At 71.3% G+C, this 102,910-nt stretch carries 92 protein-coding genes and 1 pseudogene (1 of these 93 cut by a window edge); 59 read left to right on the forward strand and 34 right to left on the reverse strand.

Annotated features, from left to right (window positions below; translation table 11 throughout):
* The 4 genes in view from purU to V4F39_RS24685 are tightly spaced (at most 56 nt apart) and all read right to left on the reverse strand, a layout consistent with a single transcriptional unit that may run on beyond the window.
* Positions 1-837 carry the 5' portion of a formyltetrahydrofolate deformylase gene (purU, locus tag V4F39_RS24670; protein WP_332292810.1) on the reverse strand. The gene continues 48 nt to the left of window position 1, outside the view, so only the first 837 of its 885 coding nucleotides appear in the window; the start codon lies at positions 835-837; its stop codon lies beyond the left edge, outside the window.
* Positions 838-876: 39 nt separating this feature from the next.
* Entirely contained in the window at positions 877-1,080 is a 204-nt protein-coding gene (locus V4F39_RS24675; protein WP_332292811.1) for a zinc-finger domain-containing protein, read from the reverse strand.
* Positions 1,081-1,093: 13 nt separating this feature from the next.
* On the reverse strand, positions 1,094-2,020 hold the full coding sequence (locus V4F39_RS24680) for a branched-chain amino acid transaminase (protein WP_332292813.1): 927 nt from the start codon (positions 2,018-2,020) through the stop codon (positions 1,094-1,096).
* A gap of 56 nt (positions 2,021-2,076) precedes the next feature.
* Complete coding sequence (locus tag V4F39_RS24685; RefSeq protein ID WP_332292814.1) at positions 2,077-2,478, reverse strand: hypothetical protein; 402 nt, start codon at positions 2,476-2,478, stop codon at positions 2,077-2,079.
* Between the two features lie 154 nt (positions 2,479-2,632).
* Between V4F39_RS24685 and V4F39_RS24690 the strand changes: the two genes are divergently transcribed.
* Complete coding sequence (locus V4F39_RS24690) at positions 2,633-3,229, forward strand: discoidin domain-containing protein (RefSeq protein ID WP_332292815.1); 597 nt, start codon at positions 2,633-2,635, stop codon at positions 3,227-3,229.
* A 54-nt stretch (positions 3,230-3,283) separates the two neighbouring features.
* Here the strand turns inward: V4F39_RS24690 and radA are convergent, their stop codons facing one another.
* Positions 3,284-4,648 (reverse strand): DNA repair protein RadA, encoded by a 1,365-nt coding sequence (radA, locus tag V4F39_RS24695; RefSeq protein ID WP_332292816.1) that lies wholly within the window; start codon positions 4,646-4,648, stop codon positions 3,284-3,286.
* A 60-nt stretch (positions 4,649-4,708) separates the two neighbouring features.
* On the opposite strand from radA, the gene V4F39_RS24700 reads away from it, so the two are divergent.
* Complete coding sequence (locus tag V4F39_RS24700) at positions 4,709-5,335, forward strand: LysE family transporter (RefSeq protein ID WP_332292817.1); 627 nt, start codon at positions 4,709-4,711, stop codon at positions 5,333-5,335.
* A gap of 27 nt (positions 5,336-5,362) precedes the next feature.
* On the opposite strand, the gene arfB is transcribed toward V4F39_RS24700, so the two are convergent.
* The 4 genes from arfB to alr form a co-directional block, all read right to left on the reverse strand.
* Positions 5,363-5,764, reverse strand: coding sequence for an alternative ribosome rescue aminoacyl-tRNA hydrolase ArfB (gene arfB, locus V4F39_RS24705; protein ID WP_332292818.1), 402 nt, complete (start codon positions 5,762-5,764; stop codon positions 5,363-5,365).
* A gap of 19 nt (positions 5,765-5,783) precedes the next feature.
* The gene (locus tag V4F39_RS24710) at positions 5,784-6,296 is read right to left on the reverse strand and encodes an acyl-CoA thioesterase (protein ID WP_332292819.1); all 513 of its coding nucleotides are present in this window, start codon (positions 6,294-6,296) and stop codon (positions 5,784-5,786) included.
* A 21-nt stretch (positions 6,297-6,317) separates the two neighbouring features.
* A complete protein-coding gene (locus tag V4F39_RS24715) occupies positions 6,318-6,563 on the reverse strand; it encodes a GlsB/YeaQ/YmgE family stress response membrane protein (protein ID WP_332292820.1) in 246 nt (81 codons plus the stop codon).
* Between the two features lie 84 nt (positions 6,564-6,647).
* The gene (gene alr, locus V4F39_RS24720) at positions 6,648-7,745 is read right to left on the reverse strand and encodes an alanine racemase (protein WP_332292821.1); all 1,098 of its coding nucleotides are present in this window, start codon (positions 7,743-7,745) and stop codon (positions 6,648-6,650) included.
* Between the two features lie 112 nt (positions 7,746-7,857).
* Between alr and lplT the strand changes: the two genes are divergently transcribed.
* The 5 genes from lplT (at position 7,858) to V4F39_RS24745 (ending at position 12,253) form a co-directional block, all read left to right on the forward strand.
* Positions 7,858-9,135 (forward strand): lysophospholipid transporter LplT, encoded by a 1,278-nt coding sequence (gene lplT, locus V4F39_RS24725; protein ID WP_332292822.1) that lies wholly within the window; start codon positions 7,858-7,860, stop codon positions 9,133-9,135.
* Positions 9,132-10,028 carry a DMT family transporter gene (locus V4F39_RS24730; protein WP_332292823.1) on the forward strand — a complete coding sequence of 299 codons (897 nt, stop codon included), beginning with the start codon at positions 9,132-9,134 and terminating at the stop codon, positions 10,026-10,028. The genes lplT and V4F39_RS24730 overlap by 4 nt, the downstream gene beginning before the upstream one ends.
* Positions 10,029-10,119: 91 nt before the next feature.
* Positions 10,120-10,608, forward strand: a complete 489-nt coding sequence (locus V4F39_RS24735; RefSeq protein ID WP_332292825.1) for a glutathione peroxidase — start codon at positions 10,120-10,122, stop codon at positions 10,606-10,608.
* A gap of 23 nt (positions 10,609-10,631) precedes the next feature.
* On the forward strand, positions 10,632-11,825 hold the full coding sequence (locus tag V4F39_RS24740; RefSeq protein ID WP_332292826.1) for an amino acid aminotransferase: 1,194 nt from the start codon (positions 10,632-10,634) through the stop codon (positions 11,823-11,825).
* Between the two features lie 26 nt (positions 11,826-11,851).
* Complete coding sequence (locus V4F39_RS24745; protein ID WP_332292828.1) at positions 11,852-12,253, forward strand: VOC family protein; 402 nt, start codon at positions 11,852-11,854, stop codon at positions 12,251-12,253.
* Here V4F39_RS24745 and V4F39_RS24750 read toward each other — a convergent pair.
* A complete protein-coding gene (locus V4F39_RS24750; protein ID WP_332292829.1) occupies positions 12,242-13,210 on the reverse strand; it encodes a LysR family transcriptional regulator in 969 nt (322 codons plus the stop codon). The two genes, V4F39_RS24745 and V4F39_RS24750, sit on opposite strands and share 12 nt — an antisense overlap.
* A 106-nt stretch (positions 13,211-13,316) precedes the next feature.
* Here V4F39_RS24750 and V4F39_RS24755 point away from each other — a divergent pair, with 106 nt between their 5' ends.
* The 7 genes from V4F39_RS24755 to V4F39_RS24785 all read left to right on the forward strand — a co-directional run bounded on the left by V4F39_RS24755 (position 13,317) and on the right by V4F39_RS24785 (position 18,132).
* Positions 13,317-13,532, forward strand: a complete 216-nt coding sequence (locus tag V4F39_RS24755) for a hypothetical protein (RefSeq protein WP_332292830.1) — start codon at positions 13,317-13,319, stop codon at positions 13,530-13,532.
* A 55-nt stretch (positions 13,533-13,587) separates the two neighbouring features.
* On the forward strand, positions 13,588-13,830 hold the full coding sequence (locus V4F39_RS24760) for a hypothetical protein (protein WP_332292832.1): 243 nt from the start codon (positions 13,588-13,590) through the stop codon (positions 13,828-13,830).
* A gap of 189 nt (positions 13,831-14,019) precedes the next feature.
* A complete protein-coding gene (locus V4F39_RS24765) occupies positions 14,020-14,976 on the forward strand; it encodes an ABC transporter permease (RefSeq protein ID WP_332292833.1) in 957 nt (318 codons plus the stop codon).
* Positions 14,973-15,797 carry an ABC transporter permease gene (locus V4F39_RS24770; RefSeq protein ID WP_332292834.1) on the forward strand — a complete coding sequence of 275 codons (825 nt, stop codon included), beginning with the start codon at positions 14,973-14,975 and terminating at the stop codon, positions 15,795-15,797. The genes V4F39_RS24765 and V4F39_RS24770 overlap by 4 nt, the downstream gene beginning before the upstream one ends.
* Before the next feature lie 18 nt (positions 15,798-15,815).
* Positions 15,816-16,337 carry a class IV adenylate cyclase gene (locus tag V4F39_RS24775; protein WP_332292835.1) on the forward strand — a complete coding sequence of 174 codons (522 nt, stop codon included), beginning with the start codon at positions 15,816-15,818 and terminating at the stop codon, positions 16,335-16,337.
* On the forward strand, positions 16,334-17,353 hold the full coding sequence (locus tag V4F39_RS24780) for an ABC transporter ATP-binding protein (protein ID WP_332292836.1): 1,020 nt from the start codon (positions 16,334-16,336) through the stop codon (positions 17,351-17,353). The genes V4F39_RS24775 and V4F39_RS24780 overlap by 4 nt, the downstream gene beginning before the upstream one ends.
* Positions 17,350-18,132, forward strand: coding sequence for an ATP-binding cassette domain-containing protein (locus tag V4F39_RS24785; protein WP_332292838.1), 783 nt, complete (start codon positions 17,350-17,352; stop codon positions 18,130-18,132). The genes V4F39_RS24780 and V4F39_RS24785 overlap by 4 nt, the downstream gene beginning before the upstream one ends.
* On the opposite strand, the gene V4F39_RS24790 is transcribed toward V4F39_RS24785, so the two are convergent.
* Positions 18,077-20,563, reverse strand: coding sequence for a bifunctional diguanylate cyclase/phosphodiesterase (locus V4F39_RS24790; RefSeq protein ID WP_332292945.1), 2,487 nt, complete (start codon positions 20,561-20,563; stop codon positions 18,077-18,079). The two genes, V4F39_RS24785 and V4F39_RS24790, sit on opposite strands and share 56 nt — an antisense overlap.
* 260 nt (positions 20,564-20,823) lie before the next feature.
* Between V4F39_RS24790 and V4F39_RS24795 the strand changes: the two genes are divergently transcribed.
* The 4 genes from V4F39_RS24795 to V4F39_RS24810 are packed head-to-tail and all read left to right on the forward strand — an operon-like array spanning position 20,824 to position 25,549.
* On the forward strand, positions 20,824-22,329 hold the full coding sequence (locus V4F39_RS24795; protein WP_332292839.1) for an ABC transporter substrate-binding protein: 1,506 nt from the start codon (positions 20,824-20,826) through the stop codon (positions 22,327-22,329).
* The gene (locus V4F39_RS24800) at positions 22,326-23,735 is read left to right on the forward strand and encodes an amidase (protein ID WP_332292840.1); all 1,410 of its coding nucleotides are present in this window, start codon (positions 22,326-22,328) and stop codon (positions 23,733-23,735) included. The genes V4F39_RS24795 and V4F39_RS24800 overlap by 4 nt, the downstream gene beginning before the upstream one ends.
* A 1-nt stretch (position 23,736) precedes the next feature.
* On the forward strand, positions 23,737-25,110 hold the full coding sequence (locus tag V4F39_RS24805) for a tetratricopeptide repeat protein (protein WP_332292841.1): 1,374 nt from the start codon (positions 23,737-23,739) through the stop codon (positions 25,108-25,110).
* A 10-nt stretch (positions 25,111-25,120) separates the two neighbouring features.
* Positions 25,121-25,549, forward strand: a complete 429-nt coding sequence (locus V4F39_RS24810; RefSeq protein WP_332292842.1) for a DnaJ family domain-containing protein — start codon at positions 25,121-25,123, stop codon at positions 25,547-25,549.
* An 18-nt stretch (positions 25,550-25,567) separates the two neighbouring features.
* On the opposite strand, the gene V4F39_RS24815 is transcribed toward V4F39_RS24810, so the two are convergent.
* On the reverse strand, positions 25,568-26,209 hold the full coding sequence (locus V4F39_RS24815; RefSeq protein ID WP_332292843.1) for a glutathione S-transferase family protein: 642 nt from the start codon (positions 26,207-26,209) through the stop codon (positions 25,568-25,570).
* Positions 26,210-26,349: 140 nt separating this feature from the next.
* Between V4F39_RS24815 and V4F39_RS24820 the strand changes: the two genes are divergently transcribed.
* On the forward strand, positions 26,350-26,649 hold the full coding sequence (locus V4F39_RS24820; RefSeq protein ID WP_332292845.1) for a hypothetical protein: 300 nt from the start codon (positions 26,350-26,352) through the stop codon (positions 26,647-26,649).
* A gap of 8 nt (positions 26,650-26,657) precedes the next feature.
* Here V4F39_RS24820 and V4F39_RS24825 read toward each other — a convergent pair whose 3' ends face one another.
* Complete coding sequence (locus V4F39_RS24825) at positions 26,658-27,557, reverse strand: LysR family transcriptional regulator (protein ID WP_332292846.1); 900 nt, start codon at positions 27,555-27,557, stop codon at positions 26,658-26,660.
* Positions 27,558-27,668: 111 nt separating this feature from the next.
* On the opposite strand from V4F39_RS24825, the gene V4F39_RS24830 reads away from it, so the two are divergent.
* Entirely contained in the window at positions 27,669-28,127 is a 459-nt protein-coding gene (locus V4F39_RS24830; RefSeq protein ID WP_332292847.1) for a (2Fe-2S)-binding protein, read from the forward strand.
* Positions 28,128-28,137: 10 nt separating this feature from the next.
* Positions 28,138-30,351: a xanthine dehydrogenase family protein molybdopterin-binding subunit gene (locus tag V4F39_RS24835; RefSeq protein WP_332292849.1), complete on the forward strand. Its 2,214-nt coding sequence runs from the start codon at positions 28,138-28,140 to the stop codon at positions 30,349-30,351.
* Positions 30,352-30,381: 30 nt separating this feature from the next.
* Here the strand turns inward: V4F39_RS24835 and V4F39_RS24840 are convergent, their stop codons facing one another.
* Complete coding sequence (locus tag V4F39_RS24840; protein ID WP_332292850.1) at positions 30,382-33,063, reverse strand: EAL domain-containing protein; 2,682 nt, start codon at positions 33,061-33,063, stop codon at positions 30,382-30,384.
* Positions 33,060-34,451 carry an ABC transporter substrate-binding protein gene (locus V4F39_RS24845; RefSeq protein WP_332292851.1) on the reverse strand — a complete coding sequence of 464 codons (1,392 nt, stop codon included), beginning with the start codon at positions 34,449-34,451 and terminating at the stop codon, positions 33,060-33,062. The genes V4F39_RS24840 and V4F39_RS24845 overlap by 4 nt, the downstream gene beginning before the upstream one ends.
* 172 nt (positions 34,452-34,623) lie before the next feature.
* Between V4F39_RS24845 and V4F39_RS24850 the strand changes: the two genes are divergently transcribed.
* The gene (locus V4F39_RS24850) at positions 34,624-34,953 is read left to right on the forward strand and encodes an MliC family protein (protein WP_332292852.1); all 330 of its coding nucleotides are present in this window, start codon (positions 34,624-34,626) and stop codon (positions 34,951-34,953) included.
* Here V4F39_RS24850 and V4F39_RS24855 read toward each other — a convergent pair.
* Positions 34,950-35,954, reverse strand: coding sequence for an XdhC family protein (locus V4F39_RS24855; RefSeq protein WP_332292854.1), 1,005 nt, complete (start codon positions 35,952-35,954; stop codon positions 34,950-34,952). The genes V4F39_RS24850 and V4F39_RS24855 overlap by 4 nt on opposite strands.
* Positions 35,955-36,156: 202 nt before the next feature.
* Between V4F39_RS24855 and V4F39_RS24860 the strand changes: the two genes are divergently transcribed.
* The 6 genes from V4F39_RS24860 (at position 36,157) to V4F39_RS24885 (ending at position 42,623) form a co-directional block, all read left to right on the forward strand.
* Complete coding sequence (locus tag V4F39_RS24860; RefSeq protein ID WP_332292856.1) at positions 36,157-36,630, forward strand: (2Fe-2S)-binding protein; 474 nt, start codon at positions 36,157-36,159, stop codon at positions 36,628-36,630.
* 121 nt (positions 36,631-36,751) lie between these two features.
* Complete coding sequence (locus V4F39_RS24865) at positions 36,752-39,106, forward strand: xanthine dehydrogenase family protein molybdopterin-binding subunit (RefSeq protein ID WP_332292858.1); 2,355 nt, start codon at positions 36,752-36,754, stop codon at positions 39,104-39,106.
* Between the two features lie 25 nt (positions 39,107-39,131).
* Positions 39,132-39,926: an FAD binding domain-containing protein gene (locus tag V4F39_RS24870; protein WP_332292860.1), complete on the forward strand. Its 795-nt coding sequence runs from the start codon at positions 39,132-39,134 to the stop codon at positions 39,924-39,926.
* Positions 39,923-40,834 carry an AAA family ATPase gene (locus V4F39_RS24875; RefSeq protein WP_332292861.1) on the forward strand — a complete coding sequence of 304 codons (912 nt, stop codon included), beginning with the start codon at positions 39,923-39,925 and terminating at the stop codon, positions 40,832-40,834. Before V4F39_RS24870 ends, V4F39_RS24875 begins: the two co-directional genes overlap by 4 nt.
* A 20-nt stretch (positions 40,835-40,854) precedes the next feature.
* Positions 40,855-42,033, forward strand: coding sequence for a vWA domain-containing protein (locus tag V4F39_RS24880; RefSeq protein ID WP_332292862.1), 1,179 nt, complete (start codon positions 40,855-40,857; stop codon positions 42,031-42,033).
* Positions 42,034-42,062: 29 nt separating this feature from the next.
* Positions 42,063-42,623 carry an SRPBCC family protein gene (locus V4F39_RS24885; protein ID WP_332292863.1) on the forward strand — a complete coding sequence of 187 codons (561 nt, stop codon included), beginning with the start codon at positions 42,063-42,065 and terminating at the stop codon, positions 42,621-42,623.
* 18 nt (positions 42,624-42,641) lie between these two features.
* Here the strand turns inward: V4F39_RS24885 and V4F39_RS24890 are convergent, their stop codons facing one another.
* Positions 42,642-43,283 (reverse strand): FxDxF family PEP-CTERM protein, encoded by a 642-nt coding sequence (locus tag V4F39_RS24890; protein WP_332292864.1) that lies wholly within the window; start codon positions 43,281-43,283, stop codon positions 42,642-42,644.
* A 25-nt stretch (positions 43,284-43,308) separates the two neighbouring features.
* Positions 43,309-44,196, reverse strand: coding sequence for an SdiA-regulated domain-containing protein (locus V4F39_RS24895; RefSeq protein WP_332292866.1), 888 nt, complete (start codon positions 44,194-44,196; stop codon positions 43,309-43,311).
* A 173-nt stretch (positions 44,197-44,369) separates the two neighbouring features.
* Here V4F39_RS24895 and ppk2 point away from each other — a divergent pair, with 173 nt between their 5' ends.
* Together ppk2 and V4F39_RS24905 are read left to right on the forward strand one after the other, a co-directional pair.
* On the forward strand, positions 44,370-45,269 hold the full coding sequence (ppk2, locus tag V4F39_RS24900) for a polyphosphate kinase 2 (protein WP_332292867.1): 900 nt from the start codon (positions 44,370-44,372) through the stop codon (positions 45,267-45,269).
* A gap of 57 nt (positions 45,270-45,326) precedes the next feature.
* Complete coding sequence (locus V4F39_RS24905; RefSeq protein ID WP_332292868.1) at positions 45,327-46,838, forward strand: CYTH and CHAD domain-containing protein; 1,512 nt, start codon at positions 45,327-45,329, stop codon at positions 46,836-46,838.
* 17 nt (positions 46,839-46,855) lie between these two features.
* On the opposite strand, the gene V4F39_RS24910 is transcribed toward V4F39_RS24905, so the two are convergent.
* A complete protein-coding gene (locus V4F39_RS24910; RefSeq protein WP_332292869.1) occupies positions 46,856-47,869 on the reverse strand; it encodes a zinc-binding alcohol dehydrogenase family protein in 1,014 nt (337 codons plus the stop codon).
* 105 nt (positions 47,870-47,974) lie between these two features.
* Here V4F39_RS24910 and V4F39_RS24915 point away from each other — a divergent pair, with 105 nt between their 5' ends.
* The gene (locus tag V4F39_RS24915; protein ID WP_332292870.1) at positions 47,975-48,949 is read left to right on the forward strand and encodes a LysR family transcriptional regulator; all 975 of its coding nucleotides are present in this window, start codon (positions 47,975-47,977) and stop codon (positions 48,947-48,949) included.
* Here the strand turns inward: V4F39_RS24915 and V4F39_RS24920 are convergent.
* Positions 48,906-49,943: an SDR family oxidoreductase gene (locus V4F39_RS24920; RefSeq protein WP_332292872.1), complete on the reverse strand. Its 1,038-nt coding sequence runs from the start codon at positions 49,941-49,943 to the stop codon at positions 48,906-48,908. The two genes, V4F39_RS24915 and V4F39_RS24920, sit on opposite strands and share 44 nt — an antisense overlap.
* The gene (locus tag V4F39_RS24925; protein WP_332292873.1) at positions 49,940-51,235 is read right to left on the reverse strand and encodes a nucleotide sugar dehydrogenase; all 1,296 of its coding nucleotides are present in this window, start codon (positions 51,233-51,235) and stop codon (positions 49,940-49,942) included. The genes V4F39_RS24920 and V4F39_RS24925 overlap by 4 nt, the downstream gene beginning before the upstream one ends.
* A gap of 365 nt (positions 51,236-51,600) precedes the next feature.
* Here V4F39_RS24925 and V4F39_RS24930 point away from each other — a divergent pair, with 365 nt between their 5' ends.
* The 3 genes from V4F39_RS24930 (at position 51,601) to V4F39_RS24940 (ending at position 53,863) form a co-directional block, all read left to right on the forward strand.
* Positions 51,601-52,101 carry an FxDxF family PEP-CTERM protein gene (locus V4F39_RS24930; RefSeq protein WP_332292874.1) on the forward strand — a complete coding sequence of 167 codons (501 nt, stop codon included), beginning with the start codon at positions 51,601-51,603 and terminating at the stop codon, positions 52,099-52,101.
* Positions 52,102-52,216: 115 nt separating this feature from the next.
* Positions 52,217-52,732, forward strand: coding sequence for a pyridoxamine 5'-phosphate oxidase family protein (locus V4F39_RS24935; RefSeq protein ID WP_332292875.1), 516 nt, complete (start codon positions 52,217-52,219; stop codon positions 52,730-52,732).
* 51 nt (positions 52,733-52,783) lie between these two features.
* Positions 52,784-53,863, forward strand: coding sequence for a DnaJ C-terminal domain-containing protein (locus tag V4F39_RS24940; RefSeq protein WP_332292877.1), 1,080 nt, complete (start codon positions 52,784-52,786; stop codon positions 53,861-53,863).
* Positions 53,864-53,966: 103 nt separating this feature from the next.
* Here V4F39_RS24940 and ssb read toward each other — a convergent pair whose 3' ends face one another.
* Complete coding sequence (ssb, locus tag V4F39_RS24945) at positions 53,967-54,500, reverse strand: single-stranded DNA-binding protein (protein WP_332292879.1); 534 nt, start codon at positions 54,498-54,500, stop codon at positions 53,967-53,969.
* A 161-nt stretch (positions 54,501-54,661) separates the two neighbouring features.
* Between ssb and recQ the strand changes: the two genes are divergently transcribed.
* Entirely contained in the window at positions 54,662-56,530 is a 1,869-nt protein-coding gene (gene recQ, locus V4F39_RS24950) for a DNA helicase RecQ (RefSeq protein WP_332292881.1), read from the forward strand.
* 15 nt (positions 56,531-56,545) lie between these two features.
* Here the strand turns inward: recQ and V4F39_RS24955 are convergent, their stop codons facing one another.
* On the reverse strand, positions 56,546-60,145 hold the full coding sequence (locus V4F39_RS24955; protein ID WP_332292884.1) for a patatin-like phospholipase domain-containing protein: 3,600 nt from the start codon (positions 60,143-60,145) through the stop codon (positions 56,546-56,548).
* A gap of 124 nt (positions 60,146-60,269) precedes the next feature.
* Here V4F39_RS24955 and uvrA point away from each other — a divergent pair, with 124 nt between their 5' ends.
* Positions 60,270-63,176 carry an excinuclease ABC subunit UvrA gene (uvrA, locus tag V4F39_RS24960; RefSeq protein ID WP_332292885.1) on the forward strand — a complete coding sequence of 969 codons (2,907 nt, stop codon included), beginning with the start codon at positions 60,270-60,272 and terminating at the stop codon, positions 63,174-63,176.
* Between the two features lie 58 nt (positions 63,177-63,234).
* On the opposite strand, the gene V4F39_RS24965 is transcribed toward uvrA, so the two are convergent.
* On the reverse strand, positions 63,235-64,098 hold the full coding sequence (locus V4F39_RS24965) for an MHFG family PEP-CTERM protein (RefSeq protein WP_332292886.1): 864 nt from the start codon (positions 64,096-64,098) through the stop codon (positions 63,235-63,237).
* A gap of 252 nt (positions 64,099-64,350) precedes the next feature.
* On the opposite strand from V4F39_RS24965, the gene V4F39_RS24970 reads away from it, so the two are divergent.
* Together V4F39_RS24970 and V4F39_RS24975 are read left to right on the forward strand one after the other, a co-directional pair.
* Positions 64,351-65,235 (forward strand): amidohydrolase family protein, encoded by an 885-nt coding sequence (locus V4F39_RS24970; protein ID WP_332292888.1) that lies wholly within the window; start codon positions 64,351-64,353, stop codon positions 65,233-65,235.
* Position 65,236: 1 nt separating this feature from the next.
* Complete coding sequence (locus tag V4F39_RS24975; RefSeq protein ID WP_332292889.1) at positions 65,237-67,534, forward strand: ATP-binding protein; 2,298 nt, start codon at positions 65,237-65,239, stop codon at positions 67,532-67,534.
* An 85-nt stretch (positions 67,535-67,619) separates the two neighbouring features.
* Here V4F39_RS24975 and V4F39_RS24980 read toward each other — a convergent pair whose 3' ends face one another.
* Complete coding sequence (locus tag V4F39_RS24980; protein WP_332292890.1) at positions 67,620-67,970, reverse strand: SWIB/MDM2 domain-containing protein; 351 nt, start codon at positions 67,968-67,970, stop codon at positions 67,620-67,622.
* A 260-nt stretch (positions 67,971-68,230) separates the two neighbouring features.
* Here V4F39_RS24980 and V4F39_RS24985 point away from each other — a divergent pair, with 260 nt between their 5' ends.
* The 4 genes from V4F39_RS24985 to V4F39_RS25000 all read left to right on the forward strand — a co-directional run bounded on the left by V4F39_RS24985 (position 68,231) and on the right by V4F39_RS25000 (position 72,732).
* On the forward strand, positions 68,231-69,625 hold the full coding sequence (locus V4F39_RS24985; protein ID WP_332292948.1) for a cache domain-containing protein: 1,395 nt from the start codon (positions 68,231-68,233) through the stop codon (positions 69,623-69,625).
* A gap of 29 nt (positions 69,626-69,654) precedes the next feature.
* Entirely contained in the window at positions 69,655-70,305 is a 651-nt protein-coding gene (locus V4F39_RS24990; protein ID WP_378235101.1) for a response regulator, read from the forward strand.
* A gap of 118 nt (positions 70,306-70,423) precedes the next feature.
* Complete coding sequence (locus tag V4F39_RS24995; RefSeq protein ID WP_332292892.1) at positions 70,424-72,493, forward strand: carbon starvation CstA family protein; 2,070 nt, start codon at positions 70,424-70,426, stop codon at positions 72,491-72,493.
* A gap of 5 nt (positions 72,494-72,498) precedes the next feature.
* The gene (locus V4F39_RS25000) at positions 72,499-72,732 is read left to right on the forward strand and encodes a YbdD/YjiX family protein (RefSeq protein ID WP_332292894.1); all 234 of its coding nucleotides are present in this window, start codon (positions 72,499-72,501) and stop codon (positions 72,730-72,732) included.
* Positions 72,733-72,744: 12 nt separating this feature from the next.
* Here the strand turns inward: V4F39_RS25000 and V4F39_RS25005 are convergent, their stop codons facing one another.
* From V4F39_RS25005 to V4F39_RS25015, 3 genes are read right to left on the reverse strand one after another with little or no spacing between them, the layout of a single operon-like run.
* Positions 72,745-74,142: an efflux transporter outer membrane subunit gene (locus tag V4F39_RS25005; protein ID WP_332292896.1), complete on the reverse strand. Its 1,398-nt coding sequence runs from the start codon at positions 74,140-74,142 to the stop codon at positions 72,745-72,747.
* A 2-nt stretch (positions 74,143-74,144) separates the two neighbouring features.
* Complete coding sequence (locus tag V4F39_RS25010) at positions 74,145-76,100, reverse strand: MacB family efflux pump subunit (RefSeq protein WP_332292897.1); 1,956 nt, start codon at positions 76,098-76,100, stop codon at positions 74,145-74,147.
* Complete coding sequence (locus V4F39_RS25015) at positions 76,097-77,326, reverse strand: efflux RND transporter periplasmic adaptor subunit (protein WP_332292899.1); 1,230 nt, start codon at positions 77,324-77,326, stop codon at positions 76,097-76,099. The genes V4F39_RS25010 and V4F39_RS25015 overlap by 4 nt, the downstream gene beginning before the upstream one ends.
* 129 nt (positions 77,327-77,455) lie before the next feature.
* On the opposite strand from V4F39_RS25015, the gene V4F39_RS25020 reads away from it, so the two are divergent.
* Genes V4F39_RS25020 through V4F39_RS25030 form a run of 3 tightly spaced genes read left to right on the forward strand, consistent with a single transcriptional unit; the run spans position 77,456 to position 80,027 of the window.
* Positions 77,456-78,979 (forward strand): ATP-binding protein, encoded by a 1,524-nt coding sequence (locus tag V4F39_RS25020; protein ID WP_332292901.1) that lies wholly within the window; start codon positions 77,456-77,458, stop codon positions 78,977-78,979.
* Positions 78,972-79,658, forward strand: coding sequence for a response regulator (locus tag V4F39_RS25025; protein WP_332292903.1), 687 nt, complete (start codon positions 78,972-78,974; stop codon positions 79,656-79,658). The genes V4F39_RS25020 and V4F39_RS25025 overlap by 8 nt, the downstream gene beginning before the upstream one ends.
* Positions 79,659-79,679: 21 nt before the next feature.
* Positions 79,680-80,027: a phage holin family protein gene (locus tag V4F39_RS25030; RefSeq protein WP_332292950.1), complete on the forward strand. Its 348-nt coding sequence runs from the start codon at positions 79,680-79,682 to the stop codon at positions 80,025-80,027.
* A 25-nt stretch (positions 80,028-80,052) separates the two neighbouring features.
* Here the strand turns inward: V4F39_RS25030 and V4F39_RS25035 are convergent, their stop codons facing one another.
* Together V4F39_RS25035 and V4F39_RS25040 are read right to left on the reverse strand one after the other, a co-directional pair.
* On the reverse strand, positions 80,053-80,976 hold the full coding sequence (locus V4F39_RS25035; RefSeq protein WP_332292906.1) for a transglutaminase-like domain-containing protein: 924 nt from the start codon (positions 80,974-80,976) through the stop codon (positions 80,053-80,055).
* Between the two features lie 135 nt (positions 80,977-81,111).
* A complete protein-coding gene (locus tag V4F39_RS25040; RefSeq protein WP_332292908.1) occupies positions 81,112-82,104 on the reverse strand; it encodes a GGDEF domain-containing response regulator in 993 nt (330 codons plus the stop codon).
* A gap of 230 nt (positions 82,105-82,334) precedes the next feature.
* Between V4F39_RS25040 and V4F39_RS25045 the strand changes: the two genes are divergently transcribed.
* Positions 82,335-84,224 carry a N,N-dimethylformamidase beta subunit family domain-containing protein gene (locus V4F39_RS25045; protein WP_332292910.1) on the forward strand — a complete coding sequence of 630 codons (1,890 nt, stop codon included), beginning with the start codon at positions 82,335-82,337 and terminating at the stop codon, positions 84,222-84,224.
* Between the two features lie 18 nt (positions 84,225-84,242).
* Here V4F39_RS25045 and metK read toward each other — a convergent pair whose 3' ends face one another.
* Positions 84,243-85,424 carry a methionine adenosyltransferase gene (gene metK, locus V4F39_RS25050; protein WP_332292912.1) on the reverse strand — a complete coding sequence of 394 codons (1,182 nt, stop codon included), beginning with the start codon at positions 85,422-85,424 and terminating at the stop codon, positions 84,243-84,245.
* 197 nt (positions 85,425-85,621) lie between these two features.
* Between metK and V4F39_RS25055 the strand changes: the two genes are divergently transcribed.
* From V4F39_RS25055 to V4F39_RS25085, 7 genes are all read left to right on the forward strand, one after another.
* Positions 85,622-86,503 carry a lysophospholipid acyltransferase family protein gene (locus V4F39_RS25055; RefSeq protein WP_332292915.1) on the forward strand — a complete coding sequence of 294 codons (882 nt, stop codon included), beginning with the start codon at positions 85,622-85,624 and terminating at the stop codon, positions 86,501-86,503.
* A 13-nt stretch (positions 86,504-86,516) separates the two neighbouring features.
* On the forward strand, positions 86,517-87,404 hold the full coding sequence (locus tag V4F39_RS25060) for a lysophospholipid acyltransferase family protein (RefSeq protein ID WP_332292916.1): 888 nt from the start codon (positions 86,517-86,519) through the stop codon (positions 87,402-87,404).
* A gap of 36 nt (positions 87,405-87,440) precedes the next feature.
* A complete protein-coding gene (gene dapF, locus V4F39_RS25065; protein ID WP_332292917.1) occupies positions 87,441-88,292 on the forward strand; it encodes a diaminopimelate epimerase in 852 nt (283 codons plus the stop codon).
* Positions 88,293-88,300: 8 nt separating this feature from the next.
* Complete coding sequence (locus V4F39_RS25070; protein WP_332292953.1) at positions 88,301-88,975, forward strand: DUF484 family protein; 675 nt, start codon at positions 88,301-88,303, stop codon at positions 88,973-88,975.
* 20 nt (positions 88,976-88,995) lie between these two features.
* The gene (locus V4F39_RS25075; protein WP_332292918.1) at positions 88,996-89,955 is read left to right on the forward strand and encodes a tyrosine recombinase XerC; all 960 of its coding nucleotides are present in this window, start codon (positions 88,996-88,998) and stop codon (positions 89,953-89,955) included.
* A gap of 105 nt (positions 89,956-90,060) precedes the next feature.
* On the forward strand, positions 90,061-90,261 hold the full coding sequence (locus tag V4F39_RS25080) for a hypothetical protein (protein ID WP_332292920.1): 201 nt from the start codon (positions 90,061-90,063) through the stop codon (positions 90,259-90,261).
* Between the two features lie 40 nt (positions 90,262-90,301).
* Positions 90,302-91,498, forward strand: coding sequence for a class I SAM-dependent rRNA methyltransferase (locus V4F39_RS25085; protein WP_332292922.1), 1,197 nt, complete (start codon positions 90,302-90,304; stop codon positions 91,496-91,498).
* On the opposite strand, the gene V4F39_RS25090 is transcribed toward V4F39_RS25085, so the two are convergent.
* On the reverse strand, positions 91,488-91,949 hold the full coding sequence (locus V4F39_RS25090; protein WP_332292924.1) for an Lrp/AsnC family transcriptional regulator: 462 nt from the start codon (positions 91,947-91,949) through the stop codon (positions 91,488-91,490). The genes V4F39_RS25085 and V4F39_RS25090 overlap by 11 nt on opposite strands.
* A gap of 166 nt (positions 91,950-92,115) precedes the next feature.
* Between V4F39_RS25090 and glmS the strand changes: the two genes are divergently transcribed.
* Positions 92,116-93,945, forward strand: coding sequence for a glutamine--fructose-6-phosphate transaminase (isomerizing) (gene glmS, locus V4F39_RS25095; RefSeq protein WP_332292925.1), 1,830 nt, complete (start codon positions 92,116-92,118; stop codon positions 93,943-93,945).
* Positions 93,946-94,119: 174 nt separating this feature from the next.
* Here glmS and gcvA read toward each other — a convergent pair whose 3' ends face one another.
* Positions 94,120-95,013, reverse strand: coding sequence for a transcriptional regulator GcvA (gene gcvA / locus V4F39_RS25100; protein WP_332292927.1), 894 nt, complete (start codon positions 95,011-95,013; stop codon positions 94,120-94,122).
* 102 nt (positions 95,014-95,115) lie between these two features.
* On the opposite strand from gcvA, the gene V4F39_RS25105 reads away from it, so the two are divergent.
* The 4 genes and pseudogenes from V4F39_RS25105 (at position 95,116) to V4F39_RS25120 (ending at position 99,666) form a co-directional block, all read left to right on the forward strand.
* Positions 95,116-96,330, forward strand: a complete 1,215-nt coding sequence (locus V4F39_RS25105; RefSeq protein WP_332292929.1) for a CaiB/BaiF CoA transferase family protein — start codon at positions 95,116-95,118, stop codon at positions 96,328-96,330.
* A gap of 62 nt (positions 96,331-96,392) precedes the next feature.
* Positions 96,393-97,517, forward strand: a pseudogene (locus tag V4F39_RS25110) (acyl-CoA dehydrogenase family protein); the annotation flags it as partial.
* Between the two features lie 111 nt (positions 97,518-97,628).
* Positions 97,629-98,615: an acrylyl-CoA reductase (NADPH) gene (gene acuI / locus V4F39_RS25115; protein ID WP_332292956.1), complete on the forward strand. Its 987-nt coding sequence runs from the start codon at positions 97,629-97,631 to the stop codon at positions 98,613-98,615.
* A 79-nt stretch (positions 98,616-98,694) separates the two neighbouring features.
* Entirely contained in the window at positions 98,695-99,666 is a 972-nt protein-coding gene (locus V4F39_RS25120) for a tripartite tricarboxylate transporter substrate binding protein (RefSeq protein ID WP_332292931.1), read from the forward strand.
* An 87-nt stretch (positions 99,667-99,753) separates the two neighbouring features.
* Here the strand turns inward: V4F39_RS25120 and V4F39_RS25125 are convergent, their stop codons facing one another.
* Positions 99,754-99,918: a hypothetical protein gene (locus V4F39_RS25125; RefSeq protein WP_332292933.1), complete on the reverse strand. Its 165-nt coding sequence runs from the start codon at positions 99,916-99,918 to the stop codon at positions 99,754-99,756.
* Positions 99,919-100,007: 89 nt separating this feature from the next.
* On the opposite strand from V4F39_RS25125, the gene V4F39_RS25130 reads away from it, so the two are divergent.
* A complete protein-coding gene (locus V4F39_RS25130; RefSeq protein WP_332292934.1) occupies positions 100,008-102,797 on the forward strand; it encodes an ATP-binding protein in 2,790 nt (929 codons plus the stop codon).
* The last annotated feature ends 113 nt before the right edge of the window (positions 102,798-102,910 follow it).

The following is a 102,910-nucleotide window of genomic DNA, read 5'->3' on the forward strand; positions in this document are numbered from 1 at the left end:
GATGTGCCACCGCACCGCCCGGGCCAGCACCACGCATTCGACGTCGCGGCCGACCGCGGTGAGGTCGTCGGCTGACAGCGAGTGGTCGACCCGCTCCACGTCCTGCTCGATGATCGGGCCCTCGTCCAGGTCCGCCGTCACGTAGTGGGCCGTGGCACCGATGAGCTTGACGCCGCGCGCATGCGCCTGTGCGTAGGGTTTGGCGCCCTTGAAGCTCGGCAGGAAGCTGTGGTGGATGTTGATCGCGCGGCCGGCCAGGACCTGGCAGAACTCCGGGCTGAGGATCTGCATATAGCGTGCGAGCACGACGAGGTCGATCTGCTCCCGGTCGATCAGCGCCTCCACCTGCTGTTCCTGGCGGCGCTTGTCGGCCGCATCGCTGCCGGCCGGCAGTGGCAGGTGGTGGAACGGCACCCCGTAGCTCGCCGCCAGATCGGCGAAATCGGGGTGGTTGGAGACGATCGCGGGAATGTCGACGTCGAGCTGGCCGCTCTTCCATCGGAAGAGCAGGTCGTTCAGGCAATGCCCCTGCTTGCTCACCATCAGCAACACCCGCGGGCGCTGCCCGAGTGCATGGAGCCGGGCATCCATGCCGAACTGGACACGCACATGCTGGAGCATGCGGTCCAGCGTGGCCACGTCGGACAGCTGCGGCGGCGCCTCGAAGTGCACGCGCATGAAGAACAGCCCCGTGGCGTCCTCGCCGGTCAGGTCACCGAACTGCTGGGAATCGATGATGTTGCAGCCGGCCTGGTAGAGCAGGCCCGACACGGCATGGACGATGCCCTTCGTGTCGCGGCAGGAGAGGGTGAGGACGAACTGGTCTTGGCGCGGCATGGCAATGGCGGAAGGACCTGGCGACGGCGAAGGGCTCGCTCAGTGCCCGTGGAGCACCGTGCCCGGTGCGAGCTTGTAAAGGGTGCCGCAGTACGGACACTTGCCCTCCCCGGTGGTGGCGACGTCGATGAAGACGCGGGGATGGCCGCTCCACAGCGTCATCTTCGGGTTGGGGCAGAAGACCACGCCCGGGCCGTGCACGTCCTGGGCGGTTACTTCCACGGCGGTGGCGGTGTCGGTCACGTTGTGGCTCCTGTCAGACCTTGGTCAGCCATTCGGCGTACTTCGGGTTGCGGCCGTTGACGATGTCGAAGAACGCCGACTGGATCTTCTCGGTGACCGGGCCGCGCGAGCCGATGCCGATCTCGATGCGGTCGAGCTCGCGGATCGGCGTCACTTCGGCGGCGGTGCCGGTGAAGAAGGCCTCGTCGGCGATATAGACCTCGTCGCGTGTGATGCGCTTTTCGACGAGCTTCAGGCCCAGGTCCTGGCAGATCGCGAAGATGGTGTTGCGCGTGATGCCGTTGAGTGCGCCGGCCGAGAGGTCGGGCGTATACAGCACGTTGTTCTTCACGATGAAGACGTTCTCGCCCGCGCCTTCGCTGACGAAGCCCGACGCGTCGAGCAGCAGCGCCTCGTCGTAGCCGTCTTCCGTCGCTTCCATGTTGGCGAGGATCGAGTTGCTGTAGTTGCTCACCGCCTTGGCCTGCGTCATCGTGATGTTGACGTGGTGGCGCGTATAGCTGCTGGTCTTCACGCGGATGCCGCGCTTCAGGCCTTCCTCGCCCAGGTAGGCGCCCCAGGGCCAGGCCGCCACCATCAGGTGGATGGTGTTGCCCTTGGGGCTGACGCCCAGCTTCTCGGAGCCGATCCAGGTCAGCGGGCGCAGGTAGCAGCTCTCGAGCTTGTTGACGCGCACGACTTCCTTTTGCGCCTCGCACACTTGCTCGAAGCTGTAGGGGATCTTCATCCGCAGGATCTTGGCGCTGTTGAACAGGCGCTCGGTGTGCTCGCGCAGGCGGAAGATGGCCGTGCCGCCCGCGGTGTTGTAGGCCCGCACGCCCTCGAATGCACCGCAGCCGTAGTGCAGGGTGTGGCTCAGGACATGGACCTTGGCATCGCGCCATTCAACGAGTTCGCCGTCGATCCAGATCTTGCCGTCGCGGTCGTGCATGGAGGACATGGGATCACCTTTTCGCAATACGCGTCATGCGCCTGCATGCCGCAAAGCCGGTGATTTTAGGGGGCGGCGTCGCCCGTGCCGCCGGCACCGGGTCGTTGCAGTGTCCACTGCCGGAGGCGGCCTTGATCGAAGCTGAGGTCCACGGCATCTCCGCCGGCATCCGTCCAGCGCCAGATCTCCGGGGCCTCGCTCAGTTGCTGTCCCAGACTCCGTGTCATCGTCACCACGTCGAGCATGCGCATGCCCGCCCGCAGCTTCGTGCTCATCATCAACGCGCTTTTGACATGACCCACCGGCGACTGCGCCGCCGTGCGCATGACCCGCATGGCGCGGCTGAACTGCAGCACGAGCCAGAACGACACCACGGTCACGCCAAGGATCACACCCTGCCAGCCGTAGGAAACGTATCCGACCACCATGGCAAGGGCCGCGAGGGCCCATCCAAGCCAGGAGTTCATGGCGCTGCACTCCGGAGGCGGGGCGCCGGAAAGGAACTGAGAACTGTCACAAGTCGCAGATTGTAGTGCTGGAAACAACGTCCGGCCCCCTGCACAGGGGGCCGGACCGGGGCAGCTTGCCCGTAACATCGCGAAACCAATCAGGAGAGGTCTCATGAAGATTCGCCATTTGCTGCTCGCGGGCGTCGCGATCGTCGCGGTGGGCAGTGCAAACGCCGCCACCAACGTTGCCCTTGGTAAGGCCACGTCGTCCTCTTCGATCTATGACGACCGGTTCGTGTCCGGCAACGTGGTCGACGGCAACATCATCGATTCCGACAGCCCCTTCGGCTACTGGCTCTCCGGTGAAGGTGGTGTGGCCGGCGAATGGGTGCAGGTCGATCTGGGCGGGCAGTTCTCGATCGACAGCTTCTCGCTGTTCAACACGCACAACCGCGACTGGCAAGACCGTGGCATCCAGGGCTTCACGCTGTCGGTCTCCGCGGACGGCACGGCCTTCACCGATGTCGCCTCCACCAGCTTCACGAACGCGCAATGGCTCGACCAGACCGCGCTGAGCATCGATCCCGCCAGCACCGTCCTCGGCCGCTACGTCCGTGTGACGGCCAACTCCTGCTTCGGCTGCAGCGGCGTCGGTCTGGCTGAGCTGCAGGTGTATGGCGTCAGCGCCGTGCCGGAACCCGGAACCTATGCGCTGATGGCGCTGGGGCTGGCTGCATTGGGCATGGTCGCCCGCCGTCGCCAAGCCTGAGCGCGACTCGGTCCGCATCACCGTCAAAGCCCGCTCCGGCGGGCTTTTTCACGTTCACGTCAGTTGGCGCACGGTGTCGATGGCCTGCTCGATGCGCTCGACGGCATGGATCTGCAGCCCTTCGATGGCCTTCTTCGGCAGGTTGGCCTTGGGCACGACGGCCACGCTGAAGCCGAGCTTGGCCGCCTCCCTCAGCCGTTCCTGTCCACGCGGCGCAGGCCGCACTTCGCCTGCCAGGCCGACTTCGCCGAAAGCGATGAAACCACGCGGCAAGGGCTTGCCGCGCAGGCTGCCCTGGATCGCGAGCAGCACCGCCAGGTCCGCAGCCGGCTCGCTGATGCGCACCCCGCCCACGGCGTTGACGAACACGTCCTGATCGGCACATGCCACGCCTGCATGGCGATGGAGCACCGCCAGCAGCATCGCGAGCCGATCGCGATCCAGGCCGACCGATAGCCTTCGCGGGCTCGGCCCCCCGCTGTCGACCAGGGCCTGAATCTCCACCAGCATCGGCCGCGTGCCTTCCAGCGTGACCAGCACGCAGGCGCCCGGCACCGGATCACCATGCGTGGAGAGGAAGATGGCGCTGGGGTTCGTCACGCCCTTGAGTCCCCGCTCCGTCATGGCAAAAACGCCGATCTCGTTGACCGCACCAAAACGGTTCTTGATGGCACGCACCAGCCGGAAGCTGGAATGTGTGTCGCCTTCGAAATACAGCACCGTGTCGACGATGTGCTCTAGCACGCGTGGGCCGGCCAGCGCGCCCTCCTTGGTGACGTGGCCGACCAGCACCATCGTGCAGCCGCCCATCTTCGCGGTGCGGGTGAGCTGCGCCGCGCATTCGCGCACCTGCGCCACCGAGCCGGGCGCTGAACTGAGTTGTTCCGAGTACAGCGTCTGGATCGAGTCGATCACGCAGAAGGCCGGCTGCTCGGCCTCGATCGTGGCAAGGATGCGTTCGAGCTGGATTTCGGCCAGCACGCGCACCTGTTTTCCTTCGAGCCCCAGCCGGCGGGCGCGCAGCGCGATCTGCGCCCCGCTTTCCTCGCCGGTGACGTAGAGCACCTTCATCTGCGCAGACAGCGCATCCACCGCCTGCAGCAGCAGCGTGCTCTTGCCGATGCCGGGGTCGCCGCCGATCAGCACCACGCCGCCCGCGACGATGCCCCCGCCCAGTACGCGGTCAAGTTCTTCCTGCCCGGTGGGCGTGCGGGCCACGTCCGCCGCGTCGATGTCGGCCAGCGTGGCCACGGGCTGGCTGCGCGCCAGGGCCTGGAAGCGGTTCTTTCCGGCCGGCGTCGCCTCGGCGATGGATTCCTCCAGGGTGTTCCAGGCGCCGCAGTGGGGGCACTTGCCCAGCCACTTGGGGCTGGTGCCGCCGCAGTCGCGGCAGGTGTAGATCGACTTGTCCTTGGCCATGCGCCCGATTGTCGGGGTCGGGCACACTGTGGGCCCTGCTCACGGGGCACATTCCCACTCATGGAACTCTCTGTCTGGCTCACTTTCGTGGCGGCTGCGTTCGCCATCAGCCTGTCGCCCGGGACCGCGGCGATCGCCGCGATGAGCACCGGCTCGCAAGTCGGGTTGGCCCGCGGCTGGAGATTGCTGCCGGGGTTGGCGCTCGGCATCACCACCCAGATGGCGATCGTCGCGCTGGGCCTGGGCGCGCTGATCATCGCGTCGAGCCTGGCTTTCCAGGTCGTCAAATGGCTGGGGGTGGGCTACCTGGCGTGGCTGGGATGGCAGCAGTGGCGTGCGCCGGCCAAGGCCCTGGACGAGGCGGCCACGCGCGCCGGGCCCGGCGCGCGTGGCCTGCTGATGCGCGGCTGGATGATCAACGCGCTGAACCCCAAGGGCACCGTCTTCATGCTGGCGGTGGTGCCGCAGTTCCTGGATCTGGCGCGGCCCCTGCCGTTGCAGTACCTCGCCATCACCGCCACGCTGTGCGTGAGCGAGATGATCGTCATGGCCGGCTACATGGCGGTGGCTGCACGTGTGCTGGGCATGCTGCGTTCGCCGAAGCAGGTGGGATGGATGAACCGCACGTTCGGCGCGCTGTTCATGGCCGCGGCGGCGCTGCTGGCGACTTTCAAGCGCGCGGCCTGACAGACCTCGCCCGGCGGCGGCGCCTGTTCAGTCCATCGCGCGCCGGCCGGCCTTGACCTGGCTGTGCAGGCGCTTGCTGTCCAGGCGCCGGAGCTGCGAGCCGCGGGTGGGCCGCGTCGCACGGCGCACCCGCGGGAGGTCCGCCACGCTGTCGACCAGCGCTTGCAGCCGGGCCATCGCGTCCGCCCGGTTCATCTCGAGGCTGCGGTGCGCCTGCGCCTTGATGACGACCACGCCGTCGCGGGTGATGCGCGTGTCGCGCAGTGCCAGCAGGCGGTGCTTGATGTCGTCGGGCAACGAGGACCCGCGCACCTCGAAGCGCAGGTGCACCGCGTTCGACACCTTGTTGACGTTCTGCCCGCCCGCGCCCTGCGCGCGGATGGCCGTCCAGGTGACTTCGTGCGGCGCGACGGTGGCCGCCGGTTTCATGGCGACGGGCCTCTGCGCGTCAATAGGGGGTTGTGGCCGGCGCCACGGGGGCGGGGGCCGCGAGCACGTCGCGTTGCCGCTGCTCCATCTCCTGGCGCAACTGCCGCCGTACCAGCGCCGCGGCATGGCGGCGCTTCTCGTCCGGGGTGAACGGCCGCAGCGGCGCCACCGGCACGGGCTTGCGGTCGTCGTCGACCGCCACCATCGTGAAGAAGCAGCTGTTGACGTGCCGCACGACCTGCGTGCGGATGTCCTCGGCGATCACCTTGATGCCGATCTCCATCGACGAGGTGCCGGTGTAGTTGACGCTGGCCAGGAAGGTGACCAGCTCGCCGACGTGGATCGGCTGCCGGAAGGTGACCTGGTCGACGCTCAGCGTCACCACGTAGCGCGTCGCATAGCGGCTCGCGCAGGCGTAGGCCACTTGGTCGAGCAGCTTGAGGATGGTGCCCCCATGCACGTTGCCTGCGAAGTTGGCGGTGTCGGGGGTCATCAGCACCGTCATCGTCAGCTGGTGGGCCGGCAGGTCCATGGGGGTACTCCTGGGAACGGTTTACTTGGAACGGATTTTCTCGACGACGAACAGCAGGACCACCGCGCCCAGCACCGACGCGATCCAGCCGGCACCCTGGCCGGCCTGGTACCAGCCCATCGATTGTCCGACGAAGCCAGCAAGGAACGAGCCGGCGATGCCGAGCACGCAGGTGAGGATCCAGCCCAGTTTCTGGTCGCCCGGCATCACGAGCCGCGCAAGCGCGCCCACGATGAGGCCGACGACGATGGTTCCGATGATGCCCATGGGCTGCTCCTGAAGAAGGGTGGAAGGCCGCGGACGTTAGCAGGGGCGGTGCGGTGGCGCCGAGAACCCCGTCGTCGGGGCGCTTCAGTCCGCGACTTCTACCGGCACCCGTGGCGCCAGTGCACACATCAGCTCGTAGCCCAGCGTCCCGCCGGCCCGGGCCACCTCGTCGATCGGCAGCACCGCGCCATTGCCGGCGCGGCCCCACAACGTGACCTCGGAGCCGACGCCGGCGTGAGGCACGGGCCCCAGGTCGACCGCGAGCATGTCCATCGACACGCGCCCCAGCGTGCGCGTGCGGATGCCATCCACCAGGACCGGCGTGCCGGTGTCGCAGACGCGCGGATAGCCGTCGGCGTAGCCGCACGCCACCACACCGACGCGCATCGGGGCCTCGGCGGTGAAACGGCTGCCGTAGCCGACGTGCTCGCCCGCCGCGAGCGCCTGCACCGCGATCAGCCGCGAGCGCAGCGACATCGTGGGCTGCAGGTGCCAGTGGGCGGCGTCGTGCGCCGGGAAGTCGGGGCTGCTGCCATAGGCCAGGATGCCGGGGCGCACCCAGTCGGCGCGCACGGCCGGGTCTCTCCCGTAGCGCAGCACGGCCGCGCTGTTGGCCAGGCTGCGCTCGCCCGGCAGATCCCGTGTCGCGGCCTCGAACGCCGCCACCTGGTGCGCGATGCCCCGTTCGCCGTCGGCGTCCGAGAAGTGCGTCATCAGCGAGATCTCGTCGACCTGCGGCAGGGCGTTCAACCGCGCCCAGGCCGTGCGGAACGCGTCGGCGCGAAAACCCAGGCGATTCATGCCGGTGTTCATTTTGAGGAACACACGGTGCGGTTTGTGAGTCTTGTGTGCAGCCAGCCAGTCAATCTGCTCCACGCAGTGCACCCCATGCCAAAGATCCAGACGAGAGCACAACTCCAGATCCCGCGGCTCGAACACCCCTTCGAGCAGGAGGACCGGTCCGCGCCAGCCCAGGCCGCGGACCCGTTCGGCCTCCGCCAGGTCGAGCAGCGCAAAACCGTCGGCGCCCCGCAGTCCTGCGAAGGCTCGCTCGATCCCGTGCCCGTAGGCATTGGCCTTGACCACCGCCCACACGCGGGCATCGGGCGCCGCTTGGCGGGCGCGGCGCAGGTTGTGAGCAAGGGCTTCGGTATGGATCAAGGCCTGGATCGGGCGGGGCATGTGGGGATTCTGCCTTCGTCATGTGGCAAAAGCCGCGTGCTATAAACCCGGCGCCTTGAGTGGAGACCTCTTTGGAAGCCTGTCGACGAGTCGGGCGACACCAGCGTCGCGAATGAAAAAAGGCTTCTACACCATCATGTCAGCGCAGTTCTTCAGCTCGCTGGCAGACAACGCCTTGCTGGTGGCGGCGATCGAGTTGCTCAAGTCGACCGGTGCGCCGCCCTGGCAGGTGCCGGCGTTGACGCCGATGTTCGCGCTCTTCTACGTGGTGCTTGCGCCGTTCGTGGGGGCGTTCGCGGATGCCGTCCCCAAGGGCAAGGTCATGTTCTTCTCGAACGCGATCAAGGTCCTGGGCTGCCTGTTCATGCTGTTCGGCGGCCATCCGCTGCTGGCATACGCCATCGTCGGCCTCGGCGCCGCCGCCTATTCGCCCGCCAAGTACGGGATCCTGACCGAGCTGCTGCCGCCTTCGCAGCTGGTCAAGGCCAATGGCTGGATCGAGGGCCTGACCATCGCCTCCGTCATCCTGGGCATCGTGCTCGGCGGGCAGCTCGTCGGGCCCCATGTCTCGGCGATGCTGCTCGGCTTCGATCTGCCGGGCGTCGACACCGGGATCGACACGGCCGCCGAGGCAGCCATCGCGTCGATGATCCTGCTGTACGTGATCGCGGCCATCTTCAACCTCTTCATCCCCCGTACCGACGCGCCGCTGCAGCCGATCGCCCACGGCCCCGTCGGGCTCGTGCGCGATTTCTCGCACTGCAACGCCAGGCTGTGGTCCGACAAGCTCGGCCAGATCTCGCTGGCCACGACCACGATGTTCTGGGGCGTCGGCGGCAACTTGCGTGTCATCGTCTTCGCCTGGGCCGCCGCGGCGCTGGGCTACAGCACCACGCAGGCCTCCACGCTGGGCGGGGTGGTGGCGATCGGCACGGCGGTCGGCGCGGTGGTCGCCTCCGTGGTCATGCGGCTCGACCGCGCGACCAGCGTGATCCCGCTCGGCATCGCCATGGGCGTGCTGATCATCTGCCTCAACTTCGTCGGGCATGTGTGGCTGGCCGTGCCCTTCCTCGTGGTGCTGGGCGCGTTGGGGGGCTACCTGGTGGTGCCGATGAACGCGCTGCTGCAGCACCGCGGGCACAACCTGATGGGGGCGGGCCGGTCGATCGCCGTGCAGAACTTCAACGAGCAGGCCTGCATCCTCGGCCTGGGTGCGTTCTACACGGGGATGACGAAGTTCGGCCTGTCGGCCTTCGGTGCCATCGCAGCCTTCGGCCTGGTCGTGATGTGCACGATGGAGATCATCCGCCGCTGGCATCGCCGCAACCTCGTCCACCACCGCGACGAGGTCGAGCGCCTGCTCGCCATCGCCCGCAGCGACCACTCGTGACACCGGCCGCCCGCGCTGCCGGCCCGGCAGCGCCGGTGTTGGCCCTGACCTTCAACGCCTTCGTCTGGGGCGTGTCGTGGTGGCCGTTCCGCCAGTTCGAGGCGGCCGGCCTGCACCCGCTGTGGGCGACCGCCACCATCTACACCCTCGTGCTGGCGGTGCTGACGCTGTGGCGCCGCGGCGTCTGGACCACGCTGCTGCGCACGCCCTCGCTGTGGGTCCTGGTGCTGGCGTCGGGCACCACCAATGCCGCGTTCAACTGGGGCGTGACGGTCGGCGACGTCGTGCGCGTCGTGCTGTTGTTCTACCTGATGCCCCTGTGGGCGCTGCTGCTGGCGCGGCTGCTGCTGGGCGAGCGGCTGTCGGCGCTGGCGCTGCTGCGCATCGGCCTGGCCTTGGCGGGGGCGGCGGTCGTGCTGTGGCCGGCCGGCGGGGGCTGGCCCTGGCCGCGCACGCTGGCAGAGGTGCTGGGGGTGGTGGGCGGTTTCACGTTCGCCCTCAACAACGTCTGGCTTCGGCACGAGGCGCACCGGCCGGACGCCGCACGCGCCACGGCGATGTTCCTCGGCGGCGCGCTGGTGGCGGCCGTCGCCGCGGGGCTGCTCACCCTGGCGGGCGACGTCCGGACCCCCCCTGCCCCGGCGGCTGGCTGGACGGCCGGCGTCGTCGCGATGGCGGGCCTCTTCGTTTGCGCGAACCTCGCCTTGCAGTACGGTGCGGCGCGGCTGCGTGCGAGCGTGACGGCGGTCGTCATGCTGGTGGAGGTGGTCTTCGCCGCCGCCTCCGCCGCGGCCCTCGGCGCCGGGGTGCTCGATGCACGGCTGGTGCTCGGCGGCGCGCTGATCGTGGCAGCGGCGCTGCTCTCGACGAAGGATCGCGGCGCAGCGGGGTGAGCGGGCGGGCTCCGTCGGGGCGCGCCGAGCGCACCGGTTGGGCGCTGCACGCGATTAGGATCGCAGGCCCGCGCCAGCCCAGGAGCCCTCCATGACGAACCCCAGCGCCTTCGATTTCCAGGCGGAAGCCATCGATGGCCAGCCCGTCGCGCTCGACGCCTACCGCGGCCAGGTGCTGCTGATCGTCAACACCGCCAGCCGATGCGGCTTCACGCCGCAATTCGCCGGGCTGCAGGCCCTGTGGCAAGCGTACGGCCCGCGGGGCCTGGTGGTGCTCGGCTTCCCGAGCAACGAGTTCGGCGGCCAGGATCCCGGCAGCAACGGCGAGATCGCCTCCTTCTGCAGCACGAACTATGGCGTCGACTTCCCGATGATGGCCAAGATCGAGGTCAACGGCGGCGGCGCGCACCCGCTGTATCGCTGGCTTACCGCCGAGGCGCCGGGCATCCTGGGTACCAAGGCGATCAAGTGGAACTTCACCAAGTTCCTGGTGGGCCGGGACGGCCAGGTGATCCGCCGCTACGCGCCCACCGACGCCCCGGACGCGTTGAAGAAAGACATCGAGGCGGCGCTCGGATAATCGCCAGCCTCTTGGAGAACCCCATGTTCCGACACATCGAACCCTACGCCGGCGACCCGATCCTCAGCCTGAACGAGGCTTTCCAGAGCGATCCGCGGTCCCACAAGGCCAACCTGTCGATCGGCATCTACTTCGACGACGCCGGCCGCATCCCGGTGCTGGGCTGCGTGAAGGAGGCCGAAGCGCAACTGCTGGCCGAGAGCGGAGCCAAGTCGTACCTGCCGATGGAGGGGCTGGCGGCCTGCCGCACCGCCGTGCAGCAGCTGCTGTTTGGGGCGGATCACGAGGCCGTGACCAGCGGCCGCATCGCCACGCTGCAGACCGTGGGCTCCAGCGGAGGCCTGAAGGTCGGCGGCGACTTCATCAAGCGCTGGCTGCCCGGCGTGCAGGTGTGGGTGAGCGATCCCACCTGGGACAACCACCGCGCGATGTTCGAAGGCTGCGGCCTGACGGTGAACACCTACCCGTACTACGACCCGGCCACCGGCGGCGTGAAGTTCGGCGCCATGCTCGACACGCTGCGCGGCCTGCCGCGCGGCAGCATCGTGCTGCTGCACGCCTGCTGCCACAACCCGACGGGCGTCGACCTCACCCGGGCGCAGTGGGAAGAGCTGATCCCGGTGCTGAAGGCCGGCGGCCTGCTGCCCTACCTCGACATCGCCTACCAGGGCTATGGCGACGGCATCGCCGAGGACGCTTTCGCGGTGCGCGCGCTGGCCAGCGCGGGGCTGTCGTTCTTCGTCGCCAACTCGTTCTCGAAGAGCATGAGCCTCTACGGTGAACGCGCTGGCGCCTTGAGCGTGGTGTGCGAAGACGCGGCCGAGGCCCAGCTGGTGCTGGGCCAGATGAAGGCCACCGTGCGCCGCAACTACTCGAGCCCGCCGCTGCACCCGGGGGCCGTGGTCGCACGCGTGCTGACCGACCCGAAGCTGCGGGCCGACTGGGAGGCCGACGTGGCCGCGATGCGCGAGCGCATCCTCGCGATGCGCAAGGGCCTGCATGCGGTGCTGTCGGCCAAGCTGCCGGGCCGCAACTTCGACTACTTCCTGACCCAGCGCGGCATGTTCAGCTACACCGGCCTGTCGGCCGAGCAGGTCGACCGGCTGCGCGAGGAGCATGCGGTGTACCTGGTGCGCTCGGGCCGCATCTGCGTGGCCGGGCTGTCCACCCGCAACGTCGACGCCGTCGCCAGCGCGATGGCGGCCGTCATGGCCTGACGACGGCACCTCCACGGGAGCGGACGATGAGCGAGAGCATCCTGTCGCATGTGTCGCTGGGCACCAACCGGTTCGACGAAGCGGCCGCGTTCTACGACCGCGTGCTGGGCGCGCTCGGCATCGGCCGCGTGATGGCGCATCCCGGGGCGGTGGCCTATGGCCGCACCTTTCCCGAGTTCTGGCTGCAGACGCCGATCGACGGCCAGCCCGCGGCCACCGGGAACGGCACGCACGTGGGATTCCTTGCGGGCAGCGAGGCCGAGGTGGATGCGTTTTATGCCGCCGCCCTGGCCGCCGGCGGCCGCGGCGACGGGCCTCCCGGCCCCCGGCCCCACTATGGCGAGCCGTACTACGGCTGCTTCGTGCGCGATCTCGACGGCCACAAGGTCGAGGCGATGGTCTGGCGGGGCGGCCCCTCAGCGGCCTGAACCGTCCGACGGGCCGCGCCCGCAGGCTTCCATCACCAGTCCGCGCAGCCAGCGGTGGCCCGGCTGCTCATCGTGGCGGGAATGCCACAGCATTTCGACGTGCACGCCGCCCATGGCCAGCTCGGCCGGCAGCGGCCGGGTCACCAAGCGCTCCTGGTGGCCGGTTGCGCGCATGAAGGAGGTCGGCAACACCGTCAGCAGGTCCGAGTCGGCCACGACCTGGCCGGCGGTGAAAAACTGGTTGACCGTCAACGCCACCCGGCGCTGCCGGCCGAGCGCGGCCAGCGCGGCATCGATCGTGCCGTGCGCCCGCCCCGACAGGCTCACCGACAGGTGCTGCGCGGCGCAGAAGCCGTCGAGCGTCAGCTCGCCATCGGCCAGCGGGTGGCCCACGCGCATCACGCACTGGTATTCGCTCTCGTACAGGCGCTCGCGGCGGATCGCTGAATCCAGCCCCTGCCGCAGGATCGCCATCACCGCCGTCGGGAAGTAGCCGATCGCGACGTCGGCTTCGTTGTTTTCGAGCAACTTACGCGGGTCGCGCGTGGTGAGCGGCAGCACCTGCAGGTTGGCCAGGGCCTGCAGCTTTTCCAGCCGAGACACCATGCCCGGCAGCAGGATCACCGCCGTGGCGTCGGCCATCATCAGCAGGAAATTCGCGGCGTCCGTGCGCGGATCGAAGCTGCTCGGCGCGATGGCCCGCTCCAGCTGGGCCAGCGCCGTGCGCACGCTCGGCCACAACGCCTCCGCCTTGGGCGTGGGCACCACGCCGAAGGCGGTGCGTGTCAGCAGCTCGTCGCCGACCAGGGTGCGCAGGCGCTTCAGCGCATGGCTCACGGCCGATTGCGACAGCGCGAGGTTGTGGGCCGCCCGCGTCAGGTTGCGCTCGTTCATGACGGCGTCGAACACCCGAAGCAGGTTCAGGTCGAGGTGGCGGAAATTGAGGGCGGCGTTCATGTCATGAATGCCATCGATATCTCATGTGCGGTGAATTCACTTTAAAGTTGCTAGGGTAAACCCGATACTACGTAGCATCCACATAGACATCAGCCAAGGAGCCGCTATGTCCCACACCACTGCCACCCTGTCCGTCAAGCCCGCCGTCCCGGCCAAGGCACCGTTCGGTGCATGGCTGCGCAAAGCCGGTGCTGGCGTCTGGCAAGCGCTTGAATCTGCTGGGCAGCGCCGTGCCGAACGCGAACTGGCCCAGTTCGCCGCGCTGCACGCCAGCCAGTTTCCCGAACTCGCCTCGTACGCCCGCAAGCATCGCGCTGGCTGACCGACCCGAGCCCCCTTTTCCGCCCACCGCCTTCGTGGCGACACAGGATTTCATCATGAGCACGTCCGCTACCGTCTTTGTTCCCCGTCACCAGCCGGCCCCCCGCGGCGCCAAGCTGGTCGCGCTGATCTTCAACACCTTCGCCAACATCGCCGCGCGCCGCCGCGCCGCGAAGCAGGCCGAGGTCCTCGCCGTCGAGGCCGAGGAAGTCCGCCGCTATGCCCGTGGCGTCGCCCGCCAGGACCCGGGCTTCGCGGCCGACCTGTTCGCCGCGGCCGACCGCCACATCGAGCGTTGATCGCGCCTGGCCGGCGCGGGCCGGTGCGATCGTCGTCCTGACCATCGCATCGCCGCGGCCGGCCCACGCCGCGCCCATGCGTCGCGGCACCCCTGCTTTCGGGCATCATCGCCGGCAGCCCATGAGTTGCCTGTCCCGATCGCCCCGCTGTCCGCAGAGTTCCCGCCCGTTGGCCGGCGGGCCACGCGCGTGACGCTGTTCCTCGTCCGGCGCCTGGCCGTGCTGGCGCTGACGCTGGGGTTGGCGTCGCTGGCGGTCTTCGCGGTGCTCGAACTGCTGCCTGGCAACGCCGCCCAGCTCATGCTCGGCGCCACGGCCACCCCCGAGGCGGTGGCGGCGCTGGAGGCCCGGCTCGGTCTCGACCGGCCCCCCGCCGCGCGCTATGCCGATTGGGTGCTCGGCCTGCTGCAAGGCCGCACCGGCATCAGCCACTTCTACGACACGCCGTCTTCCGAACTGATCGCCGAGCGGCTGGCGGTGAGCCTGCCGCTCGCCGTGATCGCGATGGCGCTCACCGCCGCCGCGCTGGCGATGGGCGTGTACGCCGCATCCCGGCATCGGCGGGCGGGCGACATCGGCATGATGGCCGTCAGCCAGATCGGCCTGTCGATCCCCAATTTCTGGCTCGCGATCCTGCTGATCCTGCTCTTCGCCGTGAAGCTGCAGTGGGTGGGGGCTGGAGGCTTTCCCGGATGGCGCGAAGCCGACGGCGGCGGCCTGCGGGCGGGCCTCGCGGCGCTGCTGCTGCCCGCCGTCGCACTGGCCGCGGTGCAGGCGGCGATCCTGGCGCGCGTCACCCGCTCCGCGGTGCTCGAGGCGATGCACGAGGACTTCGTGCGCACCGCGCGCGCCAAGGGCCTGTCGCGGCGGGCGGTGCTCTGGCGGCACGTGCTGCGCAACGCGATGATCCCCGTGCTGACCGTGATGGGTCTGCAGTTCGCGAACCTGCTGACCGGCACCATCGTGGTCGAGAACGTCTTCGTGCTGCCGGGCATCGGTCGCCTGGTGTTCCAGGCCATCGCCAACCGGGACCTGCCGCTGGTGCGCGACGTGGTGATGCTGCTGGCGGCCGCGGTGGTGCTGGTGAACTTCGCCGTCGACCTGCTGTACGCCCTCGTCGATCCCCGGCTGAGGGTGCGTGCATGAACCGCGCGATGCGCCACCCCAGCTTCGTCGCCGGCGGCCTGCTCGTGCTGCTGCTGGCCGCCTGCGCGCTGCTGTCGCTGGCGTGGTCGCCCTATCCGCCGGCCGAGATCGACATCCCCAACAAGCTCGCGCCGCCCAGCGCCGCGCATTGGCTGGGCACCGACAGCCTGGGCCGCGACATCGCCTCGCAGCTCTGGGTCGGCGCGCAGAACAGCATCGTCGTCGGCGTCGTCGCGGTGGGCATCGGCCTGCTGGTCGGCGGCGCGCTGGGGGCCTTGGCCGCGGCGCGGCCGGGGTGGATCGACGACGTGGTGATGCGGTTCGCCGACTTCAGCTTCGCGTTCCCGGCGCTGCTCTCGGCCATCATGCTGACGGCGATCTACGGCCCCGGGCTGTTGACCAGCATCGTCGCGATCGGCCTGTTCAACATCCCGGTGTTCGCGCGCATCACGCGCGGCGCGGCGCGCGGCGTCTGGACGCGCGACTACGTGCTCGCCGCCCGCATGGCCGGCAAGGGCGGCTGGCGCATCACGCTCGACCACGTGCTGCCCAACATCGCCGCCGTGCTGATCGTGCAGGCGACGATCCAGTTCGCCATCGCCATCCTGGCCGAGGCGGCGCTGAGCTACCTGGGCCTGGGCACGCAGCCTCCGCAGCCCAGCTGGGGCCGCATGCTGAATGAGGCGCAGACCCAGCTCTTCCAGGCGCCGATGCTCGCCGTCTACCCCGGCGCGGCGATCGCGCTCAGCGTGCTGGGCCTCAACCTGCTGGGCGATGGCCTGCGCGACCTGCTCGACCCGCGGCTGGCCCGCGACCGCTGACGACACCCCGCTGACAGCATGGCCCGCAACATCGAGATCAAGGCCCGTATCGCCAGCGTGCAGGCGCTGCTGCCGCGCGCCCAGGCGCTGGCCGATTCCCCCGAGCCGGTCGTGATCGACCAGGACGACACGTTCTTTGCGTGCGCCGCGGGCAGGCTCAAGCTGCGCCAGTTCACGCCGAACGCCGGGGAACTGATCCACTACCACCGCGCCGACGTGGCGGGGCCGAAGCTCTCCGACTACGTGCGCGTTCCGACGGCCGAGCCGGCGCTGCTGCGCGAGGCGCTGCGGCGCGCCCACGGCGAGGCCGGACGGGTGCGCAAGCGGCGGCTGCTGCTGACGGCGGGCGCCACGCGCATCCACCTGGACGCCGTCGAAGGCCTGGGCGACTTCCTCGAACTGGAAGTCGTGCTGCGCGACGACGAGGCGCCGGGCGACGGGGAGGCCGTCGCCCGGGCGCTGCTGCGGGGCCTCGGGATCGCCGATGCCCAGCTGCTGCAAGGGGCGTATGTCGATCTGCTGCGTGCGGGGGCCGCGTGACGCAGGACGCCGCGCCTCACCCGCTGCTCGACGTGCAGGACCTGCGCGTCACCCTGCCGACGGCGCAGGGGCCGGTGGACGCCGTGCGCGGCGTGTCGTTCGTGCTGCAGCGCGGGCAGGCCCTGGGGCTGGTCGGCGAGTCCGGCTGCGGCAAGTCGCTGACCGCGCTGGCGCTGATGGGGCTGCTGCCCGAGCGCGCCGCCCTGGCCGGGGCCGTCCGGCTCGACGGCAGGGACCTGCTCACGCTGGACGACGCCGCGATGTGCCGCGTGCGTGGCGCCCGCATCGGCATGGTGTTCCAGGAGCCGATGACGGCGCTGAACCCGCTGCACCCGATCGGCCGCCAGATCGCCGAGCCGCTGCGCTTGCACCGGGGCCTGGGCGCGGCGGCGGCCCGTGCGGAGGCGCTGCGCCTGATGGAGCGTGTGCAGCTGCCGCAGGCGGCCCGCCGGCTCGATGCCTACCCGCACCAGCTGTCCGGTGGTCAGCGGCAGCGGGTGGTCATCGCCATCGCGCTGGCTTGCGGGCCGGACCTGCTGATCGCCGACGAGCCCACCACCGCGCTCGACGCGACGATCCAGCGCGAGGTGCTGGCCCTGATCGCCGCGCTCGTCGCCGAGGAGGGCATGGCCCTGCTGCTGATCAGCCACGACCTCGGCGTGATGGCGGCCAGCGTGCAGCGGCTGATGGTGATGTACGGCGGCACGGTGGTGGAGGAGGGCCCGGCCGAGGCGCTGTTCGCCGCGCGGGCGCATCCCTACACCCGCGGTCTCTTCGAGGCCCGTCCGCGCCTGGGCCTGCGCAACGGCGCCGACCGCCGGACGCTGCGGCTGCCGGCACTGCCGGGGCGCGTGCCGGAGCTGCACCGGCTGCCGCCCGGCTGCCCCTTCAGCGATCGCTGCGCCTGGGCGATCGGGAATTGCAGCCGCGGCCTGCCGGCGCTGGAGGCGGTCGGTGCCCACCATGCGGCACGCTGCATCCGGCTCGACCACGTGGCGCGGGAAGCGCCGGCATGACACCGTTGCTCGCGGTCGAAGACCTGGTCAGGCACTACCGGCTGCCGCGCGAGCGGCTGCTGGCGCCGGCGCCCGTGCTGCACGCGCTCGACGGGGTGAGCTTCACGCTGGAGGCCGGCCGCACGCTGGGCATCGTCGGCGAGAGCGGGTCGGGCAAGAGCACGCTGGCGCGCCTGGTGATGGCGCTGGAGCCGCCGACCGCCGGCCGCGTGCTGCTCCAGGGGCAGGATCTGCAGGCGCTGCCGCCTGCGGCGCTGCGCCGCGCCCGCGCGCAGTTCCAGATGGTGTTCCAGGACCCGTACGGCTCGCTCGACCCCCGGCAGACGGTGGCGCGCATCGTCGGCGAGCCGCTGGAGGCGCTGCCGGGCGCCGGGCGGGCCGAGCGCCGCGAGCGGGCCGCCGAAATGCTCGACGCCGTCGGCCTGCGCACCGCCGACCTGGACAAGTACCCGCACGAGTTCAGCGGCGGCCAGCGCCAGCGCATCGCCATCGCGCGGGCGCTGGTCACCCGGCCCCGGCTCATCGTGGCCGACGAGCCCGTCAGCGCGCTTGACGTGTCGGTGCAGGCCCAGGTGCTGAACCTGATGCAGGACCTGCAGCAGCGCTACGGCCTGGCCTACCTCTTCGTCAGCCACGACCTCGCGGTCGTTGACCTGGTGTGCGACGAGGTCGCGGTGATGCACCAGGGCCGCATCGTCGAGCAGGGGTCTCCCGACCGGCTGTTCACCCGCCCCGGCCATCCCTACACGCAGCGCCTGCTGGCGTCGGTGCTGCGCTGAAGCGCTCGCGGGCGCGTTCGACCACCCCCTGCAGCGGCTCCGGCCGGTGCACGCCGTAGCCCTGCGCGAAGTCGATGCCGATGCTGCGCAGCTCGGCCAGGACGGCGTCGTTCTCGACGAACTCGGCGATGGTCTTCACGCCGACGACGCCGGCCACTTCGTGGAAGCAGCGCACCGCGGCGCGGTCGAGCGGGTCGTCGAGCACGTCGCGCACGAACTGGCCGTCGATCTTCAGGTAGTCTACCGGCAGCGTCTTGAGGTAGCCGAAGGAGGACGCGCCGGCGCCGAAGTCGTCCAGCGCGATGCGCGCGCCCAGCGCACGCACGGTGTCGATGAAGGCCGTGGCATCGGCCAGCGAGGTGATCGCCGCGGTCTCGGTGATCTCGAAGCACAGCCGCCGCACGTCGAACGGGAACTGCTGCACCAGGGCCGCCACGTGCGCATGGAACGCGCGGTCGCCGATCGACTGCCCGGACAGGTTGATCGCCACCGTCTCCACATGGCCCAGCGCGGCGTCGTGGGCGGCCATCCACTCGAACACGCGGCGTACCACCCACCGGTCGATGCGGGAGGCGAGGTGGAAGCGCTCGGCCGCGGGCAGGAAGGCTCCCGGCGCCACCAGCGTGCCGTCGGCCTCCCTCAGCCGCAGCAGCACCTCGATGTGCAGGCCGTGCGAGGGCTCGGCGATCGGCTCGATGCACTGCGCGAAGAGGTCGAAGCGGTCCTCGTCCAGGGCCTGCTCGATGCGGCTCGCCCACTGCATCTCGCCGCGGCGCAGCTGCAGCGTCTGGTCGCTCTCGACCCAGGCGTGCACCCGGTTGCGCCCCGCCTCCTTGGCGGCGTAGCAGGCGCTGTCCGCGGCCTGCAGCAGCGCGCCCGTGTGGGGCCAGCGCCAGTCCACCGGCACCAGCCCGATGCTCGTGCCCACTCGGAACTTGCGGCCCTCGTGCACGAAGCGGAAGCCTTCCATCCGGTCGCAGATCGTCTGCGCGACGCGCTGCGCCTGGGCCGCGGTGCAGTGCTCGAGGATCACGCCGAACTCGTCGCCGCCCAGCCGGGCCAGCGTGTCGCGGTTGCGCACGCAGCCCTGCAGCACGGTGGTGAGCTGGCGCAGCAGCTGGTCGCCCACCGCATGGCCGCAGGCGTCGTTGACCAGCTTGAACTGGTCGAGGTCGATGTACATCAGCGCGTGGTCGCTGCGGTGCTGGCGCGCGGTGTCGAGCACGCCGCGCAGGCGGGCCTCGAACTCGGTCCGGTTGACCAGGCCGGTCAGGTCGTCGTGCTTGGCGCGGTGGCTCATCTCGCGGGTGAGGCGGCGCTGCTGCGTCACGTCGCGGAACACCAGGACGACGCCCAGCACCTCGCCGCCATCCCGGCGGATCGGCGCGGCCGAGGCCTCCACGCCGTACTCCGCGCCCCCGGCGGTCCGCAGCAGCGCCCGCTGCGCCGGCGCCACGACACGCGCCTGCGCCAGGCAGCGGCCCACGAGGTCTTCGACCGGCTCGCCGCTGTCCTCGTCCACCAGGCTGAACACGCGGTCGAGCGGCGACCCCTGCGCGGCCGCGCTCGTGCAGGCGGTGACACGTTCGGCCACCGGGTTGAGCCAGCGCACGCGGCCCTGGTGGTCGGTGGTGATCACGGCGTCGCCGATCGACGCGAGGGTCACGCGCAGCAGCTCGTGCTCCTCGGCCAGCGCGTCTTCCGCGCGCCTGCGGTCGGTGACGTCCCGGCCCACCGAATGGATGGCGTTGACGCGGCCGCTTTCGTCGAGCAGCGCGCGGTTGGTCCAGCTCACCCAGCGCATCTCGCCGCCGGCGGCGATGATGCGGTTCTCGAACTCGCCGGTGCCGCCGCCCCGGCACAGCTGCGTCAGGTGCGCGCGCAGCGCCTCGCGGTCCTGCGGGCCCACGCGGTCGTAGAGGCTGGTGCCGACGAGCGCCGCTGCCGCGAGCCCCACGTGGCGCGCATACGCCGGGTTGACCATCGTCAGCGTGCCATCGGGCTCGGCGAGCAGCAGCAGCTCGGTCTGGTCCTCGACGAAGGCGCGGTAGCGCGACTCCGATTCGGCCAGCGCCACCAGCGTGCGCAGGCGCTCGGTGGTGTCGTCGATGAGGATGAAGAAGCCGTCGAGCGCTCCGTCCTCGCGGCGGTGCGGCACCAGCTCGACGCTGATGTCGCGGAAGCCGCCGTGCGGGTGGGGGCGGCGGCCCGTGTAGCTGGCGGGCCGGCCGTCCAGCACGCTGTCGACGCAGTCGCGGTGCCGGGCCCACGCATCGGGGCCCATGGCGTCGGGCAGGCGGCGGCCGATCATCTGGGACGGCGCGAGCCCGCCGTACCACTCGCGAAGGCGAGGGTTCGCGTGGCGGCAGCGCAGTTCCGCGTCCCAGAACGAGACGGGCATGGGCAACTCGTCTAGCAGGCGGGCGAGCATCGCCGGCGCCGGGTCGGTGCCGGGGGGAAGGGGGGGCGCGGCGGGGAGGGTCACGGTCCTGCGGGCATGGGCGGGGCGCGGTACGGCCGTCCCTGACCGGGCATCGACCGAAGGCCGCAGCGGCTGCAGCCGGGCGCGGCCGGGCGGGCCGCAAAGTGCGGCGTTTTGCACGGTTTTCGGACCGACCGTGCGCCTGTGGCAGCATGCGGCCCGTGCCGGCGGCACGCAGCGCCGGCCCCTGACCCGGAAGGAACAGCGACATGACTGGAGCGAGACGGCTCAACGTCCTGGCATCGGCCGCCCTGGCCTGTGCCGCCCTGGCGGCGCCCCCGGCCGCCCTGGCGCAGGCCGGCAAGACGACGGTGACGGTGGGCCTCGTGCTCGAACCCGCGCCCGGCCTCGACCCCACCGTGGCGGCCGCGGCGGCCATCGGCGAGGTCGTCCACTACAACGTGCTGGAGGGCCTGACGAAGATCAACGCCGACGGTGCCGTCACGCCGCTGCTGGCCGAGCGCTGGACGATGGACCCCGACGGCCGGAGCTACACCTTCACGCTGAGGAAGGGCGTGCGCTTCCACGACGGCGAGGCCTTCGACAGCGCGGACGTCAAGTTCAGCTTTGAGCGCGCGAAGGCCGAGGGCTCGACCAACAAGGCGAAGAAGACGGTGTTCGACAACATCAGCACCATCGCCACGCCCGACGCCCACACGGTCATCCTCATGCTCGACAAGCCGGACGGCAACTTCCCGTTCCGCATGGGCGAGAACACCGCGGTGATCCTCGATCCCAAGAGCGCCGCGACCACCGCCACGCGGCCCGTCGGCACGGGACCCTACCGGCTCGAGGACTGGCGCAAGGGCAGCGCCATCGTGCTGGGCAAGTGGGACGGCTACCGCGACGCGAAGAGCGTGGCGATCACGCGCGCCACCTTCCGCATCATCAGCGACCCCGCCGCGCAGGTGGCCGCGCTGCTGGCGGGCGACGTGGACGCCTTCCCGCGCGGCATCGGCAACCAGGCCGTCAAGCAGCTGCAGGCCGACCCGCGCTTCACCGTGGCGCTGGGCAGCACCGCGGGCAAGGGCATCCTCTCGATCAACAACCGCAAGAAGCCGTTCGACGACGTGCGCGTGCGGCGCGCCCTGGCGCACGCGATCGACCGCAAGGCCTTCATCGACGGCGTGCTCGAAGGGTACGCCGTGCCGATCGGCAGCCACTTCGCGCCTGCCGATGCCGGCTACGTCGACCTGACCGGCGTGTACCCGTACGACCCCGAGAAGGCCCGGGCGCTGCTGAAGGAGGCGGGCGTGGCCACGCCACTCAACGTCACGCTGACGCTGCCGCCGCCGCCCTACGCGCGCAAGGGCGGCGAGGTGGTGGCGGCGATGCTGGCCAAGGTGGGCGTGGTCGCCAAGATCGAGAACGTCGAGTGGGCCCAGTGGCTGGGCGGCACGTTCAAGGGCAACTTCGACCTGTCGATCATCAACCACGTCGAGCCCCTGGACTACCTGCAGTACACCAACCCGCAGTACTACTGGGGCTACGACAGCGCCGCGTTCCGCGACCTGGCCCGGCGGCACGCCGCGGCCACCGATGCGAAGGAGCGGCAGAAGCTCTTCGGCGAGCTGCAGCGCCAGCTGGCGACCGACGCGGTGAACGCCTACCTCTTCAACCCGCAGAACGTGGCGGTGTCCAGGAAGGCGCTGAAAGGCGTGTGGGTCCATTCGCCGATCTTCGCCAACGACCTCGCCGCGTGGCGCTGGCAGTGACGACCGGCCTGCACCAGCTCGGCGCCGCCGCGCTCGCGGCGCTCTACCGCAGCGGCGACGCGTCGCCGGTCGAGGCCACGCAGGCCGTGCTCGGCCACATCGCGCGCTGGGAGCCGCACCTGCAGGCGCTGTACGCGCCCGACGCCGACGCCGCGCTCGCGATGGCGAGGGCCTCCGAGGCCCGCTGGCGCGCCGGCACGCCGCTGTCGGCGATCGACGGCGTGCCCTGCACGATCAAGGAGAACATCGCCACGCGCGGCGTGCCGCAGCCGATGGGCACCGCCGCGACGGTGCTGCGGCCCGCCCCCGAGGACGCTCCGCCCGCGGCCCGGCTGCGCGAAGCCGGCTGCGTGTTCCTGGCGAAGACCACGATGCCGGACTACGGGATGCTGTCGTCCGGCCTGTCAAGCTTCCACCCCCTCACGCGCAATCCGTGGGACCTGCGCATGAACCCCGGCGGCTCGTCGGCCGGGGCCGGCGCCGCGGCGGCCGCGGGCTACGGGCCGCTGCACATCGGCACCGACATCGGCGGCTCGATCCGCCTGCCCGCCGGCTGGTGCGGCGTGGTGGGCTTCAAGCCCAGCCTGGGCCGCGTGCCGATCGATCCGCCCTACGCGGGACGGGTCGCCGGCCCGATGACACGCACGGTGGAGGACGCCGCGCTGATGATGGCGGTGCTGTCGCGCCCCGACTGGCGCGACGCGATGAGCCTGCCGTGGCAGGACCTCGCCTGGACGGACCTCGCGCTGCCGGGCGATGCGCCGTTCGCCGGCCTGAAGGTCGGCCTGCTGATGGACGCCGGCTGGGGCGACGCGGTGCAGCCCGAGGTGGCCGCGGCGGTGCGGGCCGCGGCGCAGGCCTTCGCGCTGGCCGGCGCCGCCGTCGAGCCGCTCGCGCCCTTCTGCACCCGGGAGATGGCCGAGGGCCTCGACAACTTCTGGCGCATGCGCTCCTGGCTCGACATGGAGGCGCTGCCGCCTGAACGGCGCGAGCAGGTGCTGCCCTACATCCGCCGATGGGTGGCGCGCGGCGCCGAGCTGGGCGGGCCGGAGGTCTTCCGCGGCTACAGCCAGATGGCGGCGCTGCGCGATGCCGCCGTCGCCGCCTGCCGGCCTTTCGACCTGGTGCTGTCGCCGGTGAGCCCGATGCCCGCCTTCCCGGCCGAGCAGGCCAGCCCGCTCGACGATCCGCAGCGGCCCTTCGAGCACATCGCCTTCACGCTGCCGTACAACATGAGCGAGCAGCCGGCGCTGGCCATCAACTGCGGCTACACCGCCGCGGGCCTGCCGATCGGGCTGCAGATCATCGGCCGCCGCCATGACGACCTCGGCGTGCTGCGCGCGGCCCATGCCTACGAAGGGCTGCGCGGCCCGCAGCGCGCCTGGCCGGCGCCCCCGGGGCGGTGACATGGCGGCGCTGCACGACGATCGAGGCCTGCTGACCGGCACGTCGTCGCAGCCGGCGATGGCCGCGGCCCAGCGCGCGCTGTGGCGGATGATGAGCTTCTACGACCCGCCGCTGGCCGACCTGGACGATGCCGTGGCGCACGATCCGCACTGGCTGCTGCCGCGTCTGATGAAGGCCGGCTTCCTGCTCAGCCTGACCGAACCGGCCCTGCTGCCGCAGGCGGCGCAGGTGCTCGACGACGCGGTGCCGCTGGAGGCCGATGCCCCGGCGCGCGAGCGGGCCCACGCCGCCGCGCTGCGCATGGTGCTCGAAGGCCGCTGGCAGGCGGCGTGCCGTGCGTGGGACGAGGTGCTGGTCGCGCATCCGCGCGACGCGCTGGCGCTGCAATGGGCGCACCTGTGGGACTTCTACCGCGGCGACGCGCTCAACCTGCGGCTGCGGGTCGCCCGTGCGCTGCCCGAATGGGAGGAGGGCGATCCGCTGTACCCGCAGGTGCTGGCGCTGCATGCCTTCGGGCTGGAGGAGTGCCATCTCTACCCGCAGGCCGAGGAGGCGGGCCGCCGTGCGCTGGCGCTGGATGCGCGCACGCCCTGGGCGGTGCATGCGGTGGCGCACGTGATGGAGATGCAGGGCCGCTGTGACGAAGGCGCCACCTGGCTGCGGGCGCACCAGCCGCAGTGGGCCGAAGGCAACGGCTTTGCCTGCCACCTGTGGTGGCATGCGGCGCTGTTCCGGCTCGAGACGCTGGACACCACCGGCACCCTGCGGCTGGTCGACGCCCACCTGGCGGGCGATGCGCTGCAGGTGACGCTGCAGCGCCTGGACGCCGCGTCGATGCTCTGGCGGCTGCGCCTGCTGGGGGTCGATGCGGGGCCGCGCTGGCGGGCGCTGGTGGCGGGCTGGCCCCTCGTCGACGAGCAGGCCGGCCACTACGCCTTCAACGACGTGCATGCAGTGATCGCGCTGCTGGGCGCCGGCGACGTGCCGCGGGCCGAGGCCTGGCTGGCGCGCTGCGCGGCACGGGCGCTGTCGGCCGAGGACGCGCGCCGCAGCAACCACGGCATGGCCCGCGAGGTGGGCCTGCCGCTGATGCGCGCGCTGGTGGCGGGGGTGCGCGGCGACGCGGCCGCCACCGTGCCGGCGCTGTACGGCATCCGGGAGGGGGCGGCCCGCTTCGGCGGCAGCCATGCGCAGCGCGACCTGATCGACCTCAGCCTGCTGGCGGCGGCCGCCGACACCGACGACGCCGACGCGCGCGCGATCGGCCGCGCCGTGCTGCACGAGCGCCTGCTGGCCAAGCCGCCGACGCCGATGACGCGGCACTGGGCCTCGCGCCTGGGGTTGTCGCCGCGGGCCGCGGGCCGGCTGGCGTGAACGGCTGGCCATGGTGAAGCGCACGGTGCCGGGCCGGCCGGGCGCCACGCCGCCGGAGGGGCCGGGCCCGCGCGGCGGCCCGCCCGGGCGCTCGCCCTCCGAGCGCGAAGCCGACCTGCGCAGCCTGGAGGAGCGCATCGGCGAGGCCCTGCGTGCCGCCGAGGCCGACCTGCGCGCCAGCCCGGCCTGGGGCCGGCCGCTGCCCGACGAGGGCGACGCCGACGTTCCGCCCGAACTGCGCATGGCCTTCAAGCTGCTGAAGAATGCTGGCCACGTGCCGCCCGAGGTGGCGCTGATGCAGGAGCTGCAGGCCTGGCGCGATGAACTGGCCGCGATGCCGGCGGGGCCGCAGGCCGAGGCGCTGAAGCGGCGGATCGGCGAGCGTGAGCTGCTGATCGCGGTGCGCATCGAGCGGCTGGCGCGCACCCGCACGCTGTAGCCGGGCCCGCCCTCCGGATCACACCGGCGGCTGCGCCGGCTGCTCCGTGGCGTACACGCGCTGCACGGCCGGCCGCGCCAGCATGCGCTGCAGGTAAGGGCCCAGGCGGGGCAGGCCGCGCGCGGGCCGGCCGAAGTGGCGCGTCCAGCGGCACAGCACGAAGGCGAGCGCATCGGCGGCGCTGTAGGCTGGGCCCAGCAGCCAGGCCTCGCCGTGCGACGCGAGCTGCGCGTCGAGCTGGTCGAGCAGCGTGCCGATGCGCGCCTCGGCGTGGGCCTTGACGGCGGCGGCGCCCGCCGCGTCGTCGGCCAGGCGTTCGGGATAGAAGTACTGCAGCAGCGTGGCCTGCAACGTGTTGGTCAGCCAGACCATCCATTTGTAGTAGTGCGCGCGTTCCGCGGTGCCCAGCGCCGGCGCCAGCGCGGCCGCAGGGTGGGTGTCGGCCAGGTGCAGGCAGATGGCGGCGGTCTCGTAGAGCACGAGGCCGTCCTCCTGCAGCACCGGGATCAGCCCGTTGGGGTTGAGGCGAAGGTAGGCCGGCGACTTGTGCGCCCGGGCCTGCCGGTCGACGAGCCGCAGCTCGAAGGGCGCGCCGATCTCCTCGAGCACGATGTGCGGCGCCATGCTGGCGTCGCCGGGGTGGTAGTGCAGCGTGATCATTCCGGTGGGCGGCAGTGGTGGGAGGGCGCCAGTCTGCACCGGGCGCCGCAAAAGGGCCGTCCTGCACCCGCTCTTCGTGGCTTTGCCGCGGCGCCGGCGCTGGCATAAACGGCACAGCCCCGCCTCCCTGCTGCCGCGCCATGAACCGCATCGCCCTGCACATCGCCACCCATCCGCTCTATCCGGCCTTCCGCATCGGGTTGCTGATGGGCGCCGTCGCGTGGGGGCTGCTGCATGCCAGCGCGGGCAGCGGTTTCGGGCTGGCGATGGCGCTGGTGGTGGTCAGTTCGGGCACGGCCTCGTACGTGTGCCTGTGTCTGGCGCGCCGGACGCTGCCGGCCGGTCGGGTGCGGCGGCAGGCGGTGCGGGCCTGGGTGGTCGCCATCGGGCTCGGCATGCTGGCCGCGCTCGGCGGCCTCGATGCCCTGCTCGGCGCCTGAGCCGGCGCTCAGAGCGGCAGCCGCGCCTTCAGGAAGTCGATGAAGAGGCGGGTCTTGACCGGCATCTGCTCCCGCCGCGGGTGGTAGAAGTACAGCCCGGGAAAGGCCGGGCTGTAGCGCGCCAGCACCTCGACGAGCCGGCCGGCGCGCACCAGCGGCTCGGCCGACGCGGGGATCGCATGGCACACGCCCACCCCCTGCGCCGCGGCCTCCAGCATCGCGCCCCAGTGGTTGACCACCAGGGTGCCGCCGACGGCCAGCGCGACGATGCGCCGGCGCTCCTGGAACTCCCAGCGGTACAGCGCGCCGGTGGTCGGCATGCGGAAGTTGATGCAGTTGTGCTGCAGCAGGTCCTGCGGCTGCTGCGGCACGCCGCGGGCCGCCAGGTAGCCGGGCGACGCGTAGGTGCGCAGCCGGAACTCGCGCGTGAGCGGCACCGCGATCATGTCGCGCTGCAGCGATTCGCCCAGCCGAATGCCGGCGTCGAAGCCTTCCTGGACGATGTCGACCAGCTGGTCCTGGTAGGCGAGCTCGAGCGTGATGTGCGGGTGGGTGCGCGCGAAGTCACCCAGCAGCGGTTCGATGTAGAGCGTGCCCGCCGCCTGCGACACCGTGATGCGCAGCACCCCGCCCGGGGCGCTCGCACGCACCTGGAGATCTTCCGTGGCCTCGGCCAGCCCGGCCAGCAGCGGCGCGACGCGGTCCCAGTAGGCGCGGCCCGCCTCCGACAGGTTCACGCTGCGCGTGGTGCGCTCGAACAGGCGCACGCCCAGCCGCGCCTCGAGCTTGCGGATGGTCTGCGAGACGGCCGCGGGGCTCACGCCCAGGGCATGCGCCGCGCCGGTGATGCTGCGCTGCTCGGCCACTCGCGCAAACGCCGTCATCGAGGCAAGGATGTCGCTGTCCATTGTGAATCTGCAGTTGAAAGGGCATGCAGTTTTATTGTGTTCTGCTTTCAAGTGCCGCGGCGCAAACTCGCCGGTTGCTTTTTGTTCCTTGTCCAGCCGGAGACCCGCCAGATGACCTCCCTCCACGTGAACGGACGCACCATGACGGTGGATGCCGACCCGTCGACCCCGGTGCTGTGGGCGCTGCGCGACCACCTGCAGCTCACCGGCACCAAGTTCGGTTGCGGCGCGGCGCTGTGCGGCGCCTGCACCGTGCACATCGACGGCCAGCCGGCACGGGCGTGTGTCACGCCGATCGCCGCCGTCGGCAACCAGCGCATCACCACGATCGAAGCGGTGGCCGAGGACCGCGTGGGCCGGGCCGTGCAGGCCGCATGGATGCAGCACGACGTCGCCCAGTGCGGCTACTGCCAGAGCGGCCAGATCATGAGCGCCACCGCGCTGCTCAAGACGAACCCCAAGCCCAGCGACGCGGACATCGACGGCGCGATGGCGGGCAACGTGTGCCGCTGCGGCACCTATGCCCGCATCCGCGCCGCGATCCACGAAGCCGCCCGGTCCCTGGCCTAGGAGCGCAGCGATGTCGTATGACCTGTTGATGCAGCGCGCCGCCCAGGCCGTGAACCGTGCCCCGGTGGCACGCCGCAACTTCCTGAAGCTGGCCGCGGGCACCGGCTTCGCGCTGGGGATGTTTCCGGCGCTGAACGCGGCCGCGCAGGCCGCCGCCGGCGCCCCGGGTGAACTCAAGCCGTCGCAGGTGCCCAGCGCCTTCCTGCGTGTTGCGCCGGACGGCGCGGTGACGGTGGTCGTCAACCGGCTGGACTTCGGCCAGGGCGTGCACACCGCCCTGCCGATGCTGGTGGCCGAGGAGATGGACGCCAACTGGAGCCAGGTGCGCGCCGAGCTCGCTCCCGCCGGCGAGGCCTACAAGGACCCGGGCTTCGGCATCCAGATGGTGGGCGGCTCCAACTCGATCAAGAGTTCGTGGCAGCAGTACCGCGAGCTGGGCGCGCGGGCGCGGGCGATGTTCGTCGCCGCGGCGGCGCAGCGCTGGAACGTGCCGGTGTCCGAAGTGCGCGTGTCGGCCAGCGTGGTGCAGGCCGGCGCGCGGCGCGCCACGTTCGGCGAGCTGGCCGAGGAGGCGATGCGCCAGCCCGTGCCGGCGGCCGTCACGCTCAAGTCGCCGGCCGACTTCCAGCTGCTCGGCCGACCCACGCGCCGGCTCGATGCCGCCGCCAAGTCGACCGGCCGCCAGTCCTTCGGCATCGACCTGCGGCCCGCCGGCGCCAAGGTGGTGCTGATCGTGCGCCCGCCGGTGTTCGGCGCGCGGCTCGCGAGCGTGGACGACGCCAAGGCGCTGGCCGTCAAGGGCGTGAGCAAGGTGCTGCGGGTGCCGCTGGACCGCGGCGCCAGCGGCCTGGCGGTGGTGGCCGACGGCTACTGGCCGGCCAAGCTCGGCCGCGAGGCGCTCGAGCCGAAGTGGGACACCGATGCCGTCGGCAAGCCCGACACCGCCAAGCTCTTCGCGCAGTACAGCGCGCTGGCCAGGCAACCCGGCCTGAAGGCGCGCACCGCCGACACGGCCCCGCTCGCCGGCGCCGCGCGGCGCATCAGCGCCGAGTACCGCTTCCCCTACCTCGCGCACGCGCCGATGGAGCCGCTGAACTGCGTGATCGACTTCCGCGGCGATGCCTGCACGGTGTGGGTCGGCTCGCAGTTCCAGACCATCGACCAGGCCAACGTCGCCGCCACGCTGGGCCTGAAGCCCGAGCAGGTCGTGCTGAACACCGCGATGGCCGGCGGCGGCTTCGGCCGGCGCGCCGTGCCGTCGTCCGACTACCTGGTGGAGGCCGCCCACGTCGCCAAGGCCTGGCGCGCGGCCGGCGGCCAGGGCGCGCTGCAGCTCGTGTGGAGCCGCGAGGACGACATCCGCGGTGGCTACTACCGGCCGATGCAGGTGCACCGCGCCGAGATCGGGCTCGATGCCCAGGGCCGGGTCCTGGCCTGGCAGCACACCATCGTTGGCCAGTCGATCCTCAAGGGCACGCCGTTCGAGCCCTTCATGGTGAAGAACGGCATCGACAAGGTGGCGGTCGAGGGCGTGGACGACACACCCTATGCGCTGCCGCTGTCGCTCGACGTGCACCATCCGGAGGTCAACGTGCCGGTGCTGTGGTGGCGCTCGGTCGGCCACACGCACACGGCGTTCGTGATGGAGACGCTGGTCGACGAGCTGGCGCAGGCCGCGGGGCAGGATCCGGTGGCCTACCGCCGCACGCTGCTCGGCGACCGGCATCCGCGCATCCGCGCCGCGCTCGACCTCGCCGTCGAGCGGTCCGGCTACGGCCAGCGCAAGCTGCCCGAGGGGCGCGCCTGGGGCGTCGCGGTGCACGAGTCGTTCTCGTCGGTGGTCGCGTACGTGGTCGAGGCCTCGGTCACCGACGGCCAGCCGGTGCTGCACAAGGCCACGGCCGGCGTGCACTGCAACTTCGCGGTCAACCCGCTGACGGTCGAGGCACAGGTGCAGGGGGCCGCGCTGATGGCGCTGGGCACCACGATGCCGGGCGCCGCCATCACGCTGAAGGACGGCGTCGTCGAGCAGAGCAACTTCGGCGACTACCCCGTGCCCCGCATCAACCAGATGCCCGAGATCGCGGTGCACATCGTGCCCAGCACGCAGGCGCCGACCGGCATGGGCGAGCCGGGCCTGCCGCCGCTGGCGCCGGCCTTCGCCAACGCGATCGCCGCGCTGACGGGCAAGCGCCTGCGCGAGCTGCCGTTCAACCTGGGTTGAGGGCCACGCGGGTGCCGGCGGCGGCGCGTTTCAGCCGCCGCCGGGCACGCCGGGGGCGCAGGCCTGCTGCACGGCCACGTGCTCCTCGATCGGGGCCGGCTTGGCGTACAGGTAGCCCTGGTGGCGCTGGCAGCCCATCGACAGCAGCCAGTCACGCTCGCCGGCGCTCTCGACGCCTTCGGCCAGCGGCGTGATGCCCATGCTGTGCGCCAGCTTCACCATCGCCGCCACGATGCGCCGGTTGGCGGGGTCGCCGGTGCGCCCCCGCACGAAGCTCTGGTCGATCTTGAGCACGTCGACGGGGATGCGCGTCAGGTACGACAGCGACGAATAGCCGGTGCCGAAGTCGTCGAGGTAGATGTGCACGCCCATCGCGCGCAGCGCGGTGATGCGCTCGATGCAGATGTCGGGGTCGTCCATGAACGCCGACTCGGTGATCTCCAGCGCCAGCAGCCGGGGCGGCAGGCCGCTCGCATCGAGCACGTCGCGGATCGTGCCGACGAAGTCGGTCTCCATCAGCTGCCGCGGCGACACGTTGACCGACAGCAGCGCCTTGGGGAACGCCGCGCGCACGGCCGGCTGCATGAAGCTGCCGCAGGCGGTGCGCAGCGCCATCTCGCCCAGCGCCAGGATGTGGCCGGTGTCCTCCGCGATGCGGATGAAGTCGAGGGGCGGGACGGCGTCGCCGCCCGGCAGCCGCCAGCGCATCAGGGCCTCGAAGCCGGTGATGTCGCCGCTGCGGGCGTCGACCACCGGCTGGTAGACCATCGACAGCTCCCGGCGCGCGATGGCCTGCGGCAGCGCCAGCTCGATGCGGCGCGCCTTCTCGCGCTGCAGGCGGTAGTGTTCGTCATGCACCACGTAGCCCGGCCGCACGTGCTGGCAGGCGCGGCGCGACGCGATGGCGGCGTTGGTGAGCAGCGCATCGAGCTCGGCCAGCGTGCCGGTGGCGACCCCGACGCGGCCCGGCGTGGCCATCAGCGCGTCGCCATGGTCCAGCGGCTCGTCGCAGGCGCGCACGATCGCCCCGGCCGCTTCCTCGAGCGCCGCGGCGGCCGGCGCGTCCAGGCACACCAGCGCGAACTCCCGGTCGCTCACCTGGGCGATCACGTAGCGGCCGTCGAAGCGGGCCTCGAGCCGGCGGGCCAGCGACGCGACCAGGCCGGCCGCGAAATCGGCGCCGAGCGTGGCGGTGAGGTCTTCGAGCCGCACGAGCAGCAGCAGGAACACGCTGCAGGGCGTGTGCGGTGGTCCCTGCTCGGCCAGGCGGTGCGCCAGGCCGAGGCGGTTGGGCAGCCCGCTGTCCGGGTGGTGGAAGGCCTGGCGCTGGAAGAGGCGGTGCACCGCGGCGAATTCGCCCAGCGTGTCGTTGAAGCGGTCGATCAGCGCCCGCCAGGCGCCGTGGAACCGGGATCCGTCGGCGCGCACCGTCAGGTCGCCGCGCGCCACGCCGTCGCGGGCGCGGCCCATCTCGCCGTCGAAGCGGGCGATGGTGTCGATCAGCACCTGCAGCGCCTGTGCGAGGTGCCCCACCTCGTCCTGGCCGCGGTAGGCGATGCTGACGTCCAGGTGGCCGGCCACCGCCGCCTGGGCCGCCTCGGCGATCGCCCCGAGCGGCCGGGCGATCGAGCGGTACAGCAGCCACAGCGCGATGCACATCGTGGCCACCAGCAGGGCGCCGAGCGCAGTCACCGCCACCATGCCGCTGCGCGTGGCCGCGGCCTGCCGCTCGGCGATCCCGATGAACTCCATCGCCAGGCGCTGCCGGCTCTCCTGCGTCATGTCGACCAGCTTGTCGGCGTCTTCCAGCAGCGCGCTCCAGCGCGGCCGGAAGCTGGCCGACCAGGCGCTCAGCGACACCTTGTCGGTGAAGTCCTGGATCGAGCGGTGCGCCGAGGTGTTGCGCACGGCGCGCGCCTGCGCGGCGACCTCGGGGTCGCTGTGCGAGGCGAGCATCGCCAGCATGTGGTCGCTGCGCAGCTTCGAGTCGAGCAGCGGCGCCAGCACGGCCCGCTCCTGCGTCAGCACCCCGCCGAGGCTGCGGTGCTCGATGCGGCGCAGCAGCGACGACTGCCGCGAGAACTCGTCCACCAGCATCGCGACGTTCAGCAGGCGGCCGGTGCGCGCGCCGAGCCCGGGCGCCACGCACCGTTCCTCCACCGAGCCCGCGACGCGGAAGAGCTGTCGCACCGCCTCGCTGTACAAGGCCTCGGCGGTGCCGTCGTTCATCACCTGGTGGTCGATGCGGGTTCGCAGCCGCGCCAGGTAGGCGGGCAGGTGCGGCAGGCTGGGATCTCCCTCAAGGGCCTCGGCGACGGAGGGCGCCGATCGCAGAAAACCCTGCAACGTGGCCGCCGCCTCGTCGACGGCCCGCCGCGCGGCCGCATGCCGGCGCTCCAGGTTCGGGCCGATCGATGCCGCGCCCTGCACCACTTCCCGCTCGCGGGCGATGGCGAAGATCAGGCGATCGATGTGCTGCCCGAAGTGCAGGCCCTCCACCGAGCGCGCGTGCTGGGCCAGGCTCCTGAACTGGCCGATGAAGATCACCGCCAGCAGCGAGGCGACGATCGCGGCCCCCAGCAGCGAGAACAGCGCCAGGCGGTCGCGGATCATCGGCTGGCCGGCCCGCATCGCGCCGAACCCCCGCCGGCCCGGCGGCCGCTGCCGCGCGGGCGGCGCGCCGGCGTCGTCGAGGGCTCGTGCCGCCGTCATGGCTGGCGGCCCTGCGGCGCGGCCGCGGCGGGCGCGCTGCCGGCGGGCGGGCTGCCGATCTCCTGCGCGGCACGCCAGCGGCGCCAGGCGCGGTCGATGCCGGCGGTGGCGTCGGGCACCGGGCTGCCCTGGAGGTGGTCGATCATCGCGGTCCAGAACGCAGCCGTGCCCACCGCCGGCGGCATCAGGTCCGATGCGTCCATGCGCATCACGCTGGCGCGGCGCCACACTTCGGCCAGGCGGCCCGACAACGGATCGGCGTAGCTGTTCGGCGTCACCTGCGCGTGGGCGGACAGGTAGGCCCCGGCCGCGGCCCGGCGGCGGGCGAAGTCGGCCGAGGCCATGTGGCGAAGCACCGCCATCGTCTCGGGCCGCGTGTTCAGCGCCGCCGCGATGTCGCCGGCCACCAGCAGTTCGGTGTGCGCCGCGCTGCGGCCCGGCAGCACGAAGAAGTCGATGGCATCGGCCGGCCCGACCGGCATCCCCTCGGGGAACTCGGACACGACCCATTCCGAATTGCGCATCATCAGGCAGGGCGCGGGATCGCTCGCGAAGCGCCTCGCCGCCTCCTCGACCTGGGTCCCGAGCACCCCGGCGACGCCGCCGTCCACCATGCCGGGCGTGTGCACCATGCGGTCCCAGGCCGCGAACGCCGTCCGCACGGGCGGGGCGCTGAAGGGCAGGTCGCCGGCCACCCAGCGGTCATAGTCGCCCGCGCCGGCCTGGCGCAGCATGAACTCCTCGACCCAGTCGGTCGCGACCCAGCCGGTGGCGCCCCGCGCGGCCACGCCGACACACCACGGCGTGAAACCGCGGCGGATCATGGCGCGCTCGAGCGCCGCGAGCTGGCGGTCGGTGGTCGGCACCGCAAAGCCGTACCGCTCGAACAGCGCGCGCCGGTACCAGACCAGGCTCTTGATCGCCACCCGCGCCCAGACACCATGCCGCCGGCCCTCGTGGCCGAGCAGCGGGTCGAGGAAGGCCGGGAAGTCCCGCTGCACCTGCGCCGAGAGATCCGGTGGCAGCGGCTGCACGAAGCCGGCCGCCATCATGTCGCGGAACAGCCCGGGTTGCGCGAACAGGCCGATGTCGGGCGCGTCGAAGCCAGGGGTCGCTACGTAGACGTGGTCGGCGAAATCGCCTCCCGCCGCGCGCAGCGTGACTTCGATGCCGGTGTCCTTCTCGAACTGCGCGAAGGCTTCCTGGTAACGCGCGCTGTCCTGGATGGAAAAGGCCGTCAGCAGCGTGACGCGGCGCGCGTCGGCGACGGCGGGCCGCGTCGGCCCGAACGCTCCTTCGAGATGGTGCAACTGCAGCACGAGGCCGGCGAGCACCAGCAGTGCGCAGCTCAGCGCAGCAACCGGCGTCAGGACAGTCGGGATCTTCACGCAGCCCACCTCGTTCGATGTCGTGCCTTCTGCGGCGAGCGCCGTGCGGCGGCGCCGGCCCTGTCGTTTCGGCTGCAGCAATTCGAACTTGAGAAAAGTGATGGAACCGCGCCAGCCTTCGCCGCGTGCTGCAGGGCTAAAGTGGGCGCACGTTCACTTTCCGGGAGTGGGTATGACCCGCAAGAAGAACCGCCACCGCCGCCTGTCCGGGGCCGCCACGCTGCTGCTGCTGGCCGGCTGCGCGGCGCCGCCGCTGCAGCCGCCGGTCGTCTACGACTGCGAGGACGGCCTGCAGCTGCGTGTGCGCTTTGCATCCGACCGGGCCGAGGTGGCGCTGCCGGACGGCACGGTGCTGACGCTGCCGCAGCAGCCGGCGGCCTCGGGCATCTGGTACTCGTCGGGACAGCACGAGCTGCGCGGCAAGGGCCGCGAGGCGAGGTGGACCGTCGGCCGGCGCATCCCGACCAACTGCTTCGTGCTGGACGGCGCGCCGGCGCGTTAGAGGGTGCAGCCGGCTTCCGGGCCCGGGTCGCCGCCGGCCGTCAACGGCGCGGGGATCACGTAGCCGTAGCGCGAGGCCGTCAGCTCGGCCAGGATGGCCACCGCGATCTCCGGCGGCGTGCGCGCGCCGTTCTTGATGCCCACCGGGCCGTGCAGGCGGTCGAGCTGCGCGTCGGTGAGGCCGAAGTGCTCCTTCAGCCGGGCCTTGCGCTTGGCCTGGTTCACGCGCGAGCCGATCGCGCCGACGTAGAAGGCCGGGCTGGCCAGCGCCTCCATCAGCGCCAGGTCGTCGAGCTTGGGGTCGTGGGTCAGCGCGATCACGGCGGTATGGCCGTCGGGCTTCAGCTCCGTCACCACGTCGTCGGGCATGCCGCGCAGCAGGCGCGCGCCGGGCACGTTCCAGCCCTCGGCGTACTCGTCGCGCGGGTCGCAGATCAGCACCTGGTAGTCGAGTGCCTGCGCCATCGTGGCCAGGTACTGCGTCATCTGGCCGGCACCGATCACCAGCAGCCGCCAGCTCGGGCCGTGGGTGGTGGTGAGCGTGGTGTCGGTGAGCTGCAGCACGTCGCCCTCGCCGGGCGGCTGCAGCTCGGCGCGGCCGTCGGCCAGTGTCAGCACGCGCCGGACGCGCTCGCCGCGTGAGAGCACCGCCAGCAGCTCGTCGATGCGCGACGGTTCACCCACCGGCTCCAGCACCAGCTCCAGCGTGCCGCCGCACGGCAGCCCGAAGCGGTTGGCCTCCTCGGCGCCCACGCCGTAGCGCACGACCTCGGGCGCCGCCAGCGCGAGCGCGCCATCCTTTACCTTGGCGATCAGGTCGTCCTCGATGCAGCCGCCGGAGACGCTGCCGGCGATCTGGCCGTCGTCCCGCACGGCCACCACCGAACCCACCGGCCGCGGCGCCGAGCCCCAGGTGCGCGTGATGGTGCCCAGCACCACGCGGCGCCCTTCGGCCCGCCAGGCGGCCAGCTGGCGAAGGATCTGGAGGTCGACGTTGTCCATGGCGGCGGCGCAGGCGGTGGTGCTTCGGATGGCCGACGATACGCGAAGCCGCGGCCCGCCGGGCCTCCACGGGTTTTCCCGTCGGTGCAAGCACGGAGAGCCTGGCCTAGCATGCATCGGCGGCCGTGGTCGGGTCGATCGCGGCATCGGGAAAGCATCCCAGTCAGTTGCCCTCCAGGGGCCAGCCAGGAGACAGATCCCCATGACCAAGATCACCCTGCAGGTGAACGGCTCGACCGTCGCGCGCGAGGTCGCGCCCGAGACCCTGCTGGTCGAGTTCATCCGCGAACACCTGCGGCTCACCGGCACGCACGTCGGCTGCGACACCTCGCAATGCGGCGCCTGCACGGTGCACCTGAACGGCCACGCGGTGAAGAGCTGCTCGATGCTGGCGATGCAGGCCGACGGCACGGAACTCACCACCATCGAAGGCATCTCCGCGAAGAACGGCGAACTGCACCCGATGCAGGCCGCCTTCAAGGCCTGCCACGGCCTGCAGTGCGGGTTCTGCACGCCGGGCATGGTGATGAGCGCGATCGACCTCGTGCAGCACCACCCGCACGGCAGCGAGTCGGAGATCCGCGAGCACCTCGACGGCAACCTGTGCCGCTGCACCGGCTACCAGAACATCGTCAAGGCCGTGCAGCAGGGCGCAAGGGGCATGACCTCCCCGTAGCGCCTTCGGCGCTCCCCCCCCAGGGGGCGCAACCGGTGGACCGGCGAGGCCGGATCCCTGGTTGCCGCTCGGTCCATGCCATGTGCGGTGCAGCGGTTGCTGCGCCATCGAAAGGGTCCACATGAACGCGAGACAAAGTTTCATCGGGCAATCGGTTCCCCGCAAGGAGGACGCGCGCTTCCTCACCGGCCGCGGCCAGTACACCGACGACATCGTGCTGCCGCAGCAGACGTACGGCATCTTCGTGCGCTCGCCGTATGCGCATGCCAAGCTCGTCCGCGTCGACACGTCCGCGGCATCCGGGGCGCCCGGCGTGCTGGGTGTCTATGCCGGCGAGCATTTCAAGGACGTCGGCGGCCTGCCCTGCGGCTGGCTCATCAACAGCACCGACGCCACGCCGATGAAGGAGCCCAAGCACCCCATCCTCGCGCTCGACAGGGTGCGCTACGTCGGCGACCGCGTCGCGCTGGTGGTGGCCGAGACGCTGCAGCAGGCCAAGGACGCGGCCGCGCTGGTCGAGGTCGACTACGAGGAACTGCCCGCGGTCGTCGACGTGGCCAAGGCCGCCGAGGTGGCGGCCGCCGGCGGCGTGCTGCACGCCGAGGCGCCCGACAACCAGTGCTACCTGTGGGCCATCGGCGACCAGGGCGGCACCGACGCGGCCATCGCCTCGGCGCCGCACGTGAGCAAGCTCACCTTCCGCAACAACCGGCTGATCCCCAATGCCATCGAGCCGCGTGCGGCCAACGCCAGCTACAACCCGGCCGACGACCAGTACACGCTGTACGTCGCCAACCAGAACCCGCACGTCGAGCGGCTGCTGATGTGCGCCTTCGTGCTCGGCATCCCCGAGCACAAGATGCGCGTGGTGGCGCCCGACGTGGGCGGCGGCTTCGGCTCCAAGATCTTCCTCTACGGCGAGGAGACCGCCCTGGTGTGGGCGAGCCGCCAGCTCGGCCGCCCGGTGAAGTGGACGGCCGACCGCAGCGAGGCCTTCCTGTCGGACGCCCACGGTCGCGACCACCTCACCACCGTGGAACTGGCGACCGACCGGGACGGCCGGTTCCTCGCGCTGCGCGTCGACACGCAGGCGAACCTGGGCGCTTACCTCAGCACCTTCGCATCCGCGGTGCCCACCATCCTGTACGCCACGCTGCTGGCCGGCCAGTACGCGACGCCGAAGATCCACTGCACGGTGAAGGCGGTGTTCACCAACACCGCGCCGGTGGATGCCTACCGTGGCGCCGGCCGGCCGGAAGCGACCTACGTGGTCGAGCGCATCGTCGAGACCGCGGCGCACGACCTGGGTATCGACCCGGCCGAGATCCGCCGCCGCAACTTCGTGCGCGAGTTCCCATACGCCACGCCCGTGGGCCTGACCTACGACACCGGCGACTACGAAGCCACGATGGCCCGGGCGATCGAGCTGGCCGACGTGGCCGGCTTCGCGGCGCGCAAGGCGGCCAGCGAAGCCAAGGGGCTGAAGCGCGGCATCGGCTACTCGGCCTACATCGAGGCCTGCGGCATCGCGCCGTCCAGCGTGGCGGGCGCCCTGGGCGCGCGGGCGGGGCTGTTCGAAGCCGGCGAGGTGCGTGTGCACCCCACCGGCAAGGTGACGATCTTCACCGGCAGCCACAGCCACGGGCAGGGCCACGAGACCACGTTCGCGCAGGTGGTGGCCGACAAGCTCGGCATCCCGATCGACGACGTGAGCATCGAGCACGGCGACACCGGCAAGGTGCTGTTCGGCATGGGCACCTACGGCTCGCGCTCGCTGGCGGTGGGCGGCACGGCCATCGTGAAGGCGGTCGACAAGGTCATCGCCAAGGGCCGCAAGATCGCCGCGCACCTGATGGAGGCGGCCGACGACGACGTGGTGTTCGAGGACGGCGTGTTCAAGGTGGCCGGCACCGACAAGAACGTGCCCTTCGCCAGCGTGGCGCTGACCGCCTACGTGCCGCACAACTTCCCGCACGACAAGCTGGAGCCCGGCCTGAACGAGAACGCGTTCTACGACCCGAGCAACTTCACCTACCCGGCCGGCACCTACATCTGCGAGGTGGAGGTCGACCCGAAGACCGGCGTGACGCGCGTCGACCGCTTCACCGCCTGCGACGACTTCGGCAACGTCGTCAACCCGATGATCGTGGAAGGCCAGGTGCACGGCGGCCTGGCGCAGGGCATCGGCCAGGCGCTGATGGAGCACGGCGTGTACGACGGCGACAGCGGCCAGCTGCTGTCGGGCAGCTACATGGACTACGCGATGCCGCGGGCCGACAACTTCCCCAGCTTCCAGGTGGAGACGGTGAAGGGCACGCCGTGCACGCACAATCCGCTGGGGGTGAAGGGCTGCGGCGAGGCCGGCGCGATCGGTTCGCCGCCGGCCATCATCAACGCCATCTGCAACGCGGTCGGGCTGCGCGACATGCCCATGCCCGCCACGCCGTTCACGGTGTGGACCGCGCTGAACGCCTGACGAACCGCCTGAAGAAGGAACCTGCATGCAAGCCTTCGAATATGCCAAGCCCGCGTCGGTGGCCGACGCGATCCGTGCCGCCGGCGGCGGCGACGCCAAGCTGCTGGCCGGCGGGCAGTCGCTGCTGCCGTCGATGAAGCTGGGGCTCGCCGCGCCGTCGGCGCTGGTCGACCTGGGCGGCATCGCCGACCTGAAGGGCATCACCGTGGCCGGCGGCCAGGTGACCATCGGCGCGATGACCACGCACGCCGAGGTGGCCGCATCGGCCGAGGTGGCCCAGGCCATCCCGGCGCTGGCCAAGCTGGCTGGCCTGATCGGCGACCGCCAGGTGCGCAACCGCGGCACGCTGGGCGGCAGCCTGGCCAACAACGACCCCGCCGCCTGCTACCCGGCCGCCGTGCTGGGGCTGGGCGCCACGATCCAGACCGACCGGCGCAGCATCGCCGCCGACGACTTCTTCAAGGGGCTGTACGACACCGCGCTGGCCGAAGGCGAGGTGATCACGTCAGTCAGCTTCCCGGTGCCGCAGCAGGCGGGATGGGAAAAGATGCGCAACCCGGCGTCGCGCTTCGCGCTGGTGGGCGTGTTCGTCAGCCGCGGGCCGGCCGGCACGCGGGTGGCGGTGACGGGCGCCGGGTCGTGCGTGTTCCGTGTCAAGGCACTGGAAGACGCGCTCGCGGCCGACTGGTCCGCCGCGGCGTGCGAGGCCGTGAAGGTCGGCGCCGACGGCCTCAACACCGACCTGCACGGCTCGGCCGCCTACCGCGCCGCGCTGATCCCGGTGCTGGCCGGCCGCGCGGTGGCAGGCAGCAGCGCGTGACGGCCCTGCCCGCCAACATCGACGACACGCTGGCGCGGCTGCTGCAGCACGACTACGTGGCCGAGCGCACGCTGGCCACCACCGTCTTCCTCGCGCTGAAGCTGCAGCGCCCGCTGTTCCTCGAAGGCGAGCCGGGTACGGGCAAGACCGAGATCGCGAAGACGCTGGCGGCGATGCTGGGGCGCCCGCTGATCCGCCTGCAGTGCTACGAGGGGCTCGACCTCGCGGGCGCGGCCTACGAGTGGAACTACCCGCGGCAGATGATGGAGATCCGCCTCGCCGAGGCCGGCGGTGCCGACCGCGAGCAGCTCGGCCGCGACCTCTTCAGCGATCGCTTCCTGATCCGGCGCGCGCTGCTGCAGGCCATCGCGCCCGACCAGCCGCAGCCGCCGGTGCTGCTGATCGACGAACTCGACCGCGCGGACGAGCCGTTCGAGGCCTTCCTGCTCGAGGTGCTGTCCGACTTCCAGATCACCATTCCCGAGCTGGGCACCGTGAAGGCGCCGGCACCGCCGATCGTGGTGCTGACCAGCAACCGCACGCGCGAAATCCACGACGCGGTGAAGCGCCGCTGCCTGTACCACTGGGTGGGCTTCCCCGATGCGCAGCGCGAGGCGCGCATCCTGGCGCAGCGCGTACCGGGTGCGCCCGAGCGGCTGTCGGCCGAGATCGTCGCGTTCATCCAGGGCCTGCGCGAGATCGAGCTCTACAAGCTGCCCGGCGTGGCCGAGACCATCGAGTGGACACGCGCGCTGATGACCCTGGATGCCGTGGCGCTCGACCCGCAGACCGTGAGCCAGACGCTGGGCGTGCTGCTGAAGTACCAGGACGACATCGCCAAGGTGCAGGGCGGCGAGGTGGCTCGATTGCTGCAGCAGGTGCGCGACGCCGCCGCGGCGCCGGGCTGACGCGCCGCGCGGGGCTTCGCATGCAGCAGCTCGCCGCCAACGTGATGCACTTCGGCCGCGTGCTGCGCACGGCCGGGCTGCCGGTGGGCACCGACCGCCTCCAGCTCGCGCTGCAGGCGCTGCAGGTGGCGGGGCTCGCGTCGCGTGCCGACTTCCGCGCCACGCTGGCGGCCTGCCTGATCGACCGCCAGGAACACCGCGCGATGTTCGACCAGGCCTTCGACCTCTTCTGGCGCGACCCCGACCTGGCCGGCCGCATGATGCAGATGCTGCTGCCGCAGGTGCAGGCCAACGATGCCGGCGCGCCCCCGCCGCCGCCCGAGAACCGCCGGCTGGCCGATGCGCTGTTCCCCACCGCGCCCCCGCGGGCCGAGCCCGACGACGCGCCGGAGCGCCTGGAGATCGAGGCCGCGCTCACCTTCAGCGAACGCGAGCTGCTGCACAAGGCCGATTTCGACACCATGAGCGCCGACGAATGGCAGCAGGCCAAGCGCGCGCTGCACCGGCTGCGCCCGCTGTTCGAGCCGCTGGCCACGCGCCGCACGCGCCCGGCCGCGCACCCCGGCCGGGCCGATTGGCGCGCCACGCTGCGCGCGATGGCGCGGCACGGCGGCGACCTGTGGCAGCCGCAGTGGCGCCAGCCGCGCGTGAAGCCCGCGCCGCTCGTGGTGCTGGCCGACATCTCCGGCTCGATGAGCCGCTACTCGCGCATGCTGCTGCACTTCGCGCATGCGCTGGGCCGGGCCGACGTGCCGGTGGAGAGCTTCGTGTTCGGCACCCGGCTCACACGCACCACGCGCCTGCTGCGCCATCGCGACCCCGACATCGCCGTGGCGCAGGTGGTGCGCGCGGTGCAGGACTGGTCGGGCGGCACGCGCATCAGCGCCTGCCTGCACGAGTTCAACCAGCGCTGGGCGCGCCGCACGCTGCCGGGCCGCGCCACGGTGCTGCTCGTCACCGACGGGCTGGAGCACGGCCACACCGAGGCGCTGCGTTTCGAGATGGAGCGGCTGCACAAGAGCTGCCGCCGGCTGGTGTGGCTCAATCCGCTGCTGCGCTACACGGGCTTCGAACCCAAGGCTGCGGGCATCCGCACGATGCTGCCGCACGTCGACCGCTTCGTGCCGGCGCACAACATCGAGAGCCTCGAACACCTCACCCGCGTGCTGGCCGCCGACGCGCAGCCGCGGCCCCGTTGACCTGGAACGCCGACCGAAAGCCGAACGCCATGGAACTCACCAACCAGCAAACCCTGCCCGTCAACCAGGCCGAGGCCTGGCAGGCGCTGAACGACATCGCCCTGCTGCAGGCCGCGATGCCCGGCTGCGAAAGCATCACGCCCACCGGCGAGAACCAGTACGAGGTGCTCGTCACCGCCGCCATCGGGCCGGTGAAGGCCAAGTTCAAGGGCAAGCTCACGCTCGCCGACCTCGACCCGCCCAACGCCTACAACATCCAGTTCGAGGGCCAGGGCGGCGCGGCCGGCCATGCCAAGGGCACGGCCGCGGTGCGGCTGGAGCCGGAGGGCCCGGGCAGCACGATCCTGCACTACACCGCCAAGGCCACGGTTGGCGGCAAGATCGCCCAGATCGGTTCGCGCCTCGTCGACATGGCCGCGCAGAAGATGGCGGGGGAGTTCTTCGAGAAGTTCAACGCCCTGCTGGAGGAACGCCACGCCCCGCCGCCGGCCGCGGAACCTGAAGCGGGCGACGCCGGTGAAGCGGCCGAGGGCGGCAAGGAAGAGGCCGCCCCGGGCGGCCTGATGAAGCGGCTGTTCGGGCGGTCGTAAGAAGATCGCCCTTCGCGCTCAGCGCCCTTGGCGGCGGCGCGCGACCACGCCCACTGCGGCCAGGCCGGCGAGCATCAGCGCGTAGGTTTCGGGCTCGGGCACGGCGGCCGCGAACTGCGTGTGGCCGGGGCTGCCGATGTCGCCGGTGGCGGACAGCCACGAGCCTTCGCTGTCGCCCACGGCCGAGAGCGTCCATTGGCCGAGGGTGTTGGCCCCCAGCGCGGCGAAGCTCGTCGCGCGGCCGCTTTTGCCGTCGGTGACCGGGTCGCCGCTGTACGTGAGGCGATCGGCCAGCAGGCCCTTGGCGTCGAAGAGGTTGATCTCGTCGGCCTTGCCCAGGTTGGTGGTGTTGTCGCCGATCACCTTGACGGAGGCGGCGAGGTTCCATTCGGCGCGGAAGGCGCTGGCGTCGACCTCGGTGAGGATCACCGATTCACCGGCCTGCACGAGGCCGAAGGCCGAGAGCGACACGGTGCCGGCCTTGCGCGAGTCGTCGTCGAAGCTCCAGCCGCTGAAGTCGATGGCGGCGCCGCTGAGGTTGGTGAATTCGATGAATTCGCCGACCTGGCCCTTGTACATCCATTCGGTGATGGCGACGCCGGAGGCGGCTTGCGATGCACCCGCGGCCAGCGCGAGCAGCAGGAGGGGCAGGGTCTTCATGGGTGTTCTCCTGGTGGGGGTGTGTTCAGCCGCGGCGGCGGCGTGCGACGAAGGCGATGGCGCCGATGCCGCCGAGCATCAGCGCGTAGGTGGCGGGCTCGGGCACCGGCGCGGCGGTGAGCACGTAGACGTTGGGCGTCTCGTCGGTGAGGAAGATCGTGCCGTCGGCGGTGATGGTCACGCCCTCGGTGGTGGCGCTGATCTGGCTGAAGTCGAGGCTGCTCAGCACTTGCCCGGTGCGCGACACCTCGATCAGCTTCTGAGATTCCTGGCTGAAGACCAGCAGGTTGTTTGCGAAGCTGGTGCCGGTGAAGGAGGACAGCACCTGCACGTCCGACAGGTCGGCCACGCCCAGCGCGGGCGCGAACAGGTCGGTCATCGTGTGCGTGCCGGCGGCGAAGTCGATGCTGCCCATCTGCACGGCCTGCGGGCTCTTCTCCTTGACCGTGACGAACTGGCCGTTCACGCGGTCGAACGAGAGGCCTTCGAGTCCGACGTTGCCCACGGTGATGCCCAGCGACACGCTGGCGAGGCTGCTGCGGGCGGCGGTGGCGCCGGCCTGGTAGGTGAGCTGGTACACGTCCTGCAGCCGCTCCTCGCCGATGACGAAGCGGCCGTTGCCGACGTAGGCAAGCGCCTCGGTGTCCTGGAAGCCCGAGAGCTTCATGCTGCCGACGACGGTGCCGGCGGTGGTCACCTCGGTGATGTACTCGCCCTCGTCGCCCACGACGAACAGCGTGTTCGTGTCCCAGTTCCAGGTGATGGCGGAGGATTCCGACGCGGTGCTGGCCGGCAGCGCAAAGGTGCTGGTGAGGCTGTAGCGGCCGAGGTCGAGTGCGGCGGCGGCGGGCAGCGTGGCGCAGGCCAGGGCGGCGGCCAAGGCGGTCGCGCCGGCGGTGCGGGTCGGGGTCATGCGGAAGTCCTCCTGAGGGGTGTGGGCGGCCGTTCTTCGACGGCGCCAGCAGCATGGCGGCGCCGCATGACAGACGCATGTCACGCCGCCACCGGCTTCGGTGCCGCGCTGTCATCACCGCGTCACGGCGCGCGGGCAGCGTGCGGGGTTTGCCCACGCGCCGGATCACCGCCATGAACGACCGCAACGACGACACCCTGCTGCAGATGCAGCGCATGCACCTGGACCTCATCGACAGCTACGACGAAGAGCTGGAGATGGCGATCGACGACGGCGACGAGGGCCCGGGCGAGGAGGCCAAGGCGCTGCGCCGGCTGTACTTCCGCGAGCTGTTCCGCCTGCAGGGCGAGCTGGTCAAGCTGCAGGACTGGGTGGTCGGCACCCGGCAGAAGGTGGTCATCCTCTTCGAGGGCCGCGACGCGGCGGGCAAGGGCGGCGTGATCAAGCGCATCACCCAGCGGCTCAACCCGCGCGTGGCCCGCGTGGCGGCGCTGCCGGCGCCCAACGACCGCGAGCGCACGCAGTGGTACTTCCAGCGCTACGTGGCGCACCTGCCGGCGGCGGGCGAGATGGTGCTGTTCGACCGCAGCTGGTACAACCGCGCCGGCGTCGAGCGCGTGATGGGCTTCTGCAGCGAGGACGACGTGGAGGAGTTCTTCCGCACCGTGCCCGAGTTCGAGAAGATGCTGGCACGCTCGGGCATCACGCTCATCAAGTACTGGTTCTCGATCACCGACGACGAGCAGCATTCGCGCTTCCTGAGCCGCATCCACGATCCGCTGAAGCAGTGGAAGCTGAGCCCGATGGACCTGGAGTCGCGCCGCCGCTGGGAGGACTACACCCGCGCAAAGGAAGCGATGCTGGAGCGCACCCACATCCCCGAGGCGCCGTGGTGGGTGGTGCAGGCGGTCGACAAGAAGCGCGCGCGGCTCAATTGCATCGCGCACCTGCTGGCGCAGTTCCCGTACGAGGAGGTGCAGCACGAGCCGGTGCACCTGCCGGCACGGGTGCGCAACGCCGACTACATCCGCCATCCCGTGCCCGCCGAGATGATCGTGCCCGAGCGGTACTGACGGCCGCGGGCGGCCGCGCCGCTACAGTGGCCGCATGACAGCAGCACACCGCGGCCGATGAGCCAGGAGATCGAGTTGAAGTTCGGCTTCGCGCCGGCCGCGTTGTCCGGGCTGGTGGCCGCGTTGTCGGGCGAGGGCGCGCGGCGCGAACGTCTGCAGGCGCACTACTTCGACACGCCCGACCGCCTGTTGGCGCGCCACCGCATCGCGCTGCGCCTGCGCAAGGAGGGCCGGCGCTGGGTGCAGACCCTGAAGGCGCAAGGCGCGAGCGTCGTGCAGCGGCTGGAGGACAACGCCGTGGTGCCGGCGCCGCGCGGGGGAGGCGTGCCGGCGCTCGATGTCGGCCGCCACGACGGCAGCCCGGCAGGCGATGCCTTGGCTGCGGTGCTGCGGCGCGCGGCGGCCGAAAGGGACAACGGCGGCACGCCACCGCAGGCGCCAGCGACGCTGCAGGCGGTGTACGGCACCGACCTCTGGCGCCGCACGCGGGTCATCGACCTGGCGGGCGGGCGTATCGAGGCGGCGCTCGACGAGGGCCACATCCTGTCCGGCGGCGAGCGCCTGGCGGTGTGCGAGCTGGAGCTCGAGCTGGCCGACGGCTCGCCGGCCGCGCTGCAGGCGTTGGCCGCCGAATGGGTGTCGGCGCACGGCCTGTGGCTCAGCCATGCGACCAAGGCCGAGCGCGGCGAGCGGCTGGCGCAGGGCCTGCCGCTGTGGCCCGTGGTCAAGGCCGGCACGCCGGGCGGCGAGCTGCCGCCGGATGCGGACCGGTGGGTGCGCGACAGCATCACGCGCTGCCTGGGCCAGATCGTGCCCAACGCCGATGCGCTGGCCAGCGGCCATGGCGGGCCCGAGCACGTGCACCAGCTGCGCGTGGGGCTGCGGCGGCTGCGCACGGTGCTGCGCGAGCTGCAGGGCGTGGAGGCCGGCGAGGCGCTGCGCGAGGCCTTCGGCATGCTGGGGCGCTGGCGCGATCGCGACGAGGCCCTGGGCGGCGCCGCGGCGGCGCTCGCGCTGTCCGGCGCACCGCCGATCACGATGCCGCAGGACGGTGCCGATGTGACGCCGCCAAACGCCGTGGCGGGCGCCGCCGCGTTCCAGCAGGCCTTGGTGGCGCTGACGGTGGCCGGCCTGCAGCCGGCCGGCGAATCGCCATTGGAGGCGCCGCCGCGGGATGACCACGGCCCCCGGGCGCTGGCGGCACGGCGGTTGAAGAAGCTGCACCGCCGCGTGCTGCGCGATGCCGACGGTTTCGAGTCGCTGCCGGCCGAGGCACAGCACCGCGTGCGCAAGCGGGTGAAGCGCCTGCGCTACCTCGCCGAGTTCGCCGCGCCGGCGTTCGAGGCCGCCGCGGTGCGCCGGTACCTGAAGCGGCTGGCGCCGGCGCAGGAGGCGCTCGGGCAGCTCAACGACCAGGCGGTGGCGCTCGATGCGTACCGGCGGGCCGCGGAGGCGGGCAACGCTGAAGCCTGGTACGCGGTTGGCTGGCTGCAGGCGCGGCGAGCGCCGGCCGTGCACGCCTGCCGCCAAGCCCTGCGCAAGCTGGGCAAGGCCAAGCGCTTCTGGTAGGCCGGCTGCCCGGGGGCTCAGAAGCCTTCGAGCACGCCCTTGCCGATTGCGCGGCCGCTTTCCACCCACGCGTGGGCGCGCTTCAGGTTGGCGGCCGAGATCGTGCCGAAGCGCTCGGTGACGGTGCTGCGCAGCACGCCGGCATCGACCAGCCGCGCCACTTCGCCCAGCAGCGTGTGCTGGGCGTCCATGTCGGGCGTCTGGAACAGCGAGCGGGTGAACATCAGCTCCCAGTGCAGCGACAGGCTCTTGCGCTTGAGCGCCGTCACGTCGATCGGCGTGGCCGGGTCGTCGATCAGCGCGAGGCGGCCCTGCGGCGCCAGCGCTTCGACGATGGCCGCGAAATGCTGCTCGGTGGCGGTGAGGCTGGCGACGAGCGGCACCTGCGGGTGGCCGATGCGCCGAAGCTCTTCGGTCAGCGGCTTGCGGTGGTCGATCACGTGGTGCGCGCCCATCCGCTCGGCCCAGGCGACGGTTTCGGTGCGCGAGGCGGTGGCGATCACCGTCAGCTTCGTGAGCTGCCGCGCGATCTGGACGAGGATGGACCCGACGCCGCCCGCGCCGCCGATCACGAGAAGCGCCTGGCCTTCACCGCCGTCGCGCGGCACGCCGAGGCGGTCGAACAGCAGCTCCCAGGCGGTGATGCTGGTCAGCGGCAGCGCGGCGGCTTCGGCGAAACCGAGCGTCGCCGGCATCGGGCCGGCGATGCGCTCGTCCACCGCGTGCAGTTCGCTGTTGCTGCCGGGGCGGTCGATCGCGCCGGCATACCAGACGCGGTCACCCACGCGGAAGCGCGTCACCGCCGGCCCCACCGCGCGCACGATGCCGGCGGCGTCCCAGCCCAGCACCTTGGCTTCGCCCGCGGGCGGCGCGACGTTTTTTCGCACCTTGGTGTCGACCGGGTTCACCGACACCGCCTTCACCTCGACCAGCAGGTCGTGCGGCTTCAGCGTGGGTTCGGGCAGGTCGAGGTCGAGCAGGGACTCGTCGGCGGAGAGGGGCAGGCTCTGGCGGTAGGCAACGGCCTTCATGGCGGCTCCAGCGTGGTTGGCGATGGACACCACTGTGCCGCGACGGCCGATCACAAACCAGGCGTGCCACACTGCGGCAGCCACAAACCTGGTTTGTCGATCGACATGGTGTCTCCTTCGGTGACCGGCCTGGAGCTGCCGGCCTTGCAACTGGCCCTGCGGGCCGCCGAACTCGGCAGCGTCGCCGCGGCGGCGCGCGAGGTCGACATGCTGCCCGCCACGGCCACCGCGGCGATCCGGCGGCTCGAAGCCCAGCTGGGGGCCGTGCTGTTCACCCGCAGCAGCCGGGCCCTGCGCGCCACGCCGGAGGGCGAGGCCTTCCTGCAGCGGGCGCGCGACGCACTGGGCCTGCTGGGCGACGGCGTCGCCGAACTGCGTGAGCCCTTGGCGCGCGTGGGAGGGCTGCTGCGGCTGGGCATGCCCTCGGACCTGGGCACGCGCGTGCTGCGGCCCCTGCTCGATGAATTCATGGAGCTGCACCCCGCGCTGCAGCTGGAGCTGCAGGTGAGCGACCGCCTCAGCGATCTGGCCCGCGAGCCGGTGGACGCCGCGCTGCGCTACGGCGAGCCGGCGCAGCCCGGGATGATCGTGCGCCGCCTGGCCGACAACGCACGCATCCTCGTGGCGTCGCCCGCCTACCTGGCGCGGGCCGGCACGCCTCGGCAGGCCGACGACATCGCCGCGCACGAGGGCATCGCGCTGCGGCTCGCGGGGCGGCCGGGCCACGCCTGGTCGGTGCAGGAAGGTGACCGCACGCGGGTGCTGCGGCCGCGTGTGCGCCGCACGGCGGACAACGGCCTGGTGGCGCGCGAGTGGGCGCTGGCGGGCTACGGCATCGCGATGAAGGCGGCGCTCGACGTGGACGACGACCTGGCCGCCGGCCGGCTGGTGCAGGTGCTGCCGCATCTGCGCTCGCCGTCGTATCCGCTGGTGCTGGCGCTGGCGGCCGGCACGCACCTCAGCGCGCGGGTGCGTGCGCTGGGGGATTTCCTGCAGGAGCGGCTGGCCGCCCGCCGAGCCGCCGGCCCGGGGCCGGTCAGCCCGCCGGCTGCGTGGCGTACCAGAGCGCCGCTTCGGTGAGCCCTTCACCGAAGCGGTGCGTCGGCGAATAGCCCAGCAGCGAAGCGGCCTTTGAGATGTCGGCGCGCGAATGGCGCACGTCGCCGGCGCGGAAGTCGCCGTGGACCGCCGGCGCCACGTCCAGGCTCGGCAGCTGCGTGCGCAAGGCCTTGGCCAGTTCGGCGTACAGCGTGTTGAGCGTGGTCTGATCGCCGACCGCGACGTTGTAGACCTGGTTGACCGCGTCCGGGTTCGTCGTCGTCGCGGCCAGCAGGTTGGCCTGCACCGTGTTGGCGATGTAGCAGAAGTCGCGGCTGGTCTCGCCGTCACCGTTGATGCGCACCGCCTCGCCGCGCAGCATCGCGGCGGCCCACTTCGGGATGACCGCGGCGTACGCGCCGTTCGGGTCCTGCCGGGGGCCGAAAACATTGAAGTAGCGCAGCCCGATCGACTCGGTGCCGTAGCTGCGGCCGAACACGTCGGCATACAGCTCGTTGACGTACTTCGTCACTGCGTAGGGCGACAGCGGCTTGCCGATGCGGTCTTCCACCTTCGGCAGGCCGGGGTGGTCGCCGTAGGTGGAGCTGCTGGCGGCGTAGACGAAGCGCTTGACGCCCGCATCGCGCGCGGCCACCAGCATGTGCAGGAAGCCGTCGATGTTCACGCCGTTCGTGGTCACCGGGTCCTGCAGCGAGCGCGGCACCGAACCGAGCGCGGCCTGGTGCAGCACCACGTCGACGCCCCGGCAGGCCGCGTGGCAGGTGGCCTGGTCTCGGATGTCGCCTTCGATGAAGTGCCAGCGCGCGCCTGGCGCCTCGCTCAGGCCGGCGGTGGCCAGCGCCAGGTTGCGGGGGTGGCCGGTGGCGAAGTTGTCGAGGCCGATGACCCGCTGGTCGAGCGAGAGCAGCGTCTCGACCAGGTGGCTGCCGATGAAGCCCGCTGCCCCCGTCACCAGCCAGGTGCGGGGTGTGCCCCGCAGGTCGGCGAGGGTGTCCGCGTAGGCGCGTGCACTCACAAGCGCCACACCCGGGCGCCTTGGGCCTGTAGCGCCGCGGCGTCGAGCACCGCCTTCACGTCGACCACCAAGCCACCGGGCTGCAGGCGCTCGCACAGCGCCGCGGCGCCCAGTTCGAGGTACTCCCGGTGCGCAACGGCCGCGACCACCGCCTGCGCCTTGGGCAGCGCATCCCAGGCCTTGGGCGTCACGCCGTATTCGTGCTCGGCCTCGGCGGGCTCGGCGATCGGATCGTGCACGTGCACCCGCACGCCGAAGCTTTCCAGTTCGCGGATGACGTCGATCACCTTGCTGTTGCGCAGGTCGGGGCAGTTCTCCTTGAAGGTCAGCCCCAGCACGATCACGTCGGCCCCCTTGATGGGCAGGTCGGCGGCGATCATCTGCTTGATCGTCTGCTCGGCCAGGAACTTGCCCATGCTGTCGTTGATCCGGCGGCCGGCGAGGATCACCTCCGGCCGGTAGCCCAGCATCTCGGCCTTGTGCGTCAGGTAGTACGGATCGACGCCGATGCAGTGGCCACCCACCAGGCCAGGGCGGAAGGGCAGGAAGTTCCATTTGGTGCCGGCGGCCTTCAGCACCTCGATCGTGTCGATGCCGATCATGTGGAAGATGATCGACAGCTCGTTCATCAACGCGATGTTGAGGTCGCGCTGCGTGTTTTCGATCACCTTCGCGGCTTCCGCCACCTTGATGCTGCTGGCCTCGTAGACGCCGGCCGTGATGATGCTGCCGTACACCTGCTTCACCAACTCGAGCGTTTGCGGCGTGTCGCCCGAGACCACCTTGGTGATCTTGGTGAGCGTGCGTTCCTTGTCGCCGGGGTTGATGCGCTCGGGGCTGTAGCCGACGAAGAAGTCGGTCTTCCACTTCATGCCCGAGGTGCGCTCGAGGATGGGCACGCACACCTCCTCGGTCGCGCCCGGGTAGACGGTGGACTCGTACACCACCACGGCGCCGCGCTTCATGTGGCGGCCGACGCTTTCGGAGCTCTTGACGAGCGGTGTGAAGTCGGGGCGCCGGGCTTCGTCGACCGGCGTCGGCACCGCGACGATGATCACGTCGGCCTCGGCGATCTCGGCGGGGTCGGTGGTGCAGGTCAGGTGGGTCGCGGCCCGCAGGTCTTCCGTCGATACCTCTCCGGTCGGGTCGACGTGGCGGCGGTAGGCCTCGACCTTGTCCTTCGACAGGTCGACGCCGATCGTGCGCTGCCGTTCGCCGAGTTTCACCGCGAGCGGGAGCCCGACGTAGCCGAGGCCGATCACGGCGATGGTGGGAGAGGTGTTGTTCGCCATCAGAAACTGCCGTTGCCGTTCATGTGAAGGGGCGCATTATCCGAGGCGGCGTTGCGCCACGACGTCAAGCGCGCCCATGAAACCGCCCGTTTGCACGGCGCTTTGCTCATATTCACGACGCTTTCCCGATGGCAACTGTGCGCTGGGTGCGATTCACTTGCCCGCGCCGACGCTGCAGTGCAACACTCACGCTTCTTCAGGGGCGCCTCTCCCTCTTTACGGGAAAATTTGGCGCTTCTGACAGTTAACATTTCGTCGCGATTTCCCCCGTGCGGGGGAGTGGTTGCTGCCATTGGGTTGGCGACACTGCTGGGTGTGTGCGAAATGCACGTTTTTGCCATCGCTATCTTTCAAAGGGGAGTTTGATGAAACGTTCCGCAGTTGTTCTTGCCTCCGTGCTGGCCCTGGCCGGTGCCGCTGCCAATGCAGCCACCTTCAATCCGTGGGGCGTCCACGACAGCTTCGAGTCCTTCTCGTTCAGCTATCCGACCCAGACCACGTTCGAAGACCGCATCAACTTCACGCTGTCCGGCGCGTCGGACCTGTGGTCGGTCGCCGTGTCGAACGAGGCGCCGCTGGTCCTGAACATCACCGGCGGTTCGCTGGAACTGTTCCGCGCCAGCGACAACGCCGCGGTCTTCAACTCGCCGCTCACCTTCGACAGCACCAGCACCTCCGTGCTGACCTCGTCGCTGGCCGCGGGCGACTACTACTACGTGGTCAAGGGTGCGGTGACGGGCTCGGTGGCCGGCACCTACACCATCACCTCGGTGGTGACCGCCGTGCCCGAGCCCGAGACGTATGCGCTGCTGTTGGGCGGCCTGGGCGTGATCGGCTTCGTCGCGCGCCGCCGCAAGGCCGACTGAGCGCCGGGCGATTCCACGCCATGAAGGGCGGTGCGTTGCACCGCCCTTTTTTCTTGGGCGGCAGGAACGGGGTTTGCCGGATGGCTGCACCGACCTCTTGATGAAGGACAGCCCGATGACGACATCCCACCCTGACGACACCGCCGCCCGCGAGCACCTCTGGTCGCTCGTCAAGGACATCCGCTTCGCGATGTTCACCACGCACGATGCCAAGGGCCATCTGCATGCGCGCCCGATGACGACGCAGAACTCGCGGCTCGACGAGGATCGCAGCCTGTGGTTCTTCATGTCCCGGCGCAGCGAGCCCGTCGCCGAGTTCGCGGCCGATCCGAACGTCAACGTCGCCTATGCCGATACGGACAAGGACGCCTACGTCTCGGTGTCCGGCGTGGCGCAGGTCGTGGAGGACCGTGCCCGCGTGCAGCAACTCTGGAGCAAGCTTGCCGAAGCCTGGTTTCCCGGCGGCGTGGACGACCCCGACTTGGCCCTGGTCCGTGTCGACATCGTGCATGCCGACTACTGGGACGTGAAGGCCAACAAGCTCACGCAGCTCTACCGCATGGCCAAGGCGGCGATGACGGGCGAGCCGCCGAAAGACATGGGCGAGCACGCGCAGGTACGCATGGGCTGACACCGCGCCGGCACGGTGCTCGCTTAGGATCCCCGGCGGAGGGGAGCCGGCGTGAGCACCGAGATCGCATACCAGGAGTTGGGCCTTGCGCCCGGGGCCAGTGAGGCCGAAGTCAAAGCCGCATGGCGCCGGCTGGTGTCGCGTTGGCATCCGGACCGCAATGACAGCCGGGCCGCCGTGGAAAAGATGCAGCGCATCAACCAGGCGTTCGAATTGCTACGGGATGTTGCCGGCATCGGCGCGCCGCGCCAGGCGAGCGGGTCCGGCGCCCCCCCGGCGTCCCCCGCCGCCCCGACCCCCGAGGAGCCGCCCGCGGCCGAGACCGGCATGCCGGCGCGGCCGCAGGTGCGCCGTGTCCGCCTTACCTTGGAAGAAGCGGCGCTGGGTTGTGTGCAGATCCTGCGCGGCCGGTCGAGCGACCGCTGCGGCGTGTGCAGCGGCACGGGACGGCACGCAATGCCGGCGGACTGCACCGCCTGCGGCGGCAGCGGCCAGGTGCACCAGCGCGCCTGGTACGGCTGGATGGCAAGCACGGTGACCTGCGGGGATTGCGAGGGCAGCGGCCGGCTGGCCAGCCCGTGCACGCCCTGCGACGGCACCGGGAAGCGCCCGGCGCACCGCTACGAGGTGAAGGTGCGCATCCCGCCCGGCGTCCGCGGCGGCGATCTGCTGAGCGTGCCGGGCGGCGGCAGCGGCCCTGCAGGCGGGTTCGAACTGAAGATCGAGTGGCTGCCGCATCCCTTCTTCCAACTGGACGACGAGGGCACGGTCCGCTGCGAACTGCCCGTGGACGGGTTTCGCTGGATCGCCGGCCAGACGGTGGAGGTGCCCACACTGGAAGGGCTGCAGCCGCTGGCCCTGCGTCGCGACGAATGCATCTACAGGCTGCCGGGCCGGGGCTTTCCTGCCTCGCGCCGCGGTCCGCGCGGCGACCTGGTGCTGATCGTGCGCCCGGTGTTCCCGTCGTCCTGGACGGCGGAGCAGCGGGCGCTCCTCGACCGGCTGATCGCGGCCACGGAGGGCGCGGGCAGCGATGGCCCGCTGGTCGACTGGCAACGACGGCTGGGCACCTGGGCCCGCGACACGGCGCCCGTCAGGCCGGCACGCCGAGGATCACGCTCGAAGCCTTGAACACGGCCAGCGCCGACGCGCCGGGCGCGAGGCCGAGCAGTTCCACGCTCGGCTGCATGATGCGGGCCAAAGGGGCGGATCGCCGCGCCAGGGCGGCCGGCGATCAGAAGGGGATGTCGTCGTCCATGTCATCGAAGCCGGTGTTCGACTTCGGGGCCTGGCGCGGCGCCGGGGCGGGTGCCCGGGCCGGGCGCTCGCGCGGCTCCTCGCCGCCGCCGTAGCCGCTGCCACCGCCCGCATTGCGGCGGTAGCCACCACCGCCGCCGCCGCTGCTGTCGGCATCGTCGCCGCCGCCCGCGCCTTCGCGGCCGCCCAGCAGCTGCATCTGCTCGGCGACGATTTCGGTCGTGTAGGTGTCGCGGCCTTCCTTGTCCTGCCACTTGCGTGTCTTCAGGCGGCCTTCCACGTACACCGGGCGGCCCTTGCGCAGGTATTCGCCCGCGATCTCGGCCAGCCGGTCGCGGAACACCACGCGGTGCCATTCCGTCTCTTCCTGGAATTCGTTGGAATCGCGCGCCTTCCAGCGCCGCGTGGTGGCGACGGTGATGTTGCAGATCGAGCCGCCGTCGGGGAAGGAACGCACCTCCGGGTCGCGCCCGAGGTTGCCGATGATGATGACTTTGTTGACGGAGGCCATGGTCGCTCCTGTGCCGGGTGACGAGGAAAGGGATGTGGGAAAGGGAGCGGGCGGGGCGCCGTGCGTCGCTGCCCGGAGGCGGTCGATTGTGCCGCATGGGGTGTCGGGCCGCCTGCCGGCGCGGCGCGGCGGGCCCCCTTCGTTAAGATGGCGGGCTGCCCATGAACCGCCCCGTCCCAGCGTCTCCGATCGAAGTCCTGAACGAGGTCTTCGGCTACACCGCCTTCCGCGGCATGCAGGGCGAGATCGTCGAGCACGTCACCGGCGGCGGGGACGCCCTGGTGCTGATGCCCACCGGCGGCGGCAAGAGCCTGTGCTACCAGGTGCCTGCCATCGTGCGCCACCGCGGCGGCCGCGGCGTCGCGGTGGTCGTCAGCCCGCTCATCGCCCTGATGCACGACCAGGTGGGTGCACTGGAGGAGGCGGGCGTGCACGCGGCCTTCCTCAACTCCACGCTCAGCGGCGAGGAGGCCCAGTCGGTCGAGCGCGAGCTGCGCACCGGCCGGCTGGTGATGCTCTACGCCGCGCCCGAGCGGCTGCTGACGCCGCGTTTCCTGGCCATGCTCGACTCGCTGGATGAGCGCGGCCTGCTGAGCCTGTTCGCGATCGACGAGGCGCATTGCGTGAGCCAATGGGGCCACGACTTCCGCGCCGAGTACCTCGGGCTGTCGGCCCTGCACGAGCGCTTTCCGCACGTGCCCCGCGTCGCGCTCACGGCCACGGCCGACGACATCACGCGCGCCGACATCGTGCAGCGCCTGGCGCTCGACGACGCCCGCATCTTCGTCGCGAGCTTCGACCGCCCGAACATCCGCTACACGATCGTCGAGAAGGACAACCCCCGCGCCCAGCTGCTGCGCTTCGTGCGCGACGAGCACGAGGGCGAGGCCGGCATCGTCTACTGCGGCACGCGCAAGAAGGTCGAGGAGACCGCCGCCTGGCTGGCGGAAGAAGGCATCACCGCCCTGCCGTACCACGCCGGCATCGATGCCGCGGTGCGGCAGAAGCACCAGGACCGCTTCCTGCGCGAGGAGGCGGTGGTGATGGTGGCGACCATCGCCTTCGGCATGGGGATCGACAAGCCCGACGTGCGCTTCGTGGCCCACCTGGATCTGCCGAAGAACATCGAGAGCTACTACCAGGAGACCGGCCGTGCCGGCCGCGACGGCGATGCCGCCGAAGCGTGGATGACCTACGGCCTGGCCGACGTGGTCAACCAGCGCCGCATGATCGACGAGAGCCCCGCGGGCGACGAGTTCAAGCAGGTGCAGCGCGGCAAGCTCGAGGCGCTGCTCGCGCTGGCCGAGTCGCACGACTGCCGGCGCGTGCGGCTGCTGTCGTATTTCGGCGAGCTCAGCCAGCCCTGCGGCAACTGCGACAACTGCCTGAACCCGCCCGACACCTGGGACGCGACCGAGGCGGCCCGCAAGGCGCTGAGCTGCATCTACCGCTTCTCGCAACTGGGTGGCGGCTTCGGGCCGTCGCGCTTCGGTGCTGGGCAGCTGATCGACGTGCTGCGCGGCAAGCGCACCGACAAGGTGGCGCAGTACGGCCACGACAAGCTCAGCACCTTCGGCATCGGCGCCGACCTGTCCGATGCCCAGTGGCGTGGCGTGCTGCGCCAGCTCGTGGCGTTGGGGCATGTGGCCACCGAAGGCGAGTTCAACACGCTGTCGCTGACCGCCAGCAGCCGGGCCGTGCTGAAGGGCGAGGTGCCCATCGTGCTGCGCCAGCCGCGCGAGCCGGTGCGTGGCAGCCGCAAGCGCGGCAGCCGCGACGGCAAGGTGCCCGCCGTCGCCGCGGCACTGGACGGCGACGCGCAGGCGCGCTTCGCTTCGCTCAAGGCATGGCGCGCCGAGGTGGCGCGCGAGCACAACCTGCCGGCCTATGTCGTGTTCCACGATGCCACGCTGGCCGAGATGGCCCGCCGCATGCCCGCCGACCTGGCCGAACTCGGCGAGATCAGCGGCGTCGGGACGCGCAAGCTCGAGGCGTACGGCGCCGAGATCCTGGGCGTGTTGGGGCGCTGACCGCGCGCGCCGTGTTCAGCCGCCAGCCATCCGCGGCGGCGCGCCCTCGCTGGGCGGCAGCCAGAGCTCGATCACCCGCTCGCTGCTGCGGCCGCGCAGGCTGGCCGGCAGTTCGCTGATCCACACATCCTCGCTGCGGCCCAGGCTGCGCCAATGGCTGCGCACCAGGCCCACCATGGCGCGGGCGCAGGCGTTGTCCCCGGGCTGGTGCACCACCAGCGTCGGCTGCGGCCAGGGCACCGGCCGCCGTTGCTGGCGCAGGCGGGCGCTGCGGCTCACGTTCTCGATCGGCGCCACCTGCAGGGCAGCGCCCCCGGCCGTCTGCAGCTGCACGCGCAGCGGCGCGGTCTGGCTGCGCGAGGTTTCGTCGTAGACCTGCAGGTACAGGCGCAGCGGCGCGCCGTCGGCGGCGCTGCAGGCCGCCAGGGCGAAGCTGGGCTCGGAGGCCGGAGCCGGCCCTGGCGCCACCACCCCGGGCTGCGAGGGCGCGGGCGGCGCGGCAGCGGCGATCGGCGGCGGCCGTCCGCGCTGCCAGCGCGCCGCGACGGCGTCGACGAATCGCGGCCAGGTGAGCAAGCGGCCGGGCGGTGTCTCGAACGGGTGCCAGTAGCTCAACGCATCGGTGACCTGCGGCTTGCCGATCGCCGCGCACAGCGAGTCCTGCATGCGCCGCTGCGCCGCCACGCAGGTCTCGGAGGGCGTTGCTTCCACGCCCGTGCATTGCTCGCGCGTGTGTTCGAGCAGCCTCTGCACGGACACGCGGTCGATCTCGCGCACCGCAGGGCTCTGCACCAGGTCTTGAAGCAGCGTGATCTGGGGCGTCACGTGCGCAGGTACCTTGGGGCAGGCGGGGTCGAGGTCCGACAGGGTCCTGGACAGGTCGGTGAAGAGCTGGCGCACCTCGCTGCGCTGGCTGGCCTCGTTCTGGCGCAGCTGGTCGCCCACCTGCCACAGCGACAGCAGCAGCGTGCCCGACGCGCTGAGCCCGATCGTGGTGCCCAGCGCGGTGTTCCGGGTCGCCCTGCGCCAGGCGGGCTCCTTGTCCGGCGGGGCCGACGCCGGGGCGCCGTGCCGGGGCTGCTGCAGCCGGGCCGGGTGGTCGAGGTCGAGCGCGATGCGCCGTGTCCAGCCGGGCAGGCGCGCCAGCCAGTCGGGCCGCAGCGCGGCACCGGCGTCTTCGCCGAGGCGGTGGTAGCTCTCCCACTGCGCTTCGTCGAACGTCTGGTCCCCGGTGGATTCGTGCGGGAACGCGGGGCGGCGCTGCGCGTAGGCCAGCACGTCGACGTCGAGCGCGGCGTGCAGGTTCGGCTTGATGACGAGCAGCGTGCCGTGGCGTTCGGCGGGCTCGGCCGGTCCGGCCCCTTCGGGGCGCAGGTAGCGGATGCGCGCCAGCAGCACCCCGCGTGCCGACTGGCTGTCGGCCATGTCCTGCGGCGAGAGCACGGTGACCGGTGCATCGGCCAATCCGAAGCGCTGCGTGGCCTCGTCGTGCGGGTAGAACTCGATCTCCGCACCGAAGTCGATGCGCGCCTTGCGCACCAGGCTTTCGAGGTCGCTGAACTCGTAGCGGGGGTCGCAGCTGGCGTCCACGAGCACGATGAAGTCCACCTCGCGCCGCAGCAGGGCGTAGACGCCGGTGTTGTCGAAGTGGCCGCCATCGCAGAGGTACCACCAGGGCCGTGCCGCGCCGAAGAAGTTGGCGGCGGCCTCGGACCAGAGCATCAGCGGCTTGGCTGCCACGCGCCAGGCCGCGACGATCCGCGCGTCGTGGCGCTTGGCGGGCGTCAGGGGGTCGCGCACCCAGTAGCCGAGCCGCACGCCGAGCAGGAAGCGCAGCAAGGCCCAGCCCCGGGAGAGCGCAGCGCCACCGTCCGGTGCGGCGGCAGCGCCCGAGATGGCGATCCATTTGCCGAGCGTGCCCACCTCGCTGTCCGCGCCGAAGTCCACCCTGCCCCTCGGGCCGAGCTCGATCCCGTCGGCACGCACGGTCAAGGACACGCCCTTGCGGTCGGCGTTGTACAGGCCGCTGGCGTCGTCGCGCGTCTGGCTCAGGCAGGTGTTGATGAGGTGCAGGGGCCCGCCAGACCGTTCGGGCCGGTAGTCGCGCAGGTCGGCGTCGTCGCGGGAGACCACCTGTGTCACGTCGGACGCCGTGGCGCCGGCCTGCGGATCGAGCACCGGGCGGTGGGGGTTGCCCACGGCGAGGTAGGCGCGGGTCAGCCGTGCCCGATAGAAGCCGTGCAGCGACGAGGCGTTGGCCATGGCGGTGTTGCCCGAGGTGGCCAACCACCAGCCCAGGCATACCGCCAACAGCCCGAGCGCGCGCCAGGGAGCCGGCACGGCCTGCAGCCACCCCAAGGGGGCGGACGTGAACACGATCCACTGCACGGTGCTGAGCCAGAAGCACGACACGACCGCCAGCACCAGCAGGCCGGCGGCGTCGAGCAGCCGCGGCCACCAGGCATGCAGCGAGGGCGTGGCCTGCGCCACGAGTTGCTGCAGCGGCTGCGTCAGCGCCCGCAGCACGAGGGCCATGAAGCCCCCCAGGCCCAGCCCGCCCCAGAGCCAGTCGCGGTCGGACAGCGCGAGCTTCAGCAGGTGCCAGCTCACCAGGTCGAGCACGCCCATCGCCACCAGCAGCGTGCCGAATCCCAGTGCCCGGCTCATCGCCTCGGTGAAACGGCGGCGCAGGCGGGCGCTCGCCAGTCCGCTGCTGTCCGCCGACGTGGCCAGCACCCCCAGCGAAGTGGCCACGCCGCCAGCGACGGAGGCCAGCGCGAGCAGCGCCAGCGGCAGGCCGACCGCGCCCTCGCGCAGTGGCCGCAGCAGCCCCAGCCGCCAGGCCAGCCAGGCGGCCGCCAGCGTGCACAGGATCAGGCCGCCGGACACGAGTCCATTGCGCAGGGACAGGCCCCGGGGGCGCCGCGTGGGGTCGGGCCCCTCACGTGCCACCCAGTAGCCGCAGGCCAGCCCGGGCAACGCGGCGCAGCCCCAGGCCGCGGCGATGGGGAACCACAGGCTGCCCCAGGCGTGCCAGGCGTTGGGATCCAGCGCGCCCGTGCCTTGCTGCCAGAGGTGCGGCGAGACGATCAGCAGCCCGAACAGCAGGCCGGCCATCATCAGCTCGCCATGCATCGCGACGAAGGCGCGCAGGTAGGTGACGGCGGCGACGCCGACATCGTGCGTGCCCGCGGGGCTGAGGTAGCGCCCGTTGCGGCGCAGCCAGTCGAGCAGCGGGGAACGGCGCGCTGCGAGCATCGCCTGCGCGTTGGCGATGCCTCGCGCCATCACCAGCCTGCCCAGCATGGCGCCGACGTAGCCGCCGCCGGCGACCGTGGAAAGGTAGTCCAGGCGCGCCAGCAGCCCGCGCTGGGCCAGCCCGCGGATCAGGCCCAGGCCGTAGGTCGCGCTGCGCACGCCGCCGCCCGAGAGCGCCAGCCCGACGGTGGGCAGGTGGCGGAGGGTGTCGTTGGACGGCTTCGGACTTCCGGCTTGCGCGGCTTGCCGGCTGGCGGCGCGCCGCCGGTGCAGGAGGGCCGCCCGCTCACGGCGCCGCCCGGCGACGTCGGCCTGACGTCGTTCGACGATGGGCGGGGAGGTGTCGGTCGGATCCACGGCTTGTTCGACAGGCCCCCGACTCTAGGCGGCCGGCCGCCGCGCGGGCAAGTGCGGTGCAAGGGGGAAGCGTGACGTCACGTGGGCTGCCGAACTATGATGATCGGTTGACTTCCTGCCTCCGATGTCCGCTTCTTCGCCTCCCTTCCTGCCCGGTGAGCCGCACGCCGCCATCCGCGTCCGCGGCGCCCGCACCCACAACCTGAAGAACATCGACCTCGACCTGCCCAAGCACGCGCTGGTCGTGATCACGGGGCTGTCGGGTTCCGGAAAGTCGAGTCTGGCCTTCGACACGCTCTATGCCGAGGGCCAGCGCCGCTATGTCGAAAGCCTCTCGGCTTACGCGCGGCAGTTCCTGCAACTGATGGACAAGCCGGACGTCGACGTGATCGAAGGGCTGTCGCCGGCGATCAGCATCGAGCAGAAGGCCACCTCACACAACCCGCGCTCCACGGTCGGGACGGTCACCGAGATCCACGACTACTTGCGCCTGCTTTATGCCCGCGCCGGCACGCCGTTCTGCCCCGACCACCACCTGCCGCTGGCCGCCACGCCCGTGAGCCAGATGGTGGATGCGGTGCTCGCGCTGCCTGAGGACACGCGGCTGATGGTGCTGGCGCCCGTGGTGCGCGACCGCAAGGGCGAGTTCGTCGAGTTGTTCGCCGACATGCAGGCGCAGGGCTACGTGCGCTTCCGCATCGACAGCCAGGTATTCGAGGCCGCCGAGCTGCCCAAGCTGAAGAAGGCGGAGAAGCACGACATCGACGTGGTGATCGATCGCGTGAAGATCCGGGCCGATGCCGCTGCGGGCGGCCTGCGCCAGCGGTTGGCGGAGAGCTTCGAGGCTTCGCTGCGCATCGCGGACGGCCGTGCGCTGGCGCTCGAGATGGACGGCGGCCGGGAACAGCTCTTCAGCGCCAAGTTCGCCTGCCCGGTATGCAGCTACTCGTTGCCCGAACTGGAGCCGAGGCTGTTCTCCTTCAATTCGCCGGTCGGGGCCTGCCCTGCCTGCGACGGGCTGGGGCAGGTCACGGTGTTCGATCCCGAGCGCGTGGTGGCGTTCCCGTCGCTCAGCCTGGCCAGCGGGGCGGTGAAGGGCTGGGACCGGCGCAATGCCTATACGTTCTCTCTGCTCGAGAGCGTCGCCAAGCACTACGGCTTCGACATCGACACGCCGTTCGAGGAGCTGTCAGCCGATGCGCAGCGCGTGCTGTTGCACGGGTCGGGCGACGACGAGATCAGCTTCACCTACACCGCCGAGTCCGGCAAGTCGGGGCGCGCGCGCAGTGTCAAGCGCTCGCACCCCTTCGAAGGCATCCTCCCCAACCTGGAGCGCCGCATGCGCGAGACCGACTCGGTCGCGGTGCGGGAGGACCTCGCGAGGTACCAGGCGGCGCGGTCGTGCCCGGACTGCGGCGGCGCGCGCCTGCGGCGCGAGGCTCGGCATGTGCTGCTGCAGGGCGAGGGCGGCGACCGTGGGCGGGCGATCTACGACGTCGAGCATGCGACGCTGGCGGATTGCCAGGCCTACTTCGATGGCCTGCACCTCGTGGGCGCCAAGGCGGAGATCGCCGACAAGGTCGTCCGCGAGATCAGGGCGCGGCTGCGCTTCCTGAACGACGTGGGCCTCAACTACCTGAGCCTGGACCGCAGCGCGGACACGCTCAGCGGCGGCGAGGCGCAGCGCATCCGGCTGGCCAGCCAGATCGGCAGCGGCCTGTCGGGGGTGATGTACGTGCTGGACGAGCCCAGCATCGGCCTGCACCAGCGTGACAACGAGCGGCTGATCGGCACGCTCAAGCACCTTCGGGACCTGGGCAACAGCGTGCTGGTGGTCGAGCACGACGAGGACATGATCCGTGCGGCCGATCACGTCGTCGACATGGGCCCGGGCGCTGGCGTGCATGGCGGGCGGGTGATCTCGCAAGGCACGCCTGCCGAAGTCGCAGCCGACGAGGCGTCGCTGACCGGGCGTTACCTGGGGCGTGTGCTGCGCATCGAGCGGCCGGGGCCGCCGATGGTGGCCGCGGAAAGGCCGCAGCTGCGCATCGTCGGTGCGCGGGGCAACAACCTCAAGGGCGTGACGGTCGAGATCCCGGTCGGGCTCTTCACCTGCGTGACGGGTGTGTCCGGCTCCGGCAAGAGCACGCTGGTGAACGACACCTTGTACCTCGCGGTGGCGCGAAAGCTGTACGGCAGCCATGCCGAGCCGGCCGCCTATGACGAGATCGAGGGGCTGGACGCCTTCGACAAGGTCATCAACGTCGACCAGAGCCCGATCGGCCGCACGCCGCGCAGCAATCCGGCCACGTACACCGGCCTGTTCACGCCCATCCGCGAACTGTTCGCCGAGGTGCCCGCGGCCCGCGAGCGCGGCTACGGCCCGGGCCGCTTCAGCTTCAACGTGGCCGGCGGCCGTTGCGAAGCCTGCCAGGGCGACGGCGTGCTGAAGGTGGAGATGCACTTCCTGCCGGATGTCTACGTGCCCTGCGACGTCTGCCACGGGGCGCGCTACAACCGCGAGACGCTGGAGATCCTCTACAAGGGCCGCAACATCACGCAGGTGCTCGACATGACGGTCGAAGACGCGACGGCGTTCTTCAGCGCCGTGCCGAACATCGCGCGCAAGCTGCAGACGCTGCTCGACGTCGGCCTGGGCTACATCAAGCTGGGGCAGAGCGCGACGACGCTGTCGGGCGGCGAGGCGCAGCGCGTCAAGCTGGCGCTCGAACTGTCCAAGCGCGATACCGGCCGGACGCTCTACATCCTGGACGAGCCCACGACCGGCCTGCATTTCCATGACATCCGCTTGCTGCTGCAGGTGCTGCACCAGTTGCGCGACGCAGGCAACACCATCGTGGTGATCGAGCACAACCTGGACGTGATCAAGACGGCCGACTGGCTGGTCGACATGGGACCGGAAGGCGGTGCGGGGGGCGGCACGGTCGTGGTGGCGGGCACGCCGGAGGACATCGCAGCCCACCCGGCGAGCCACACGGGGCGCTTCCTGGTGCCGCTGCTGCGAGCTTGATGCTGAAGGGGTGACGGATGTGGCCCGCCCGGGCGGGCGGCCGAGGCGCCCTGTCGTTTCAGGCGCGCCGCGCTTGCTGCTTGAGGCGACGCTGCCGGTACAGCGTCAGCAGGGCGATGCCCCCTGCCATCATCAGCCAGGTCCCGGGTTCGGGCACCGCGGGGGTGGGGGGCAGGCTGCCGGGCGGAACGAGCGGCGGCGTGGGAACGTAGATGGGACCGCCGGGGGACAGCGGAGAGCCGGGGTAGAAGGGGTTGGGCGCCACGATGTCGGCCGGGCCCTGCGGCACCTCGGCGAGGCCCGTACCGGGCAGGGCGAGCGGACCGGCGCTCGGAGGCGGCAGTTCGTCGAGCGGATCTGCAGGTGCTTCAGCAACAGCCGGCTGGCCGGCAGCCGGCGGATCGAACGTCAACTCCCCGGGACCGCTGGCGGCCCCGCCCCCGCCCCCGCTTGCGCGGGTGATGCGGCTCACGTTGCGGCACACGGTGGGCACGAGGATGCAATGGCCGCTTTCGCAATAGACAAGGCCGCGCTCCTGCATGGCGGGTGACCATTTGTCGCGCGTCACCGTGCCGCACACGCGGTTGGTGCCGAAATGCATGTCCCGGATCCCGGACTCGTAGATCTGTTTGCCCGCGATGCTGTCGCGCTGGATTGTGACCAGGTCGTCGTACTCACGGGTCGCCATGCGCTTCTTGAGGCGGGCGCGCACGTCGGGCGGGATGTCGCTGTAGCGATCCACGGCAGCCACCAGGTCGCCCATGAAGGGGTTGTGGCCGGGCTTGTCCCAGGAGCAGTTGTCCACACGGACGGTGCTCGGTGGTTTCACCGTAGCGCTTGGCGGGGTCGGTTGGGCCTGGGCGCAGGCTCCCCAGGACACGAGGGCGACGGCAACCGAGCAGGCGATCAGGCGGTAGTTCATAGATGTGCAGCGCTCAGAGACGAATCTCTGCAGTGATTGCTAACTTTACAACTGACGCACATTGTGGATGGCTCCTTCGGCAGGCCCGCGTGGCGTTTGTCGCGAATGAACGACGCGCGGTTTTCCATCCTTTTTATAGGGGGGGCGTGTTACAGGCCCTCTCCTTCTTGTTGCGTGAACTTGTTCACGTCGTCGTATCTACGGCGCAAAACTTCATGTAATGTGCGTCGATGTCTCCAGGGTGCAGTTTTCATGCCCGCAACACTTCAATCTGCTGCCTGGATCGCGAGCCTGATGCTCTCTGCCGTTCAGGCCGCGCCCTACGAAGGTCCGCTTTTCGACATGCACCTCCACTACAACGTGGAGGCGTTCGATCCGCATCCGCTGTCGGACGTGCTCGGCCGTCTCGAGCGCAGCGGCGTGCGCGCCGTCGTTGCCAACAGCCGTCCCAACGAGGGAACGCGCACGCTGGCATCGGCCCGGGAGGACGTGGCCGCCGCAGGCGTCGCCGTCGTTCCTTTTGTGCGGCTCTACCGCAACCGCGCCGACTACACCGGCTGGTTTGAGGACGAGTCGATCTACCGCATGGTGCTGGACGAGCTGCAGCGCGGCACGCCGGCCGGGCCCTACCGTGGACTCGGCGAGTTCCATCTCTACGACAGCGCCCATGCAGACGGGCCCGTGGCACGAAGGCTGATGCTGCTGGCGCAGGAGCGCCGCTTGCTGGTGCTCGCACATGTGGATGACGTGGCGGTCGAGAAATTGCTGGCCCATGCGCCGGCGACCCGGTTCGTATGGGCGCACACCGGCATCGGCGGGGTGCCGGTGGACCGGGTGCGGGCGATGTTCCGTCGCTACCCGAACCTGATGGGGGAGCTGTCCTATCGCCCTGGCCTGACCGAGCAGGGACGTCTCAGCCCGGCATGGCGCGAGCTGCTGACGGCCTACCCGGATCGCTTCGCCATCGGCTCCGACACCTGGATCAACCCGCGCTGGAGCGCGTACGAAGTGCTCATGCGGGAGGCGCGCGAATGGCTGGGCGATCTGCCGCCCGACATCGCGCACCGCATCGGCTGGGCCAACGCCGCGGAGTGGTTCGGCATGGCAGCGCCTTCGCCGATGCGTGCAAGGCCTTGAAATGACCTTCGCTGCATCCAACGCGGGCGAAAGGGATTCCGCGCGGCTGGCTGACTTCGCGCGCGCTTCCGGCGACGTGCTGTGGGAGTGCGACGCCTCGTGGTGCTACACCTGGCTGGCCGGGCCGGTCGAGTCGCTCGGCGGCGAGGATGACGCCGCCCTGATCGGACAGGTGCTGGCCGATGGCTTGTTGCTGGACCACACGGGCGATCCGCTGGGCGAGGAGCGGCTGCACGCCTGGCTCGCCCGACCCGAGGCCTTCTCCGACGCCCTGACCGAGCTGCGCACGCCGCGCGGCCGCGTCATCGTGTCACGCAGTGCGGTGCCGCTGTTCGATGAGGGGCACCGTCACATCGGCTGGCGTGGCACGGCGCGCGACGTCAGCGTCCGCGTTGCGCTGGCGCGCAGCGAGCGTGAGCGCGACGAGCAGTTGCGCAAGATGACGTTGCTGCTGCCCGGCGTGCTGTACCAGTACCTGGAACATGGCGACGACGGCGGCCGGTTCCCCGAGGACCCTGAGCGGCTGGGCCAGCTCTGCGGTGCCCAGGCGCAGGCGATGCAGGGATCGGTGCGTGTGGTGCGGGAGGACATCTCCGAGTTGCGCGCGAGCTACCTGCGCGCGCGCCATACGCGCAGCCCCTGGCACGTGCAGTTCCGGGTGCTCGACAGCCAGGACGAGGAGCGTTGGCTGGAGAGCCGCGCCATGCCCGAGCGTCACCCTGACGGCGGATGGCTGTGGCATGGCTTCGTCTCCGACATCAGCGAGCGCAAGCGCGTCGAGCTCGCGTTGCGTGCGTCGGAGGAGCGATGGCTGTTGGCGGCGGAAGCGACGGCGACCGGACTGGCGCAGATGAACTGCCGGGACGGCACGCTGCTGCTCGACCGCATGGCTTGCCAGAACCACGGGCTGCCGTGGCCGCACCCTCCGCTGACGGTGGACAGCTGGCTCGCGCAGATCCACGAGGACGACCGTGGCCTGGCGCGGGCCGCGCTGCAGCGTGCACAGTCCGACGGCCAGCGGATGGAGGCGCGCTTCCGCTTCCGGCTGCCTGACGGGGGCTGGCGATGGCTGGAGATCTTCGCGCGAGCGCAGCTCGGCTCCGACGGTCAGCCACTGGCGCTGGTCGGTACCTGCCGCGACGTCACTGCCCAGCAGGAGGCGGTCCAGATGCAGCAGGCCAAGGAGGAAGCCGAGCGCGCCAACCGTGCCAAGAGCGAGCTGCTCTCCCGGGTGAGCCATGAGCTGCGCACCCCCCTCAACGGCATCCTCGGCTTCGCGCAACTGATGGGCCTGGACCGCGACCAGCCGCTCGGCGTGGCCCAACGCCGCCGCCTGGAAGGCGTCGAGCAGGCGGGGCGGCACCTGCTGGCGCTCGTCAACGACGTGCTTGACCTGACCCGGCTGGAACGCGGCGAATTCGGCCTGCGGCTGCAGTCCGTCGACATCGTCCGTTCGCTCGGCGCCGCGCTCGGCCTCGTCAAGCCGCTGCTGTCGGTGCATGCGGTGCAACTGCCGGCCACGCTGCCGGCGGGCCCCTGCTGGGTGCAGGCCGATCCGCGGGGGTTGCAGCAGGTCCTGGTGAACCTCCTGTCCAACGCGATCAAGTACAACCGGGCCGGCGGCCGCGTGCGCTTCGACCTTCAATCGCATTCGCAGCAGGTTGTGCTGACGATCGAGGATGAAGGCCCCGGCCTGACCGAAGACGAGCAGCGCCAGCTCTTCCAGCCCTTCAACCGCCTGGGTGCCGAGCGCCAGCGCATCGAGGGCAGTGGTCTCGGCCTGGTCATCGCCGGCGAACTGGTGCGCACGATGAACGGTGCGCTGTCCGTCACGAGCCGCACCGGCATCGGCAGCCGGTTCAGCGTCGCGCTGGCCAAGGCCACCATGGTGGGCGAGCTGGCTGGCGCGGCGGCCGAGCCGGCACCCTACCGTGTCGTCTACATCGAGGACGAGCCGCTCAACGCACTGCTGATGCAGGAGGTCTTTCGGGCGCAGCGTGGCTGGCAGCTGGTGGTGGCGCGCAATGGTGCGGAAGGACTGGACCGTGCGCGCACGATGCTGCCGGACATGGTGCTGGTCGACATGAACCTGCCCGACATGAACGGCCTGCAGATCATCGGCGAGCTGCGCCGCGACGCCCGCACGGCCGGCCTGCGCTGCGTCGCGCTCTCGGCCGACGCGATGCCGGAGCAGATCGATGCAGCCCGTCAGGCCGGCTTCGACGACTACTGGACCAAGCCCATCGACGTGGCCCGCATGCTGCAGATCGTCGAGGAGGCGATCCACGCGCGTCCGTGAGCGGAGCGCATCGGCCAATAAAAAAGCCGGTGCGCTGGGCACCGGCTTGGCGTTGAAAGCGCCTCGCGGCGCCTTGCAGGCCAGCTTACTTCAGGTGCTCGTTGATGAGCTTGGTCATCTCGAACATCGAGACCTGATCCTTCTTGAAGATGGCTTTCAGCTTCGCGTCGGCATTGATCATGCGCTTGTTGGCCGCGTCCTGAAGCTTGTTCTTCTTGATGTAGTCCCAAACCTTCTTCGTGACCTCGGTGCGGGGCGCCGGGGTCGCGCCGATGACGGCGGCCAGGGCTTCACTCGGGGTCATCGCCTTCATGAAGGCTGCGCTCGGGGTCCGCTTCTTGGCCGGGGCCTTCTTCGCGGGGACCTTGGCGGGAGCCTTGATCGGGGGCTTGGCGCCACCGGCCTTCTTGGCCGGGGCCTTCTTCGCAGTTGCCATTTTGAATTCGCTCCATCAAGTAGTGGGTTGATGTGCCGGGTGGAGGTGAGGGCCGCATGAGCCTTCGTTTCTCTCTGGGCACCCTGCGGCGCGAATGGTACTGCGTGTGATAGGGGCTGAGAAGCCGTTTTCCCTCGGAAAACCGCCTCCGGACAGCCCTTGGAGTCCCTTTTGTCGCCCCCGGGCGTCAAACATCCGTGGCGAGCCCCGCCGCCGCTCGTCCGGACCCGGGCCGGCATGACAATCCGGCCGTGGCTTCCATGCGTTTGCGGCACAAGATCTTCCTGCTGGCGGTGGTCCCGCTCGTGCTGTCGATCGCGTTGATTGCGCAGGCCGTGCGGCAGCAGCAGCGTGCGCTCGCGCAGCGCGAACACGCCTTGGTCGAAGAGGCCACGATGGCTGCCCGCCGCGCCGAACTGCGGCACTACGTCGAGCTGGCGCTGCGCACGCTCGACACGCTGCCGCGCGGCGACGACGAGGCCTCGCAGCGCGCGGCCGCGCTGCAGCGGCTGGCGGCGCTGGAGTACGGTGACGACGGCTACTTCTTCCTCTACGACCTGCATGGCCGGTCGCTGATGCATCCGCGGCAGCCCGAGCTGGTGGGCAACAGCCTGTGGGAGCTGCGTGATGCCGTCGGCCAGCCGACCATCCAGCGCCTCATCGCGCAGGCCCGCGCGGGCGGTGGCTTCGTGACCTATCCGTGGCGCAAGCCGTCCACCGACCGCATGACGCCCAAGCTCGCGTACGTGGTCGTCGTGCCGCGCTGGGGCTGGATGCTCGGCACCGGCATCTACCTCGACGATGTCGAGGCCACGCTCGCGCACCTCGACCGGCAGGCGGCGGCGCACATCGATGCGACGCTGTGGTGGCTGGCGGGCATCGCGCTGTTCGGCGTCGCATCGATCACGGCGTGCGGACTCGCGCTCAACCTCAGCGAGCACCGCGTGGCCGATGCCAAGCTGCGCCGCATGGCGCTGCAGGCCGTGCAGGCGCTCGAGAACGAGCGTGCCTACCTCTCGCGTGAACTGCACGACGGCACCAGCCAGACCCTGGTCTCCGCCAAGCTGCTGGTCGAGACGGCCCACGAGCGGCTGTCCAGCGGGGGCGATGCGCAAGCACCGCTGGCCAAGGCCGGGGTGCGGCTGGCCGAGGTGCTCGACGAGGTGCGGCGGCTGTCGCACCGCCTGCGCCCGGCGCTGCTCGACGTGCTGGGGCTGCCGTCCGCGCTGGAGCACCTGGGCCGGGAGGCGGCCGATGCGGGCAACCTCGCGTTCTCGCTGCGCGTGCGCGGCGCCGCGGCGCCGCTGCCCGAGAACGTCAACACCGTGCTGTTCCGCGTCGCGCAGGAGGCGCTGGCCAACATCGAGAAGCATGCGCAGGCCGAGTCGGTGCGCATGCGCCTGGTGTTCGGGCGGCGCGGGTTGCGCCTGTCCATCCTGGACGACGGCCGCGGCTTCGACCTGAAGGCCGTGCAGGCCGATCCGCGTCGCGGCATCGGCCTGCGCAACATGCGCGAGCGGCTGGCCTCGGTCGGCGGGCGGCTGCGGCTGTCGTCGCATGCCGGCGGCACCAGCGTCGTGGCCGACCTGCCGGCCGCGGCGCTGAAGGCCGACGCGGGCCTGCCGCTGATCGAGGAAGAGGGAGCCAAAGCATGAGCGCCGCGCGGCCGCCCGAAGCGACTTCGATGGGCGCCGACGAGCGCGGCGTCGATGCCATGGTCAGGCTGCTGCTGATCGACGACCATCCCCTGGTGCGCGACGGCCTGCGCGCACGGCTGGGCGGCATCGACGGCATCGAGGTCGTCGGGGAGGCCGGCCATGCGCGCGAGGCGCTGGCCGCGGTCGAGGCGCTGCGCCCGACGATGGCGCTGGTGGACATCGGCATGAAGGAGGTCAACGGCATCGAGCTGACGCTGATGCTGTCGCAGCGCCACCCCGAGCTGGCGGTGCTCATCCTCAGCATGTACGACAACCCCGAGTACGTGCAGCAGGCCATGCAGGCCGGCGCGCGCGGCTACGTACTGAAGGACGCGCCCTCCAGCGAGATCGTCGGCGCGATCCAGACCGTGCGGCAGGGCGGCACCTACCTGAGCCCCAGCGTCACCAAGCGCCTGTTCCGCGCGCAGGAGCCCAAGCCGCTGCTGTCGCCGCGCGAATCGGAAATCCTCGCCTGCCTGGCCAAGGGCCAGTCGAGCAAGCAGATAGCCGAGGCGCTGGGCCTGAGCGTGCGCACCGTCGAGACGCACCGCCAGAACATCAAGCGCAAGCTGGTGATCGACGGGCAGGCCGAACTGATCAAGTACGCCGTCGAGCATGTGCGCCGCTACGGCGGTTGACCGGGGATCGGGGACGGGCCCTACGTAGTCCCACGCAGCCGCTTGCGTAGTCGGACGGTTGTGGCCGGGGGGGTGCGCTGCCGAGAATTTCGGCGCTGCACCCCCCGGAGACATCCCCATGAAACTGCTACGCCAGCACCTGCTCTGGCTCGTCGTCGCCCTGGCGGGCGCGTTCTCGCTGGGCGTCGTCGCGCTCGGCCGCGGCGAGACCATCAGCGCACTGTGGATCGTGATCGCCGCGGTCTGCGTCTACCTGATTGCCTACCGCTACTACAGCCTCTTCATCGCCAACAAGGTGATGGGCCTCGACGCCACGCGGCAGACGCCCGCCTGGCGCCACAACGACGGGCTCGACTACGTGCCCACCAACAAGAACGTGCTGTACGGCCACCACTTCGCCGCCATCGCCGGCGCGGGGCCGCTGGTGGGGCCGGTGCTCGCGGCGCAGATGGGCTACCTGCCCGGCGTGCTGTGGATCCTGGCCGGCGTGGTGTTCGCCGGCGCGGTGCAGGACTTCATGGTCCTGTTCATCTCGACGCGCCGCGACGGCCGCTCGCTGGGCGACCTGATCAAGCAGGAGATGGGCTTCGTGCCCGGGATGATCGCGCTCTTCGGCGCCTACATGATCATGATCATCATCCTGGCCGTGCTGGCGCTGATCGTGGTGAAGGCGCTCGCGCACTCGCCGTGGGGCACCTGGACCGTCGGCCTCACCATCCCCATCGCGCTCTTCATGGGCATCTACAGCCGCTTCATCCGGCCGGGGCGCATCGGCGAGGTCTCGCTGATCGGCTTCGTGCTGCTGATGCTGGCCATCGTCACCGGCCAGTGGGTGCACGACAGCCCCGCGCTCGCGCCGCTGTTCGACTTCGAAGGCAAGGCGCTCACCTGGATGCTGATCGGCTACGGCTTCGTCGCCGCCTCCATCCCGGTGTGGCTGCTGCTCGCGCCGCGCGACTACCTCTCCACCTTCCTGAAGATCGGCACCATCATCGCGCTGGCCATCGGCATCGTGATCGTCGCGCCGAACATGGAGATGCCCGCGCTCACCCAGTTCGCGGCCGGCAACGGCCCGGTGTGGTCGGGCAACCTGTTCCCGTTCCTCTTCATCACCATCGCCTGCGGCGCCGTGTCGGGCTTCCATGCGCTGATCTCGTCGGGCACCACGCCCAAGATGCTGGAGAACGAGACCCACGCGCGCTTCATCGGCTACGGCGGCATGCTGGCCGAATCGTTCGTGGCCATCATGGCGCTGGTGGCCGCCTCGGTCATCGATCCCGGCATCTACTTCGCGATGAACAGCCCGGCCGCGGTGATCGGCACCACGCCGGAGGCGGTGGCGCAGACGCTGTCGACCTGGGGCTTCGTGATCACGCCCGACGTGCTGGTCCAGACCGCGAAGGACGTGGGCGAGAACACCATCCTGTCGCGTGCCGGCGGCGCACCGACGCTGGCGGTGGGCATGGCCCACATCCTGCACCAGGTCATCGGCGGCCAGGCCATGATGGCCTTCTGGTACCACTTCGCCATCCTGTTCGAGGCGCTCTTCATCCTGACCGCGGTGGACGCCGGCACCCGCTCGGGCCGCTTCATGCTGCAGGACCTGCTGGGCAGCTTCGTGCCCGCCCTCAAGCGCACGGATTCGCTGCCCGCCAACCTCATCGCCACCGCGCTGTGCGTGGCCACCTGGGGCTACTTCCTCTACCAGGGCGTGGTCGATCCGCTGGGTGGCATCAACACGCTGTGGCCGCTGTTCGGCATCGCCAACCAGATGCTCGCGGCCGTGGCGCTGGTGCTGGGTACCGTGGTGCTCTACAAGATGAAGCGAGGCCGCTACGCCTGGGTGACGGCGGCGCCGGCCGTGTGGCTGCTGGTCTGCACGATGACGGCCGGCTGGCTGAAGGTGTTCTCTGACGACGCCAAGGTCGGCTTCCTCGCCCACGCCGCGAAGTACAAGGACGCCCTGGCGCAAGGCACGCTGCTGGCGCCGGCCCGGACGGCCGAGGAGATGGGCCGCATCGTCTTCAACGACCAGCTCAACGCGGCGTTGTGCGGCCTGTTCATGTTCGTGGTGGTGAGCATCACCTTCTACGGCGCGCGCGCCGTGCTGGCCGCGCGGCGGCAGCACCGGCCCACCGCGCACGAAACGCCCTACGTGGCGATGGCCGCGGCGCAGGCCGGGCGCTGAGCGCCATGGCTGCCGTGCGTTTCAGCGCGCTGCTCCAGGGCCTGGCGGCTGATGCCGGCAAGGCCGGCCGCTACCTGGGGCAGACGATGCGCCTGATGGTGGGGGTGCCCGACTACGAGGCCTACGTCGCCCATGCCCGGGCCGCCCATCCCGACCAGCCGGTGATGAGCTACGAGGCCTTCTTCGCCGACCGGCAGGCCGCCCGCTATGGCGGCAAGGGTCGCATCGGCTGCTGCTGAACCGGCCGCGGTTCAGGCGGCGGCGGCGCGCCAGCCGCCGCCCAGCGCCTTGAACAGGTCCAGCGCCGCCGTCAGCCGCGCCAGACGCAGTTGGGCCAGCGCATCCTGCGCCGAGAACAGCGTGCGCTGGGCATCGAGCACGGCGAGCAGGTCGCCGCTGCCCTCGCGGTAGCGCAGTTCCGCGAGCTGCAGCGCACGCTGCGCGTAATCGACCGTCGCCTGCTGCGAGGCCTCCTGCCGCAGGCCGCGGTCCGCGTTGCCCAGGCCGTCGTCCACCTCCTTCAGGGCAGTGCGCACGGCGGCGCCGTAAGTCTCGACGAGGATGCGCCGCTGCGACTGCACGCTGTCGACCTGCGCGCGCAGCCGGCCGCCGTCGAAGAGGCTCTGCGCCAGCGACAAGCCGATCGCCAGGGTGCCCGACGGGTTCGCCAGGCTCAGCAGCGCCGCGCTGCTCACGCCGCCGGAGGCGGACAGCGCGATGCTCGGCAGCAGCGCCGCCCGTGCGGCGGCTACGTCGGCATCGGCGGCGTGCAGGTCGGCCTCGGCCGCGGCCAGGTCGGGCCGCCGCACCAGCAGCGAGGAAGGCAGGCCGGGCGCGACCGCCGGCACCGTGAGCTGCCCGAACGATTCGGGCTGCAACGCGAAGCCCTGCGGCACCCGGCCGAGCAACAGCGCCAGCGCCGAGGTGTTCTGCCGCACGGCCAGTTCCAGCGGTACCAGCGCCGTGCGCTGCGCCTGCACCGTGGTGCGCTGCTGCGCCACCTCCAGTGCCGTGGCCACGCCGTTGCGCTGGCGTGCCTGCACGACACCCAGCACACGCTCGGCGGTGGCCAGGTTGTCCTGCGCCAGCGACAGGCGCGCCTGCGCCGCCAATACCTGGAAATAGGTGCTCGCGACGCCGGTGGACAGCGAGAGACGCACGCCGTCGAGATCGAAGCGCGTCGCCGCGAGCGACAGGCGCGAGGCTTCGGCGTTGGCCGCCAGGCGGCCCCAGAGGTCGATCTCGTAGCTCACCGACAGCGATGCGCTGCTGCCTCGGCGGGTGGTGGCGTCGCCCGTGCCGGGGTCGCTGCGGCTGGCCGACTGGCCCGCGCCCGCGCTCGCCGACGGCAGCAGCGAACTGCCCGCCACGCGCAGCGCCGCCTCGGCCTGCCGCACGCGCTCGGCCGCGATGCGCAGGTCGCTGCTGCCCTGCTCGGCCTCGGCGATCAACCGGGTGAGCTGTGCCGACCCGAACCCCAGCCACCATTGCGGCGAGACGTCGGCAGCGGCCGCCGCCACCGGTTCGGCAAAGCGTTCGGGCAGGGCCAGCGCGGGTTGTGTGCGCGGCTCCATCACCGCGCAGCCGGACAGCAGCGCGGCCGCGGCCAGCGCCGTGCAGGCGGAGTGCTTTCGTGGGAGTGTGTTCATCGTCATTCCGAAGCCAGCGCCACCACCGGATCGAGCCGGGCGGCCTTGTTCGCGGGCAGCCAGCCGAACACCAGCCCGGTGGCGAAGGCGCAGCCGAAGGCCAGCAGCACCGGGCCCATCGCGTACTGCACCGGCGTGCCCAGCGCCGCGATCACCGCGGCGGTGCCCAGGCCCAGCGCCACACCGATCGCGCCGCCGAGCGCGGAGACCGCCAGCGCCTCGATCAGGAACTGCTGCAGGATGTGGCGCGTGCGGGCGCCGGTCGCCATGCGGATGCCGATCTCGCGGGTGCGCTCGGTCACGCTGACCAGCATGATGTTCATCACGCCGATGCCACCCACCAGCAGCGAGATGGCCGCGATCGAGCCCAGCAGCAGCGTCATGGTGTTCTGCGTCTCGGTCGCGGTGTCGATGATGGAGGCCATGTTGCGGATCTGGAAGTCGACCGTGCAGTGCCGTTCGGCCAGCAGCGCCTCGACGGCGCGCTGCGTCTCGTCGATGCGCGCCACGTCGCTCACCGCGATGGTTACGTTGCGCAGGTAGCGCTGGCCCGAGAGCCGGAGCTGGCTCGTCGCATAGGGCACCAGCACCGCGTCGTCCTGGTCCTGTCCGGTGGGAGAGGCGCCGCGCGGCGACATCACGCCGATCACCTGGAACAGCAGGTTGTTGACGAGCACGTAGCGGCCCAGCGGTTCCTGGCCGTCGGGGAACAGCGCCTGGGCCACGGTCTCGCCGAGCACCGCCACGGTGGCGTAGTTCTTCTCGTCCTCGTCGCTGAAGAAGGTGCCGTGCGCAACCGGCCACTGCCGTGCGACCGGGAATTTCGACGAGGTGCCGGTCACGCTCGTCGAGACGTCGGCGCTACCGTGGCGCAGCGTGGCCGTGCTGCTCTGCTCCGGGATGGCGGCGAGCACGTTGGGCACGCCGCGGTCGATCGCGTCGACGTCCGAGGGCACCAGCGTGGCCGTGTTCTGGAAGCCGCGCTGGTTGGGCGCGCCCGGCCGCACCAGCAGCAGGTTGGAGCCCATCGCGCTGATGCGGTCGATCACCGCCTGCTTGGCGCCGTCGCCGATGGCCAGCATCGCGATCACCGAGGCCACGCCGATCACGATGCCCAGCAGCGTGAGGACGGTGCGGAACAGGTTGGCACGCAGCGCGCGCAGCGCCGTGCGTGCGGCCTGCGCGAGGTCGGCGGCGTGCGAGACGCGGCCGCGGCGCGGCTGCAGCGCCAGGGCCTGGGCCGGATCGGCGACCTGCGATGGGCCGGGATCGGCCAGGATGGCGCCGTCGCGGATCTCGATCACGCGCTGCGCATGCTCGGCCACCTCGCGCGCGTGGGTGATCAGGATCACCGTGTGGCCCTGCGCGGACAGGTCCTTCAGCAGCTGCATCACGTCGGCGCCGCTCTTGCTGTCGAGCGCGCCGGTGGGTTCATCGGCGAGGATCACGCGGCCGCCGTTCATCAGCGCGCGGGCGATCGACACACGCTGCTGCTGGCCGCCCGACAGCTGGTGGGGGCGGTGGTGCCCACGCGCTTCGAGGCCCAGCCGGTCGAGCAGCGCCTGCGCGCGTGCATGGCGCTCGGCGGCCGGCACGCCCGCGTAGACGGCCGGCACCTCCACGTTGTCGGCCGCGGTACCGGTGGCGATCAGGTGGTAGCTCTGGAAGACGAAGCCGAAGGCCTCGCGCCGCAGCTCGGCCAGCTCGTCGCGGCCGAGCGCCGACACGTCGCGGCCCATGAAGCGGTAGCTGCCGCGGGTCGGGCGGTCGAGGCAGCCGAGGATGTTCATCAGCGTGCTCTTGCCCGAGCCCGACGCGCCCATGATCGCGACCAGTTCGCCCGCATGGATCGTCAGGTCGATGCCGTGCAGCACCTCCACCGTCAGCTCGCCGTTGCGGTAGGTCTTGGTGATGCCGCGCAGCTCGATCAGCGGCGCGGCGGCCGCGGCGGTGCTCATCGCGGGCCTCCCGGCGGCGGGCCGAAGCCCCCACCCATGCCACCGCCGCCCTGGCGCGAGGCGCCGGCCGGTGCGGAGCGGGTGGCGGCGGCAGGCGCCTTCACTCCGGCCACCACCCGGTCGTTCTCCTCCAGGCCCGAGAGGATCTCGGCCTGCACGCGGTTGGTGGTGCCCACCGTCACCTCGCGCTCCTCGATGCGGCCCTCGCCGGACACCACCTTGACGGTGGTGCGCGGCTGGCCCGCGGCCCGCTGCGCCGCCAGCGCGGACACCGGCACCACCAGCACGCCGCGCGCCTCGGCCACGACGAAGAAGACCTGCGCGGTCATCTGCGGCATCAGGCGCTTGGTGGGGTTGGGCACGTCGAACAGCGCGTTGTAGAGCACGACGTTGTTGGTGACGGTGGGCGTCGGCTCGATCCTGCGCAGCGCGCCGTGCCAGCGCCGGCCCTGGCTGCCCAGCGTCGTGAAGTAGGCCGGCATGCCCTGGCGCAGCTTGCCCACGTCGGCCTCGGAGACCTGCGTTTGCACGGTCATCGTCGACAGGTCGGCGATGCGCAGGATCGTCGGGGCCGACTGGTTCGTGTTCAGCGTCTGCCCCTGGCGCGCCGTCACGCTCACCACCGTGCCCGCCATCGGCGCGTAGATGCGCGTGTACTTGAGGTTGGCTTCCTCGACACGCATGCTGGCCTGCGCCTGTTCGATCTGCGCCTTCAGCGCGTCGATCTGCGCGCGCGCGGTGCGCACCTCGGTCTCGGCGTTCTGCAGGGCCTCGGTGGTCGTGGCCTCCGCCGCCATCAGGTTCTGCTGGCGTTGCAGGTCGCGCTCGGCCTTGGCCAGTTCGGTCTGGCGCTGCACCAGCGTGGCCTGCTGCGCCCGCAGCGCGGCACGGTTGGCATCGACCCGCGCGGCCGACTGCTCGGCATCGATCTCGGCCAGCAGGTTGCCTTCCTTCACCTCGCTGCCGACCTCGACGTGGATCTTCTTCAGTTGCCCCGAGACCTGCGCACCCAGGTCCACGTAGTCGCGCGGCTGCAGCGAGCCGGTGGCGCCCACCAGGTCCTCGATGTCGCCGCGCTGCACGGTGGCGTAGACGTGCGTGTCGGGCGCGGGCTTGCCCCCGCCCCACGTGCTCCAGGCGAAGCCGCCCCCGCCAGCGAGCAGCGCCGCGAGGGCCACGGCGGGCAGGGTGCGCCGCAGGACGCGGCGGCGGGGAGGGGCTCTCATGTCGGGCATGTCGGGCGGCACGATGCGTGGTCGATGCGGCGCAGCATGCGGCCCGACTGAGGAAGCAATGCGGAGGGATTCGTCGCCGGCTTGCACAAAGCTTGTGAGATTCGCCGTTAGGCTGCGGCCATGGATGCCGCCGTCGATCACTCCGCACGCGCCGCCGCGCCGTCATGGCGGCAGCGGCTGGACACGCTGCGCGTCAAGCTGTTCGTGGCCATCGCCGGCGCGAACGTCGTGCTGGTGATGGCGGCCTACCTGATCTACGGCTGGAGCTTCGACCAGGGGCTGGTCGAGTACCTCAATCGTGCGGACGAGGCCCGCCTGACCCCGCTGATCGTCCGCCTGGCCGAAGGCCACCAGGCGCAGGGCGGCTGGGACTGGGTCGCCAAGGACCGCCAGCGCTGGACCGACCTGCTGCGCGAGGAGTTGGGCATGACCCGCGGCCGCCGCGAGGGCGATGCACCGCCGGCCGCCGGCCGCGAAGGCGCCGAGCCCGCCCCGCCCCCTGCGCAGCCCGCGGCCTCCGGCGCCCGGCCCGCACTGCCGCCCTTCACCATCGATCCGCGGCTGCTGCTGTTCGATGCCGACGGCACGGTGCTGATCGGCCCGGCCGATCGCCACGGGGAGGCGGTGCGCAAGCCCATCGTCGACCGGGGGCGGACCGTGGGCTACCTCGGCTACGTGCCGCGGCTGCAGATGGTGGCGTCGCTGGAGCGGCTCTTCTCGGCGCAGCAGAACCGCCGGTTCCTGGCGATCGCCGTCGGGCTGCTGGTGGCCGTGGTCGTCACGGCGGCGTTGATAGCGCACTGGCTGTCGCGGCGGCTGGGGGTGCTCGGCGCCGGGACCGCCGCGCTGATGCGCGGCGAGTACACGACCCGCCTGCGCATCGACGGCCATGACGAACTGGCTCAGCTGGGTGTCCACTTCAACCGGCTCGCCCAGACGCTGGAGGCCGCGCAACGGGCGCGCCAGCAATGGATCGCCGACATCGCGCACGAGCTGCGCACGCCGCTGGCCACGCTGCGCGCCGAGATCGAGGCGCTGCAGGACGGCGTGCGCCCGCTGACGCTGTCGAGCCTGGGCTCGCTCGCGCAGGAGGTCACGCGGCTCGCCCGCTTGGTGGAAGACCTGCGGGTGCTGTCGCTGTCCGACATGGGGGCGCTCAGCTACCGCAGCGAGCCGCTGGACCTGGGCGAACTGATCGAAGAGGGCTTCGGCGCGGGCCGCGCTGCCGTGCAGGCGCACGGCCTGCAGCTGCGGCTGGCGCTGCCGCCCGGCCTGCAGGTGCTGGCCGATGGCGACCGGCTGGCGCAGGTCTTCGCCAACCTGCTGCAGAACACGCTGCGCTATACCGAGGCGCCGGCCACGCTCGACGTGCGCCTGCACGCCGAGGACGGCCACGCGCACGTGGTCTGGCAGGACAGCCCGCCCGGCGTGCCCGAGGACGACCTGCCCCGCCTGACCGACCGGCTCTTCCGCGTCGACGCGTCGCGTGCCCGTGCCAGCGGGGGCTCGGGGCTGGGCCTGGCGATCGTGAAGGCGATCGTCGAGGCCCACGGCGGGCGCCTGAGCCCCGGCGCCAGCGCGCTCGGCGGCCTGCGCTGGGACCTGTGGCTGCCGCTGGCACGTACGAGGAACCCCCATGCCTGAGCGCATCCTGATCGTCGAGGACGAGGACAAGATCGCCGACGTGCTGCGCGACTACCTCGCCAGCAGCGGCTACGAGACGCACCGCCTCGCGCGGGGCGACGAGGTCGAGGGCTGGATGCGCCACCATGGCGCCGACCTGGTGCTGCTCGACGTGATGCTCCCGGGCAAGAGCGGCCTGGACGTCTGCAAGGCGCTGCGCCTGTTCTCCGGCGCGGCCATCGTGATGGTGACGGCGCGCGTCGAGGAGATCGACCGCCTGCTCGGCCTGGAGCTGGGCGCGGACGACTACATCTGCAAGCCGTTCAGCCCGCGCGAGGTGGTGGCGCGCGTGAAGGCCGTGCTGCGCCGCGGGCGCCTGAACCAGGCGGCCGGGCCCGGTGAACGCCCGCCGCTGCCGGGCGGCCTGGCGCTGGACGAGGCGGGCTGGTGCGCCACGATCGGCGGCCGCGACCTGGGGCTGACGGCGGTGGAGTTCCAGCTGCTGCGTGTGCTCGCCGCGCAGCCGGGGCGCATCTACTCGCGCGACCAGCTGATGGACGCGATGTACCGCGACGAGCGCATCGTCGCCGACCGGACCGTCGACAGCCATGTGAAGAAGCTGCGCCGCAAGATCGCCGACGTGCTGCCGGCGCAGGAACTGATCCACTCCGTCTACGGCGTGGGCTACAAGCTCGAGTGAGCGGCTATCCTTTCGGCCATGCTGAAACTCATCGTCCGATGGATGCTGCTCGCCGCGGCGCTGCTGCTGGTGGCCTATCTTTACCCCGGGGTCGAGCTGAAGAGCTTCGGCGCGGCCATGATCGCGGCGCTGGTGCTGGGGCTGCTCAACACCATCGTGAGGCCGGTGCTGGTGCTGCTGACGCTGCCGGTCACGGTGCTCACCGTGGGGCTGTTCCTGTTCGTCATCAACGCGCTGATGTTCTGGGCCGCGGCCGGCGTGCTGCAGGGCTTCTACGTCACCGGCTTCGTCGCGGCGCTCGTGGGCTCGCTGATCTACAGCCTGTGCGGCATGGTGATCGACGTCGCGATGGAACGTCTGTTCAGCTGACGGCGGCCACCACCGGCCGCCGGCGTCAGTCGACCTGCTCGATCAGCGGCGCCATCGTCAGCATGTTGGCCTGGCCGAAGATGGTCGAGAACGCGAGGTCCTTGGCATCCCGGCCCGCGGCGATGCGCACCATGTCCTCCACCGGCGACATCCGGGTGGGGTCGAACATCATCCACTCGCCGCCGAGGTAGGCCTCGAACACCGCGTGGAAGTCCGGCGGCGGGTCGTCGAAGCGGGCATAGCCGACCACCAGCCGCGCCGGGATGTTGAGGGCGCGGCAGAACGTGACCGCCAGGTGCGCGAAGTCGCGGCACACCCCGGCGCGGTTGCGGAACACGTCGCAGGCGGTGGTGGTGGCATTGGACGAGCCGAGCCGGTAGTCGATGTTGTCGTGCACCCAGTCGACGATGGCCTGCACCCGCTGGTAGCCCGGTGGATGCTGGCCGAAGATCTTGTGCGCGGCATTGCACAGCAGGTCGGACTCGCAATAGCGCGTGGCCATCAGGTGGTGCAGCACCTCGTCCGGCAGCTCGTGCACCGGCACCTCGGCCGCCTGGGTGTCCCAATGCCGCGGCATCAGCTGCACGGTGGCCTGGTACCGCAGCGTGAACTGGCCCGCCGGCGCCTGCAGCCGCAGGAAGCGGTGGTGCTCCAGCGGATCGGGAAACACGTGGCTGGGGATGCCGGGCGTCAGCTCCAGCGACTCGGCCAGCACCTGCTGGTCGCGGCCGTGCTGCGCGTGCACCTGGAACAGGAAGCTGGTGGGCTGGGGCAGTTCATACCCCAGCGTGCAATCGATGCGGAAGTGGCGCGGCGTCGACGCGGCGCGGGCCGGGGCGGCGGTGCCCGGCGCCCGCTTGGCGCTGCGCACGGGCGGGCGGCCGCTGGCTCGCGGGGCATTGCGGGGCGTGGTGCGCGGCGAGGCCGTGCGGGTCTTGTTGGCGGTCATGGTGGTGGGGATGGAGAAAAGAGCGGCAGTTCGGCGAGGGACGGCGAGGCGCCCCATCACCATTGAAGCCCGCAGCGCCCCCGCACGCCATCGGCGCTCGACGGCGGCTGCTGTAGGAGGCTGCCGCGCCCCAGTTCAGTGCTCCAGCTGTTCCACCGTGTCGAGCTGCATCTCGAAGCTGAAGAACCGGTCGCGCCCCTGGCGCTTGGCGGCGTACAGGGCCTGGTCGGCCCGCACGATCAGGCCCTCGGGGGTGGTGTCGGCATCGGGTACGCAGGTGGTGATGCCGCCGCTGAAGGTGACGTGCGGCGCCACCGGCGAGCAGGGGTGCGGCAGCGCGAGCGCGCTCACCATGCGCCGGATCGCCCGGGCGAAGGTCATGGCGCCGGACTTGGGCGTGTTCGGCAGGATCAGTGCGAACTCCTCGCCGCCGTAGCGTGCTGCCTGGTCGCGCGAGCGGTGGCAGGATTCGGCGAGCAGCGCGCCGAGGCGGCGCAGGCAGTGGTCGCCGTCGACGTGGCCGAGCGAATCGTTGTAGGCCTTGAAGGCGTCGATGTCGCACAGCACCAGCGTCAGCGGCTGGCGCTCGCGGCGCGTGGCGGCGATCTCGGCATGCAGCATCCGGTCGAAGCCCCGGCGGTTCGCGAGGCCCGTCAGCTCGTCCCGTTCACTCAGCGTCTGCAGGTGCTCGTTGGCGGCGCGCAGCTCGGCCGAGACGTTGACGAGCTGGCGCTGCATGTCGCGCAGGCGCTGCATGGCGCGGAGCTTGGCCTCCAGCACCACCGGCGAGACCGGCTTGACGAGGTAGTCGTCGCCGCCGCACGCGATGCCGCGGCTCAGGTCCTGCTCGCCGTCGCGCGCCGACAGGAAGATGATCGGCGTCCAGTTGCCGGCTTCCGCCTCGCGCATGCGGCGCGCGGCCCAGTAGCCGTCGTGGCCCGGCATCATCACGTCGAGCAGCACCATGTCCGGCTTGTGGCGCCGGAACTGCTCCAGTGCCCAGTCCGCGCTGTCCGCTTCCAGCACGCGGTGCCCCAGCAGATCGAGGTTGCCGGCCAACGCCAGCCGGGCGCCGGCCTGGTCGTCCACGACGAGGATGGTCAGGGGGGATGAGCGGGTTGCGTCCACGATGGTGAGCCGACGGCAAAGTGCCAGAGCTGGCAAAACATATCGGCGCGCAGCCCGGCCGCTGTAGCGTTTGCCAGAGGCTCGTGCCACAAAAGCCCGGTGCATCCGGCCGCGTTCGGCGCCCTGGGGTGGCACTTGAACGGCTTCTGCGAGCACGACGTCACACTTTGTGGCCTGGCAGCCGCGTTAGGTGCCTATCAAATCACACGTTTCAATCAGATGAGACGCCCATGCCACGACGCCGCCTGCCCTCTCCACGCCATGCCGCCTTGTTGACGCGCCGGCGCTTCGTCCAATCCGCCGCCGCGCTGGCGGGCCCGGCGTGGGGCAGCCAGGCCGCCGGGGCGATGGCGGCGGCGGGTGCGCCGGGGGTCGAGGCGTTTGCGGGCCGTACGTCCGTGAAGGCCGGCGGCAGCCTGGATTTCTACGTGCGGCACCGCGGCGGCTCCACGACGGTGGGCACGCCGGTGCCGTTGACCATCGGCCGCATGGGTGCTCCCGACCGCCTGATGCTGAGCACGACGATCCGCATCTTCGAAAAGGAGGTGCCGGCCCGTGCCTTTGCAGACGGCTGCGCCGGCTGGGGCGTGGACTACCGCCTGCGGGTGCCGGCCGACTGGCCGACGGGCCTGTACTGGGCCACCATCGGCGCGGGCGACGCGGCCTGCACCGTGCCCTTCGTGGTGCGGCCTGCGGTCCGCACGGAGGGCGTGGCGCTGCTGGTGCAGATCCCCGTCACGACGGCACAGGCCTACAACAGCTACGGCGGCAAGAGCCTGTACGACTACAACTCGACGGACGGCGAGCCCAGCACCTTCGTGTCGTTCAACCGCCCGTTCGACAACCCGTGGAACTACGCCTTCGACGCCTGGCAGCCGTCCTTCGTGCGCTGGCTGGAGCGCAACCGCATCGCCGCCGACTACTGCACCAGCCTGGACCTGCACCGCGAGCCGCAGCTGCTCAAGGGCTACCAGCTCTTCACGACCGCGGGCCACGACGAGTACTGGTCGCGTGCGATGCGCCGGCGGCTCGACGCCTTCGTCGCGGCCGGCGGCAACGCCGCCATCTTCAGCGGCAACACCTGCTGGTGGCAGGTGCGGTTCGACGACGTCGGCGGTGCCGATCGCCGGATGGTCTGCTACAAGAGCCGCGCCGGCGATCCGGGCGGCACGGCGCAGACGAAGACCACGAACTGGTTCGACCTGCAGCCACCGGATCCGGAGAACAGCACCATCGGCCTGAGCTTCCTGAAGGGGGCTTCCTGGGTCACCGCGATGCCGCGGCCGGCGCCGCCGTTCGTGGTGATGGACCCGGACCACTGGGCCTTCGCCGGCACGGGCCTCGTGTCGGGGGCGGGTTTCGGGGGTGCGTACGTGGGCTACGAGACCGACGCGGCCGACTTCGTGACCGGCACCGATGGCCGCCCCTACCCGACCGGCAGCGACGGCTCGCCTGCCACCTTGCGCATCCTGGCCCAGGCCGACTGCAGCGACTGGGACGAACGCGCCCGGGCCGTCGGCCTGCCGGGCGAACGCTCGGGCCATGCCGCCATCGCTGTGTTCAGCCGCGGTGCCGGCACGGTCTTCACGGCCGGCTCGACCGACTGGGTGTTCGGGCTCAACCCGGAACTGCAAGGGCAGGCGCCCACCGTGGTGAGCACGATCACGCGCAACGTCATCCGCAGGCTCTCGGCGCGGTGGACCGAGACGGCCGAGGTCCGCCAGTGGCATGCGGCGGCGCCAGGCCAGCCGTGGAACGGGTTCGACACGATCGGCACCGACGCGCCGCAGGGCATGGTGCTGGACGGCGCGGGCTACCGCGCGTTCGCCGCACCCGTACCGGGCTCGGTGCCGGTGTACCGCTACCGCTCGGTGGCGGCCGGCGTGCTGGGCCACCGGTATGCCCTGTCCACCGCGGCGGATCCGGGCGCCGTCACCGGCTGGGAGCGGGTGGGCGTGGCCTTCCATGCCTTCAACGTCCACCGGCCGGGCAGCGTGGCCGTGTACCAGCACCGCACCGCGGATGCCGACGGGCTGCCGGTGGTGCGCTACACCACCGTCGACACGCCGGCCGGCGGCTGGGTGTCGGACGGCGTCATGTTCTACGCGCCGGCCGCCTAGGGCCGGGCCGCGCGTGGGTCAGAGCCCGGCGGCTGCGCGCAAGGCCGCGGCCTTATCGGTCTTCTCCCAGCTGAACTCGGGCTCTTCGCGGCCGAAGTGGCCGTAGGCGGCGGTTTTTTCGTAGATCGGACGCAGCAGGTCGAGCATCTGGATGATGCCCTTCGGGCGCAGGTCGAAGTGCTCGGCCACCAGCGCCGACAGCTTGTCGTCGGGGATCACGCCAGTGCCTTCGGTGTAGACCGTGATGTTCATCGGGCGGGCCACGCCGATGGCGTACGCCACCTGGATCTGGCACTGGCGCGCCAGGCCGGCGGCCACGATGTTCTTGGCCACGTAGCGCGCGGCGTAAGCGGCCGAGCGGTCGACCTTGGACGGATCCTTGCCCGAGAACGCACCGCCGCCGTGCGGGCAGGCGCCGCCGTAGGTGTCGACGATGATCTTGCGGCCGGTCAGGCCGCAGTCGCCCTGCGGGCCGCCGATGACGAAGCGGCCGGTCGGGTTGATCAGGTACTTGGTTTCCTTCAGCCACTCCTTCGGGAGCACCGGCTTGATGATCTCCTCGATGATCGCCTCGGTGAACGAGGCCTTCATCTTCGTCGCGGTCTCGCTCTGGTCGGGGCTGTGCTGGGTGGAGAGCACCACGGTGTCGATCGAGTGCGGCTTGCCGTCGACGTAGCGCATCGTCACCTGGCTCTTCGCATCGGGGCGCAGGAAGGGCAGGCGGCCGTCCTTGCGCAGCTGGGCCTGGCGCTCCACCAGCCGGTGCGCGTAGTAGATCGGCGCGGGCATCAGCTCGGGCGTCTCGTCGCAGGCGTAGCCGAACATCAGGCCCTGGTCGCCGGCGCCGATGTTCAGGTGGTCGTCGCTCGCGTGGTCCACGCCCTGGGCGATGTCGTTGGACTGCTTGTCGTAGCAGACCATCACGGCGCAACCCTTGTAGTCGATGCCGTACTCGGTGTTGTCGTAGCCGATGCGCTTGATCGTGTCGCGCGCGACCTGGATGTAGTCGACGTGCGCGTTGGTGGTGATCTCGCCGGCCAGCACGACGAGGCCGGTGTTGGTCAGCGTTTCGGCCGCCACGCGGCTGCGCGGGTCCTGCTGGAAGATCGCGTCGAGGATCGCGTCGGAAATCTGGTCCGCGACCTTGTCGGGATGGCCTTCGGAAACCGATTCCGAGGTGAAGAGGAAGTCGTTCGCCACTTGCTTAAACTCCGAGGGTTGGGTTGGTTCCGGTGCGTTGCCGGCCAGTAACTCTGGAGAGCGGCGAACGCTTTAGCAGCATTTGTGGAGCCTCTGGCCTGTTGACGGCCATCGACCCGGCGCCCCGGCCCCATCGGCCCTGACGCATCGCCCCGCAAGTTGTTCAGTAACTCGGCGATGGGCGAATTATAGGAACCATGCTCGCTCTGCTTCGTTGGATATCAAGGCTTCCTCTGGGCCTGTTGCACGCATGGGGCGCCGCGCTGGGCTGGGCGGCGTATGCCGGCTCGTCCTCGTACCGCAGGCTGTGCCGGCGCCATGCCGCGCTGGCCGGCCTCACCCGCGCGCAGCAGCGCGCGGCGGTGGCCCAGGCCGGCCGGCTGGCGGCCGAGCTGCCCTGGCTGTGGCTCGGGCCGGCCGCCCGGCCGATCGAGCGCTGGTGCCGGTGGGAGGGGGATGCGCTGATCGACCAGGCCCTGCAGGCCGGCAAGGGCCTGGTGCTGCTGACGCCGCACATGGGCAGCTTCGAGGTCTGCGCGCAGGCCTACGCCGAGCGCTTCGGCGCGCGCCGGCCGATGACCGCGCTCTACCGCCCCGCGCGCCAGCCGTGGCTGCGCGAGCTGGAGAAGACCGCACGCGACCGGCCCGGCCTGGCCACCGCGCCGGCGTCGCTGGCGGGCGTGCGGCAGATGATCCGCGCGCTGCGCAGGGGCGAGACCATCGGCCTGCTGCCCGACCAGGTGCCGCCCGAGGGCATGGGCGTGTGGGCGCCGTTTTTCGGCCAGCCCGCGTACACGATGACGCTGGCCACCCGCCTGCTGCTGCAGACCGGCGCCTCGCTGCTGCTGATGTGGGCGGAGCGCCTGCCGGGCGCCCGGGGCTGGGTGCTGCATGTCAGCGAACCCGCCGCGGCCCTGCCCCGCGAGGCGGCCAGCGACGAGGCGTTGATGGCCGCCTGCGCCGCCTTCGTCAACGCAGAGATGGAGCGCCTGATCCTGCAGTGCCCCGAGCAGTACCTCTGGGGCTACAACCGCTACCGCCGACCGCGGGACACGCTGCCGCTGGCCGCGGGTGCCTAGGCGGGACGCACGGATGCGGCACCTTCCTGCGCGCGCCCTCCTGGGCCTGTTGTGGCTCGTGCACCTGCTGCCGCTGGGCGTGCAGGCCTTCGCCGGCCGCCAGCTCGGCCGCCTGCTGCACCGCCTGGCCGGCCCACGCCGGCGTATCGCGCGCCGCAACGTGGCGCTGTGCTTTCCGGCGATGGCCGAGGCCGAGCGCCACGCCATGGTGCGCGAGCATTTCCAGTGGCTGGGCCGCAGCCTGCTGGAGCGCGGCCTGCTCTGGTATGCCCGGCCGGAGCGGCTGCGCCGGCTGATCCACGTCGAAGGCGACGTGCGGCTGGCCGAGCGCAGCGAACGCCCGGTGATGTGGCTGGTGCCGCACTTCATGGCGCTCGACGTGGCCGGCTCCGCCACGCAGCTGTTCCAGCAGCGCATGGTCGGCTCGATCTACCAGGCGCAGAGCAACCCGGTCTTCGACGCCGCGATGCGCCGCGGCCGGGTGCGGTTCGGGCAGGGCGACATCTTCTCGCGCAAGGAGGGTGTGCTCCCGCTGATCCGTGCGATCCGCCAGCGCGGTTTCATGTTCTTCAACCTGCCCGACATGGACTTCGGGCACCGGGAGGCGGCCTTCGTGCCCTTCTTCGGCGTGCCCGCGGCGACGCTGCTGGCGCCCTCCAAGATGGCCCGCGCGCTCGACATGGTGGTGCAGCCGGTCGTCGCGGAGATGCTGCCCGGCGGCCAGGGCTACCGGGTGCGTTTCCTGCCGCCGTGGACCGACTTCCCGACCGACGACCCGGTGGCCGACATCACGCGGATGAACCGCTGGATCGAGGCGGAGGTGCGCCGCAACCCTGCGCAGTACCTCTGGGTGCACAAGCGCTTCAAGACGCGTCCGCCAGGCGAGCCCAAGCTCTACTGAGCGACCCTGGCAGCGGCATCCCCGGATAATGCGGCGATGCGATTGAAGTTCACCAAGATGCAGGGCGCCGGCAACGACTTCGTCGTGCTCGACGCGACGCGCATGCCGCTGGCGCTCACGCCCGAACAGACGCGGCGCCTGGGCGACCGGCGCTTCGGCGTGGGGGCCGACCAGATCCTGGTCGTCGAGCCCGGCGGCCGGCCCGACGTGGACTTCCGCTACCGCATCTTCAACAACACGGGCGACGAGGTCGAGCACTGCGGCAACGGCGCGCGGTGCTTCGTGCGCTACGTGCACGAGCACGGGTTGACCGACCGCCGCAGCGTGCGCGTCGAGACGCTGAACCGGCTGCTCGAGCTGCGGCTGCAGGACGACGGCCGCGTCACGGTGGACATGGGCCCGCCCGAATTCGAGGCGGCGCAGGTGCCGTTCGACGCCATGGGCCTGGCGCCGCGCACGGTCGGCGGCGGCGTGCTGTGGCCGGTGCCGGTGGATGGCGCCACCGTCGAGCTGGCGGTGGTCTCGATGGGCAACCCGCACGCGGTGCAGCGCGTCGACGACGTCGACACCGCGCCCGTGCCGACCCAGGGGCCGTTGATCGAGCAGCATCCGCGGTTCCCGCGCCAGGTGAACGCGGGCTACATGCAGGTGCTGTCGCGCAGCCGCATCCGCCTGCGCGTCTACGAGCGCGGTGCCGGCGAGACGCTGGCCTGCGGCACCGGCGCCTGCGCCGCGGTGGTGGCCGGCATCCGCCTCGGCTGGCTCGACGCGCGCGTCGACGTCGAGGCGCGCGGCGGCGAGCTGACCATCGAGTGGGCGGGCGAAGGCCACCCCGTGCTGATGACCGGCCCCGCGGAAACCGTCTTCGAAGGAGAAATCGAACTGTGAGCAACACCTTGGGCACGTCGGGCATCACCGAGACCGACATCGCCAACTACCTGGCCAACACCCCCGGCTTCTTCGAGCGCAACGCGGAGCTGCTGGCGGCCATCCAGCTCACCAGCCCGCACGGGCAGCGCGCCGTCTCGCTGCAGGAGCGGCAGATGGAAATGCTGCGCGACCGCATCAAGGGCCTCGAGCACAAGATCGTCGAGATGATCCGCAACGGGCAGGACAACGTGGCCATCTCGGACCGCCTGCACCGCTGGACACGCGCGTTGATGGACACGGCCGATCCGGCCGATCTGCCGGCCGTGCTGGTGGCGGAGCTCAAGCACCAGTTCCTGATCCCGCAGGCCGGCGTGCGGGTCTGGGGCGTCGATGCCGCCTATGCCGGCCAGCCGTTCGCGCAGGGCGTCAGCGACGACGCCCGCAGCTTCGCCAACAGCCTGACGCTGCCGTACTGCGGCGTGAACTCGGGCTTCGAGCCGGTGCGCTGGCTGGACGACCCGAGCACGGTGATGTCGATCGCGCTCGTCCCGCTGCGCCGCGGCGACACCGCCTTCGGCCTGGTGGTGCTGGGCTCGCCCGATCCCACCCGCTACAGCGCGGACATGGGCACGGAGTTCCTGCTGCGCATCGGCGAACTGGCGGGCGCGGCGTTCACGCGCCTGCTGCCGGCTGCCCGCTGAGGCGCCCCGGCGGCCCCGCCATGACCGGCGCTGCCGAGCCCCCCGCGCCCCTGCCGGACGAGCTGCAGGCGTGGCTGGCGCACCTGGCGGTGGAGCGCCGGCTCGCCGCCCGCACGCTCGTGCTCTACACCGAGGCGCTGCAGCGCCTGGTGCACGCGGCGCAGGCCCTGCCGGTGGACCTGGCCGCGGTGCAGGTGCACCACGTGCGCCGATGGGCGGCGCAACTGCACGGGCAGGGGCTGGCGCCGCGCAGCATCGCGATCGTGCTCGCCGCCTGGCGCGGCCTCTACCGCTGGTGGATCGACAACGGCCGCCTGCAGCACAACCCCGTCGTCGGCGTGCGCGCTCCCAAGGCCGGCCGGCCGCTGCCCAAGGCCTTGTCGGTCGACCATGCGGTGGCCTTGGCCGAGCACCGTCCGGCGAACGTCGATCCGCTGATCCAGGCGCGCGACCACTGCATCGTCGAGCTGCTCTACGGCTGCGGCCTGCGGGTGGGCGAACTGGTGGCGCTCGACGTGGCGGCCAGCGGCACGGCCGCCGGATGGATCGACCGGCATCCGCCCGAGGAGGCCACCGCCCACGTGCTGGGCAAGGGCGGCAAGCGGCGCAGCGTGCCAGTGGGGCGGGCGGCACTGCAGGCGCTGGAAGCCTGGCTGGCAGTGCGCGGCGGCATGGCCGCGCCGGATGAGCCGGCCCTGCTCGTCGGCCGCCGCGGCGCGCGCCTCGGCGCCGCGCAGGTGCGCAGCAGCCTCAAGGCGGCGGCGCTGAAGGCGGGGCTGCCGGTGCACGTGCATCCACACATGCTGAGGCACAGCTTCGCGTCGCACCTGCTGCAGTCCAGCGGCGACCTGAGGGCCGTGCAGGAGCTGCTGGGCCACGCCAGCATCGCGACCACGCAGGTCTACACGCGCCTCGATTTCCAGCATCTGGCCAAGGTCTACGACGCGGCCCACCCACGCGCGCGCAAGCGCGGTGGTTAATGCAGCCCTTGCCGCACGCGGGCTGACGCCCCGGTGGCTCTTTTGGGCGATGGCGGCGGCCGGGCGGCCTGCAGACACTGTGCGCCTGAAGTGCAGGACCTCCTCATGAAGAAGAACGACCCCATCGCATGCGCCGTGGCCGCGCTCGGCACGCTGGTGCTCGGCGTGGCGCTGGCCGGCGTCTACCGCGCCGTCGAAGCCCCCTCGGCCCCTGCGGCCGCCCCGCTGGCGGCGCCCGCGCCGGCGGCCACCGTGCCCTTGAGCAGCCAGCAGGCCGGGCCCGCGCCGGCACCGCCGCGCGGCTGAGGCGCGGGCGCCGCCCGGCGTCGGCCGGCGAGAATGGCGCATGAAAACCATCAAGCTGCGCGAAGGCCGCGAGCGCTCGCTGCTGCGGCGCCATCCCTGGGTGTTTGCCGGCAGCGTGCTCAGCGGCAAGGCCGATCCGGGCGAGACGGTGCGCGTCGAATCGAGCGACGGCCAGTTCCTGGCCTGGGGCGCCTACAGCCCCCACTCCACCATCCGCGTGCGCGCCTGGAGCTTCAGCGCTTCCGAGCGCATCGACCGCGACTTCTTCGAGCGCCGGCTGCGCACCGCCGTGGCACTGCGCGAGCGCCTGCCCATCGCCAGCGACGGCGTGCGCCTGGTGCATGGCGAGGCCGACGGCCTGCCGGGCCTGGTGGTCGACCGCTACGGCGACACGCTGAGCGCGCAGTTCCTCGCCACCGGCGCCGAGCGCTGGAAGCCGGTGCTGTCGGAACTGCTGCTGAAGGTGACCGGCGCCAAGCGCCTGTATGAACGCTCGGACGCCAGCGTGCGCGAGCTCGAAGGGCTGGAGAAGGCCGCCGGCTGGCTGCACCGCGCCGAAGGCGACGACGACAGCGCCAGCGAGGTCGTCATCCACGAGCACGACTGGCGCCTGGCGCTCGACGTGGCGCATGGCCACAAGACGGGCTTCTACCTCGACCAGCGCGACAACCGCCGCCGCTTCGCCGAGCTGGTGGGCCACTTCGGCGTGAAGCGCGTGCTGAACTGCTACTGCTACACCGGCGGCTTCACCGTCGCCGCGCTGAAGGGCGGTGCCCAGCATGTCGTCAGCGTCGATTCGTCGCTGCCTGCGCTGGAGCGCGCGGCCGCCAACGTGCGCCTGAACGGGCTGGACGAACGGCGCTGCGAGTTCCTCGATGCCGACGTCAACAAATACCTGCGCGAGCAGCGGCAGGCCGGCGTGCGCTTCGACGCCATCGTGCTCGACCCGCCCAAGTTCGCGCCCACGGCGGCGGCCGCCGAGCGCGCCGCCCGCGCCTACAAGGACATCAACCGCCTGGCGCTGGAACTGCTGGAGCCGGGCGGCCTGCTGTTCACGTTCTCGTGCTCGGGCGGCGTCACCGCCGACCTGTTCCACAAGATCGTGGCCGGCGCGGGCATCGACGCGGGCGTGAACGGCGTGCTGCTCGATCGCCTGGGCGGCGCCTGCGACCACCCGACGACCATCGACTTCCCCGAGGGCGAATACCTCAAGGGGCTGGTGATCGTCAAAAGCTGATCGCGGTCGAGAACTTCGCGCGCTCCACCGCGAAGAAGCTCTTCACGTTGCGGACGTTGGCGTCCTGCGTGAAGAGCCGCTCCACCAGCGCGTGGTACGCGGCCATGTCGCGCACGACCACGATGAGCACGAAATCCGGCCCGGCCGAGACGCGGTAGCACTGCTGCACGCCGTCGTCGGCCACCGCGCGCTGCTGGAAGGCCTGCAGGTGCTCGGCCCCCTGCCGGTCGAGCGTGACTTCCACCACCGCCGTGAGGCTGCCGCCCAGGCGGTCGGGCGAAAGAAGCGCCACGCGCCGTTCGATGAAGCCCTCGTCCACCAGCCGCTTGACGCGGCGCAGGCAGGTGGCGGGCGACACATGCGCCGCGGCGGCCAGGTCCTGGTTGGTGCGGGAGGCGTCTTGCTGGAGCAACGCCAGCAGCCGGAGGTCCACGTCGTCGAGTGAATCCATGGCTGATTATTGTGTAGATTCACGACTAATGAAAGATTCGACCATCGACTCGCCAAATTTGCACTGACGGCTCGGAATCGCTGAAATTTGCAAGAAAATTTCATGGCAGCCTGCCTACCATTCCGCCACTCCAAATTTCACGGAACCTCCCCCGGAGGTGATTCCCATGTGTGGCATCGTCGGCGCCGTCAGCACCCGCAACATCGTTCCCATCCTGGTCGAAGGGCTGCGACGCCTCGAGTACCGCGGCTATGACTCTTGCGGCCTGGCGGTGCACCAGGACGGCCAGTTGCGCCGCGCGCGCAGCACGGCGCGCGTGGCCGAGCTCGACGCCCAGGTGGCGCAGGAAGGCATCGCCGCCGGCACCGGCATCGCGCACACCCGCTGGGCGACGCACGGTGCGCCGGCGGTGCACAACGCGCACCCGCACTTCTCGGGCAACCGGATCGCGCTGGTGCACAACGGCATCATCGAGAACCACGACGAGCTGCGCGCCGAGCTCCAGGCCAAGGGCTACGAGTTCTCCAGCCAGACCGACACCGAGGTCATCGCCCACCTCGTCAACCACCTCTACGACGGCGACCTGTTCGAGACCGTGCAGCTGGCCGTCAAGCGCCTGCGCGGCGCCTACGCCATCGCCGTGTTCTGCCGCGACGAGCCGCACCGCGTGGTGGGCGCGCGCGAGGGCTCGCCGCTGATCCTGGGCCGCGGCGAGGGCGAGAACTTCCTCGCCTCCGACGCGATGGCGCTGGCCGGCGTCACCGACCAGATCGTCTACCTCGAAGAAGGCGACGTGGTCGACGTGCAGCTCAACAAGGTGTGGATCCACGGCCGCCAGCCCGACGGCAGCCTGCGCGCGGTGGAGCGCGAGACGCGCACGGTGCACGCCCACACCGGCGCGGCCGAGCTGGGCCCGTACCGCCACTACATGCAGAAGGAGATCTTCGAGCAGCCCAAGGCGATCGCCGACACGCTGGACGCGGTGGCCGGCATCTCGCCCGAGCTGTTCGGCGACGGCGCCTACGGCGTGTTCAAGGAGATCGACCAGGTGCTGGTGCTGGCCTGCGGCACCAGCTACTACGCCGGCCTGGTGGCGCGGCAGTGGATCGAATCACTGGCCGGCGTGCCCACCAATGTGGAGATCGCCAGCGAATACCGCTACCGCGACAGCGTGCCCAACCCGCGCACGCTGGTCGTCACCATCACGCAGAGCGGCGAGACCGCCGACACGCTGGCCGCGCTGAAGCATGCACGCGCGCTGGGCATGCCGCACACGCTGACCATCTGCAACGTGTCGACCAGCGCGATGGTGCGCGAGTGCAGGCTGGCCTACATCACGCGGGCCGGCGCCGAGATCGGCGTGGCATCGACCAAGGCCTTCACGACGCAGCTGGTGGGCCTGTTCCTGCTGGCGCTGTCGCTGGCGCAGGTGCGCGGGCGCCTCACCGACGAGCAGGAAGCCAAGCACCTGAAGGACCTGCGCCACCTGCCGGCAGCCGTGCAATCGGTGCTGGCGCTGGAGCCGCAGGTCATCGCGTGGAGCGAGGAATTCGCACGCAAGGAAAACGCGCTTTTCCTCGGCCGCGGCCTGCACTACCCGGTGGCGCTGGAAGGCGCGCTGAAGCTCAAGGAGATCAGCTACATCCACGCCGAGGCCTACCCCGCCGGCGAGCTGAAGCACGGCCCGCTGGCGCTGGTGACCGCCGCGATGCCGGTGGTGACGGTGGCGCCCAACGACCAGTTGCTCGAGAAGCTCAAGAGCAACCTGCAGGAAGTGCGCGCCCGCGGCGGCGAGCTCTTCGTGTTCGCCGACGGCGACTCGTTCATCCGCAGCGAAGCCGGCCTGCACGTGATCCGCATGCCCGAGCACTACGGCTGGCTGTCGCCCATCCTGCACACGGTGCCGCTGCAACTGCTGGCGTACCACACGGCCTGCGCACGCGGTACCGACGTCGACAAGCCGCGGAACCTGGCGAAGAGTGTGACGGTGGAGTGAGCGTGGAGGGGCTGCCCGTGTGGAGCCGGACAAGGGCGCGCTCCGGGACCCGCATCCCGGGCGCCAGGAGCCGCCACGGCAGGGTCACCCACCGCTTGGCTGCCTATGAATGGGCCTGAAGGCCGTACGGCCGGCTCCGGCCGGCGGCTTCCGCGCGCGCTGCAAGGTGTTTGATCACCGGCTTTCGTCGAAGCGTGCCCCCTGCTCCAGCAGCCAGTCGCAAAAGGTCTTGACCACCGGATCGTGCTGGCGCTCGGCGCGCGTGATGACGAAATAGCCGGGGGTGGTCAGCACCAAGTCGCCGAAGGGGGCCACGAGCTGCCCCGAAGCCAGGTCGGGCGCCACCAGCGGCGAATAGCCCATGGCCACCCCGATGCCGTCGATGGCCGCCTGCAGGCAGAAGTACAGGTGCTCCAACTCCAACGACTGCGCGGGCACCACGCGGCTGTGGTGGGCGATGGCCAGCCAGTCGTCCCAGGCCGTGCGGCGCGCCGGGCAGTGCAGGATGGTGTGCTGCGCCAGGTCGGCAATGCGCGCCAGCGGCACGCGCTCCAGCAGCGAGGGCGCGCACACGGGAAAGGCGGTCTCGGACAGCACGCGCACTTTGTGCAGCCCCGTGACCTCGTGCGGCTCGCGGCGAATCACCACATCGGTGTTGGCGGGCAGGCGGCTCATGGGCTCCAGCCCCGTGGAAATCTGGACCTCGATGTGCGGGTACAGCGCCCGGAACTGGGCCAGCCGCGGGAACAGCCAGCGCATGGTGAAGGTGGGCAGGGCGTCCACGCGCAGCACCTCGTGGGTGCTGATGCGGCGCGACGCGGCCGCAATGGCCGCCAGCGCCGGGCTGATCGAGTCGAGGTACAGCCGCCCCTGATCGGTCAGCGCCACCGACTTCCCCTGACGCAGGAACAGCGGCACGCCCAGCCAGCCTTCCAGTGCCTTGATCTGGTGGCTGACCGCGCCATGCGTCACCGACAGTTCGTCCGCCGCCTTCGAGAAGCTCAGCAGCCGACCCGCTGCTTCGAAAGCGCGTATCGATCCCAGCGGGGGAAGCCGGTGCAACGCCATGATGTTAGTTTTTCTAACAGGATCGGGCAGTTTATATCGTTTGAGGCCTTCGACTGCTGGTGATGGAATGTGAGCGCCATTCAATACTGAAGACCCCAACGCATGCTTTCTGGAAAACGCATCCTCGACCTGACCTGGGTGCTCGGCGGCCCTTTTGCAGGACAGTTGCTGGCGCAGCTGGGGGCCGAAGTCATCAAGGTGGAGGCCCCGGACGGGGACCTGGCGCGGCGCGTGCCGCCCCTGTCCGACACGCAGGACTCGCCCTTCTTCCTGTCCGTCAACCGGGGCAAGCGCAGCATCGCGCTGGACTTGAAGTCCCCCGGCGGCCGCCAGGCCTTGCACGACCTGGTGCGCGAGGCCGACGCCGTGATCTACGGCTTTGCGCCCGCCGTGCCCGCGCGGCTGGGGCTGGATTTCGCCAGCCTCAGTGCCATCAACCCGCGCATCGTGGTCGCGCAGATCATCGGCCTGCATGACGAGGGGGAGTGGGCCAATGCGCCCGCGTTCGACCTGATGCTGCAGGCCTTGTCCGGCGTGATGAGCATCACTGGCGAAGAGGGCGGCAAGCCCGTGCGCGTGGGCTACCAGGTCGCCGATCTCGCGGGCGGGCTGTACTTGGCGCTGGCGACGGTGGCGGCCCTGGTCAAGGCCCTGGGCACCGGGCGCGGCGAGCATGTGCAGGTCTCGCTCTACGACGCTCAGATCGCCATGCTGACCTGGCAGGCCCAGGGCTGGCTCAGCGGCGGCCCGGTACCGCGCGCCACGGGCGCCCGGCACGGCATGATCGCGCCCAGCGACACCTACCTCGCGGCCGACGGCAAGTGGATCGCGCTGGCGCCGACGGGCGAGGCGTTCTGGCGCAAGCTGTGCGAGACGCTGGGCCATCCCGCGCTGGCCGATGACCCGCGCTTTCATGACGCGGCCGCGCGCATCACCAACATCCAGGCGCTGACGGCCGAGCTGGGCGCGTTGGTGGCCACGCGGCCGTCGGCCGAATGGCTGGCGCTGTTTGCCCAGGCGCGTGTGCCAGCTTCGCCCGTGCTGGGGGTGGACGAGGCGCTGCGCCAGCCGCTGACCCGGGCGCGCCGGATGGTGGAGGCGGTACCGCGCCCGGGCGCGGAGGCGGGCGTAGAAATGCTGGGCAACCCCTTCAAGTATGGCGGCACGCCGGTGCTGGACTACCCGCCCGCGCTGGCCGCCGACACCGCGGAGGTGCTGCAGCGCGTGGCCGGCTACACGCCCGCGCGCATTGCCGAGCTGGCGCAGGCAGGCGCCATCGGCGTGGCCGGCAGGCTCGGCCAGGAGGTCGATGCATGAGCCCGCCGGGCCGCCCCAAGGGCGAATACCAGAGTGCGCAGCACGAAGGTACTTCAGTGAGCATGCGCAACGCCCTCATCGCATCGCTGCCGCCCGAGGCCGCGCCGCTGCTGGCCGCGCTGCGCCGCTTTGCCCAGGCCGAGGTCGCGCCGCTGGCCGCCAGCGGCCAGTGGGCGGGTCCTGCCATCCGCGCCGCCAGCGCGCAGGGGCTGGCGGCCATCGAAGTCCCGAAGACCCTGGGCGGCCTGGGCCTGCCCTATACCGTGCGGGCCGCGGCGGCCGAGGCGCTGGCGCGCGTGGATTTCGCCTTCGCCTTCGCCTTCATCAACCATCACAACGCCATCCTGCGCATCGCCGAGAGCGCCGGCGCCGAGGCCCGGGAACGCTACATCCCCGCCATGCTGCGCGGCGAGCTGATCGGCTGCACGGCCATGTCCGAAGCCGGCGCCGGCAGCGACTTCACCGCGATCGGCATGGCCGCGCGCAAGGTCGACGGCGGCTGGCGGCTCACGGGCGGCAAGCGGTGGATCGCCAATGCCGTGGGCGCCGAGGTGGCGCTGGTCTTCGCGCAGACCGATGCGCAGCTCGGGCCGGCGGGGATTGCCTGCTTCATCGTGCGGCTGGACGGGCCGGACTGCCGGCGCGTGGTCGATCAAGCCTCGGACGGCCTGGCAGGCCTGGCGCTGGCCGGCATCGGCGGCTTCGAGCTGGACGGCAGCTTCGTGCCCGACAGCGACCTGCTCTATCCGCCCGGCCAGGGCTTCAAGCAAGCCATGGCCGGCGTGAACAAGGCGCGGGTGCACATCGCGGCGATGGCCTGCGGCCTGCTGCACGGCGCGTTGCAACAGGCCACGGCCTACTGCAGTGCGCGCATGGTGGCGGGCCAGCCGGTGCTCAACCAGCAGGGCCTGCGCTGGTCGCTGGTCGATGTATCGCTGGTGCACGATGCGCTGAGCCTGCTGACCCAGCGTGCGGCCCTGCTGATCGAGGCACGCGCCGACGAGGCCGTGGAGGCCGCGGCCGCCGCCAAGCTCCATGCCGGCAACGAGAGCCTGGCCGCCATAGCGCAATGCATACAGGCGCTGGGCGCGCGCGGCATGGCCGAGGGCCGGGGCCTGACGCGCAGCCTGCTGGCCGCCAAGGCGCTGTGCCTGGCCGATGGCTCCAACGAAGTCATGCGCGAGCGCCTGGGCGCCACGCTGGTGCAGCGCTACGCGCGCGACTGGCGGGACGAGCTCGACCCTGCGTCCTCCGTCGCTTCCTCTTCATCCTCTTCTTCCCATCCCACTGCCACCACCATGTTCCCGGCTCTGTTTCTGACCCGCGCCGACAGCGGCGCCACCCAGGCCGAGCTGCGCTCGCTCGCCGTCGATGAGTTGCCCGAAGGCGAGGTGCTGGTGCGCGTGAGCCACTCCACGCTGAACTACAAGGACGCGTTGGCCATCACCGGAAAATCCCCCGTGGTGCGCAGCTTTCCGATGGTGCCGGGCATTGATTTCGCGGGCACGGTGGAGCGCAGCAGCGACCCGCGCTTCGCACCCGGCGATGCCGTGGTGCTCAACGGCTGGGGCACGGGCGAGACGCGTTGGGGAGGGCTGGCCGGCTACGCGTCCACGCGTGCCGACTGGCTGGTGCCGCTGCCTGCGGGCATGACGGCGCAGCAGGCCATGTCCATCGGCACGGCGGGCTATACCGCGATGCTGTGCGTGATGGCGCTCGAAGCCAATGGCGTGCAGCCCGACATGGGGCCGGTGCTGGTCACCGGCGCCAACGGTGGCGTGGGCAGCATTGCCATCGCGCTGCTGTCGCGGCTGGGCTATGCAGTGACGGCCTCCACCGGCCGGCCCGAGGAGGCGGACCACCTGCGGGCGCTGGGCGCCAGCTGCATCATGGATCGCGCCGCGCTCGCCGGCCCCGGCAAGCCACTGCAAAAGGAGAATTGGGCCGCAGCCATCGACGCCGTGGGCAGCCACACGCTGGCCAATGTGCTGGCCAGCACGCGCTACGGCGGCGTCGTGGCCGCCTGCGGGCTGGCCCAGGGCATGGACCTGCCCGCCAGCGTGGCGCCCTTCATCCTGCGCGGCGTCACGCTGGCCGGGGTGGACAGCGTGTACGCACCGCAGGCGCGCCGCCACAGGGCCTGGCAGCGCCTGGCCGCCGAGCTGCCGGCCGACGTCATTGCGCGCAACACACGCGTGGTGGGCCTCGGCGAGGCGCTGGCCCTCGCGCCCGAGCTGCTCGCCGGCCGCGTGCGCGGGCGCCTGGTGGTCGATGTGAACCCATGACGATCCAAGAATGGATGCATCGATCAGCATGGCTGTCATCGCTTGACAGCCCACCTTCTCTCAGAGCCAGGACGACATCATGCAACGTATGACCTTTGTGCGCAGCCTGCTGGGCTGCGCCATCGCCACCTTCGTGCTCGGCGCCCAGGCGCAGGGCGGCGGCTATCCCAGCAGGCCCGTGCGGGTCATCGTGCCATTTCCGCCCGGCGGCTCCGTGGACTACGTGGCGCGCACCATCTCGCAGAAGTTTGCCGAGAACATCGGCCAGAGCGTGGTGGTGGATAACCGCGGCGGCGCTTCCGGCACCATCGGCACCTACGAGGCGGCCCGCGCCGCGCCCGACGGCTACACGCTGCTGCTGGTCTTCGATTCGCACGCGGTCAACGCCAGCCTCTACGGCATCAAGTACGACACCTTCCAGTCCTTCGACTACGTGAGCCTGATAGGCACCATGCCCATGGCCCTGGTCACGTCGAAGAAGTCGGGCCTGACCTCCCTGCGCGCCGTGATCGACACCGCCAGTGCCGAACCCAGCAGGCTCAACTACGGCTCGTCGGGCGTAGGTGGCTCGAACCACCTCAACCCCGTGGCCTTCGCGCGCCAGGCCGGCGTGCAGCTCACGCACGTGCCCTACAAGGGCGGCGGCCCCATGCTCACGGCGCTGCTGGGCGGCGAGGTGGACATGGTCATAGGCAGCCTGCCCACCGTGATCAACTACATCAAGGCCGGCCAGGTCAACGCGGTGGCCATCGGCAGCCCCGAGCCCGTGGCCCAGCTGCCCGGCGTGCCCACCATCGCATCGGTCGTGCCGGGCTACACGGCGCAGTCGTGGATAGGCATGATGGTGCCCAAGGGTGTGCCCCGGCCCGTGTTCGAGCACATCCAGGCCGCGCTGCGCAACACCCTGGCCGACCCATCCGTCAAGGCCAGGATGGAGGCCGACGGCTTCCAGATCGTGAACAGCACCCCGGCCGACTTCGAGGCCCAGGTGCGGCGCGAGTCCAAGCGTTGGTCCGAGCTCATCACCGCCGAGCAGATCAAGGTGGATTGAAGCCTGCCGGTGCCGAGGGGCCGGCCATACCGCAGGCCGCGGCGGACGGCAGCGCCATCGGCGCGCCGATGCGGCTCGCCGGAACGCCTAGCGGCCGATCGCGGCCCGCACCGCCGGCATCACCTCGTGTGCGAGCAAGGTCATCGACTCGAACTCGCGGGCGAGATTGGCGCCGGAGCCGTCCATCATCGCCATGAGCAGGCAGCCGAAGGGGCCCGTGCGCTCGCGGAACGCGAGCAGCTTGTCGGCCACGGTCTTCGGCGAACTGAACCGCCCCGGCTTTCGCGCAGGCCAGCTGCATTGACCCAGGCATTGATCGCGGTCTGACCAGCGCGCCGCTGATGGTGTCGGTCCTCGAACTCGGCCTGCGGCGCCTGTATGCTCCCCCGGCCGCCCCCGACCGGTCATCCCCTCCCGACGTGCCGCACGACGCTCCACCGCCGCCCGACGACGACGCCTGGCGCTTTGCTGCCTTCGAACTGCAGCCGCGGCGCCGGCAACTGCTGCACGGCGGGCAGCCGCTGCGGGTCGGCGGCCGGGCGTTTGATCTCCTGCTGCTGCTTGTGCGGCGCCACGGCGAGGTGCTCGGCAAGGACGAGCTGATCGCCGCCGTGTGGCCCGGCACGACGGTCGAAGAAGGCAACCTGCGCATGCACGTCGCCGCGCTGCGGCGGCTGCTGGGCGCGGTCGACGAGTCGCAGGACTACATCCGCAACGTGCCGCTGCGCGGCTACTGCTTCGTGGCGCCGGTGCAGCGCGGCGGCCCGCCGGCTTCGGCGTCCGCGGCGCCGCTGCCCACTGCCGCCCTGCCCGCCTTGCTCACCCAGGCGATCGGCCGCGAGGCGCTGCTCGCCCGGCTGGCCGAACTGCTGGCCACGGGGCGCTGCATCACGCTGGTTGGTCCGGCCGGCATCGGCAAGACGCTGCTGGCGCTGACGGCGGCCCATGCGGCGCGGCCGGGCCTGGGCGGGGCGGCGTGGTTCGTCGACCTGGGCCCGCTCGCCGAGCCGCAGCATGTGCCGGCCGCACTGGCCACGCTGCTGGGGGCGCCGACGATGGCGCGCGATCCCTTCGCCGACATCGCCGCCGCACTGTCGCGCCAGCCATCGGCCCTCGTGGTCTTCGACAACTGCGAGCATGTGATCGAGGCCGTCGCCCGGCTCGCCGAGCGGCTGCTCGCCGCGGTGCCGGGCCTCACCGTGCTGTGCACCAGCCGCGAGCCGCTGCGCATCGCCGCCGAGCGGCTGCAGCGGGTGGGCCCGCTCGCGCAGCCGGTCGACGAACCCGTCGACGGCGCGGCCGCGGCGCTGGCGTTCCCGGCGGTGGCGCTGCTGGTCGAGCGGGCGTCGGCGGCCGCCGGCGGCTTCGTGCTGCAGGACGACGACGTCCCGGCGGCGCTGCAGCTGTGCCGCCGGCTCGACGGCCTGCCGCTGGCGATCGAACTCGCCGCCACACGGCTCGCGCAGTTCGGGCTGCGCGAGCTGGCCGAGCGCCTCGACGACCACCTCGCGCTGCAGACCCCGGGCCGGCGCACGGCGCTGCCGCGCCAGCGCACGCTGCACGCGGCGCTCGACTGGAGCCACGGCCTGCTGTCGGCCGCGCAGGCGGCTTTGCTGCAGCGGCTGTCGGTGTTCCGCGGCCGCTTCACGCTCGGCGACGCGCAGGCCGTCGGCGCCGGCGAGGGTGATGCCGCGCGCACGGCCGTCGTCGAGGCCCTGGCCGGCCTGGTCGCGAAATCGCTGGTCGAGCGGTCCGGCGCAGAGGCGCTGCCCTACCGGCTGTTGAACACCACGCGGGGCCACGCGGCCGAGCGCCTGCAGCGCAGCGGCGAGGCGCCGGCCGTCGTGCGTCGCCATGCGCTGCGGCTGTGCGAGGTGCTGGCCGAGGCCGAGTCGCAGCTCGATGCGCTGTCGATGGCCGACTGGCGCGCCCGCCATGCCGGGCGGATCGACGACGTGCGGGCCGCGATCGACGCCTGCCTCGGCGCGCACGCCGATGCGGCGCTGGCGGCCGAGCTGGTCGCCGCCGCCGCGCCGTTGTGGTTCCACCTCGGCCAGGTGCGCGAGTGCCTCGAGCGGCTCGCCCAGCTCGAGCCGCACGCCGCCGGGCTGCCCGACGACCCGGTGCGCACGATGCGGCTCGCGCTGGCCGCCGGCCATGCGTGGCTGCTGGTCGAGGGGGCCGCCGAGCGCAGCGCCGCGGCGCTGTCGCGCAGCCTCGAGCTGGCCGTCGACGTCGGCCGCCCGCACGACCGGCTGCGTGCGCTGTGGGGCCTGTTCATCGACCGGATGATGCGCGGCGACCACCACGGCGTGCGGGCCTTCGGCGAGCGCTTCCGCGCGGCCTGCGACGGCCTCGACGACCCGCAGGCCGCGCTCACGGCCGAGCGCATGATGGCCGTCGCCCTGCACCTGACCGGCGAGCATGCCGCGGCTCGCGCCCATGCCGAGCGGGCGTTGCAGGCGGGGCCGGCGTCCATCCGCTTCCTCTACGGCAGCGCCTACCACGTCGACCACGAGTCGTCGACGCTCGCGCCGCTGGCCCGCGTGGTGTGGCTGCAGGGCCATGCCGACGATGCCGCCGAGCTGGTGCAGATCGCCGTGGCCCGGGCCGAACGGCTGGACCATGGCTTGTCGCTCAGCTACGTGCTGGCCATCGCGGCACTGCCGATCGCCCTGTGGCGCGGCGACCTCGAGGCCGCCGAGGCCTACCAGCAGCAGCTCGCGCACTGCACGCACCGCCACGCACTGGTGTTCTGGCAGGGCTGGAGCGCCGCCTATGCCCAGGCCGTCGCCTGGCGCCGGGCAGGCGGCGGGGCTGCCGGCGGGGCTGCCGGCGGCGTGCCGGACTGGCTGGCCGACGCCGCTCGCCTGCCCGGCCGCGCCGACATGCTTGCCACCTTTGACGAGGCGCTGGTCACCCCGCTGGCGCTGGCGCGGGCCGAACAAGGGCACAACCCGTGGTGCGCGGCCGAGGTGCAGCGCGCCGGGGCGATGCGCGCCTGGCGCACCCGCGCGGCGGACGCGGCCTCGGCCCGCCGCCTGGTGGACGCCGCCCGCACCCTTGCCCTCGCGCAGGGCGCCAAGGCCTGGGCGCGGCGCTGCGATGCCAGCCTGGCCGAACTCGGCTGACCCGCGGCGCGGCCCGGCTTGTATGTTCAGACCAGACCGGCACGGTAGAGTCTGAACGCCGTTGAGGCGGCCAGACCGGCCCGTGCAGTTTGGTAGCGGCTGGGGTGATCGAG

This window comes from Aquincola agrisoli, from assembly GCF_036621135.1.
Taxonomy (GTDB): domain Bacteria; phylum Pseudomonadota; class Gammaproteobacteria; order Burkholderiales; family Burkholderiaceae_C; genus Aquincola; species Aquincola agrisoli.

Coding starts and splice junctions, on each gene's coding strand:
- V4F39_RS24680 (WP_332292813.1), bottom strand. CDS start 2,020: ATGTCCTCCATGCACGACCGCGACGGCAAGATCTGGATCGACGGCGAA.
- V4F39_RS24685 (WP_332292814.1), bottom strand. CDS start 2,478: ATGAACTCCTGGCTTGGATGGGCCCTCGCGGCCCTTGCCATGGTGGTC.
- V4F39_RS24690 (WP_332292815.1), top strand. CDS start 2,633: ATGAAGATTCGCCATTTGCTGCTCGCGGGCGTCGCGATCGTCGCGGTG.
- radA (WP_332292816.1), bottom strand. CDS start 4,648: ATGGCCAAGGACAAGTCGATCTACACCTGCCGCGACTGCGGCGGCACC.
- V4F39_RS24700 (WP_332292817.1), top strand. CDS start 4,709: ATGGAACTCTCTGTCTGGCTCACTTTCGTGGCGGCTGCGTTCGCCATC.
- arfB (WP_332292818.1), bottom strand. CDS start 5,764: ATGAAACCGGCGGCCACCGTCGCGCCGCACGAAGTCACCTGGACGGCC.
- V4F39_RS24710 (WP_332292819.1), bottom strand. CDS start 6,296: ATGGACCTGCCGGCCCACCAGCTGACGATGACGGTGCTGATGACCCCC.
- V4F39_RS24715 (WP_332292820.1), bottom strand. CDS start 6,563: ATGGGCATCATCGGAACCATCGTCGTCGGCCTCATCGTGGGCGCGCTT.
- alr (WP_332292821.1), bottom strand. CDS start 7,745: ATGCCCCGCCCGATCCAGGCCTTGATCCATACCGAAGCCCTTGCTCAC.
- lplT (WP_332292822.1), top strand. CDS start 7,858: ATGAAAAAAGGCTTCTACACCATCATGTCAGCGCAGTTCTTCAGCTCG.
- V4F39_RS24735 (WP_332292825.1), top strand. CDS start 10,120: ATGACGAACCCCAGCGCCTTCGATTTCCAGGCGGAAGCCATCGATGGC.
- V4F39_RS24740 (WP_332292826.1), top strand. CDS start 10,632: ATGTTCCGACACATCGAACCCTACGCCGGCGACCCGATCCTCAGCCTG.
- V4F39_RS24745 (WP_332292828.1), top strand. CDS start 11,852: ATGAGCGAGAGCATCCTGTCGCATGTGTCGCTGGGCACCAACCGGTTC.
- V4F39_RS24750 (WP_332292829.1), bottom strand. CDS start 13,210: ATGAACGCCGCCCTCAATTTCCGCCACCTCGACCTGAACCTGCTTCGG.
- V4F39_RS24755 (WP_332292830.1), top strand. CDS start 13,317: ATGTCCCACACCACTGCCACCCTGTCCGTCAAGCCCGCCGTCCCGGCC.
- V4F39_RS24760 (WP_332292832.1), top strand. CDS start 13,588: ATGAGCACGTCCGCTACCGTCTTTGTTCCCCGTCACCAGCCGGCCCCC.
- V4F39_RS24770 (WP_332292834.1), top strand. CDS start 14,973: ATGAACCGCGCGATGCGCCACCCCAGCTTCGTCGCCGGCGGCCTGCTC.
- V4F39_RS24775 (WP_332292835.1), top strand. CDS start 15,816: ATGGCCCGCAACATCGAGATCAAGGCCCGTATCGCCAGCGTGCAGGCG.
- V4F39_RS24785 (WP_332292838.1), top strand. CDS start 17,350: ATGACACCGTTGCTCGCGGTCGAAGACCTGGTCAGGCACTACCGGCTG.
- V4F39_RS24790 (WP_332292945.1), bottom strand. CDS start 20,563: ATGCTCGCCCGCCTGCTAGACGAGTTGCCCATGCCCGTCTCGTTCTGG.
- V4F39_RS24795 (WP_332292839.1), top strand. CDS start 20,824: ATGACTGGAGCGAGACGGCTCAACGTCCTGGCATCGGCCGCCCTGGCC.
- V4F39_RS24805 (WP_332292841.1), top strand. CDS start 23,737: ATGGCGGCGCTGCACGACGATCGAGGCCTGCTGACCGGCACGTCGTCG.
- V4F39_RS24810 (WP_332292842.1), top strand. CDS start 25,121: ATGGTGAAGCGCACGGTGCCGGGCCGGCCGGGCGCCACGCCGCCGGAG.
- V4F39_RS24815 (WP_332292843.1), bottom strand. CDS start 26,209: ATGATCACGCTGCACTACCACCCCGGCGACGCCAGCATGGCGCCGCAC.
- V4F39_RS24820 (WP_332292845.1), top strand. CDS start 26,350: ATGAACCGCATCGCCCTGCACATCGCCACCCATCCGCTCTATCCGGCC.
- V4F39_RS24825 (WP_332292846.1), bottom strand. CDS start 27,557: ATGGACAGCGACATCCTTGCCTCGATGACGGCGTTTGCGCGAGTGGCC.
- V4F39_RS24830 (WP_332292847.1), top strand. CDS start 27,669: ATGACCTCCCTCCACGTGAACGGACGCACCATGACGGTGGATGCCGAC.
- V4F39_RS24835 (WP_332292849.1), top strand. CDS start 28,138: ATGTCGTATGACCTGTTGATGCAGCGCGCCGCCCAGGCCGTGAACCGT.
- V4F39_RS24840 (WP_332292850.1), bottom strand. CDS start 33,063: ATGACGGCGGCACGAGCCCTCGACGACGCCGGCGCGCCGCCCGCGCGG.
- V4F39_RS24850 (WP_332292852.1), top strand. CDS start 34,624: ATGACCCGCAAGAAGAACCGCCACCGCCGCCTGTCCGGGGCCGCCACG.
- V4F39_RS24855 (WP_332292854.1), bottom strand. CDS start 35,954: ATGGACAACGTCGACCTCCAGATCCTTCGCCAGCTGGCCGCCTGGCGG.
- V4F39_RS24860 (WP_332292856.1), top strand. CDS start 36,157: ATGACCAAGATCACCCTGCAGGTGAACGGCTCGACCGTCGCGCGCGAG.
- V4F39_RS24865 (WP_332292858.1), top strand. CDS start 36,752: ATGAACGCGAGACAAAGTTTCATCGGGCAATCGGTTCCCCGCAAGGAG.
- V4F39_RS24870 (WP_332292860.1), top strand. CDS start 39,132: ATGCAAGCCTTCGAATATGCCAAGCCCGCGTCGGTGGCCGACGCGATC.
- V4F39_RS24880 (WP_332292862.1), top strand. CDS start 40,855: ATGCAGCAGCTCGCCGCCAACGTGATGCACTTCGGCCGCGTGCTGCGC.
- V4F39_RS24885 (WP_332292863.1), top strand. CDS start 42,063: ATGGAACTCACCAACCAGCAAACCCTGCCCGTCAACCAGGCCGAGGCC.
- V4F39_RS24890 (WP_332292864.1), bottom strand. CDS start 43,283: ATGAAGACCCTGCCCCTCCTGCTGCTCGCGCTGGCCGCGGGTGCATCG.
- V4F39_RS24895 (WP_332292866.1), bottom strand. CDS start 44,196: ATGACCCCGACCCGCACCGCCGGCGCGACCGCCTTGGCCGCCGCCCTG.
- ppk2 (WP_332292867.1), top strand. CDS start 44,370: ATGAACGACCGCAACGACGACACCCTGCTGCAGATGCAGCGCATGCAC.
- V4F39_RS24905 (WP_332292868.1), top strand. CDS start 45,327: ATGAGCCAGGAGATCGAGTTGAAGTTCGGCTTCGCGCCGGCCGCGTTG.
- V4F39_RS24910 (WP_332292869.1), bottom strand. CDS start 47,869: ATGAAGGCCGTTGCCTACCGCCAGAGCCTGCCCCTCTCCGCCGACGAG.
- V4F39_RS24915 (WP_332292870.1), top strand. CDS start 47,975: ATGGTGTCTCCTTCGGTGACCGGCCTGGAGCTGCCGGCCTTGCAACTG.
- V4F39_RS24925 (WP_332292873.1), bottom strand. CDS start 51,235: ATGGCGAACAACACCTCTCCCACCATCGCCGTGATCGGCCTCGGCTAC.
- V4F39_RS24930 (WP_332292874.1), top strand. CDS start 51,601: ATGAAACGTTCCGCAGTTGTTCTTGCCTCCGTGCTGGCCCTGGCCGGT.
- V4F39_RS24935 (WP_332292875.1), top strand. CDS start 52,217: ATGACGACATCCCACCCTGACGACACCGCCGCCCGCGAGCACCTCTGG.
- ssb (WP_332292879.1), bottom strand. CDS start 54,500: ATGGCCTCCGTCAACAAAGTCATCATCATCGGCAACCTCGGGCGCGAC.
- recQ (WP_332292881.1), top strand. CDS start 54,662: ATGAACCGCCCCGTCCCAGCGTCTCCGATCGAAGTCCTGAACGAGGTC.
- uvrA (WP_332292885.1), top strand. CDS start 60,270: ATGTCCGCTTCTTCGCCTCCCTTCCTGCCCGGTGAGCCGCACGCCGCC.
- V4F39_RS24965 (WP_332292886.1), bottom strand. CDS start 64,098: ATGAACTACCGCCTGATCGCCTGCTCGGTTGCCGTCGCCCTCGTGTCC.
- V4F39_RS24970 (WP_332292888.1), top strand. CDS start 64,351: ATGCCCGCAACACTTCAATCTGCTGCCTGGATCGCGAGCCTGATGCTC.
- V4F39_RS24975 (WP_332292889.1), top strand. CDS start 65,237: ATGACCTTCGCTGCATCCAACGCGGGCGAAAGGGATTCCGCGCGGCTG.
- V4F39_RS24980 (WP_332292890.1), bottom strand. CDS start 67,970: ATGGCAACTGCGAAGAAGGCCCCGGCCAAGAAGGCCGGTGGCGCCAAG.
- V4F39_RS24985 (WP_332292948.1), top strand. CDS start 68,231: ATGCGTTTGCGGCACAAGATCTTCCTGCTGGCGGTGGTCCCGCTCGTG.
- V4F39_RS24990 (WP_378235101.1), top strand. CDS start 69,655: ATGGGCGCCGACGAGCGCGGCGTCGATGCCATGGTCAGGCTGCTGCTG.
- V4F39_RS24995 (WP_332292892.1), top strand. CDS start 70,424: ATGAAACTGCTACGCCAGCACCTGCTCTGGCTCGTCGTCGCCCTGGCG.
- V4F39_RS25000 (WP_332292894.1), top strand. CDS start 72,499: ATGGCTGCCGTGCGTTTCAGCGCGCTGCTCCAGGGCCTGGCGGCTGAT.
- V4F39_RS25005 (WP_332292896.1), bottom strand. CDS start 74,142: ATGAACACACTCCCACGAAAGCACTCCGCCTGCACGGCGCTGGCCGCG.
- V4F39_RS25010 (WP_332292897.1), bottom strand. CDS start 76,100: ATGAGCACCGCCGCGGCCGCCGCGCCGCTGATCGAGCTGCGCGGCATC.
- V4F39_RS25015 (WP_332292899.1), bottom strand. CDS start 77,326: ATGAGAGCCCCTCCCCGCCGCCGCGTCCTGCGGCGCACCCTGCCCGCC.
- V4F39_RS25020 (WP_332292901.1), top strand. CDS start 77,456: ATGGATGCCGCCGTCGATCACTCCGCACGCGCCGCCGCGCCGTCATGG.
- V4F39_RS25025 (WP_332292903.1), top strand. CDS start 78,972: ATGCCTGAGCGCATCCTGATCGTCGAGGACGAGGACAAGATCGCCGAC.
- V4F39_RS25035 (WP_332292906.1), bottom strand. CDS start 80,976: ATGACCGCCAACAAGACCCGCACGGCCTCGCCGCGCACCACGCCCCGC.
- V4F39_RS25045 (WP_332292910.1), top strand. CDS start 82,335: ATGCCACGACGCCGCCTGCCCTCTCCACGCCATGCCGCCTTGTTGACG.
- V4F39_RS25055 (WP_332292915.1), top strand. CDS start 85,622: ATGCTCGCTCTGCTTCGTTGGATATCAAGGCTTCCTCTGGGCCTGTTG.
- V4F39_RS25060 (WP_332292916.1), top strand. CDS start 86,517: ATGCGGCACCTTCCTGCGCGCGCCCTCCTGGGCCTGTTGTGGCTCGTG.
- dapF (WP_332292917.1), top strand. CDS start 87,441: ATGCGATTGAAGTTCACCAAGATGCAGGGCGCCGGCAACGACTTCGTC.
- V4F39_RS25075 (WP_332292918.1), top strand. CDS start 88,996: ATGACCGGCGCTGCCGAGCCCCCCGCGCCCCTGCCGGACGAGCTGCAG.
- V4F39_RS25080 (WP_332292920.1), top strand. CDS start 90,061: ATGAAGAAGAACGACCCCATCGCATGCGCCGTGGCCGCGCTCGGCACG.
- V4F39_RS25085 (WP_332292922.1), top strand. CDS start 90,302: ATGAAAACCATCAAGCTGCGCGAAGGCCGCGAGCGCTCGCTGCTGCGG.
- V4F39_RS25090 (WP_332292924.1), bottom strand. CDS start 91,949: ATGGATTCACTCGACGACGTGGACCTCCGGCTGCTGGCGTTGCTCCAG.
- glmS (WP_332292925.1), top strand. CDS start 92,116: ATGTGTGGCATCGTCGGCGCCGTCAGCACCCGCAACATCGTTCCCATC.
- gcvA (WP_332292927.1), bottom strand. CDS start 95,013: ATGGCGTTGCACCGGCTTCCCCCGCTGGGATCGATACGCGCTTTCGAA.
- V4F39_RS25105 (WP_332292929.1), top strand. CDS start 95,116: ATGCTTTCTGGAAAACGCATCCTCGACCTGACCTGGGTGCTCGGCGGC.
- acuI (WP_332292956.1), top strand. CDS start 97,629: ATGTTCCCGGCTCTGTTTCTGACCCGCGCCGACAGCGGCGCCACCCAG.
- V4F39_RS25120 (WP_332292931.1), top strand. CDS start 98,695: ATGCAACGTATGACCTTTGTGCGCAGCCTGCTGGGCTGCGCCATCGCC.
- V4F39_RS25130 (WP_332292934.1), top strand. CDS start 100,008: ATGGTGTCGGTCCTCGAACTCGGCCTGCGGCGCCTGTATGCTCCCCCG.